Origin of the sequence: Parapedobacter sp., assembly GCF_035556095.1 — a bacterium.
Taxonomy (GTDB): domain Bacteria; phylum Bacteroidota; class Bacteroidia; order Sphingobacteriales; family Sphingobacteriaceae; genus Parapedobacter.
Window position 1 is genome coordinate 1 of the sequence record NZ_DATMFT010000031.1, and the last position, 115,343, is coordinate 115,343.

The 115,343-nt window shown below is 47.7% G+C and carries 95 protein-coding genes (1 of these 95 running past the window's edge); 64 read left to right on the top strand and 31 right to left on the bottom strand.

The genetic code is table 11. The features are described from left to right. Positions 1–400: 400 nt before the first annotated feature. Complete coding sequence (locus VNQ80_RS18915) at positions 401–1,039, bottom strand: hypothetical protein (protein ID WP_325641630.1); 639 nt, start codon at positions 1,037–1,039, stop codon at positions 401–403. A 159-nt stretch (positions 1,040–1,198) separates the two neighbouring features. On the opposite strand from VNQ80_RS18915, the gene VNQ80_RS18920 reads away from it, so the two are divergent. The 4 genes from VNQ80_RS18920 (at position 1,199) to VNQ80_RS18935 (ending at position 4,719) form a co-directional block, all read left to right on the top strand. Then, positions 1,199–1,702 (top strand): PD-(D/E)XK nuclease family transposase, encoded by a 504-nt coding sequence (locus VNQ80_RS18920; RefSeq protein ID WP_325641632.1) that lies wholly within the window; start codon positions 1,199–1,201, stop codon positions 1,700–1,702. Positions 1,703–1,740: 38 nt separating this feature from the next. Next, positions 1,741–1,950, top strand: coding sequence for a PD-(D/E)XK nuclease family transposase (locus VNQ80_RS18925; RefSeq protein WP_325641634.1), 210 nt, complete (start codon positions 1,741–1,743; stop codon positions 1,948–1,950). Positions 1,951–2,132: 182 nt separating this feature from the next. Continuing rightward, positions 2,133–3,581 carry an RNA-binding domain-containing protein gene (locus VNQ80_RS18930; RefSeq protein WP_325641636.1) on the top strand — a complete coding sequence of 483 codons (1,449 nt, stop codon included), beginning with the start codon at positions 2,133–2,135 and terminating at the stop codon, positions 3,579–3,581. Between the two features lie 466 nt (positions 3,582–4,047). Further along, positions 4,048–4,719 carry a zinc-binding dehydrogenase gene (locus tag VNQ80_RS18935; RefSeq protein WP_325641638.1) on the top strand — a complete coding sequence of 224 codons (672 nt, stop codon included), beginning with the start codon at positions 4,048–4,050 and terminating at the stop codon, positions 4,717–4,719. Between the two features lie 10 nt (positions 4,720–4,729). Here the strand turns inward: VNQ80_RS18935 and VNQ80_RS18940 are convergent, their stop codons facing one another. Continuing rightward, a complete protein-coding gene (locus VNQ80_RS18940) occupies positions 4,730–5,722 on the bottom strand; it encodes a diaminopimelate dehydrogenase (protein WP_325641640.1) in 993 nt (330 codons plus the stop codon). 218 nt (positions 5,723–5,940) lie between these two features. Further along, positions 5,941–6,804 carry an AraC family transcriptional regulator gene (locus VNQ80_RS18945; protein ID WP_325641642.1) on the bottom strand — a complete coding sequence of 288 codons (864 nt, stop codon included), beginning with the start codon at positions 6,802–6,804 and terminating at the stop codon, positions 5,941–5,943. A 209-nt stretch (positions 6,805–7,013) separates the two neighbouring features. On the opposite strand from VNQ80_RS18945, the gene VNQ80_RS18950 reads away from it, so the two are divergent. The 15 genes from VNQ80_RS18950 (at position 7,014) to VNQ80_RS19020 (ending at position 26,236) form a co-directional block, all read left to right on the top strand. Next, on the top strand, positions 7,014–7,877 hold the full coding sequence (locus tag VNQ80_RS18950; RefSeq protein WP_325641644.1) for an amidohydrolase family protein: 864 nt from the start codon (positions 7,014–7,016) through the stop codon (positions 7,875–7,877). Then, the gene (locus tag VNQ80_RS18955) at positions 7,874–8,872 is read left to right on the top strand and encodes a zinc-dependent alcohol dehydrogenase (RefSeq protein WP_325641645.1); all 999 of its coding nucleotides are present in this window, start codon (positions 7,874–7,876) and stop codon (positions 8,870–8,872) included. Before VNQ80_RS18950 ends, VNQ80_RS18955 begins: the two co-directional genes overlap by 4 nt. Before the next feature lie 18 nt (positions 8,873–8,890). Continuing rightward, positions 8,891–10,039, top strand: coding sequence for a mandelate racemase/muconate lactonizing enzyme family protein (locus VNQ80_RS18960; protein WP_325641647.1), 1,149 nt, complete (start codon positions 8,891–8,893; stop codon positions 10,037–10,039). A gap of 1 nt (position 10,040) precedes the next feature. After that, a complete protein-coding gene (locus VNQ80_RS18965; protein WP_325641649.1) occupies positions 10,041–10,805 on the top strand; it encodes an MBL fold metallo-hydrolase in 765 nt (254 codons plus the stop codon). Between the two features lie 46 nt (positions 10,806–10,851). Beyond that, positions 10,852–11,541 (top strand): RraA family protein, encoded by a 690-nt coding sequence (locus tag VNQ80_RS18970; RefSeq protein ID WP_325641651.1) that lies wholly within the window; start codon positions 10,852–10,854, stop codon positions 11,539–11,541. 28 nt (positions 11,542–11,569) lie between these two features. Further along, positions 11,570–12,277 (top strand): PIG-L deacetylase family protein, encoded by a 708-nt coding sequence (locus VNQ80_RS18975; RefSeq protein WP_325641653.1) that lies wholly within the window; start codon positions 11,570–11,572, stop codon positions 12,275–12,277. A 61-nt stretch (positions 12,278–12,338) separates the two neighbouring features. After that, entirely contained in the window at positions 12,339–13,940 is a 1,602-nt protein-coding gene (locus VNQ80_RS18980; protein WP_325641655.1) for an SLC5 family protein, read from the top strand. An 8-nt stretch (positions 13,941–13,948) separates the two neighbouring features. Continuing rightward, positions 13,949–15,295 carry a hypothetical protein gene (locus VNQ80_RS18985; RefSeq protein ID WP_325641656.1) on the top strand — a complete coding sequence of 449 codons (1,347 nt, stop codon included), beginning with the start codon at positions 13,949–13,951 and terminating at the stop codon, positions 15,293–15,295. A gap of 634 nt (positions 15,296–15,929) precedes the next feature. After that, complete coding sequence (locus tag VNQ80_RS18990) at positions 15,930–19,007, top strand: TonB-dependent receptor (RefSeq protein WP_325641657.1); 3,078 nt, start codon at positions 15,930–15,932, stop codon at positions 19,005–19,007. Between the two features lie 47 nt (positions 19,008–19,054). After that, entirely contained in the window at positions 19,055–20,770 is a 1,716-nt protein-coding gene (locus tag VNQ80_RS18995) for a RagB/SusD family nutrient uptake outer membrane protein (protein ID WP_325641658.1), read from the top strand. 41 nt (positions 20,771–20,811) lie between these two features. Then, positions 20,812–22,020 (top strand): BT_3987 domain-containing protein, encoded by a 1,209-nt coding sequence (locus VNQ80_RS19000; protein WP_325641659.1) that lies wholly within the window; start codon positions 20,812–20,814, stop codon positions 22,018–22,020. 33 nt (positions 22,021–22,053) lie between these two features. Further along, positions 22,054–23,832 carry a DUF4091 domain-containing protein gene (locus tag VNQ80_RS19005; RefSeq protein WP_325641660.1) on the top strand — a complete coding sequence of 593 codons (1,779 nt, stop codon included), beginning with the start codon at positions 22,054–22,056 and terminating at the stop codon, positions 23,830–23,832. A gap of 13 nt (positions 23,833–23,845) precedes the next feature. Further along, positions 23,846–25,114: a hypothetical protein gene (locus VNQ80_RS19010; protein WP_325641661.1), complete on the top strand. Its 1,269-nt coding sequence runs from the start codon at positions 23,846–23,848 to the stop codon at positions 25,112–25,114. A 20-nt stretch (positions 25,115–25,134) separates the two neighbouring features. Further along, positions 25,135–25,815 carry a hypothetical protein gene (locus VNQ80_RS19015; protein ID WP_325641662.1) on the top strand — a complete coding sequence of 227 codons (681 nt, stop codon included), beginning with the start codon at positions 25,135–25,137 and terminating at the stop codon, positions 25,813–25,815. 31 nt (positions 25,816–25,846) lie between these two features. After that, positions 25,847–26,236 (top strand): Rid family detoxifying hydrolase, encoded by a 390-nt coding sequence (locus tag VNQ80_RS19020; protein WP_325641664.1) that lies wholly within the window; start codon positions 25,847–25,849, stop codon positions 26,234–26,236. Positions 26,237–26,272: 36 nt separating this feature from the next. Here the strand turns inward: VNQ80_RS19020 and VNQ80_RS19025 are convergent, their stop codons facing one another. After that, positions 26,273–27,136 (bottom strand): AraC family transcriptional regulator, encoded by an 864-nt coding sequence (locus VNQ80_RS19025; protein WP_325641666.1) that lies wholly within the window; start codon positions 27,134–27,136, stop codon positions 26,273–26,275. A 154-nt stretch (positions 27,137–27,290) separates the two neighbouring features. On the opposite strand from VNQ80_RS19025, the gene VNQ80_RS19030 reads away from it, so the two are divergent. The 5 genes from VNQ80_RS19030 to VNQ80_RS19050 all read left to right on the top strand — a co-directional run bounded on the left by VNQ80_RS19030 (position 27,291) and on the right by VNQ80_RS19050 (position 35,608). Beyond that, a complete protein-coding gene (locus tag VNQ80_RS19030; RefSeq protein ID WP_325641668.1) occupies positions 27,291–28,106 on the top strand; it encodes a phytanoyl-CoA dioxygenase family protein in 816 nt (271 codons plus the stop codon). Positions 28,107–28,110: 4 nt separating this feature from the next. Next, positions 28,111–28,965 carry a sugar phosphate isomerase/epimerase gene (locus tag VNQ80_RS19035; protein WP_325641670.1) on the top strand — a complete coding sequence of 285 codons (855 nt, stop codon included), beginning with the start codon at positions 28,111–28,113 and terminating at the stop codon, positions 28,963–28,965. After that, complete coding sequence (locus tag VNQ80_RS19040; protein ID WP_325641672.1) at positions 28,962–31,457, top strand: hypothetical protein; 2,496 nt, start codon at positions 28,962–28,964, stop codon at positions 31,455–31,457. The genes VNQ80_RS19035 and VNQ80_RS19040 overlap by 4 nt, the downstream gene beginning before the upstream one ends. Before the next feature lie 141 nt (positions 31,458–31,598). After that, complete coding sequence (locus tag VNQ80_RS19045; RefSeq protein WP_325641674.1) at positions 31,599–33,971, top strand: alpha-L-rhamnosidase C-terminal domain-containing protein; 2,373 nt, start codon at positions 31,599–31,601, stop codon at positions 33,969–33,971. A gap of 71 nt (positions 33,972–34,042) precedes the next feature. Next, positions 34,043–35,608, top strand: coding sequence for an FAD-dependent oxidoreductase (locus VNQ80_RS19050; protein WP_325641676.1), 1,566 nt, complete (start codon positions 34,043–34,045; stop codon positions 35,606–35,608). Positions 35,609–35,662: 54 nt separating this feature from the next. On the opposite strand, the gene VNQ80_RS19055 is transcribed toward VNQ80_RS19050, so the two are convergent. Both VNQ80_RS19055 and VNQ80_RS19060 read right to left on the bottom strand, forming a co-directional pair. Then, positions 35,663–36,049, bottom strand: coding sequence for a response regulator (locus tag VNQ80_RS19055; RefSeq protein WP_325641678.1), 387 nt, complete (start codon positions 36,047–36,049; stop codon positions 35,663–35,665). Between the two features lie 312 nt (positions 36,050–36,361). Beyond that, entirely contained in the window at positions 36,362–36,556 is a 195-nt protein-coding gene (locus VNQ80_RS19060) for a KTSC domain-containing protein (protein ID WP_325641680.1), read from the bottom strand. Between the two features lie 132 nt (positions 36,557–36,688). Between VNQ80_RS19060 and VNQ80_RS19065 the strand changes: the two genes are divergently transcribed. Beyond that, positions 36,689–37,201 (top strand): ferritin-like domain-containing protein, encoded by a 513-nt coding sequence (locus tag VNQ80_RS19065; RefSeq protein WP_325641682.1) that lies wholly within the window; start codon positions 36,689–36,691, stop codon positions 37,199–37,201. Positions 37,202–37,322: 121 nt separating this feature from the next. On the opposite strand, the gene VNQ80_RS19070 is transcribed toward VNQ80_RS19065, so the two are convergent. From VNQ80_RS19070 to VNQ80_RS19085, 4 genes are all read right to left on the bottom strand, one after another. Next, positions 37,323–37,841, bottom strand: a complete 519-nt coding sequence (locus VNQ80_RS19070) for an RNA polymerase sigma factor (RefSeq protein ID WP_325641684.1) — start codon at positions 37,839–37,841, stop codon at positions 37,323–37,325. 438 nt (positions 37,842–38,279) lie between these two features. After that, a complete protein-coding gene (locus tag VNQ80_RS19075) occupies positions 38,280–39,224 on the bottom strand; it encodes a YihY/virulence factor BrkB family protein (RefSeq protein WP_325641686.1) in 945 nt (314 codons plus the stop codon). Positions 39,225–39,271: 47 nt separating this feature from the next. Next, on the bottom strand, positions 39,272–39,448 hold the full coding sequence (locus VNQ80_RS19080) for a hypothetical protein (protein WP_325641688.1): 177 nt from the start codon (positions 39,446–39,448) through the stop codon (positions 39,272–39,274). 136 nt (positions 39,449–39,584) lie between these two features. Continuing rightward, entirely contained in the window at positions 39,585–40,868 is a 1,284-nt protein-coding gene (locus VNQ80_RS19085; protein WP_325641690.1) for a M23 family metallopeptidase, read from the bottom strand. Between the two features lie 76 nt (positions 40,869–40,944). On the opposite strand from VNQ80_RS19085, the gene VNQ80_RS19090 reads away from it, so the two are divergent. Further along, positions 40,945–41,682 (top strand): MBL fold metallo-hydrolase, encoded by a 738-nt coding sequence (locus VNQ80_RS19090; protein ID WP_325641692.1) that lies wholly within the window; start codon positions 40,945–40,947, stop codon positions 41,680–41,682. A gap of 1 nt (position 41,683) precedes the next feature. On the opposite strand, the gene VNQ80_RS19095 is transcribed toward VNQ80_RS19090, so the two are convergent. Both VNQ80_RS19095 and VNQ80_RS19100 read right to left on the bottom strand, forming a co-directional pair. Further along, the gene (locus tag VNQ80_RS19095; RefSeq protein WP_325641694.1) at positions 41,684–42,364 is read right to left on the bottom strand and encodes a DUF421 domain-containing protein; all 681 of its coding nucleotides are present in this window, start codon (positions 42,362–42,364) and stop codon (positions 41,684–41,686) included. An 11-nt stretch (positions 42,365–42,375) separates the two neighbouring features. Next, positions 42,376–43,326 carry a CAP domain-containing protein gene (locus VNQ80_RS19100; protein WP_325641696.1) on the bottom strand — a complete coding sequence of 317 codons (951 nt, stop codon included), beginning with the start codon at positions 43,324–43,326 and terminating at the stop codon, positions 42,376–42,378. Positions 43,327–43,464: 138 nt separating this feature from the next. Here VNQ80_RS19100 and VNQ80_RS19105 point away from each other — a divergent pair, with 138 nt between their 5' ends. The 5 genes from VNQ80_RS19105 (at position 43,465) to VNQ80_RS19125 (ending at position 49,099) form a co-directional block, all read left to right on the top strand. Then, positions 43,465–44,619 (top strand): hypothetical protein, encoded by a 1,155-nt coding sequence (locus VNQ80_RS19105; RefSeq protein ID WP_325641698.1) that lies wholly within the window; start codon positions 43,465–43,467, stop codon positions 44,617–44,619. Positions 44,620–44,683: 64 nt separating this feature from the next. Then, a complete protein-coding gene (locus VNQ80_RS19110) occupies positions 44,684–45,823 on the top strand; it encodes a phospholipase D-like domain-containing protein (RefSeq protein ID WP_325641700.1) in 1,140 nt (379 codons plus the stop codon). Positions 45,824–45,943: 120 nt separating this feature from the next. Further along, positions 45,944–46,402, top strand: coding sequence for a PA2169 family four-helix-bundle protein (locus VNQ80_RS19115; RefSeq protein ID WP_325641702.1), 459 nt, complete (start codon positions 45,944–45,946; stop codon positions 46,400–46,402). Positions 46,403–46,447: 45 nt separating this feature from the next. Next, positions 46,448–46,939 (top strand): hypothetical protein, encoded by a 492-nt coding sequence (locus VNQ80_RS19120; RefSeq protein ID WP_325641704.1) that lies wholly within the window; start codon positions 46,448–46,450, stop codon positions 46,937–46,939. 177 nt (positions 46,940–47,116) lie between these two features. Then, positions 47,117–49,099: a PAS domain S-box protein gene (locus VNQ80_RS19125; RefSeq protein ID WP_325641706.1), complete on the top strand. Its 1,983-nt coding sequence runs from the start codon at positions 47,117–47,119 to the stop codon at positions 49,097–49,099. A gap of 19 nt (positions 49,100–49,118) precedes the next feature. On the opposite strand, the gene VNQ80_RS19130 is transcribed toward VNQ80_RS19125, so the two are convergent. From VNQ80_RS19130 to VNQ80_RS19145, 4 genes are all read right to left on the bottom strand, one after another. Then, positions 49,119–49,361: a hypothetical protein gene (locus VNQ80_RS19130; RefSeq protein ID WP_325641708.1), complete on the bottom strand. Its 243-nt coding sequence runs from the start codon at positions 49,359–49,361 to the stop codon at positions 49,119–49,121. A gap of 20 nt (positions 49,362–49,381) precedes the next feature. Then, positions 49,382–50,029, bottom strand: a complete 648-nt coding sequence (locus VNQ80_RS19135; RefSeq protein ID WP_325641710.1) for a response regulator transcription factor — start codon at positions 50,027–50,029, stop codon at positions 49,382–49,384. A 301-nt stretch (positions 50,030–50,330) separates the two neighbouring features. Next, entirely contained in the window at positions 50,331–50,714 is a 384-nt protein-coding gene (locus tag VNQ80_RS19140) for a hypothetical protein (protein ID WP_325641712.1), read from the bottom strand. A 7-nt stretch (positions 50,715–50,721) separates the two neighbouring features. After that, positions 50,722–50,967, bottom strand: coding sequence for a hypothetical protein (locus tag VNQ80_RS19145; RefSeq protein WP_325641714.1), 246 nt, complete (start codon positions 50,965–50,967; stop codon positions 50,722–50,724). Positions 50,968–51,220: 253 nt separating this feature from the next. Between VNQ80_RS19145 and VNQ80_RS19150 the strand changes: the two genes are divergently transcribed. The 4 genes from VNQ80_RS19150 (at position 51,221) to VNQ80_RS19165 (ending at position 54,145) form a co-directional block, all read left to right on the top strand. After that, positions 51,221–51,988, top strand: a complete 768-nt coding sequence (locus VNQ80_RS19150) for a mechanosensitive ion channel family protein (protein WP_325641716.1) — start codon at positions 51,221–51,223, stop codon at positions 51,986–51,988. A gap of 170 nt (positions 51,989–52,158) precedes the next feature. Beyond that, a complete protein-coding gene (locus tag VNQ80_RS19155; RefSeq protein ID WP_325641718.1) occupies positions 52,159–52,857 on the top strand; it encodes a hypothetical protein in 699 nt (232 codons plus the stop codon). 16 nt (positions 52,858–52,873) lie between these two features. Continuing rightward, positions 52,874–53,506, top strand: a complete 633-nt coding sequence (locus VNQ80_RS19160) for a hypothetical protein (protein WP_325641720.1) — start codon at positions 52,874–52,876, stop codon at positions 53,504–53,506. A 63-nt stretch (positions 53,507–53,569) separates the two neighbouring features. After that, a complete protein-coding gene (locus VNQ80_RS19165) occupies positions 53,570–54,145 on the top strand; it encodes a DUF4142 domain-containing protein (RefSeq protein ID WP_325641722.1) in 576 nt (191 codons plus the stop codon). Between the two features lie 12 nt (positions 54,146–54,157). On the opposite strand, the gene ilvD is transcribed toward VNQ80_RS19165, so the two are convergent. From ilvD to VNQ80_RS19180, 3 genes are read right to left on the bottom strand one after another with little or no spacing between them, the layout of a single operon-like run. Next, a complete protein-coding gene (gene ilvD, locus VNQ80_RS19170; protein WP_325641724.1) occupies positions 54,158–55,849 on the bottom strand; it encodes a dihydroxy-acid dehydratase in 1,692 nt (563 codons plus the stop codon). A 39-nt stretch (positions 55,850–55,888) separates the two neighbouring features. Beyond that, on the bottom strand, positions 55,889–56,950 hold the full coding sequence (locus tag VNQ80_RS19175) for a Gfo/Idh/MocA family oxidoreductase (RefSeq protein ID WP_325641726.1): 1,062 nt from the start codon (positions 56,948–56,950) through the stop codon (positions 55,889–55,891). Positions 56,951–56,958: 8 nt separating this feature from the next. Next, complete coding sequence (locus VNQ80_RS19180; RefSeq protein WP_325641728.1) at positions 56,959–57,834, bottom strand: amidohydrolase family protein; 876 nt, start codon at positions 57,832–57,834, stop codon at positions 56,959–56,961. Between the two features lie 202 nt (positions 57,835–58,036). On the opposite strand from VNQ80_RS19180, the gene VNQ80_RS19185 reads away from it, so the two are divergent. The 17 genes from VNQ80_RS19185 to VNQ80_RS19265 all read left to right on the top strand — a co-directional run bounded on the left by VNQ80_RS19185 (position 58,037) and on the right by VNQ80_RS19265 (position 90,710). Then, positions 58,037–58,960, top strand: a complete 924-nt coding sequence (locus VNQ80_RS19185; RefSeq protein ID WP_325641730.1) for an AraC family transcriptional regulator — start codon at positions 58,037–58,039, stop codon at positions 58,958–58,960. Positions 58,961–59,190: 230 nt separating this feature from the next. Continuing rightward, the gene (locus VNQ80_RS19190; protein ID WP_325641732.1) at positions 59,191–62,433 is read left to right on the top strand and encodes a TonB-dependent receptor; all 3,243 of its coding nucleotides are present in this window, start codon (positions 59,191–59,193) and stop codon (positions 62,431–62,433) included. 10 nt (positions 62,434–62,443) lie between these two features. Continuing rightward, positions 62,444–64,342, top strand: coding sequence for a RagB/SusD family nutrient uptake outer membrane protein (locus tag VNQ80_RS19195; protein ID WP_325641734.1), 1,899 nt, complete (start codon positions 62,444–62,446; stop codon positions 64,340–64,342). A gap of 32 nt (positions 64,343–64,374) precedes the next feature. Further along, positions 64,375–65,592 carry a DUF4959 domain-containing protein gene (locus tag VNQ80_RS19200; protein ID WP_325641736.1) on the top strand — a complete coding sequence of 406 codons (1,218 nt, stop codon included), beginning with the start codon at positions 64,375–64,377 and terminating at the stop codon, positions 65,590–65,592. A 24-nt stretch (positions 65,593–65,616) separates the two neighbouring features. After that, positions 65,617–66,798, top strand: coding sequence for a DUF4998 domain-containing protein (locus VNQ80_RS19205; RefSeq protein WP_325641738.1), 1,182 nt, complete (start codon positions 65,617–65,619; stop codon positions 66,796–66,798). A gap of 74 nt (positions 66,799–66,872) precedes the next feature. Then, on the top strand, positions 66,873–68,180 hold the full coding sequence (locus tag VNQ80_RS19210) for a hypothetical protein (RefSeq protein ID WP_325641740.1): 1,308 nt from the start codon (positions 66,873–66,875) through the stop codon (positions 68,178–68,180). A gap of 430 nt (positions 68,181–68,610) precedes the next feature. After that, on the top strand, positions 68,611–69,474 hold the full coding sequence (locus tag VNQ80_RS19215) for an SGNH/GDSL hydrolase family protein (RefSeq protein WP_325641742.1): 864 nt from the start codon (positions 68,611–68,613) through the stop codon (positions 69,472–69,474). Positions 69,475–69,533: 59 nt separating this feature from the next. Next, on the top strand, positions 69,534–72,320 hold the full coding sequence (locus VNQ80_RS19220; protein ID WP_325641744.1) for a family 78 glycoside hydrolase catalytic domain: 2,787 nt from the start codon (positions 69,534–69,536) through the stop codon (positions 72,318–72,320). A 677-nt stretch (positions 72,321–72,997) separates the two neighbouring features. Then, on the top strand, positions 72,998–76,051 hold the full coding sequence (locus VNQ80_RS19225; RefSeq protein WP_325641746.1) for a TonB-dependent receptor: 3,054 nt from the start codon (positions 72,998–73,000) through the stop codon (positions 76,049–76,051). 11 nt (positions 76,052–76,062) lie between these two features. Next, entirely contained in the window at positions 76,063–77,844 is a 1,782-nt protein-coding gene (locus tag VNQ80_RS19230; protein ID WP_325641748.1) for a RagB/SusD family nutrient uptake outer membrane protein, read from the top strand. Positions 77,845–77,895: 51 nt separating this feature from the next. Next, the gene (gene fucP, locus VNQ80_RS19235; RefSeq protein ID WP_325641750.1) at positions 77,896–79,125 is read left to right on the top strand and encodes an L-fucose:H+ symporter permease; all 1,230 of its coding nucleotides are present in this window, start codon (positions 77,896–77,898) and stop codon (positions 79,123–79,125) included. Between the two features lie 24 nt (positions 79,126–79,149). After that, the gene (locus VNQ80_RS19240; RefSeq protein ID WP_325641752.1) at positions 79,150–81,855 is read left to right on the top strand and encodes an alpha-L-rhamnosidase; all 2,706 of its coding nucleotides are present in this window, start codon (positions 79,150–79,152) and stop codon (positions 81,853–81,855) included. A gap of 26 nt (positions 81,856–81,881) precedes the next feature. Beyond that, positions 81,882–83,633, top strand: coding sequence for a DUF4886 domain-containing protein (locus VNQ80_RS19245; RefSeq protein ID WP_325641754.1), 1,752 nt, complete (start codon positions 81,882–81,884; stop codon positions 83,631–83,633). Positions 83,634–83,657: 24 nt separating this feature from the next. Continuing rightward, positions 83,658–86,447, top strand: coding sequence for an alpha-L-rhamnosidase (locus VNQ80_RS19250; protein ID WP_325641756.1), 2,790 nt, complete (start codon positions 83,658–83,660; stop codon positions 86,445–86,447). A 23-nt stretch (positions 86,448–86,470) separates the two neighbouring features. Continuing rightward, entirely contained in the window at positions 86,471–88,294 is a 1,824-nt protein-coding gene (locus VNQ80_RS19255; RefSeq protein ID WP_325641758.1) for a hypothetical protein, read from the top strand. Further along, the gene (locus VNQ80_RS19260) at positions 88,284–89,609 is read left to right on the top strand and encodes a hypothetical protein (protein ID WP_325641760.1); all 1,326 of its coding nucleotides are present in this window, start codon (positions 88,284–88,286) and stop codon (positions 89,607–89,609) included. The genes VNQ80_RS19255 and VNQ80_RS19260 overlap by 11 nt, the downstream gene beginning before the upstream one ends. A gap of 399 nt (positions 89,610–90,008) precedes the next feature. Next, entirely contained in the window at positions 90,009–90,710 is a 702-nt protein-coding gene (locus VNQ80_RS19265) for a porin family protein (RefSeq protein ID WP_325641761.1), read from the top strand. A 20-nt stretch (positions 90,711–90,730) separates the two neighbouring features. Here VNQ80_RS19265 and VNQ80_RS19270 read toward each other — a convergent pair whose 3' ends face one another. Continuing rightward, entirely contained in the window at positions 90,731–91,201 is a 471-nt protein-coding gene (locus tag VNQ80_RS19270; RefSeq protein WP_325641764.1) for a 3-oxoacyl-ACP synthase, read from the bottom strand. 582 nt (positions 91,202–91,783) lie between these two features. Here VNQ80_RS19270 and VNQ80_RS19275 point away from each other — a divergent pair. The 4 genes from VNQ80_RS19275 to VNQ80_RS19290 are packed head-to-tail and all read left to right on the top strand — an operon-like array spanning position 91,784 to position 99,866. Next, positions 91,784–94,912 (top strand): TonB-dependent receptor, encoded by a 3,129-nt coding sequence (locus VNQ80_RS19275; RefSeq protein WP_325641765.1) that lies wholly within the window; start codon positions 91,784–91,786, stop codon positions 94,910–94,912. Positions 94,913–94,924: 12 nt separating this feature from the next. Further along, positions 94,925–96,886 carry a RagB/SusD family nutrient uptake outer membrane protein gene (locus tag VNQ80_RS19280; protein ID WP_325641766.1) on the top strand — a complete coding sequence of 654 codons (1,962 nt, stop codon included), beginning with the start codon at positions 94,925–94,927 and terminating at the stop codon, positions 96,884–96,886. 22 nt (positions 96,887–96,908) lie between these two features. After that, the gene (locus tag VNQ80_RS19285) at positions 96,909–98,183 is read left to right on the top strand and encodes a DUF4959 domain-containing protein (RefSeq protein ID WP_325641768.1); all 1,275 of its coding nucleotides are present in this window, start codon (positions 96,909–96,911) and stop codon (positions 98,181–98,183) included. Between the two features lie 24 nt (positions 98,184–98,207). Next, positions 98,208–99,866, top strand: coding sequence for a DUF4998 domain-containing protein (locus VNQ80_RS19290; protein WP_325641770.1), 1,659 nt, complete (start codon positions 98,208–98,210; stop codon positions 99,864–99,866). A 148-nt stretch (positions 99,867–100,014) separates the two neighbouring features. On the opposite strand, the gene VNQ80_RS19295 is transcribed toward VNQ80_RS19290, so the two are convergent. The 6 genes from VNQ80_RS19295 to VNQ80_RS19320 form a co-directional block, all read right to left on the bottom strand. Continuing rightward, positions 100,015–100,245: a hypothetical protein gene (locus VNQ80_RS19295; protein ID WP_325641772.1), complete on the bottom strand. Its 231-nt coding sequence runs from the start codon at positions 100,243–100,245 to the stop codon at positions 100,015–100,017. A gap of 60 nt (positions 100,246–100,305) precedes the next feature. Beyond that, positions 100,306–100,803 carry an SRPBCC family protein gene (locus VNQ80_RS19300; protein ID WP_325641774.1) on the bottom strand — a complete coding sequence of 166 codons (498 nt, stop codon included), beginning with the start codon at positions 100,801–100,803 and terminating at the stop codon, positions 100,306–100,308. Positions 100,804–100,867: 64 nt separating this feature from the next. Next, positions 100,868–101,935: an acyl-CoA desaturase gene (locus VNQ80_RS19305; protein ID WP_325641776.1), complete on the bottom strand. Its 1,068-nt coding sequence runs from the start codon at positions 101,933–101,935 to the stop codon at positions 100,868–100,870. A gap of 129 nt (positions 101,936–102,064) precedes the next feature. After that, complete coding sequence (locus tag VNQ80_RS19310; protein WP_325641778.1) at positions 102,065–102,256, bottom strand: cold-shock protein; 192 nt, start codon at positions 102,254–102,256, stop codon at positions 102,065–102,067. A gap of 186 nt (positions 102,257–102,442) precedes the next feature. Further along, the gene (locus VNQ80_RS19315) at positions 102,443–102,847 is read right to left on the bottom strand and encodes a cupin domain-containing protein (protein WP_325641780.1); all 405 of its coding nucleotides are present in this window, start codon (positions 102,845–102,847) and stop codon (positions 102,443–102,445) included. A 10-nt stretch (positions 102,848–102,857) separates the two neighbouring features. Beyond that, the gene (locus VNQ80_RS19320; protein ID WP_325641782.1) at positions 102,858–103,835 is read right to left on the bottom strand and encodes a GlxA family transcriptional regulator; all 978 of its coding nucleotides are present in this window, start codon (positions 103,833–103,835) and stop codon (positions 102,858–102,860) included. A 142-nt stretch (positions 103,836–103,977) separates the two neighbouring features. Between VNQ80_RS19320 and VNQ80_RS19325 the strand changes: the two genes are divergently transcribed. From VNQ80_RS19325 to VNQ80_RS19350, 6 genes are all read left to right on the top strand, one after another. Then, complete coding sequence (locus tag VNQ80_RS19325) at positions 103,978–104,397, top strand: SRPBCC family protein (protein WP_325641784.1); 420 nt, start codon at positions 103,978–103,980, stop codon at positions 104,395–104,397. 25 nt (positions 104,398–104,422) lie between these two features. Continuing rightward, positions 104,423–104,797, top strand: coding sequence for a DoxX family protein (locus VNQ80_RS19330; RefSeq protein ID WP_325641786.1), 375 nt, complete (start codon positions 104,423–104,425; stop codon positions 104,795–104,797). A gap of 38 nt (positions 104,798–104,835) precedes the next feature. Next, positions 104,836–105,285 carry an SRPBCC family protein gene (locus VNQ80_RS19335; RefSeq protein ID WP_325641788.1) on the top strand — a complete coding sequence of 150 codons (450 nt, stop codon included), beginning with the start codon at positions 104,836–104,838 and terminating at the stop codon, positions 105,283–105,285. Between the two features lie 10 nt (positions 105,286–105,295). Then, positions 105,296–105,697 (top strand): glyoxalase, encoded by a 402-nt coding sequence (locus VNQ80_RS19340; RefSeq protein ID WP_325641790.1) that lies wholly within the window; start codon positions 105,296–105,298, stop codon positions 105,695–105,697. A 282-nt stretch (positions 105,698–105,979) separates the two neighbouring features. Next, complete coding sequence (locus tag VNQ80_RS19345) at positions 105,980–106,894, top strand: DnaJ C-terminal domain-containing protein (protein WP_325641792.1); 915 nt, start codon at positions 105,980–105,982, stop codon at positions 106,892–106,894. A gap of 11 nt (positions 106,895–106,905) precedes the next feature. Then, positions 106,906–107,199, top strand: coding sequence for a chaperone modulator CbpM (locus tag VNQ80_RS19350; protein ID WP_325641794.1), 294 nt, complete (start codon positions 106,906–106,908; stop codon positions 107,197–107,199). An 8-nt stretch (positions 107,200–107,207) separates the two neighbouring features. On the opposite strand, the gene VNQ80_RS19355 is transcribed toward VNQ80_RS19350, so the two are convergent. From VNQ80_RS19355 to VNQ80_RS19375, 5 genes are all read right to left on the bottom strand, one after another. Next, on the bottom strand, positions 107,208–108,230 hold the full coding sequence (locus VNQ80_RS19355) for a cytochrome-c peroxidase (protein WP_325641796.1): 1,023 nt from the start codon (positions 108,228–108,230) through the stop codon (positions 107,208–107,210). A gap of 8 nt (positions 108,231–108,238) precedes the next feature. After that, on the bottom strand, positions 108,239–109,099 hold the full coding sequence (locus tag VNQ80_RS19360) for an MbnP family protein (RefSeq protein WP_325641798.1): 861 nt from the start codon (positions 109,097–109,099) through the stop codon (positions 108,239–108,241). A 60-nt stretch (positions 109,100–109,159) separates the two neighbouring features. Then, entirely contained in the window at positions 109,160–111,154 is a 1,995-nt protein-coding gene (locus VNQ80_RS19365) for a TonB-dependent receptor plug domain-containing protein (RefSeq protein WP_325641800.1), read from the bottom strand. A 3-nt stretch (positions 111,155–111,157) separates the two neighbouring features. Then, a complete protein-coding gene (locus tag VNQ80_RS19370) occupies positions 111,158–112,057 on the bottom strand; it encodes a FixH family protein (RefSeq protein ID WP_325641802.1) in 900 nt (299 codons plus the stop codon). 159 nt (positions 112,058–112,216) lie between these two features. Continuing rightward, a complete protein-coding gene (locus VNQ80_RS19375) occupies positions 112,217–112,564 on the bottom strand; it encodes a hypothetical protein (RefSeq protein ID WP_325641804.1) in 348 nt (115 codons plus the stop codon). Between the two features lie 423 nt (positions 112,565–112,987). Here VNQ80_RS19375 and VNQ80_RS19380 point away from each other — a divergent pair, with 423 nt between their 5' ends. Both VNQ80_RS19380 and VNQ80_RS19385 read left to right on the top strand, forming a co-directional pair. Further along, positions 112,988–114,391, top strand: a complete 1,404-nt coding sequence (locus tag VNQ80_RS19380) for a HAMP domain-containing sensor histidine kinase (RefSeq protein WP_325641805.1) — start codon at positions 112,988–112,990, stop codon at positions 114,389–114,391. 35 nt (positions 114,392–114,426) lie between these two features. Further along, on the top strand, positions 114,427–115,343 hold the 5' portion of the coding sequence (locus VNQ80_RS19385) for a Gfo/Idh/MocA family oxidoreductase (RefSeq protein WP_325641807.1). The gene runs 58 nt beyond the window's last position; 917 of the gene's 975 nt are visible here — the first part of the coding sequence; the start codon lies at positions 114,427–114,429; its stop codon lies beyond the right edge, outside the window.

The window sequence follows — 115,343 nt, forward strand, 5'->3', positions numbered from 1 at the left end:
AGGTTCTACAACACCGAAAGAAGACATAAATCAATCGGTAGGATAACACCCGATGAAAGGTTCTATCAGCAAATTAAAAATGTGTCGTAATTATATCTTAAATTAGTGCAATAGTTGTCCAACAAATAGGGAGTATCATAGGTTGATAGAAGGATTAGTAGAAGAACTAATAGAAGAGATAGGGACTTAGTTCCAAATTCCCATCGGCCAAGAGCCTGCATTTTCAGCAACGGATATTCTCGGATGAACGCCTAGCCTCTGGCAGTCATGGGTTTTAAAAAACTGTCGGTTGCTCTCTGCTAATTTTTGAAATACCTAATTCTTGGACTCTTTAAACAGGAGGTTATCTCTTCAGTATTATAGATTAAAACGAAGTGGATAAATTTCTCGAATCAAGAAATTAATAAATAGGTTTAACGGCCACGTCACGCTTAGCATTCTTAGTGACAGGGGTTATGCTATGAATTTTTTGTAACCGGTTTAAAATGTAATAATCAAACTCTAAATTCCAAGACGCCAATTGTTTAAATAAGCGTGGTTTTGTACGTGTGGTATCCACTTGCCAATCTGCATCCAAAATCCAGAATTGGCCTACTACGCCCTGGCTGGCAATATAATATGGATTCGTTTGTCCCAATTTCATAATATCGACCGAGGGCATTTTCTCCAATTCATCGGTGGACATTCCAAGTTCTTCCATAAAACTATCGCTGTTGCGTTGATGATAAAAAACGTTATTGTAAACATAGTTTGCAGGCCATCTTGACAATTCCCACAGATACATATTCATGGGGCAGGTCTCATTGTAAGGTACCATTCCGGTCACCATGGAGTCTCCAGCCATATTGATGTGGAGGATGGTGTTCCCATTACTGTCCACACTATGCGTTTTGACCTCTGATTTTGGAATCAATTTGTTCTTGCCGGTATAAAGTAGATACAATAATACCTCTTTGCGTGAGATTTGATCGGTGTCTTGACTGAATGCGCTAACACCCATCGTTACAAGTAAGACAACCGTAAAAGTTATTTTTTTCATAATTTATCACCGTTTAATCGATATCTCCCCGAATGCCTGCATAATATACCACATTCGACCAACTTAGGCCGTATTTGATGAAATTACACATGCCAGTTGATTACGTTAATTGGTCAATTAATAACTGGCAAAATTAAGCTAAAATTTTTATTTTTCCTTATGGCCAATGGAAAAGAACCTAAAATAGGAAGATTTATCGACCCGCTTACGGATTGGGGCTTTCGCCATCTTTTCGGTCAGGAACCCAATAAGAAGATTTTAATTGAATTCCTCAACGACCTGTTCCAAGGAGAGAAGCACATTGCCGAGCTCGAATATGCACCTAATGAACACGATGGTGATGAAGACGTGGACAAACGTGTTGTTTTCGACCTGCAGTGCCGCGGCGATCATGGGGAATATTTCATCGTCGAGATGCAGCGGGTAGGGCAAGATTTCTTCAAGGACAGGACACTGTTTTACGTCTCGCGGCTTATCCAGCGGTTGTTGAAAAAGGGGAGGGCATCCAATGATTACCAGTTGCCGGAAGTTTACTTAATCGGCATTCTGGAATTCGGTATGGATGCCGATGAACAAGGCAGGTACTTCCATGACATTGCATTGATGGAAAAGACTTCGGGTAAAGTTTTTCATTATAACATTAATCGTTCTTTAGCGGCATAATGGAGCATTCATGCATTTTGATTTTAACAGCTGCATGAATGGTTTACAATAAACTGGGTTTTAAGTTTTTAGAATTGCCTAACTTTGCAAAGAAAGAAAGTGATTTGCTGACAGATACAGACAAGTGGGTGTACCTGTTGAAGTACATGAGCACGCTGAATAAGATTCCGGTTTATCTTCGGAAACCCATATTTGAAAAGCTGTTTAATATTGCCGAATATAGTAAACTTTTCTCGCTGGGGGTATGAGTATGGGGCTAATGGGACGCAGCAAATTGACAAAGGAGGAGAGAACGTGCGATACAAGTTTGAAGACAAATGGGACAACAAGTCTGTATTGGACTATGCCAAAGAATATATACGGAAAGGTTTTGCTAAAATTAGTGGCGAAATTTGACTGGAATCGAGGAATATGTTTAGATTTGTAATCCATGAACCTCAAATCACTCATAGACCAACCGGAAGGCAGGCGTTTGGAATTCAAGCAGCAGTTGCCCAAGCCCCAAGAGCTTGCCAAGACCATCATGGCTTTTGCCAACGATGCGGGGGGAGAGTTGGTCATCGGTGTGCAAGACAATCCACGCAAACTCGTTGGCCTGCCGGAAGACGAGTTGCTGGCCTTGGAAGAGCAAATCAGCAACATCATCTTTGACCACTGTCACCCCATCATCGTGCCCGAGATATCTTTCCAGCAGGTCGATGATGCCCATTTGATACGGGTACGCATCCACCGGGGCAGCAATTTCCCGTACTACCTAAAGACAAAGGGCAAAAGAGAGGGGACCTACATCAGGGTGGGCTCATCCAACCACTTGGCCGATGAAGATATCGTTGCCGACCTGGAGCGGCAGAAACGCAACGTGTCGTACGACAGCGAGCCGTTGCTCGACTGCAGCATTGGCGATTTGGACATCGCTGCATTCGGGTCATTTTATGAGGAACGCACCGGAGAGGTATTGGACGAAGTCGCCTTGCGCAAGCTGGAATTGGTAAAGCCACATCAAGGGAGTCTTATGTCTACCCACGCGTTGGTCCTGTTCTCGGATGGAGCCATCCGCAGGCAGTATTTCCCATACGCCAAGATCGAATGCGCCCGGTTCAAGGGAACGGATACCGGTACGTTCATCGACCAGAAAACCATCGATGCCCATATTGGCATACAGGCAGAGCAAGCCTATGAGTTTGTGTTGCGGCATATCAATAAATCGGCGGTGGTGGAGGGAGTATACACCAATTCCCGATGGCAATATCCAGTAGTTGCTGTTCGAGAAGCCATCCGGAATGCGGTGGTACATCGGGATTACGCCCTTACGGGCAGGGATATCAAAGTGGCCATCTTTGACGATATGATCGAGATTACCAGTCCCGGCATGTTGCTTCCATCCATTGATTTCGATGAGTTGGAGGCCCGCCAGTCAGACATTCGCAACAAAGTGATTGCCCCGGTATTCAAACGGGTTGGGCTTATCGACCAATGGGGAAATGGTTTGAAACTGATAGCCGACGAGCTGAAGGCTTATCCTGAAATCGAGTTTAAATGGTTTGAGCGTGGCGGACTACAATTCCAGGTGCAGTTTATCAATAAGGGTTTTGTGGCACAGCAGGGGTTGCAGACAATTGACGGTGCAATTGACGGTGCAATTGACGGTGCAACGAAAGAGGTGAAACGGAAATTGGCGGTGCTGCTCAGGGCTATTTTTGAAGACGAGGGGAAACGTGCGCCAACATATATGGCAAAAACGGAACTGGGCAGTGCAAGAACGGTGGAGCGCTACCTCCATCAACTCAGGAAAGGCGGCTTGATCGAGTTCAAAGGCGATGCTGCCCAAACTGGTGGGTATTATATAACAACGGGGCTGCGCGGAAAATTGGAAACATAAGCACTTCATCTCGATTGAGCTTTAGCTGTGGGGTGCCAGGGATTGGGTGGGGAATAGACAATTTGATCAAAAATAAATTAGTAAGCGCTGAATCAGAGGAGGTTTTCTCCAGTCTCGATCAATTTATTTTTGAACGTATGGCTCATCGTTTGGAGGTTTGCAACGCCAACGAAGCCGTATTCGGTTACGGGGAATATTTCTTGGCCAGAGCTTGGGCCATATCGGAAATACATTCAGGAGACTTGACCGACATTAATTCTTTGACCAAAATCCACGTACTCTGCTTTTTAGTCGACGAGTGTGAGCAAATTTTAAAAAACAACAGAAGTGACGTAAAAACACCTGCCTTTATTCGCACCTATTCGGTGGCTATGCGGGCAGTCATGCCAAATACATCCGGGTACCGTTTGCGGACCATGGGGCATTTAAAATCCCCGAAGACATCCCCGACGAAAAAGCGGTGTTCGTGTCTGATGGCGTTCCCACAGGATACATCGCCGCAGAGATGGCCGACGTCAAACCTGGCGATATTGTGGCCGTGTGGGGCGCGGGCGGCGTGGGGCAAATGGCTATTCAGTGTGCCTACTACATGGGCGCCGAGCGGGTTATTGCGATAGACGATATCGATTACCGACTGGCTGCAGCGGCTACCTACAGCAAGGCAGAAGTGCTCAATTACCGCGATGCCGACGTGCTGGAAGCGCTCAAAGAGGCGACCGGAGGGAGGGGACCCGATTGTTGTATTGATGCCGTGGGCATGGAAGCCAACAGCACCGGCGTAGAACACTATTATGACCGCACTAAGCAGGCTTTAAAATTGGAGACTGACCGGCCCGCCGCGTTGCGGCAAGCCATAGCCGCATGCCGCGAAGGGGGTACGGTTGCCGTAGTGGGGGTTTATGCCGGATTCGCCGATAAAATACCGATGGGCCTCTTTTTTAATAAAGGACTTACCATGCGCGGCGGACAGATGCAGGGCCAACGTCATGTGCCGTTGCTGTTTGAACTCATCCGGCAGGGGAAAATTGATCCCGGTTTTATGCTTACCCATCCCATGCCGCTCAGCGATGGGAGTAAGGTATACAAGCTGTTCAATAGCCGGACAGATGATTGTATCCGGGCCGTGCTGATGCCGTAAAATACCAAGACTACAGCAACGTACGCCGAAGTTCCTCGGCAGCGTGGGGCGATAAATACCCTAAGGGGATGTCGAATACTGTCCTCGCGCCTGTTTGACCTTCTTTAGCCAACTTCCCTACCGCCCTCGCGTAGGCAACCAGCACGCTCGCCGTAAACTCGGGGTTGCTTTCCAGTGCCAGCCCGAATTCTATCCGCTGACGGGAGCCGTTGCCGGTGATGCCCGACCGGAACACCGTGCCACCATGGGGCATGCCCGAGTGGTTTTCCCGCAATTCTTCGTCGCTGATGAAATGCACCGTGGTATCGTACGGCTCGAAATAGTGGGGCATGGATTTGATATTCTCCTCGATTTCGGATAGGTTGGCTTCCGGTTTTGCGACCACATAGCAAACCCGCCGATGACGGTCGGCAGTGGTAAGGCTGGGCGTGGCGCCGGCACGTACTTGTTCGATGGCGCTTTCCAGCGGTATCGTGTACTGTACGCCGTTTTTTACACCCGGCACCCGTCTCACGGCATCGGAATGCCCCTGGCTCAGGCCTTTTCCCCAAAAGGTATATTCTTCGCCCTGGGGCAGCACGCTCTGCCCGAGCAACCGGGCTAGTGAGAACAGCCCCGGGTCCCAGCCGGTTGATATGAGCGATAAGGTGTTTGCGGCTTTCGCTGCCTCGTCGACCTGCGAGAAATAGGCCGGTATCTTGGCATGTGTATCGAAGCTGTCTACCGTATTGAACAGCTTGGAAACCGACAAAACCTGTTCCGGAAGATCGGTTGAAGACCCTCCACATAAGATCATCACGTCAATATCGGCGCTATAGTCGGTAATCCGCGCATATGGAACTGCGTTTTCAACAGCTGTTAATTCCTCAGGCGGCCGCCGAGTAAAAACAGCTACCAACTCCATGTCTGGGTTTTGCCCGATGGCTAGCGCAACGCCTTTCCCCAAATTTCCGTAACCGACAATCCCCACCCGTAAAGGTGGCGTACCTGATTCTTTTTGCATTTTCTTGTAATTAAATCTAGCTGATATTAGCGGCCACCTAAAAAGGTTTCCAAGCGGCGAAGTTAAACAAAAAAATTACGGTACGGCATAGCTATCTTTTTTACCTACTCAATTAGATTAAGGGTCGATTTGACGGGCAGCAACTGTGATAGCGACCGTGTCCATTTCCGGGCGGCGGGAGCTAAGGGCCGGTAGCCATCACATCGAATGGCACCCAATTACAATGCCTTCCGATAATTTAGTCGGTACACTTTCGGTTGGCAGCCTTTGAATTTCTTGAATTGCCGATAAAAGAATGGAATGCTTTCGAATCCCGAATCGTAGCAGATGTCACTTATTGGCTTGTCCGTATCGATGAGCAATTTACACGCCTTGCTAATCCGGTATTCGTTAAGGAATTCTGAGAAGGGCTTTTTCATCACCTTGCTGAAAAACCGAGAAAAATATTTAGGGCTCATGTATACCTGGGCGGCGATGTCATCAAGTGTAATCTTTTCCCGATAATGCGTACTTATGTACTTGTTAATGGTATTGATGCGATCACTACTGTGGCCATTTGGTTCGTAAGAAAAACCGTGCTCGCATAAAAAGCTATATTCGGAAGATACGCTTAATTCATCCAAAATCTGGAGGAGCTGCACTAACCGTTGAAGCGGAGGTAAATCTGGCAAATCGAGGCATTTCGCTTTTAATCGCTTGGCGACGGTTTTGTTGAACTTAATGCCTCTACTGGCTAATTGAAGCAAATTTCTAATTCCCGTAAATTCGTGACTTTGCATCCATATTTCATCCCAAAATTGTTCTTTTAGGTATATGACTATTGCATTTGGGGGGCGCTGCTCACTCCCGGTTTCGTCAATCCAACAATGAGGCAGGTTCGAGCCTAGCAAAACGAAATCGTCGCTCACGTAGTTCTCCACGCTGTTGCCCACATAGCGTATTCCTTGGCCCGCTGGGATGTAGGTCAATTCGTATTCGTTATGGTAATGCCAAGGGTAATCAAATTCCTTTTTATTCTCTTGTAAAACGACATTGAATAAATTAGATTCGGCTAAAGGTACGGGCTTGTAACTTGCTTTCATGGTCTAAAGATATAAAATTTATGAACTGATTTGAAGCTTTCGCGACCTTGACAAGGCGACGACTTGATTGAAACTAATTCGAGTAATCTGCTGAATAACCATACCAATTTAAGATATTTAATTACAGAAACTTTAAAAAGGCGAAATAGGATAGCAATTTATTCATATGGGGTAACCCGATTGGAATTCCATCCTTTATAATTGCAGTTATGATTGTAGATGTTCATACCCATGTTTTTAAGTCCGGATCAGACTTTGGGCCGAAGCTACAGGCCGACCTGAAGCGTTGTGGCGTTGATCAGGCTGTTTGGGGCGATGTGGCCGAACGGCATTTGGAAACAACCCGGGCCGCAGATGTAGCCGTCGTATTTGGTTTGCAGGCAGCCGCTACCGATTGGAATATACCAAATGAGGAGGTGGCGGCACACGTCAAACGGGCTGCCGATAGGTTGTTGTTTTTCGCTTCAATAGACCCGGCGAAACCGGGGTTTATGGAGGAATTGGAAAAATGCCATCAGCAATTTGGGGCGGTGGGCGTTAAGTTAGCCCCACTTTATCAGAATGTGCACCCTGCAGATCCACGATGCTATGATATATACAGGTATTGTGTAACCCACGGCCTGCCTATCCTTTTCCATGCGGGGACATCATTTGTAAGCGGTACGCCATTGGATTACTCGCGCCCCGTTCATTTTGATGCCGTGGCGCTGGATTTCCCCGATCTGCGTATGGTGCTCGCGCACCTTGGCCATCCGTGGGAAGGGGAGACCATCTCCGTGATTCGGCGGCATGCGAACGTCTATGCTGATCTATCGGCTCTCTATTACCGGCCGTGGCAATTTTACAATTCCATGCGCCTATTAGTGGAATACCGAACCGAATCGAAGGTGCTGTTTGGGTCGGACTTTCCCTTCACCACAACGGAAGACTCACTGCAAGGGGTGCGTGAACTGAATAACGTAATCGCAGGGAGCGGGTTGCCAACGGTCCCCGAGGAAGTAATCGAAGGGATTATCCACCGCGATGCATTGGCATGCCTAGGCTTACCCCATCCAAACGCAATAAGCAAATGACTACACCGCTACCCAGCACCATGAAAGCGCTACAATTACTCGGATTGAATCAATTGGTTTCGACTGAACTGCCCTTGCCTGTACCAAAGGCCGGTGAGGTGCTTATCCAGACCATGGCCTCGACAATCTGTACATCAGACCTACACGATATCCAGCAGAATCCCTTCGGTATTGCACTTCCGAAAGTACTCGGCCACGAAGGGTCGGGTGTAGTGGTGCAATGCGGTTCCGGCGTCACCGGCCTTTCTGTCGGCACGCGGGTGGCTAGCCATCCGGTGGTCCCCTGTGGCTACTGCGCGGAATGCCATCGGGGTTTTGGCCACCTGTGCCTGAATATGGGGCATTTGGGTATCGACCGCGACGGCACATTTGCTGAATATTACATCCAACGCGCAGACCGCGTACGGGTGCTACCCAAAGAAATACCATTTCCACTAGGTGCCTTGCTGGAACCGGTGGCCAATTGTTTGCAAGCCATCGCGCGGGCGGGGGATGTGCAGGGGCGCGTCGTGCTGGTGGTGGGCGACGGCCCATTCGGCAATATCATTGCCCGGTTGGCTATCCGGGCGGGGGCGGCGCGGGTATTGGTGGCGGGGCGGGAACCTTTCCGGCTTGGCATGATTCCCGGGGCCGAAATTGTCAATAACCCTCCCGTTGGCTCGGTGGATGTTGCCATATTGGCCGTAAGTTCGTCTGAAGCTTTTTCGACATGCCTGTCCGCGCTGCGGAAACGTGGCCGGTTGGTCGTTTTCAGTCTACTCAAAGACCCGGTGCCGGTCGACCTGTTTGCCCTGCACGTGGCCGAACAGGAAATCGTTGGCTGCTGCAATGACGAGGAGCGGATGGATGAGTCGTTGGCTTGCCTGCTGGACCCAAAATTGGCCCTTTCGCAGCTCATCACACATCAGATTCCGTTTGAAAATTGGGCAGACGCCTTCCATCTCGCTAGAAACCGGCACGACATCGCGCTGAAGGTAGCGCTGACATTTAATTGATTTTTAATTTTTGTGAATATGAAGATTACCAATGTAGAGGCTTTTATCCTTGAATCGCCGTTCGAAAATACGGCACCAGAAGGCAGTGAGGAGGCGAGGGGAGTAAAGCATTGCTTATTGTTGAAAGTGAGCACGGATGAAGGGATTACGGGCTGGTCAGATATCGAGACGTCTTCCCATGTGGGTGTAGCGGCGGTAAATGCACCCGACAGCTCGCCTTATTTTGAAGGGTTACGTGCCATCGTCATGAATGAAGACCCGTTTGATGTGGAGCGCCTGTGGGACAAGGTTTACCGGCGGTCGATCTATTACGGAAGGAGGGGCGTAGCCATGCAGCTCCTATCCGGATTTGATATTGCTTGCCACGATATCATCGGTAAGGCTACCGGCAAACCGATTTACAAAATATTAGGCGGAGCGAGGCGGGAGCGCGTTAGGGCTTATGCATCTACGTTGTTCAGACCAACCCCGCAAGCTATTAAAGAGGCTTGCGCATTTTACCTCGAACGTGGGTTCACAGCAATCAAATTCGGATGGGGCGTTTTCGGCGAGGATCCGAAATTAGATATCAAGCTGGTAGAGGCAGCCAGGGAGGCTGTAGGCTCCGAGGTTGAACTGATGGTAGACCCCGGATGGATGGTCGATCGCAGTGCCTACGATGCCATTGCGCTCTGCCGGGCGTTGGAACCTTACGATATTTACTGGCTTGAGGATTTCATGCACCCCGAGAATTACGAGGGTTACGCTAAAACAAAAGCAGCAGGTGTAAAAACCCGCTTGGCAGCCGGCGAGCAGGAGGCAACCGGCTGGGGGTTTCGGCAATTGATCCAACAAGGAGGAATCGATGTCGTGCAGCCCGACATTACCCGTTGCGGCGGATTTACCCAAATCCGGAAAATTTTATGGGAAGCCGAGTATGCGGGGGTGGACGTATGCCCACACGCCTGGCTTACCGACCTGAACACGGCAGCCGCGTTGCACGTAAATGCCATACTTCCCCGCTCGCTGTTTTTGGAATACAACGTGAGTGACAACCCCATGCTGAGGGAGGTTATTGAAAATCCGGTACAACTGGATGAATCGGGCTACATCGCTGTTCCCGACGGACCGGGGTTGGGCATTGAAATAAATGAGGCAGCGGTAAGGAAATTTTGTGTGAACCTGTAATATGATGGACCAGATTCTTGATTTCCGATTGTCGGCGTCTGAAGCTGCCCTGTGGTGGCTCGGGCAGGCCGGGTACATCATCCGGTCGGCCGGTATCACCGTCGTGATCGATCCCTACCTTTCCGATTCGGCGGCTAAAGATACGCCCGAACTGGCACGCCGTTACCCGGTTCCTATCAACCCGGTGGAACTTAGCGCAGATATTTATGTCGTAACCCACGATCACCTCGATCACTTGGATCCGGAGACGATTACGCTATACCGGAGCAAAGACAAGACCCGGTTCGTGGCTCCCAGACAGGCAGCCCAAAAATTGATTGCCCTGGGGGTTCCCGAAAAGCAAATCATCGTGTTGCATGCAGGTGAGAACTGGCGGTCTGGTGCCGTTGAAATAACCGGTGTTTTTACCATCCCGTCGGGGGTCGATGTATTGGACACCACGGGTTATTTGATCAAGTTCGACAATGGCCGGAGTGTTTACCACACAAGTGATACGGAATTCCATCCACTTGTTTTGGCAGCAGCACCCAAAGAACCCGAACTGATGCTTGTTCCCATAAACGGGAAATGGGGCAATCCCGGACCGGAGCAGGCGGCGTTGTTTGCACGGGCGGTTCAACCTACCTATGTGCTGCCCAACCATTATGATCTCATGGAACTGAATGCGGAAAATCCCGAAACATTCAAGTGGTTTTGCGCGCAATATAACTTAGGTAGCCGATGCGTGATTCCCGAAAGAATGCAGCCATTCCGTTGGGATGGTTAGCAAATCGGTTCAATGATATAGAGCAAATTATTTTACTTAATAAAAAATGAATATGAACAAAGTGGCAGATCTTTTCACAACGGATGATGAGAAGTTTGATTGGATTCGAAAGCATCTTTACGTACCGATTGTTTCGGACGTTATGGACACACTGGGACACCGGTATAATGCGATGCACCATCGCCTCAGGCCATTGGATCCGGACAATTGTGTCATCGTGGGGAGAGCGAGGACCCAACGTTGGATGGAAACGGATTATGTCGAAGCCGATGCCTATGATTTGGAAATTGAAGCGGTAGACTCGCTAACGAAGAATGACGTTATTGTTCATTCGACCGACAGTGCAAACACAAATGCACCATGGGGTGAATTGATGAGTACTATTGCGAAGCGGAACGGGGCAGTAGGGGTCATTTGTGATAGCATGATTAGAGACTGCAAGAAAATGATGGCCATGCGATTTCCCGTGTTCTACACCGGAATCAAGCCCGTGGACAGTCTGGGCAGAGGGCGGATGATGGCCTACGATGTGCCGGTCAAATGTGGTGGTGTGCTCGTCCGGGCGGGCGATCTTGTTTACGCCGATTTTGATGGTGTAGTGGTTGTGCCGCGAGAAATAGAAGATCGGGTATTGGCTCTTGCGTTTGAAAAGGTTTCCAAAGAAAGCCAATCGCGGACCGATTTACTGAATGGTGATACCTTAAGAGCGGTTTATGACCGGTATGGTGTACTTTAAGAATAGTTGAAATTTAATTGATAATGCTATGAATATTCTTTGTGTTGCGGCACATCCTGACGATACTGAATTGCTTTGTGGGGGCACGTTAGCGCGGTATGCCAAGGATGGCCATCAAGTAACCATCGCCATCTTTACAGATGGAAGTATCGGTGATGCGGTGGTAAAGCCCGATGTACTTAGTGTTACGCGCGAAAAGGAAGCGCGTAACGCGGCTGAACTCATCGGGGCAAATGTAATCTGGGCCGGGGTTACAGACGAACTGGTTTTTCCCAATCAGGAACAAAGGCATCTGATGATCGATGTACTCAGAGCGGCCGATCCGGATGTGATTTTCACGCATTCGCCGAATGACTACCATCCCGACCACCGGTACGTAGGGCAACTTGTTTTCGATTCGTATTTCCAGAAGGGCTTACCGTTCATGCCGAACCAGGCCCGTCCGGCTTGCCGTTTCGCACATGCGCAATTGTATTATATGGACAATATATGTGGTATACGGTTTGATCCGACGGAATACGTAGACATCACCGAGACATTTGAAACAAAAAAAGCGATGCTCGCTTGCCATAAAAGCCAGTTCGTTGCGATGGAAGACCTGGCCAGCACGGATATGAATGAAATGATTGAAATCCATGCTCGTTTCCGGGGACTGGCGGCAGGTTGCCGATATGCCGAAGGTTTTGTCCGTGTGGATGCTTACCAACGCGGGCTCACCCGCCGGATTTTACCCTGAAAAGTAAGAACAATAAAATCAAACACTTCGAACGTATTACTAACAAGACCTAATTTATCCAATGAATAATTTCCACCTGTCTAGTCTTGATGTCATCATCATCGTAGGTATTACCTTGTTCGTCGTCATTATCGGACTGATTGCTGCAAAAAAAGCGGACCGCACGGTGAAAGGTTACTTTCTGGCTTCAGGAAAAATGCCTTGGTACCTGGTTGGAGCGGCCTTCGTGGCAACCACGGTTTCAAGCGAACAGATTGTAGGAACCATGGGCGCAACCTACAAAGATGGAATGGGCATCGCAAACTGGACGTGGTGGGCCCTGCCGACGTATCTGCTGACGATGATTTTTTTCATCCCAATGTATTTGCGCAATAAGATCATGACGGTTCCGGAATTCCTGAAGCGCCGTTTCGGACCGGCATGCGCCAGTATCTATAGCATGGTCATGATCATCGGCTATGTGTTTGTTTTTCTTCCACCCGTTCTTTATGGGGGGAGTATAACGGTCAGTGAGCTGACCGGGTGGAGCCAATACTACGTGATGGCCGGTATTGTAGTGGCTACTGGGAGTTATACGCTGCTTGGCGGGTTAAACTCCGTGATGTGGACGGACGCTATACAATGTGTACTCTTTATGGTGGGGGGTATTCTTTTTTTCTGGTTAGCACTTGATCACATTCCGGGTGGTTGGAATGCAATGGTCGAAGCGGCTCCTGATCGCTTTCATCTCTATCATCCACCATCCGATCCTGAAGCCCCTTTTTTGGGGCTTATTGTCGCCTCCTTTGGTGTGTTTCTGTTTTACCAATCGTCCAACCAGGTAATGATACAGCGTATACTCTCTGCTAAAAGTACGTGGGACGGCATGATGGGGATCGTATTTGCAGGTTTTATCGGTATTGTACTACCGGTTGTAACCTGTTTGATGGGACTGGTTATGTATCATTGGTTGGACGTGATGCACCAGGGACCGAGCTTATTGCCCGACAATTATGATAGGGCTTTTCCACTCGCATTGCAAACATTTGCTCCTTCCGGAATCAAAGGCATTGTACTGGCTGGCTTTTTTGCGGCCGTGATGTCTTCGGTTAGCGCACTTTCCAACTCGATTTCTACGATTTTCTCATTGGATGTTTATCGTAATTTCTTGCGGAAAAATGCGAGTGATAAGGAGATGATTATTTCGGGGCAAGTATCGGGCGGGATGGCCTTACTGATTGCTGCCTGGGTTGCTCCGTTTGTGGGGACAGTCGGACTTTTCAAGTATTTCCAGATGGGTGTGACGTATATCGCAACGCCGTTTATTTCGGTAATCATACTGGGGATTCTTTGGAAAAGAACCAGCTATACGGGTGCGGTCGCAGGACTTTTGGGTGGCGTCGCTATTCAGATCATTCTTACATCCGTTCTGTCCCTGTTGGAAATCCGCCTTCATTGGTTGTATGCCGGCGGTATATCACAAATATTGATTATGTTGCTGGTCGTTATGGTTTCTTTGTACACCACTCCGCCGACAACCGAACAGGTGAAGTCGTTTATTTGGAGACCTTCCTGGCTCCTTACCCTTAACGATGGCGTAAAGCGGCCGTGGTGGAAACGGGTTACGTTTTGGGCGGCGTTGTATGCGTTAGCTTGGTGTTATATCTATTGGCGATTTTGGTAATTGCGATCATGGTGAAAAACAAACGTAATATGCACGTGAAGGATACTGACCAAACGATGGAAGTAGGTGTAGCGAAGATAGACATCACGCCGACAAAGCCGATGCGCCTCTCCGGTTTTGCAGCTAGAGAGACGGCGAAAGCTACGGAAGTGTTCGATCGGTTATCTGCCAAAGCATTGGCATTGGGAAGCGACTCGCAATACCCCTCGGTTTTCATTACGGTTGATTTATTAGGGGTACAATGGCGTATTGTAAGCCAAGCCGTAGACCGGCTTTCAGCGAAAACAGGTATCGATCCGTCGCGAATCGCGATTGCTGCCTCGCATACGCACGGTGGGCCTGAAATGGGTAACCTAATGAATGCTTTACAATGCCGTGGAGATTATCCCACCCGATTTCATTTCAGTGAGACGCTTTTGGATCTCGATCAATTGATTACGATTGCCGAATACAATGAGGAGCTGATCAATAAGTTGGAAGAAGTGGCATTGGCCGCATTGGGCAACCGAAAGCCGGCATTTGTTGCATGGGGGCAAGGGGAGGCCACTTTCGGTGTGAACCGGATAACGGAAGGTGGACCGGTAGACAACGCTTTGCCGGTTTTGCGGGTAACCAACCTGGACGGTACGCTTCGGGCCGTGTTTTTGAATTATGCTACGCACGGGATAACATACGGGCCCGACATCAATAAATTCCATGGAGATTGGATGGTGGAAGCACAAAAGCAGATCGAAGCGATTTACCCGGAGGCTGTCGCGATGGTGGCCATCGGATGTGCCGGCGATTCGCATCCCGTTCGACAAGGCAAAGCGGAATACGTAAAGGCTTACGGACGGGAGATAGCAAGCGAGGTAGCGAGGGTAATTCAATCGCCGATGACCGCATTGTTGGCGCCGCCCGTCGGAAAGATGGGTTGGATAAAACTCCCATTCGGCAAGATGCCTACGGTTTCCGAACTGATCAGACTGGCGAAAACCGACAGCACCATAAAAGGCTATTATGCAAGGCTTGCCTTGGAGCGTATTCAACGCGGTGAACACCTTCCACGCGAAGTGGACTACCCTATCCAAATCTGGGCTTTTGACGATAAAATGGTCATGATCAATATGGGAAATGAGGTAGTGACTGACTATGCCCTAAAGCTAAAAAGCAAATTCGGTACGGACCGGGTGTGGATCAACACGTATGCAAATGACGTGTCATGCTACGTTGCTTCCCGCGAGTTGATTAAAGCGGGTGGTTATGAAGCGGATGTCAGTATGTATTGGTATAACATGCCGGCACCGTTTGCCGAAGAAATAGAGGACATTGTAATCGATGCGATAGTTGGGCTGATGCCGGACTCGTTTGAGTAACAGGATTGAAGTAAGACTACCCTAAGTCTTTACAATCGTAGGCTTGCTAATAATCGCGGTTACTATCCGTATTCCATTCATTTCATATTGATATGTATTGGCTTTGAACACAAAGCTAGTTATCTGAATGTGTATGTCACATCATTGATTATCAATATTTAACAATCAATTACGAAGACTTTTACGAATGTATGAGCGCCGGGAAGTGAGGCAGGTCTCGTCTTTTGGCTGGTGGTAATCCAACGACGATCGTACCGAACTACAAAGAGGGGGAAATAGGGTAAACATTTGTCGATATCAGGCAAATCGTTGTGTTCATCTCGGTATATATTTGTGATGTTACTGATAAGTTTCGAACAGCGTTATTAACCATAAAACTTGATTCAATTTGACTGGATCAGTTGAGTTTCAAACCGTAATCGTAAATAAAAGAATTATGAAAAAAATGAGACCAAGAAACATCGACAAGTTTGTACTGTTCCGGCGGTCACTCGCCGACGAAGCGTGTCGCTTTAGGACAATCAACTAGTTATTCACAAAAAAGTTATGAAAGTTTATGAATAAGCGATTTAACAAAGGAAGCAATATGTTTCTTTTGTACCTGAAACAAAGATTACTTTTAGGATTCACGTTTATGTTTGTGTTGTCACTCCATGCCGTCGGGAGCAACGATTGGGGGGAGACAACACCGTTAGTCGATATTGGAAATGTCGGCGACGTGGGCAATGAGATTCAGGAAATAGTGACCGGGATTGTCCGAGACTCCACGGGTGCGCCGTTGGAGGGAACATCTGTTACGGTACAAGGGACATCCCGTGGCACGTCTACGGATGTTGAAGGACGTTTTCAAATTCAGGCAAGCAACGATGAAGTGTTGGTCTTCCGCCGTGTCGGTTATCAGGCGTTCGAATTGACCGTTTCTGATAACCGACAAATCGATGTAACCCTTTTACAGACATCGTCCAGTTTGGATGAAGTGGTCGTGGTGGGTTTTGGCACACAAAAGAAAGCCAGTGTTACTGGGGCTATTGCATCCATTCAGACGAAGGAAATTAAGCAAAGCCCGGCAGCAAACTTAGCCGTCTCATTGGCCGGTCGTCTTCCAGGGCTAACGGCTATACAAAGAAGTGGCGAACCAGGACGGGACATCACCCAGTTGTTTATACGCGGTCAAGGGACGGTGAATACGCAAAGTCCCATTATTTTGGTGGATGGCATAGAGCGGGGGATTACCTCCATAGATCCCAATGAGGTAGAGTCGATCACAATCCTAAAAGATGCGTCATCCACAGCAATTTTCGGTGTAAGGGGTGCCAACGGGGTGATTTTGGTGACAACAAAAAGAGGGACGTCCGAAATACCGGAAATCAATTATTCGTTCGAGACAAGTGCTCAAGACTTTCCACGGTTGATAAAGCCGGTAAATTCGTACGAGTTCGCGACGCTACGTAACCAAGCACATAAAAATGACGGATTGCCGCCCGCATATTCCGATTATGCATTGGAACGTTACCTATTGCAGGACGATCCAAAACGTTATCCTGATAATGATTGGAACGAGATCAATCTCAACAAATATGCTTTGATGCAACGACATAACCTGAACGTTTCAGGTGCGGGGCGGATGTCAAAATATTTTGTCAATGCGGGTTACCTCAGACAGGGTGGCCAATTCAAGACGGAGCCGGGCGAACCGTTGGGATATGATCCGAGTTTTCGATTGGATCGCTACAATTTTCGCTCTAATATTGATTTGACATTAAATAAATCATTGACAGCTTACCTGAACGTAGCCGGGTACGTAGAAAATGTCAACGCTCCTTGGGGTGCGACCGGTAGCGATGCCTCCTTATATATCATAGCGTATGGCAACGATATGCCTGCAAATGTACCGGGACCACTCACTGAAGATGGAGAGGTATTGGTAGGAAGTGCGGGCCAATGGTCCCAATTTGCGCTTATCAACAGGTCCGGGTACGTGAAATCGACCCGCGGAAATATTATGGCCACTTATGGTATGGACCAAGACCTGGACTTTATAACAGAGGGCTTGTCTACAAAGGCAGTCATTTCGTTCGACATTAGTCCGACGAATAACCTCAGCGCGTCGAGGGGGTATGAGAGTTGGATGCAGGTTATCGACCCTAATCTAAAGGGACAAGATGGTAGAGATAGCGTCTACAACGTGCCATCCAATGCCGGGGTCAATACGCCGTTAGCCATTTCAGGAAGTAGGACTTTTAGCTCACTCGCCAATTTCCAGGCGTTCGTCAATTATGATAGGCAGTTCAATGATCACAGCTTGTCGGGAATGTTGCTTTTTCAGCAACAAAAGACAGTCATTAATACCGAGCTCCCATACAACCTCCGGGGGCTCGCTACTAGGTTGTCCTATAATTATCGAAACCGCTATTTTTTGGAATTCAACGCTGGTTACAATGGTTCTGAACAGTTTGCCAAAGGAAATCGTTATGGTTTCTTTCCGGCAGTATCAGGTGCATGGATTGTGTCTGACGAGCACTTCTTCGAGAAAGGTGGGGCTATCGATCTGTTGAAACTACGGGCATCCTATGGTCACGTCGGCAATGACCGGATTGGAGGTGGCCGCTTCTTGTATTTAGACAATGTTCAATTGACAGGAGGTGGATACAGTGGTAGCTTGGGACTTGGGCAGGTAGTTAATACTATTTTGTTGAAAAACGAACAATTGCAGTGGGAGGTAGCTAGAAAGGTCAATTTAGGGGTCGAGATTGGACTTTTCAACGCGGTTAACCTCATGGTTGATTTGTTCCGAGAAAAACGGGATAATATCCTACGCTACCGCGGGACAATACCGATTTTGAATGGGTTGCCAACGAGCGTACTCGCTCCTGTAAATATCGGGATAATTGAAAATAAAGGATATGAGATCGAGCTTAACTACAACAAGCGTTTTAGCAATGATTTCTCCATTTTATCGAAATTCAATGTCAATTACGCACGCAATAAGCAACTGTTTGCCGATGAAGCCCAATTGCCGGAAGATTATGCGTATCGCTTTAGGCAAACGGGGTATCGAATAGGACAGCAATTTGGCTATTTGGTCGATGGTTACTTTGAAAGTGAAGAAGAGGTTTCGCTCTCGCCCATCCAGAGTGTAGGTGGCCATCCATCGAGGCCGGGGGATTTCAGGTATAAGGATTTAAACGGTGACGGCTCCATAGATTTGAGAGATCGTGCTCCTGTTTTGTATTCATCTATTCCAGAATATACATTTGGAGCAGCCGTTCATCTGAGTTATAAGCAGCTCGACCTTAGTGTGTTGTTTCAGGGAGTGACCAACGTGTCTAATTTTTATATGTACCGCGGAACAAATTCGGTGAGTAATTATGTTCATCGGCATTTGGAGAGCTGGACTGAAGAACGGTTCGCTGCGGGCTTACCCATCAGTTACCCGAGATTAACTACACAGGCAAATCCCAACGAAATCGAGAATGACTTTTTTATCAATGATGCGAGTTATCTGCGATTGAAGAATTTAGAACTTGGTTTCAGTCTGCCTGATCATGTCTTGAGCAAAGTAGGAATCGGTGGAGCAAGGTTCTATTTCAATGGGCTTAACCTCATCACATGGGATCGATTGCCAACCAAAAATTTCGACCCAGAGTTGGTTGGGGATTTGTCGTATCCAAATGTTCGGATATATAACCTTGGCGTGAATGTAAGGTTTTAGTGAATCAATATAAAAAAGAGGGTAAATAACTATAAAACCGTTTCATTATGAAGAAGATATTTTTTGTCGGGTTTATGTTATCGTTAGCGTACGGTTGTAAAAACGATCCGCTGGATATTACGCCAGATGGTCGGATGACGCTGGATGATATATTCGGCCAAGAGATTCGGACGGAAGCGTACCTAAACACGGTGTACAGCTCTATTCCGACGTATTACGCGAGTTATCACTTCTTAGCTTTTCTAGCGGGAATCACCGATGAGGCACATGATAGTGATGTGGGCAATGAGTCTAGCGGTATGGCCAATCAATGGTTGAGCGGTGCATTGACGCCGAGCAGTGATCCTACGGGAGGTGGCTATTCGGCTTTTTGGGCGGGGATTTACCATGCTAATGTGTTTCTGGCCAATATTGATGAGGCGAATGTGCCAACCGGAAATAACAGAGAGCGCTTTAAGGCAGAAGCGCGGTTGTTGCGGGCGTTTTACTATTTAGAAATGGCAAAAAAATACGGCCCTATGCCTTTGGTGGATAAGCCCTTTGAAAGCGATTTTGATTATACGTCGCTGACCAGACCTACATTTCAAGAGGTGACCGATTTTATCGTGGCCGACTGTGATGCAGCGATTGGGGGCAACGCCTTGCCCATGCGGATTACGTCGGCTGGCGAGCGGGGGCGTTTTACGAAAGGTGTTGCGTACGCTATAAAATCGCAAATCTTACTTTACAACGCAAGCCCACTCTGGAACCCATCAAACGACGCAGCAAAATGGGAAGCCGCCGCCGAGGCAGGAAGAAATGCGCTCTCGGTTCTGACCGCGGGAGAGGAATATCGCCTGGCAGCAAACTATGGGGATTATTTTTTGAATGTGGCCGATATATCGGAAGCGCCCAATGACCGCGAAACGATCTATGAGAGACCGGGAAGTTTTGCTGGAAACATAAATAGTATCCCAAGCAAAACCGGAATGATGAAAGCCGGTTCCTGTCCATCGCAGGAGCTGGTAGACAGTTATGATATGCAGGCTACGGGAGAACCTGCTATTTTAGGCTACCATGACGAGGACCATCTGGAGCCGATAGTTAACTCGGGATCGGGATACGACCCCTCAAGGCCATTCGAAGGAAGAGACCCCAGGTTTTACGCTACCGTTTGGTATAATGGTGCTCAATACAATATGGGGAGCGGTGTATTCCATACGATTCAGACCTTTGCCGGAGGCCAAGACCAAGTTTTGAAGTCGCCACCGAGTAGAAGGAATACCCATACGGGCTATTATCTCCGAAAATTTATTAATCCGACTATTCCCGATAACGTGGGGCAAAACTCCACGAATTGGAAGAAATTCAGGTTGGCCGAGCTTTATCTTAATTTTGCAGAAGCAGAAAATGAGGCCAGTGGCCCCAACAGCGATGTTTATGCTGCTGTGAATGCAATTCGAAACCGAGCCAATATGCCGGGTCTTCCAGCCGGTTTAACGCAGGAGGAGATGCGCCAGCGGATCCGTAATGAACGTAGGGTTGAGTTTGCCTTTGAAGAACACCGCTTTTGGGACGTGAGAAGATGGAAGATACTGGATCAGACCGATCGCGTGGTGACGGGCATGGAACCGATAGTAGCGGGTGGCGACACATTCAACTACGAAAGGTTTGTGGTGAGAACCACAAATGTTTGGCAAAACAAATATCTTATGTTCCCTATACCCATTCAGGATGCGTCCATTATTCCCGATTTTGGTGTTAACCAGAATCCGGGTTGGTAAAATAGGTATTCGATTTATGCGAATTGACTAAAATGGTAACAATGAAAAAAATATTCACCATATTGACCGTCATCCTTGTGGCGCTGTCGTGCAGCAAGAATGCAATTGACGTAGAGGATTTAAGTCGTTTCAAAACCCTATACATCATTCAGGCAGGGGAAGGATACCCTAGCCACACACTCAATATTACGGACTCCATTCAATCCATTGCAATAAGTGCGGGACTGGGAGGGAAAGACCGAACGGATAAAGATATCCACATTACGATGCAAGCGCAGCCTGAGTTGGTTGCGCAATATAATGAGGAAAACCGAACAGATTATCGGATTATGCCTTCAGGCAGCTATGAGATATCGGATAATCGGGTGACCATAGAAAAAGGAAAACCGTATTCAACGCCGCTAACGATTGCATTCAAAACAATGGATTACATCGAGCCAGGTGCATCGTACTTATTACCGGTTAGTATTGCGGAGGCAGATGTCGATATTCCAATAAATGCTGGATTGAAGACGGCGTACATCCACATTAGGGGTACCTATCCATTGGGGGAAGAACCGCCCACGAAGGTTTGGGATTTTGGGAGTAGATCATTCAAGTATCTTTTCACCATTCAAGGAACTTTGGCGGGAACGGAAATGGACGTCCTGGAAGTTTATGAATACGACAATTCAGCAGGTGTGTTTAAGAACAATCCCGTACCCGGACTTCCCACCGGAGGGTTTGGTGTTTTTGATGTGGTAATCGCTCACCCTACTGGGCTCATCGCGAGGGATGTTAATGGTGTATACAGCGGCGTGCCCGGCGCTATATTTGAGTATCCGCTCAATGTGGAAGCCAGAACATTGAGCGGATTGGGTGTAACGGGCAATGGATTTAACGATTACGATCACTTGACCTTTTCGGCCAAACAGAATGCGATATACGGCAGAAAAACGAACGGTGAACTGGAGGTCATCAGAAAAGTGGACGCCACATGGAGCAGCAAAACCGTTGTGGGCTCGGGCTATGATAGCTATGCAATTATTGAAGCATATCAGGATGGCCTTTTGGCCGTGGAGCCTGGCGGTAACCTTTGGTACATCGATATTGCAGAAGATGGGCAGCTGGACGAGCCTCGACAAGTGGGCAGCGGCTGGAATAAATACAATAGGTTGATGGACTATGGGGGCAAGCTGTTGGCGGTGGATTTTTCAGGTGCGGTATGGCAGTATAATTTTGATTTGAGAGGAACTTGGAATATACAATAGATGCTTGGTGACAAAATGAATAAAAATAAACAGATGAAAGTAAACAGAAGAACAGCAATTAAAAGTGGGTTGGCAGCCGGTGTGCTGGGGCTTTCGGGTCTTTCAACGCGGGCTGTAGAAGGATCAAAGCTTACCGTAACGGGCGGTTATAATGAGTATATCGAAAAGAACCAGCTCAAGTTTTGGTTGGAGACATCGATGAAGCGTGTATATCCCAACTCACTGCCGGAAGGCAGGAAGAAACTCCGTTTTATAGCAGCAAAGAATGAACAGCTGTCATTCCAGGTTTGTTTTCGCAACCTTAGCACGGATTCGGCCCAGGTCAGTTGTGAAATTTCGGGTGCAGACGCGTTTGATGTGCAGGTACGGAGAGTTGGCTTCGTGCCTATGCAACATCTGAATACCTTTGTCCCCAAAGAGGAAATAGAGGGGATAGGTTTTATTCCGGGTTTGTGTCCGGACCCATTATATCCCGAAACCAGTGTGCAGGTGGGGCCCGAATCCAATGGTGTCTTTTGGATAACGGTAAAAGTGCCTAGCGATATACCCACAGGTACACATCGATTGACGGCGAAGGTTAATTTGTTGAACCGCTATGGCTACGTGGGTTTAACTAACCCCGAACCATTTTCGGTGGAACTACCGATCGAATTAGATATTCGTTCGTTGGTGCTGCAGCCGAGAAAGGATTTTCCCGTTACCCATTGGATATCTGCAGACTCGATTTGGGAGTGGTACAAAATCAAACCCTGTGGAGAGCGTTTCTGGGAATTGGCCGAAGCATACATCGCCAATATCGTTGCGCATAACGTAGATGTGGTTTACACACCAATTTTTAATGCGAGACACGAGATTCTGCGTACCCCTGCTCAATTGTTGAAAATAAAGAAAACCGGTGAGGACAAATATGAGTTCGATTTTAGCGATGTTCGGAAATGGGTAAGGCTCGCAGTCAAGTATGGTGCAAATCATGTGGAATGGACGCACTTTTTCACGCCCGCCCCGACAAGTGGGCGCCATCCACAGCGTATTTTTGAACGAGACGACGAAAAAATTGGCGATATGCTATGGGCCCCGGAAATCAGTGCGACTTCCGACACGTACAGGAAATTCTTGGAGCAGTTTTTACCGCAGTTCAAACAATTTTTGATCGACGAGAATGTATTTGAAATGTCGCTATTCCATTGTGCGGATGAACCGGACGGGGAGACCCAGATTGCCGATTATCGGAAAGCTAGGGGACTTCTAAAGGAATTGGCCCCGTGGATGGAAGTTATGGATGCGATGAGCGATCCTCATTTCGCTACGGAGCGATTGTCTGATATGCCGGTGCCAAGCATCACGACTGCGCCTGCTTTTAAAGCTGCCGGATGTCCGGCTTGGGTATATTATTGTTGTGGCCCGCGTGATAGGTATGTGCAACGACTGCTTGATACGCCACTATATAAAATTAGGATGACTGGTCTTCTATTTTATAAATTGGATGCTAAAGGTTTCTTGCATTGGGGCCATAATTATTGGTTTATTTTCTGTACACCTGACATTGGTGACCCGTTTACCCAAGCGGACGTAACCGCTTGGCCGGGTATGCCGTATGGCGACGCGTTTGTCGTTTATCCAGGGCCGGACGGGCCCCTAGACTCCATTCGATATGAAGTTTATGCAGAAAGCTTACAAGATTTCGCGCTATTGCAGTCTGCCGGTATTGATCAAAATGACCCGATGTTTGATGAGATCAAGGATTATGCAGATTTTCCAAAATCAGAAGAATGGTTTAATCGGATCAGAACGAAAATTCTAGAACGCTATTAACGGTTTTCCACTTATGAAAAATGTAAAAAAGGGGGGGCAATTCTCTTTGTCATTGATATCGCTAGTGATCGGCAACTTGTTTTTCTGTGCCTGTCAGCAAGAGCCCAAGAGTGAGAAAAATGTCGATGATGTATTCTTTCCGATAATGGCGTGGGATGACGTACGTAATGAAGAAACCATCCAAAAAATGGCGGAGGCAGGTATCAACATGATCGCATTTACGCCGCCAGAACTGTTAGATGCGTGTGAACAGCATGGTGTTAAAGCCATTGTGTTTGATGCCCGCGTCACCCCGAAATGGGACGAACAGTTTGATGCAGAAAAAGGCAACGCCGCCCTGAAAGACCTCATCACAAAATACAACGACCACCCCGCAGTATATGGCTATCATTTGAAAGACGAACCGGATGGGAACCAACTTTATGAACTGGGTAAGTCCGCGAGATTGGTCAATGAATTGGCACCCGGTAAATGGGCCTATATCAACTTGCCCCCCGGTATGGGAGATTGGTATGACAAGGAATACTTACAGCTCTTCGTAGACCAGTGCGAGCCTAAATTTATTTCTTATGATAATTATGCGATTGGGGAGAGTGATCCATACGGATTTTCATGGGGATATTGGGCTAACATATGGGATATACGGTCGGCCTCATTGAGAAATAATGTCCCGTTCCACACCATTTTGCTTACAGGTGCCCACTTTAGTTACCGTATTCCCTCTTACGATGATTTGTCATTACAGATTTTCGGCGCATTGGCTTACGGGGCCCACGGCTTGGCATACTATAAGTTCGTGGGCGAAACACTCTCGGTATTGGGGGCTCCGGAGTTGGGTAATTGGCGCTTTGCTCCATTGGATGAATTTGGCGATATTACGCCTAGTTACTACAACGTGAAAAATCTTAACAAGCGGGTTCAAGCGTGGGCACCGACGCTGCTGAAATTGCGAAGTGACGACGTTTACCATGTGGGCGGAGATATTCCCGACCGTAACCACGGCGTCACTGATACGAGTTTGATACAGGGATTTGAAACCGGTCATTCATTTATTGTTGGAGAATTTACACATACGGAAGATGGCTCAAAGTGGATCATGGTCGTAAATAAGGACTTAAAAGGGTCAACCTTCCTTCGTCCAACGTTTTCAGAATCGGTTGATCCTGATGCAATCCAGCTACTTTCTCACGCCACCGGAGAATTGATTGAATGGCCAGGCATTTGGTACAGTTTAGCGCCCGGCCAGGGCGCGTTGCTCAAGGTGGCGCTAAAGCCCCATTAACTAATGTCTACATGTGACGAGTGATGATCGAACCCATTAAATTAAATGATGTATATCCTTGGGGGCATAATCTAGCCGAATACAAGGCAATTTTCAATTTAGACGATATGGATCTTCGCAGGCCACTTGTAGGTTTTGCCGACGGTACGTCCAGTGTGAATAGCGAATTGACCCAATTGGGACGTAAAATGGTATCTGTCGACCCCATTTATCAGTTTACAAAGCAAGATATCGATCGGCGGTTAAATGACGTGATGGCGCAATCGGAGCAATATTGGAGAGGATTACCCGAGGACCACCGGCAACAAGCGATCGCTATTGCCGGTTCCCGGGTGAAAGCAACCAAAACATTTCTTGTTGATTTCGAGTTGGGGAAGCAGCAAGGGCGGTATCTACCAACGGCACTTCCCGGACCGTTCGCATTCCCGGATAATACGTTCAGTATTGGGTTATGTGCTCATTTTTTGTTATTATACGATTATTATGGACTGGCATTCCACATTCAGGCGATAACGGAAATGTTGCGGATCTGCAATGAGATAAGGATTTACCCCACGTTAAATCTGCATGGGCAGAAGTCGTTTGTACTTGATGATGTGGTCAACCATTTCTCGTCTAATTACCGAGTGCATTTGGAAACCGTTGAATATGGATTCCAAGGCATGGGAGAAGAAATGTTGCGGATTGGAGGTGGTGATTGATTTGATAATTATTGAGATTTAATGTGTTTTTATGACGAAGATTAAGATTGATAACCCGAAACGGGATAAGAACTTTGTAACCGGCGTTTTTTCAGACGGTATCGTGGCGGGTGGCTTTTTATTTGTTAGTGGCCAAGCATCGGTTGATTTTGCGACATCTAGATTTGTACTTGGAACCATCGAGGAGGAGACGCATCGTACACTTCAGAATATCCGATCCATAGTGGAAGCCGCCGGGGCTACCATGAATGATGTGGTGAAATGCACGGTGCATTTGAGCGATATCGATGATTTCGATCGCTACAACGCGGTATATACGCAATATTTCCCCGACGTTAAACCTGCGAGAACAACGGTTCAATCCGTATTAGGTAAGGGGATTAAAGTCGAAATTGACTGTATTGCCGAGGTGCCTGGCTAACCCCGAGCGCCATCCCGCGAAGTTTGTACGTGTGATTTACCTGAAATGCTTTGGCGACAACCCGAACTTTGCCTTAAACATGCGGGAAAAATAATACGGCGAGTCAAATCCGGTATGGTAACCGATTTCTTTGATCGAAAGGCTGGTGTTCCGTAGCAACTCCTCAGCTTTGTCAAGACGGAGATCGAGATGGTACTGGTTGGGCGATTTGCCGGTATGCCGTTTAAATGTCTTCCGAAACTTCGAATAACTGATGGGAAACCTCCCGGCTAACGCTTCGATATCTACATGGCCATGAAGCTGCTGCTGCAGGAGGAAGGTAGCTTGGGATACCCATACCGACTCTGGGTCGTCTTCGATTTTTTCGGTTAACTTCACTTTGTTCAACAGCCCCAATACCTGCATGGTAATCCCCGCTACGAGTTGTGGGTAGCCGACTTGTGCCTCGGATACCGCGCCTAGTATTTCCGTAAATAAGGCAAGGAGTTGTTTGTTTAATCCCGTTTTGACAACTGGATTTTGTGGCTCAAAAAACTTATCCATGAGTTGTTGCGGATAACTCCCGTTGAATCCGATCCAATACTCCTCCCACCCTACATGGACGCTCGGCCCATACCGATGCCAAACACCGGGAAATAGGATGAAGCATGAACCTGCTTCAACTTCCTGAGCCGCTGTTTCCGCCGATTCAAATATACCGCTGCCACTGGTGATGAACACAATGTAATACCCATCCAGAATGCGGCCCTTGTTCCACGAGAAACCATGGTCTTCCGGATGTTGTCGGGTGTCTGGATAATGCATGTTTTTGTCCGTCTTGCAATACCCTACTGTCGTGATGTAAAATCCCCATTCTCGCTCTAATTTGCTGATGTGTAAATATTTGTGATAATTTTCCACGTTGATTTATTTTCAATTGGCTCAATCAAACATAGCAATAAATGTCAAAAAGTGCAAAATCTCTTCCGGTTTGGTCATTTTTTAACAAGCAGTCAGGACCTACATTTGTAAAACCAGTTTACCAATAGTTAGATACCAATAGTTAGATACCAATATGAATAATGTGCTAAACAAAACCCAGCTAGATTTTTACGACGAGAATGGGTTCCTAATCATCGAAGACTTTCTTTCTCCAGAAGAGTTGGAGCAATGGCGACAAGCCGTAACGTCGGCCGTCCATCAACGTAACGGGTTGAAAATTCCCGGCAAATCAGTCCACATCGGCGAAGATGACGGAATCAACGAAGACGCTACCTATTTCAACAATGTATTTGATCAATTACTGAATCTTTGGCAAACCAGCGAGGAGGTCAAACAGCTAATGCTGGATGAACGGATCGGTAAAATGGCGGCTGAGTTGGCTGGCGTTGATGGCATCCGTATCTGGCATGACCAAGCGCTTATCAAACGCCCATGGGCCAATCCAACCTCATGGCACCTCGATACGCCCTTTTGGTCTTTTTCAGACCGACGTGCATTATCAATCTGGGTGGCGCTTGATGATGTGACCTTAGAAAACGGTTGCTTGTTCTTTATCCCCGGATCGCATAAACGGACGTCTTTCGAAAATGCGGGTATCGGCAAAAACATGGGTGGCATATTTGACGTGTATCCCGAGTTTAAACAAAGCCAGCCAAAGGCGGCGGTGATTAAAGCGGGTAGTTGTTCGTTCCACAACGGACTGACTATCCATGGGGCCCACGCAAACATGACCCCTGGATTCCGCAGGGCAATGACATGTGCGTATATGCCCGATGGCAACACCTACAACGGCACCCCGAATATTCTGCCCGACGAGTACGTCAGCACATTGAAAGTTGGCGATTTGCTGAATAATGAGGAGCAGAATCCGTTGATCTATAAAAGCTGAAGCCATGCGTATCGACTTTTATTGCCCGCGCTGGGGTTCGGAGCATATCCGCTGGCCAGTATTCGCTCAACGTGTCAAAACAGACGGTTTTGCAGGGGTAGAAGTATTTCCTTTGGGCGATATGGACAGGAATGAAGACATGGTCGATACACTCACCGACATGGGGCTTTCGTACATCTTGCTTCATGCGGAATTGGAAGAAGGTCCTAATTTTAGTCGTTATTTGGATGCCCTGGAACGCAACTTGTACGCCTTGCTATCTTATCAGCATGCCACAGCAAAGCCCCGGTTTATTGTTTCGCAAACCGGTCGCGAGTATTATACCCGGGCTCAAATGGAGGCGTGCTTCGCCCTTTGCGACCGGATTTCTCAGGAGTCATCCATCCCGATCATCCAAGAGACCCACCGCAATAAATGGTCTTACGCAGCACATGTCGTTAAAGATTATTTGAAGGCGTTTCCGCGATTGGAACTCGCGCTGGATTTATCCCATTGGGTGTGTGTGTCAGAAAGTTATCTCGAAGATCAGCAAGAAGCGGTCGACTTGGCGATACGGCATACTAAACATATCCATGCGCGGGTTGGGCATCCGCAGGGGCCGCAGGTCACGGACCCGCGTACGCCTGAAAATCAGGAAGCCTTAAATCATCACCTAGCGTGGTGGGATCGGTGGATTGATCAGTTAAAACAGTTGGATTATCCCTGCGCAACCATAACGCCTGAATTTGGCCCTTATCCATATATGGCGTATATTCCCCAGACTACGCAGCCGGTTGCTGATCAATACGAACTCAACTGCTGGATGAAACAATTGCTAACGGAGCGATATGTAGTAAAAATGAACGAATCGTTACCATGATAAAACGGTACCATTTATTTAAAACCGCATGCTGCTTTTCGCTGACGGTTTCGTTAGCGTTTATCGCTTGTGGTGCCAGCGGTCAGGTTTATCATGATTCCAAAACGAAGACCATCCGTATCACAACGCCAGATAAACGGCTCGCATTGCACATTGACTATTCGTCGGGTGGTAAGGTGACCAAACTCATGGTCAACAACAAAAACACGTTGGCCCCAACGGGTGTTTTTACTGCCGTGAGAACGGCCGATGCACATTGGACCTCATGGGGTCAGGACCAGCCGATCAAGGTTTCCTCAACAGCCGATGGAGTAATGCTACGCGGAATAGTCCTTGGCCACATTACCGAATCATGGCAGTTCCAACTTGAGGGAAACAAAGTGCTGTGGACCATCAGTCGCACGTACCCGGAAGACTTGGCGATGGAAGATATGGCAATGCCTAGCTGGCATTTCAGCGACCTCGAGACTTGGAAGGGGGGAATTCTGGACAACGGCGGAATGGTATGGTGTAAATACCTGTCGTCTCCCAACGATACATATGGCGTACATACGGGTGGCGTGACCTTCTGGAATGAAGACGAGGAAGATGGCCTGCAAATCGCAGCGCACGTAAATGACGGCCAGTTTGTTGCAGCTGCGTATTCCCACCATGAACAAGGTGCCTTCGCCTGCACGCATTTGATTACCGATACCGAGTTGGATCAGCGTTACAACCTAAGTCGTTTCGTTCACCGAAAGGCGGACGTGTTTGCTCCGTTTGAAATAAAGCAGGGTAACGTGAAGGTAACCTATGAGCTTGGCTACGTCAATTACCTTGAAGCTTACGGGCGGGGTACATTGCCCGGCATTGATGTAGCGTCTGTTCGTGAATTGCTGAATACGACAGGTAGGTATGGCGTGGTAGACAACCGTATCGTTGGTGCCAACGGCTGGATTACCAATTGGAAATGTCTGCATGAACCGTTTTTTGCACAAATCGGGTTGGCCTTGAACGATAGAAATTATACCGATAACCTATCCGCTACGCTCGACCAGGAGCGCGATTTGGCCATGCGTGAAGATGGACGTGTATTGTCGCGTTGGCATGATGTACCTGGAGATGAGATTCCGCGAACGTATAACGAAGAAACGGGCTACTACGAAGCCCAGTGGGGGTATACCGTGGATTCCCAAACCGGCTACGTGATTAATACCGCCGAACAATTCCAGCAGACAGGCGATATTGCTTGGTTGCATTCGCATAAAGAATCGTGCGAAAGTGCCCTCGATTGGCTAATTCGCCGTGACGTCAATGGAAACGGAATTTTTGAAATGGTCAATAATAATATTGCTGAGCAGAAAGCAAGTGATTGGATTGACATCGTATGGGCAGGTTTTGAGAATGCGTTTGTAAATGCGCAACTATATGAGGCGCTTAACCTATGGGCAACATGTGAAACGGTGTTGGGAGACACTGAAAAGGCAGCTCATTATACCCGCATTGCCGAGCGGCTGAAGGAAGCTTTCAATAAGCCAATTGATGCGGGTGGCTTTTGGGCTCCCGAAAAGGAACAATATGTGTACTGGCGAGATGCCGACGGAACTGTGCATGGCGACAACCTCGTTACTCCCGTCAATTTCGCGGCCATTGCTTTCGGGTTATGCGACACGCAGGAACGTATCGCGATCATTCTCGAAAATATCGAACGACGCACTGCCGAAGAACACCTTTTCCACTGGCCCTTATGCTTCGATTCGTTTAAACGCGAGGAAGTGCACGATAACAACTGGCCGTTTCCACGCTATGAAAACGGCGACATATTTCCGACGTGGGGATACCTCGGCATACGGTCGTACGTTAAGTTCGATAAAGACCTTGCCTTGAAATACATTCGCAATATACTCGCACAATATCGAAAGGACGGACTTTCTTCGCAGCGTTACAGCCGGGTGGATCAAAAGGGACTAGGTACAGATATATTAGCGGGTATAGCAACCACGGTGACCGCGCTGTATAGCGATGTTTACGGCATACAGCCGAAATGGAATCGGATGGGTTTGGAACCGAATATGGTGCCGGAACTCAACGGTACCCGGTTTACCTATACGCTCCGCGATACGGTATATGAGCTGTCGCTGAGTGTAAATGACTATCGATTAAGCACGCCAGAATTTTCGGTATGGAGCAATCATGCATTCGGCGTGGGAAGATCAGGGGCCGATGTGGTTTATTATCCAGAGAATAAAGAAGCCATGCGGCTGGTACTGCATGCTGGCCATGGCGACTATAACGACCTTCAGGTAGCCCGGTGGGGCCCCGACCAATACCAATGGTCTGTAACGAGTGATCGGAAGAAAAGGGTTACCGTTTACGGGCTTGTACCTCACATGAAATACGAGGTGACGGTAAACGGGAAACGCCGGAATGCAGTAGCGACGTCCAATGGATCGTTGACGGTAGGAACCAATGAGGCTGGTCTCGTGGAGTTTACATTAGGATTGCGTGGATAACTGTCCGTACTGGCTGGCTAAAGCAAGCTCGTCTGTATCTTGAGTAATTAAACAGGAATTAACTAAAACTGAAAGCAGAAAATCATGGATAAAAAGTGGTTTATCTTTTTTTTAACGCTATTTTTTTTAATATCAACGTCGGTGGCGCAAGAGATAAGCGATAAAACGATTGCTTATCCGTCGCTGACCGCTGTCCCGTCAGGCGAGAAAATACCGCAATCGCCCGATCCGCTTGCTCATTATCGGTGGGACGATCCCAAGGCCACCGACGGCTTGGAAATATACACATTGTCGCCCGTATCTGTTGTGGTGGACGAACCGGCATCCGCGACTATTCATGCCGATTCAAGCCTAACGATTACAGCTCCCTGCAATATCAGGTTTGATTTTGGACAGGTCAATGCGGCGTGGTTCGAATTCGATTCCCCCGGTTTTGAGGGTGAGGTAGAAATGAGTATCAGCGAATTTAATGAGCCTGCTGTTTTCAACGCGGGATCGCAGCACCCAAAAAAGACAGCGACACCGGTAAGGCATGGCCAAACCTTTAGGCTTGAATTAAACAAGGAGCTTTATGAAGGCGTGCGGTTCGGATGGATACACATCCGATCGCTGAACAAACCGATGGAAATTAGGTCGCCTAGATTGGTCTGCCAGATAAAGCCGACGAATTATAACGGTAGTTTCGAAACCAACGATACGTTGCTGACGCGTATATGGTATACAGGCGCATATACCGTAAAACTGAATCTGCTTAAAGATCACTTCGGAGCCATATTGATGGAACGGAGTGATAGGCATTCGTGGACGGGCGATGCCCATGCGTCGCAAGCGGCATCCATGGTAGCCTTTGGTAATTTTGATTTCGTGAAGGAAAATATTCGGTATACGTCCGAACAATACAACGGAATTGCCAGCTATTCCCTGTATTGGATATTGAGCTTAATTGACTATTACAATTACACCGGCGATAATGCGCTAATGGAGGAAATGCTGGAAAACGCGTGTGCGAAACTGAATAGTGCTTACGAACAATATGACACCAATGCGGCGCTTTCGTTCTACGGTTGGGATGAACGGCTTGGCGCAGGATTCGAAACGCCCAACATCCCTGAGACCTATCATGCTTATCACATGCTTTGCATCCGCTCGTGGACGGAATTTGCCGCTAGTATGCGCCAAATGGGAAAGCATGAGATTGCCGAGAAATACCAGCATTATGCCGATGAGAAAATTGCCGCGCTACGTGCTGCTCAAAATTGGTGGCAACCATTTGGGCTTCATGCTTCGGCAGACGCTGTAAATGCGTTGTTCATAAAAGAAAATGAAGGGCGGTTAATTTGGCAAAATGCATTTGCGGATCGGATGCAAAGGCTTTCTTATTCACCTTTTAACCAATATTTCATATTACAGGCCATGTCTCACATGCAACGGCATGGAGAAGCGATTACAACGGTTGATGACTGCTGGGGTGGCCAAATACGGTATGGAGGCACTACTTTCTTTGAAGTTTTTAGGCCTTCGTGGAATGATATCTCAAAGCCGAATGACGCACCAATAAATAACCAGTGCGGATATACGAGCCTCACACACCCTTGGAGCGCAGGAGTAACGAAATGGCTGACTGAGGAAGTCCTCGGTGTAAAGCCATTGTCTCCCGGGTTTGAAACATTTGTCGTTAAGCCATTTCTCTCGTCGCGGATTACGAGGGTAAAAGGCGACGTACCTACGCCCCACGGAAGTATCTCATTTGCTATCGATGCGGAAACGGGATCCATTCGGTTGTATATTCCTGGAGGCACAACCGGAAATTTAGCCATTCCAAAAGCGGGGCGGATAATCAAAAGTATCAGGTTGAACAATGGTAGCAATCTACGGTACGATGCCGAAGACGATCAGTTCGTCTATTATTATAATTTATCACCCGGCAATTACAAAGGTCGTGTCTCCTATACCGGCAAGTGGGAAGACGGTCCGAAGGAAAAGCTCCAATATGCAGAAACAAAGATCGAAGAAGATACGTCAACACGTGGTGATTGGAAAACGAAATATGGGAGTCGGGGGCATCTTTTCTTCAACTACCATGATGCAGCAGTGAATGATAGCATAACGCCCCCTTTTGTTACCGGTATCGAATTAAACAAAGCATTCCATACAAATTGGGCGGTCAATGTGGACGACCCAAGGGCCTTGAAGGTAAATGATAAAGGTAATTTGGGCGCCATTTATACGAATGACCCACATGCGTGCATGCAAACCATGACAATCGACGTGAAGACAGCAGGTGAATTTTCAGCAAATTTATCATTGTATTTCGTAGATTTTGATCATAAAGACAGAAGGTCTGCAATAGAAGTTTTCGACTTACATACCAAAGAATTATTGATGCCTGTGTATATGGTGAGGGATTACGCTGAAGGGAAATATGTGACCTTTCCCATCGATCGCGCGGTACGCATACGTATTAACCAAGTTCGGGGGGTGAATGCCGTCTGTAGCGCGTTGTTTTTTGACTAACGCCGCATACGGGAAGAGCTAATAGCTGAAACAAATTTTGCGCGCCTGTGTTAGCGTTTTAAATCTTAGCGATGACGAATGTTGACAGAAGCGCAGAAAATACCGATCCGCGTTGGGCCAGAGATGGCGCGCTGGCCAGTCCGTGGCAGGAACACACCGGTAGTCATTTTACGAGCGAGAGCGAGAACCGCATCACCGATCAATTGTGGGATGTTGCGGTGGTGGGAGGAGGAATAACAGGATTGACAACGGCCCTCCGCTTGCAAGAGGCTGGGAAGCGTTGCGTGGTTATCGAGGCCCATCATATCGGATTTGGGACCACTGGCGGTACGACCGCACATGTCAATACGATGTTGGACACACCCTATCACACCATCGAAAGCGATTTCGGCGTCGAAAACGCGAGACTGGTGGCAGACGCGGCTCGTGCGGCTAGGGACCTCATTGCCCGCAATGTATCTGCCTACCAAATAGCCTGTGATTTTGAGTATAAAGACGGCGTTTTGTTTGCTCAGACGGAATCGGAAGAGACCGAGCTAAAAAAAATATATGAAGGCTCACTCCGGGCCGGCGTCGAAGTGGCCCCAGTAAGCGAAATACCGGTTCCGTTAGATTTCCGTATGGCCATCAGCTATCGGATGCAGGCACAAATCCATCCCTTGAGATACCTGCGCGCGCTGGCCCAAGCTTTTGAAGCAGCAGGGGGCGCTATATGGCAATATACCCGGGTGTTAGCTAACAAAAGACAACAAGACGTACACCACCTGGAGACGTCTTCGGGAATTGCCCGGGCGAGCAACATCATCTATGCTACCCATATCCCCCCGGGCGTGAATGTATTGCATTTCCGGTGCGCGCCCTACCGTAGTTATGTGCTGGGCATACAACTTGCTGATGAAGCGTACCCGGATGATCTGGCTTACGATATGCAGGAACCCTACCATTATTTCCGGACACATCTGCTGGATGGCAAGCCGTATCTGATCTTGGGCGGAGCTGACCATAAAACAGGCCATGGTGATCCGGTGCAATCATTCCGTGAGCTCGAAGCGTATGCAAATAAGCACTTTGAGGTGGCATCGATTGATTACCGGTGGTCGTCACAATTTTTTGAACCGGCTGATGGGTTACCGTATATCGGCAAACTGCCGGGCGGCGACGAAGGCACCTACGTAGCTACCGGATTCGGGGGGAACGGCATTTTGTTTGGCAGCTTCTCTGCTTTATTACTCGCCGATCTGATCCTTGGTATCGAAAACCCGTGTGAAAACCTGTTTTCTCCATTACGCGTGAAGCCAGTTGCTGCGTTCACGAATTTCGTAAAAGAAAATGCCGACGTGGTATACCGGTTTGTCGCCGATCGGTTAACGATAGAAACGTTGGAAGCGATGGCCGAACTGGCGCCGGATACAGGCGCTGTTGTCAATTATGAAAACCAGCGAATCGCGTTATATAAATCGCCAGAGGGAGCGTTAAGCGCGTTGACCCCGATTTGTACCCATGCCGGATGCATTGTTGCCTGGAATAATGCAGAGAAAAGCTGGGACTGCCCTTGCCACGGCGGTCGTTACGATGTTTCGGGAAAAGTGCTTACCGGCCCACCGAGGAAGGATCTCAAGGGTATTCCACTACATTAGTTACACCACCAATAACGTTCATCCAGTCGTTAATCGTTGGCGATGGACGTCCGCTTAGCTATCAGGATTGGCAGTTGCTTCGGGATTTAAGTAGTGTTGGTTGACGACATCAATGACATCATAAATATCAAAGGGTTTCCGTATGTAGGCATCGGCGCCGCATAGTTCAGCGATTTTGTCAATATTTTGAACGGCAGAGATGAGGATAACAGGTATGTGGGCGGTTCGTTCATCGGCTTTCAGTCCTCGGCACAAGTCGCTTCCCCAACCCCAATTCAGGTTCTCATCCAGCAAAATGAGCCCGATGGCATATTGCTTTAACTTTTTGTCGAGCGATCTGCCGCAGTCGGTGATAACCTGGTAGTCTTCAAATTGCATAAACTCCGCCACCACCTCGAGCATATCACCGTCGTCCTCAACGTATAAAATCTGTTTCTTCATATAAACATGGAGTTTTATCTTTTCAATATGTGTTTTTAGTCTTTCATAGTAATTTGTTTGCAATATAAGATAAACTGCTTATAAAAAACATAAGATTAAACTGCTTATAAAAAGGTAACGGCATTATTATATTGCCAACTTCCCAGGGCCGTTGGCGTAGGTACTACAAAAAGGATTGAAAATTGTTTAGATTTTTTTAAAAAATCGAAGTGGGTATAACCGGTACTTTTACACCGATACATTGGCAGAACAGGCGACCTTTGACTTAACAGCCGAGATTGAAGGAGCTAATCTACCCAATTTGAATGATCGCTAAAGCCGTTTAAACGAAAATTGTCCTGCTATAAAGCGATTGAAATATCGTCCCTTCGATCGGGCTGCCATCAATCCGACATGCACCGACGGCGGCACATGGTAATACGCATAAACCGCCCCCGTTTGGAACGTGATTTTAAGCGTGTTCTCATCGTCATTATAGGCGATATGCTTGATTACAGTCGATGGCATTGCCCGGAATGTTTGATAAGTTAACAACCCATGAGTTAGAATGTTGCAACATCCGAAAGGAACCCGATTCTTTAAACAAAAGGATAACATGGATGTTGTCTATATATGTTAAATTAATAAATGGAGGATTTTATGGCAAGTAAAAATCAAAATGGCAAAATGCCGAACGAACATCTTCACGAGCTATTTGTGGATGAACTACGCGACATTCTGGGCGGAGAGCGGCAGCTTTTGAAAGGGTTGAAAAAGATGGCAAATGCGGCAAAGAGTGAGTCGTTGAAAACTGCATTCGAGACCCACTATTCGGAAACCGAAGAGCACATCAATCGATTGAAACAGGTCATGGAATCGTTAGGGTTGGCTGCACGCGGAAAAAAATGTAAGGCAATGGAAGGACTGCTGGCAGAGGCCGACGAAATCATAGAGAGTTTCGAAGGCGATGAGTCGTTGGATGCCGCGTTGATTGCCGCTGCACAAAAAGTAGAGCACTACGAAATTGCATCTTATGGCTGCTTGGTTACCTACGCGAAGCTCATGGAGCATACCGATGCAAAGGAGATTTTGGGGACCACACTGAATGAGGAGAAGGAAACGGACGCGAAACTTACGGATATTGCGCTATCGGAAGCCAATGTCGCGGCTTGACGTGCATCGGGCGATTGGCTTGATGCAGTGAAAACGTATGACGTAGATCAAAAAGGAAGAGCCCGGTTTTTAGCCGAGCTCTTCCTTTTTATACTGGTTTGTGTTTGTAAGTGGGAATGGATTAATTTCCGCCGCCCGGTGAATAAGATTTTAGTTTTTTCTTCAACTGTTGTCGAGCCACATGTATGCGTGTTTTGACGGTGCCGATGGGAATTTGGAAATAGTCGGCAATCTCATGGTATTTATAACCTTCGTAATACATGGAAAATGGCGAATAGTATTCCTCAGACAACTTAGATAACGCATGCTCGATATCGTCCATAACGAATTTCCCCTCAGCGCCATTGCGTAGCGAACTTTTATACAAATCCGATGACGATATCGTATCGGATTTAAGGATGATGGAGTTGGTTTTTACTTTTCGCCGGTAGTAATTGATAAAGGTGTTTTTGAGTATCGTATAAAGCCAAGCCTGAAGATTGGTGCCCGATTTAAATTTGTTGTAATAGGAAAACGCTTTCAGCATGGTGTCTTGCACAAGATCATGTGCGTTTTCTTCATCGCGTGTGAAATACAGCGCGTAGCTGTTTAACGAATTTACTTCTTGTACGACCTTGGTGTTGAACTCAATCTTATCCATAATCCATCGAATTTATAGTTATTATTATGCTTATGTTACTGCAATTAATCGAGCCGACTTCCGCTACCTTGATCAGGGCAGCATGCTCATTGGCTCGTGATAGGACGGACATCCAACACCGGTCAATCTAGATGATCGATCGCGGATACGGCGTGAATTTAAATTTACAATCCTATCGATAAAGAACTCAAAGAAACAATAATGCAAGTAGCTGTTTTTTTCATAGTTTGGTGTTATTGTGTCTTCTACTGATGGACTGTCTGTTTAGTATTTTACTTCTGTTAGTTGCTTCGTAGTATTGTTAACAGAAAGTAGGGCGATTTTGTTTGAAAAAAAATAAAATAGTTTCAAAAACTCCCCGAATTTTTGTAGCACCCGGACTAATATTAACGTATACTGGGGGGTACATATTACGCGGGCTTCGAAAAACGTAACATGCTAATCCCCTTTTACCGCCGGGGGGAGATGGTCTACATCTTTTTCCGTTTCCCGTTCTTCTACGTGCACCGCAAACTCCGCTGGTACAATTCGCCTACCCCGCGATTCGGTGTAGGCTCTCGTGAACGAGGCACCGACATAGAGAATGGCTGCTGTGTAATATACCCAAAGCAATAGAATGATAATTGAGCCCGCAGCACCATAGGTAGAACCTTGGCCAGTGGTCTGGATATAAAATCCGATAAGCACACGCCCCAGCATGAAGAGCAGGGCGGTAAAAAATGCGCCCGCACGGACGTCTTTCCATTTGATGCGTACGTCGGGAAGAAATTTGAAAATAACACCGAACAGGGCGCTGATGACAATGAAATTAATGACAGCATCAAGTGCAATGGATAAATAAACGGCCAAGTCGGAGAGCAGGCACCTTAAATAGTCCATAAACACCATGAGGAGCCCATTGATGATCAGCGATACAATCAAGAGGAAACCCAGGGATAGTACGAGCGAAGAGGAGAGAAGTCGGTCCGTAATCAATTTAACCCATCCACGCTTGGGTTTTGGCTTGATTTCCCATATCCTATTGATGGAATGCTGCATGTCGGAAAACACCGTTGTAGCGCCGATGAGGAGCGTGCCAATACCGATAATGAATGCGAGCGTATTGTCTTCCTTTACCCGTACGTTTTGTAACATGGTTTCAATCTGCGCGGCAGCATTATTCCCTACCAGCCCGTTGATTTCTTCAAATATTTTGCCTTCGGCGGCCTCCTGACCGAAAAAAATCGCCGCCAATGAAATCGTCAGTACAAGCAATGGTGCTAACGAGAAAATGGTGTAGTACGCCAATGATGCACTGAATTTGAGGCCTCGTACGTCCATGAAAATGGTAAATGTGTTTTTCAGGATGGTCAGCCATCTGCCAACAAAACGTTTTGATTTCATAGTTCCAGTGTTTTTGATTTAACTCACCCTACCTCATTGAATGTTAGTTAACGCTCCCTGAAATATATGGCAAATACGGTCGATGCGGCGACAATGCAACCGGCACTGAGGATAATCAACACAACGCCTACCGTTTCGTGAATATATAGCCACGCGAAGCGGCTAAGCAGGCCTGCTGCCAATACAAGGGCAAAGGCAATCCAAAGTTTATTTTGGTCTTTCATTACCTATGCCAACAGTTAGCTGCCACATTTGTTGATGTTTTTTGAGATGTATTTATGAATGGTTGTACGAATATAACAGCATCGTGCCATTAGGCGCCGATAAGGAACCGAATACCATAGAAAGAACAGGATAGCATCAACGGAGTATCCAACCCCGTAAAGGTCTTTCGATGAGTAAAAACTCAGCGAACTCGGCAATGACCGCGGTACGTTCGCCAATGGGTAGTTCGGTTATACGTGCAGACGAGGTATCGGGTCGTGCATACAATGTGTGCGGTTGGTCCAAACGAATCGGGCGAATACCGGTTAAGGGCTTTAGGTGATCGGTACCTATGAAATATTTACCACTATCCGGAAGCACCACGCGGTATCCGTTGCGGTATGCAGCCTCAACTATGGCTGGTGAATGGCGGGAAACACCCATTCCGAGTTCCGATGCGATGCGTAAGGTGTCGCCGAGCCGCGTGGTATCTACCCTGATCTTGGGGGGTGTCGATTTTTCAGGGCGTACGAAAGGAAGTGGGTCGATAGCTCCTCCGCGACCATAAATACCAAAATGGAGATGAGGAGGTGTCGTACGCGCATTTCCGGTATTGCCCATCAGACCAACGGTATCGCCCGTCTTAACCAGTTGGCCCGTTTTAACCAGTTGGCTGTCTAAATGCGCATAGTATAATGTTACCCCTTGACCTTTTGGTCGTAGCCACACCACTTTCCCGCCCAGCCGATTGTCCCCTACGCGACTCACCACACCATCCGCTGATGCAAGTACCGGCGTAAGTCGTGGCGCAAAGATATCGATCCCTTCGTGCGTCCGGCGACCACCGTCTCGTGCGTCGCCAAACACGCTTCCGATATGCTGCTTGGCGGCAGGTTCCACTGGATTCGCGAGAGACGGCTCTGCGGTGAGCCGTAAACTGAAGGATAGTTCGGCCAGTAACTCTGGCTGTATGCGGAGGAGGTATTGACCATCGCGGCGAACGATCCAGGAAAGTGCGGTACTACCCGTATCTGCTGAAATCAGGTGCTTATGATTGTGAGCAGTATCTTGGGGAACTTCGAAAAGGTCGACGAAAACCTGCGTGAAGATTGAACTTCGTACGGCGACATCAACCTGCAATTGTTCACCTTGGCGGGCATCGAACGAGTAGCCAATCGCGAGCGGCTGTGCAGGGGCGAGGTATGCAGACTCGTGATGGGGGATGGTGATTGCTGTTGGATGGGTGAGGCTCCGCACAGCGGCTTCTTCCCATTGCTTATACAGTACGCTGTGTTGCAATCCGGCATTGCTGAGTTGCGTTAAATAGCGTTGGTGCGGATATTGCCCCTTAAAAAGTGCCCCCGCAAATTGATCGCTGCACGCAGCGAATAAAACCAGGATTGCCAGGAAATATAATAGATAATGAATGCGTTTTCCCATACGCTTAGTTACAAACAGGATAGCTTGTTTGTTTGTTGAGCAACAATTACGACGTCAATCTGTCGTTTTAATAAGCATGGAAAATACAACGGGCAAAATCATTGGTTGCGGCGATGCTTTCGGCAGCGGTGGAAGGCTCCATACGTGTTTCTACATACGAGCGGGGCATACAAACGTGTTGCTCGACTGCGGAGCTACGGCATATCACGGTATCAAGCAACAAAGCGTAAATATACGCGATATCGACATGGTAGTTCTTTCGCATTTTCACGGCGATCACTACGGGGGGATACCTTTTTTGTTATTGGACGAGGCCATTCACCAGCGGGAGAAGCCACTCACTATTATCAGTCCGCCCACGGGAAAAGAGCGGATTGAGCGACTTCTCGGTCAGCTTTATCCCGGTACGGCGGTGATGGATAAATTGGATATTCATTTTAAGACATACCTACCCGGGAAGGCGATCCATGCGCATGGGCTTGACGTTCAGGCATGGCCGGTGGCTCACTCGCCGGAGGCGTTGCCTCATGGAGTACGGATCAACACGGGCAACAAGGTAATTGCGTATTCCGGCGATACCGAATGGACACCAGTGTTGATCGAACTTGCCCGAAACGCAGATCTGTTTCTATGTGAATGCAATTTCTTCGAATTGGAGGTGGTGGGGCACATGAACTATAAGACCTTGCAAGCCCATGACGATCAACTGGGCTACAAACGTATATTGTTGACTCACCTCGGCGGGGAGATGCTTAGAAACCAGTCCTGGATTGCACATGACTGCGCGGAAGAAGGCCTTGAAATCGTGTTATAGATCAGCTTACCCGCTTCGTGTTGATGGCCTTTACCCATTCATGATGTTGGCAGCGCTTGCATCGGTGTCGGCCTGCTTCTAATTGCGCCAGCGTACCACAGACGACGCATGCATATAGCCCTTCTTCGACGATGGTGTCCGAATGTTTATCGTAGGCATGGGGAAGAATCGGCAAACCGTATTTTACCTCGTCATTAGCATAGAAGAATACACTGAGGTTTCCGCCAGTCTCGAGGATGGCGACGCGTACTTGCCCCAGATGTTCCACACCCTTTTCACGCAGTTCAGCAAAAAATTCCTCCTTAGAGAGGCTGTCTTTTTCGTCGTCTTTGATAATCATTACGCTATCCTCAACAATATATACCGCCTTTCCCTCGATCAGTTTTTCCAACCGACTGCTTTTCACGGTCAGCCAGGTAATCAAGCGGTATAAGGCAATTGCCGTAACACATACCAGTAGCGTGGCAATCAGCGCCACGTCGTCATAAAACATGGCGTCGCCCGCTGCGGATCCTAGGGTGAGAATAATGGCTAACTCAAATATGGACAGTTGACGCACACCGCGTTTGCCGGACAGCCGTAAGATAGCCACGACGACCAAAAACATAAATACTGTGCGGAAAAAGATTTCCAGGGCAAATGGGCCATCCAGGTCGTGTAAGAATATTCGATTCCAATCCAAAGTGTTTATCGTTAGTTGCGAAATAATTGTGTAACCATAAGACCGTACATACCACCATCCAGTATACCGATACCTACGCGACCAAATGCAGGGCGGAGGATATTCGCCCGGTGCCCTGGCGAATTCATCAAACCTTCGTGTGCAAGAGGAAGCGTTTGGGCAATCGCGAGATTCTCACCAGCGGTAAGAAATGTGATGTTGGCTTGGCGGATACGATCAAACGGCGTATCACCATCGGGAGAAATGTGCGAAAAGTAGCTTCTTGCAAACATATCTGCGGAGTGCCGCCGTGCTACTTGCCTTAGCTCTTCGTCTGCGCGCAGCGGCGATAGGTCGACTTTGGCTCGTTCAGCGTTAATCAGTTGGAGCATCTCGCTTTCCAGCTCGGGGCGGGGAGTGGGTGCTGTCACCGAAAAGGGGAGGTGGACACTTTCCGACGATCCTGGCGAAATGGTCATCCGGTTGATCGAGCGGTTTACGGTAGCTAGCGCCGGGGCGAACGGCCGTTCCAACCGCTCCAGTTCCGCAGTGAGCCGTTGGGCGACCTCACTACCGCGCGTGTATGATGTAAGGGTGTCTGAAAGCGGTAATAAAAGCAACAGTGCCGCTGCGATTGCGGCATATAGCATACCTATGGCCAAGCCAGGGATAGCGCCCAGAAACTTATTTAACCGATGCCGGTGGAATTTCGCAGGGACAGCTGCTAAAAGACGGGTTGTTAACAATGACAGTAGGGAGCCCGCGAGCAACAGGGTAAGCAAGAACGACAAGGGAATAGCCCACACGCTGGCCGTGGGATTGGCCCCGAAAAGATCCGAAATATGACGATACAATACGAAAGTAAGTAAAAGACTTCCCAGCCAGGAAATCAGCCCAGCTAACCCCGTGAAGAAGCCCATGGATATGCCACGCCATATCGCCACCGAAATAATCAAGAGGAGTATGATGTCGATAACATTCATTTGTGCTATTAAATACAATTGACGGCTACAGATGTTTTGCGACAACAAGCCAACAATTGGGCGGAACGTCTGTTAGCGTAATTAAAGAAGCCGCACGAAAAAGACGGCTGGTACAAGTTTAAAAACAATCGTAATAGTATGGAAAAATTCACTGCAAAACACCTAAACAAGGTATTGGGGTATGAAGAGCCACCCATTTTTTCGATATATATGCCGACGCACCGTACCCATCCTGACAACGCGAACGATGCGCGCATTTTCGAAACGTTAATCCAGCAGTTTGAACCGGCAAAAGTTCAGTATGCGGGTGATAGTGGCGTTCAGGGCATCTTTGAAAAGTTTGCAGCGCTTGCAGCCAACTACCAGTTTTGGCAACATACAAAAGAGGGTCTGGCGGTGTTCGCGACACGGGATTCGTTTGATGTTTATCGATTGCCAAGAACGGTACAGCCATTGGCCGTTGTTGCAGATACAGCACATACGAAACCGTTGCTCAAATACTTGCAAACAAAAGACCGATACCACCTCTTGGTGCTGACCACCAATACCGCGCAGCTTTATGAAGGCGACCGCTATCAATTGGATGAAGTAGACCTTTCGCAAGCGGATGTGCCCGACACGATGATCGATGCGTTGGACCATGAGATGCGCGACTTGCACGCTACGCTGGCGGCCTATCGAACAGCGACTGGAGAGAAATGGGAGGCTGCCCAAAACCATGGGCTGAAAAAAACGGATATTGATAACGATATCGAGCAGTTTTTCAGAGCGGTAGACCGTGCGGTCATCGCTAGATACTCCGTGCCATCGAGACTCCCCCTGATTCTTGCAGCGCTTCCCGAGCATCACCACCTATTCCGGCGCGTAAGCCGTAACCAACGTTTACTGGAAAATGGTGTGAAGGCCAATGCGGCAGCCATGGATGCAAATGAAATTCGGAAGTTAGCGTGGAACGTGTTCGAACCTAATTATACGGCTCGATTGGATGGGATCATTGGCCAGTATCGGCACGCTGCTTCCCAAGGACTGGGCACCGATCAGATCGAGGCGATCGTTAAAGACGCTTACGATGGGAAGGTGGGTGCGCTGTTGCTGGAAGAAAATCGCATGATCCCGGGACAGATTAATGGCCGGACGGACGTCGTTTTTGGGGCACCGGAACCCGGTCAACTCGTGGACGACATCTTGGATGATCTCGCCGAACTGGTACTTGGGAAGCAAGGGGAGGTTTGGGTTATTCCAAAAGAACGGATGCCTTCGGCTACCGGCGCGGCGTCGATCAACAGGTTTTAGGCACTGGCGTTCTATGCCCGGAAGAAAACACGTTGAACGCGGAAAGTTTGTAACTGGTCATCATGTGCGGTTACTATGGGGCGGCAAAGCCTATTTTGAGTTATTAATACACCTTATCGGAAATGCACGCGAATGTATCCATTTGCAGGTTTATATCTATGAATCGGATACAACGGGAACGCTAGTTGCGGATGCACTTATCGCTGCGGCAAAAAGAGGTGTCGCCGTATATGTGTTGGTAGATGGGTATGGCTCGCAGAAGCTATCTAAGGCATTTGTAGCCCGCCTCAGGGAAAACGGTATCCATTTCCGTGTTTTTGAACCGATGCTGCGAAGCAAGCATTTCTATTTCGGTAGGCGACTGCATCGTAAGGTGTTGGTAGTGGATGCCCGGTATGCAGTGGTCACCGGAGTGAACATCGGCGATAAATATAATGACCTACCCGGCCAGGCCGCTTGGCTCGATGCAGCCGTGTGTCTGGAAGGTGAGGTGGCAGCAGACTTATGCAATGCTTCTTGGATGACATGGAAAAATTTCCAATTCACCAAGCGCTTGCCATTGCATTGCCGGCCAGGGGCTACCCACATCGATTTCGGGCCGGCGCATCGTTGCGCCATGCGTATGCGCCGCAATGACTGGGTACGTCGCAAGTACGAAATCAGCCGTACTTACCGGGAAATTTTTCAGGGGGCCGACGAAGAGATTATGCTGCTTTCCAGTTATTTTCTTCCCGGGCGTTCGGTGCAAAAAGATATCGAGGCGGCAGCCAATCGGGGCGTACGCATCCGGGTAATTAGTTGCAGCCGTATGGATGTGCCATTGGTTAAAGATGCCGAACGGTACATGTATGACTGGTTGTTGCACCACGGTATTGAGATTTATGAATACCGGGGAAATATGCTTCATGGCAAGTTGGCCACCTGCGATCGGAAATGGATGACTGTTGGTTCGTTTAATGTAAACGACCTCAGTGCCCGTGTCAGTATCGAGTTGAACATCGATCTGCGCGGCGAAGCCGTGGTACAGCAAACCATCGCCGAAATGGAGAAAATCATCGAGAACGACTGTGAGCGGATAACGCGCGAGGATGTGAGGCTGAAAAGTAATATACTCACCCGGTTTGTGAGGTGGTGGTCATTTCGGGTATTGCGCGTGTTATTCTTCCTTGGCACCTTTTACATGCGCCAGGAAAAGCCGGTATAACGGCGATCTAAAATTTTTGAAACAATAAACGACGATGGATTGTCAATAGCAAACACAGCCCGATTGAAAGGGTATAATAAAATAGGTTAATAACTAAAAAAGAAAAACATTATGGAGCAGATGAAGAAAACAGCAGAAGTGTTAAATGACCTTATCAAAATCAACAACGACCGGATAGCTGGTTACGAAAAAGCCATTGCCGCATTGCCGGCAGCAGACGTCGACCTGAAGGCACTTTTCAGTGGTTTGATTGAGCAAAGCCAGATGCTGAAAGATGAGTTGCAACAACATATCAGCGCGTGGGAAGATCGGGTGGATGATCAAACCACCGCTTCGGGAAAGATTTATCGTGCATGGATGGACGTCAAGCAAACATTCGCAATAGACGATCGTAAAGCTATTCTGGAAAGTTGTGAATTTGGCGAAGATGCTGCGCAGAAGGCATACCGGGAGGCTGAAGAGGAGGAAGAGATATCTACGGCTGCCAAGGCGCTTATTTCGAGCCAAAAAACCCAATTGCGGGCCTCCCATGATCAAATAAAACAGTTGCGTGATCGAGAAAAGGCTGTAAACGATTAGTTTGCGCACTTCATAATCAACAACACATAATAAACGTACGGAATTATGGAAAACCTAAAAATTACCGTGGAATGCCTCCAAGATCTGGCGGCATTCCACTACGAGCGAGTCGCCGGCTATCGTACCATGATGGGCAGCCTGATGGATAATGAGCAGCATCTAGCGACGCTATTTAACGCCTTCATCGCACAAAGTAACACGATGGGCGAAGAGTTAAGTCGACTGGGGCCGGAATGGGGCTGGGATGGTGAACAATTGAAAGAAAGTGGAAAATATGGCCTGGCTTGGTCAGTCGTTAAAGCTGTGTTTTCTAGCAATATGCCCGGCTACCTGTTAGACAAGTGCCGGTCGGGCGAGAATGCGCTACTTATTGCTTACCACAGTATCGAATGTACGGCCGGGCTAGCCGAATCTGTACGCTTGCTGATTAACCGGCAAAAAAGGGAGGTCATCGCGGCAAGAGATTGGATCGTACACTTTGAAACACTTCCTATGTCGCGTTCACTGCATGAAGAGCCGGTAGCGGCTGTAATCTAGTTATTCCTATCGGTGGTGTGATAGACCTATGCTGTTATCGATCTAACGCTCCATTCCCGCTATTTCTTTCTCAAGCTGACCTTAACATTAATTTGCGATATTGTGATAAAACAATCGTAATTTCGCTGGTTACCTGGTGACAGGCCTTTGGTCGGTTGCTTACGGGATAGCTGAGAAATGAAGAAATCATACATGGGGGTTGATAACCATATCTACAAGGAGTTGTTCCTAGCATCGCCTGTAGCGAGTTATATATGTGATAACGAGGGGTATATAATCGAATTTAACGAGGCTGCGGAAGTACTTTGGGGCCGCAAGCCGCAAGCTGACGACAGATGGTCGGGAGCAACTGCAGTATATTATGGCGATGGGCAACCCATACCGTGGGAGGAGACGCCCATGGCAATTGCAGTGCGCGAGCAGACTGAAATATGTGGACAAGAGTTGGTCATCGCCCGTCCTGATGGTGTGCGGCGAGTTACTTTGGCGTTTCCAAAGCTCATCCGGACGGCCGAGGGACAATTGATCGGTGCATACAATACGCTTGTGGATATTACCGAATATAAGCAGTATGAAGAGAAACAAACCATATTGTCAGAGATCGTTCAATCGTCTGACGATGCGATTGTAAGCAAGAACTTGGATGGTATCATCATGAGTTGGAACCATGGTGCCGAGCGGATTTTCGGGTATAGCGAGGCCGAAATTGTGGGTAGGTCAATAAATACGCTTATTCCGGCGTATCTCCAGCATGAAGAGAATACCATTATCAGTGAAATAAAGGCGGGCAGAACCGTAGACCATTACCAAACCATCCGGGTGACGAAGTCCGGTAAAGAGGTGCCGATTTCACTGACCATATCGCCCATGCGTAATAAGGCAGGGCAAATCATCGGTGCCTCAAAAATCGCCCGAGACATCTCCGATAAAATCCAGCGGGAACAGACGATACAGTTCCACGCGAAGAAATTGGAAACCTTACATGCGATTGGCAAAATTATCACCGAAAAATTAGATACACCGTCGCTCATTCAAACGATCATCAATTCAACGACCCATCTTGCTGCTGCAGATGTCGGTATTTGCTTCTATCGGGTATCCGACGAACCGGGACAATCCAAGCTTTCGGTGGCCGTAGCGGTGCTTGGCGAAACGAAGGGTGATTTTAGCGGCCTGAAGTCGGAGGAGGGGCTTATCCATACCATTTTTGCTGGTGAAAGTTCCATAAAATTCGATGACGTAGCAGCGATGCCTCATATCCAAGCATTATTTGAGTCGGGCGGAAGGGTGGACGCACCTCCCATTCGACACAGTTTAGCGATCCCTATCCGGTCGGCCGATAAGTTATTAATCGGGGCAATGTTTTTTGGCTATGCCCAAACGGATATATTCAACGCTGCCGATGAAGATATCATACACAGCATTGCATCTTTGGTTGCAGTGACCCTGGATAACGCTCGATTGTTTGAGGAGGTGAATGCGTTAAACCTCCGTAAAAATGAGTTTATTGCGCTAGCCAGCCACGAACTAAAAACGCCGCTAACAACCACAAAAGGATATCTTCAAATATTGGAACGGTCGGAAATCGACCAAGTAGGGCGCCGATTCCTTACCAAGGCGCTGAAACAATTGGAACGGATCAACGCATTGGTTGCCGAGCTGTTGGACATTTCAAAGATTGAAGCGGGCAAACTTACTTTTCACTTCGAAACGTTCGATCTCAGCGAAATGATATTAGATGTGGTGGAAACTTTCCATTTCAGCAGCCAGACCCACACCGTTTTCGTGAATAACATCCATGGTGATTACCTCGTGAAGGCCGATAGGCAGCGTTTAGAGCAGGTGGTCATCAATCTGATTACCAACGCAATAAAATATTCGCCAGACGCGCACCAAGTACATGTTGTACTAGAATCTTCGCCGGAAGAAGTGACCGTTCAGGTTATTGATGAGGGAATGGGAATGACACGGCAGCAACAAGAAAAGGTATTTACTCGTTTTTATCAGGTAGAAGGAACGTCTAAAATGACGGGACTGGGGCTAGGTTTGTATTTAAGTAAAGAGATCATTGAGCGGCACGGTGGCCGGGTGGGTGTTACCAGCGAGATGGGAAAGGGATCCACTTTTTATTTCACCGTTCCTCGGACCCCCTCGGACTGATGAAGCCGCTAGTAGTCACTTATGCCATGTGATGTGCGATGGCTTCGCCGATTCGCTCTACCGAATTGTTGGCCAGATCACCCCAAACCTGAATCCACTCACCTGACGGCTCTTGCCGTAGTTCGCCAATAGATGTGCCATCAGGCAAATAACAATGGTAAACTGGAATGCCGTCCGTGGTGTGTTGAGGTCGGATAATGAACCGCTCCGTGAGCTGGTCGTCGGTGATTTCGATTTCGAAAGCGTCTTCTGATTTTTCCACAGCTTGATTTTTTTCCGCAATTAACTTAATACACCCTGCTGCAATGCCATGCGAATAACGGTGCCGATATCCGGGGCACCGGTTTTCTGCAATAGGCTCTCCCGGTATTTTAGAATGGTGCGTTTATTGGTAAATAGTTGATAAGCAATCTCCTGATTGGAGTATCCTTCCAAAATGAGCTTGAGAATCTGCTCTTCCCGCTCGGAAAACTCCACAGTGGCTCCTTTTTTCTCAATATCTAATGCAGCGATAGACTCAAGAACCTGAATATACAAAGCTGTGCATATATAGGTGTTACCCGTCAATATGTGCTTGATGGCAAAAATGAGCTCATCTTTGTTGGCTTCGTTGACGATGTAGCCGTCTGCTCCCGATTTCATCAAATCGAGGATATCTTCATTATGTTCGGTTCCCGATAAGACCAACACTTTTAATAACGGTGCGATTTCCTTCAATGAGGTCAGGAGCTGCCGTTGATCGTTTAGGAAAAAGTGATCAACTATCAATATGTCGGCGACAGGTTTGTTGGCCACCGCATTCATCATATCTTCCTGTTTGGAAATGATCTCCGCAAAAGTGAAATCGGGCTCTTGGTCCAAAAGTGCGACGATACCGTCACGGGCGAGCGATTGAGGAGAAGCCCAAATAATTTTTGCTGAATTTTCCATATACTTGATTCTAATTTTACTGATGTTTTTGCTACTATGTAATCGTAAGGGAATACGCTTTAACCGACAGAAAGGTTTTAGTTATTTTCAGATTTTTCCCCTTTTGCCTACAACGAGTCGGGTTTTTAGTACAGTAATGGATAGCCTTGTAAACTGTCTTTTAGTCAATGATGGCTGATTTATAGTTGATTAGGTTTGGGTTTTCTGTCCAATAGTGCCAAATGACGCCATATAATCAGGGCACGGGCGGAACACTATATGGATACCGATATATATACGTGCCCTCGCTGCTCGAATTTTCTCACGCCCGTTTGCGGCTATTCAAAATAAGAATAACGGTTAGAACTGCGATAAACGCAGCCTGGATAGCTGCGTCAAGTAGATAGATGCGATCAATCTGCCCGTTTGCCACGTATACGATGTCCATGAGCAGAAAGCTTGCCGAGACAGTGTAACCAAGCAATACCGGCAATGGGTGCCGTCGGAGGCTAGAGACAATGAATGTGAGACCGACTGCGGCCGATAGCAGGCCCACCATTTCAACCAGCCAGGTATCTTGCTTCGGGCCCGTTGCCATAATGAAGCTAGCCATGTTGAGCAGAGGCCATATGCCGGTTACGACAAAGTAAACCCCTTGTATAAGGAATACATTGCCCAGCCTTTTGTTGTACGTTGCTGTTGCCATTAATCAATTACCTGTCGTACTGGTCATGTCCGTGTGTCTTTACAATCTTGTTATACGTGCCCAACAGCAAAAATGGAGCAGCCCATTGCCCTATAAAAAGCGCCATATGTTTATGTCCCGAGCATTTCAGCGCCAACGAAACACCCATAGCGGTCAATGCTGCACATAAGAATACTTTTGAGGGTAACTTAGCGGTTTGTTCTTCGATTGCTTTAGTGGTTCTACCTTCCTGATGCTGTGGATTTTCATTCATGACCATAAGAGACTCCTTTCTTTTTTATACGTTGAAACCCTTGCATACACGGTGCCAAGGTCGTATTTATAGTTAAAATGGCTTTTGCCAATCAAGGCAGTTACGAATCCGCCGATCGGCTTCGGCTTTAGGAAACACGGTTTTCGGAAATCGAGACACGGTTATTTAGTATTTAGTACACTATTGCTTCTCGTGGCTATAGAGATGGCTAGGTAAGCTTTTTGCATGGTGAACGAACATCAGCTTTTTATGTATGGAGCTCGAACAACTTTACGAACGACTCGAAAATTGGCTTGTGCACCAAGCACCCCGGGTGTTACTGGGCTTGGCGGTTCTTGTTTTGGGGATGTGGTTAATCCGACTCCTCGTACAGTGGATAAAACGGAAAATCGACCGAAAAGACTGGGACCCTACATTGGAAGTATTCCTTTCCAATCTAATTATAATGGCGCTCCGCGTGCTCCTTGTACTGCTGGTCATCCAAATCATGGGCCTACAGATGACCCTTTTTGCCGCGTTGGTGGGCGCTTTTGGTGTTGCAGCCGGGCTGGCGCTATCGGGCACGTTACAGAATTTTGCCAGCGGTGTGCTCATCCTCATGCTCAAGCCCTTTCGCGTTGGCGACCAGATTCTCAGCCAGGGGCAAGAGGGGGAGGTCACGTCCATCCAGTTATTCTACACCGTGGTGCTCACGCGTGACTACAGGACGGTTATCGTGCCCAACAGCAAGCTTGCCAACGAAGTAATCATCAATATGAGTCGTGCGGGGAAACGCCGCCTTGATGTGGAGCTGAAGCTTAAGTACGAAGTTGATTTCGAACATGCCAAAAGCGTATTGACCGCGGAACTCAACAAAGCGGCCGATTTGCTGGTGAGTAACGAATATCTCATTGGCATCAGTCTGCTTGAGGCGGATGGCTACCGCATTTCGGTATCGGTGTGGGTAGATGAACATGGCTATCCCGATACGCGCCTCAACGTGCAGGAGAAGTTACTGCATGCCATTCGGACATTAAGTTGAATTGTGCATTTTTCCAAACAATGAACCCATTAAAATAAACAGTGTGTCCGGAATAGTGCTGTGGGGGGAAGCAATGACACCCCCTGAATCGGTAGAAACAGCCGCGCGGAAGGTATATGACCGTAAGTGGCGCAATATGTGAGGTTAACGTGATGTAGAAGTCGAAAGAAATGGAAAGCAATAAAGATATGGAAAGCAATAAGAAAAAGCCACCTGTTATTCCGCTCGATGTAGCGGATACAGATGAAACGCGTGAACCGACGGGGGAAGATCTCCGGTATAATGAAACGGAAGATAGCTTTGAACTCGATCCGGAAACGGCCGACCGGGAATATCGCCATCCGCAGCCCTATAACACGGCCGCCCCGGAGGGCGAGGATGACAATTCCACTTACGATGAGGAAAATCCCTATACACCCAATGAGTACCGCGATAAGCGGAGCGAAATGAAGGGCGAATTGGAGGAACTTGATGCGACCGTTACGGATGAACAACTGACGCAGCTCGATGAAGTAGATGAGCAGTTGGCAAACACGTCGGAAGATGCCCGCGGCGATCTGGATGCAGAAGGGTACCCCCGTAGAGACGATGCCGGCGGTGACAATAACCCGGTGCTGGAAGCTTCCGACAATAATTACCGAGATTCCGAGGGGCCGGACGATCCCGACAACCCCGATGAAGGCAACGAAGAAGATGAATCCGATCCGCGTGTGCCGCCGTTTGAAAACCCCCGGCGGGATGATGACGAACCGATAGGGGATGACCCCAATCGACCGATACTTCCCTTAGACGTGCCGCCGAATGACGAACGAGACCCCTTGGGCGATAAGCAGATCCAATCGGACGATCCAACAGAGAGCAACGGTTAGTTTCAATACCACGATAATGGCACCTGGTAACAAAAAAGCACCATTCGTACCGGAACAGAAGGAAGGTAAACAGGTTGATCTCGAATCGCGCACGGTCTTGCCGGATAATGACCGTGCGAACGATTTTTTACAATTGGTAAAAAGCAGGCTCCTTAATATTAATCAATGGGATACGATTGCATCCGTTCCGGTGGCGACGTTTGTGCTCACAGACGCCTACGGTGGTGAGGCGATAAAAAGCCGTCCCAAAGAAGGCGATCACGTCCGGATTGATATTCCAGGACCCGGTCCCGCCATCGGCGATGGATATGACTGGGTAGTCATCACAGATATCACCGACGTCACTGATCAGTTTTGCGCAATTACCCTGCAACCGGCGCAAAATCCGCTGAAACAAGGAGACGACATCGGGCATTTCTTTCAGGCCTCGGCCAGCTCCACATTGGTGGTTGAACGGAAAGGTCATGAAGTGATTGCACGATACCACGGCAGAAACGAGGTAACTAATACGCATACCGATTCCACCCTGGATAATATAAGAAACACCGTGGTGGGAATCAGCGCCAAGCTAGGGCTTTCCTATCCGCAATGGCAGGGGCTATTGGATGGCTTGCTGGAGCAGCCTAATGAGCCACATGTAGAAGATTAATAGATGAATATATTTATATTATTAAATGGAAATGTTATGAAACCCTTACAGTTTTTTTTGGCAATGGCGATTGGATCAATCCTCATGGCCGCATGCAATAACACGAATAGGCGGGCAGCCGACGATAGTGTTGATCAGGCGCAGGGTGTAAATGATACGTCAGCAATGGTCAACAAGCAGGATGCGGACTTTGCTGTCAAGGCGGCCGACGCCGGCTTGGCCGAAATTGAACTCGGCAAGCTGGCTATGGAAAAAGCAACCGATCAGCGCATCAAGGACTTTGCACAACGGATGGTTGCGGACCATCAGAAGGCAAATGACGAGTTAAAGTCAATCGCAACGAGCCTCAACATCACGCTTCCACCGGTAATCAGTGAAGACCATGTAGATAAGCAACGAAAGCTTCGTGATAAAGCTGACGATGCGTTTGAGGAAGAATACATCGATATCATGGTCAAAGATCACGATCGTGTTGTATCACTGTTTGAAGATGCCGCTTCTGACGCACGGAATGCTGATTTACAAGCGTTCGCTGCGAAGACACTTCCCACGTTGAAAATGCATTTTGAAGAAGCCAAAACACTGCGCGACTCGATAAGCCCGATGGACACGACGACCATACAACGGGTAATTCCTTAAAAATCAGTCTATTTATTCGATGGTCTTTTCATCGGTGATACATCCTTGGGATGCCGATGATACGAGTTGTAGATATTTAAACAATACGCCTGAAGTGACGGACGGATTGCGTTTCACCCACGCTGCCTGTCGGTCACTCAGTTCGGCCGCTGTTAATCCAACATCTATGCGGCGGTTTACCACATCGATTGTAAGGCGATCGCCATTTTGCAAAAGCGCAATGGGGCCGCCGTCGAATGCTTCGGGCGAGATGTGCCCTACAACAAATCCGTGGGTACCGCCTGAAAAGCGTCCATCGGTAATCAGCGCGACGCGGGTGCCCAATCCGGCACCCATGATCGCGGCGGTAACTTTGAGCATTTCCGGCATGCCTGGCCCGCCTTTCGGACCAACATAGCGAATAACGATGACGTCTCCCTCTTTGATAAGACCCTTCTTCACCGCTTCGACGGTTTCATCCTCACTGTCGAAGACCCTGGCCGTTCCTTCAAAGAATTCACCTTCTTTTCCCGTGATCTTGGCTACGGAGCCTGCGGGGGCTACATTTCCGTAGAGGATTTGGAGATGGCCGCTTTTTTTCAACGGTGTCTCAAAAGGTCTCAGAAGATTCAATGTATTATTCCAAGGTTTGATGTCATCCAGGTTGTCGCGGAGTGTTTTCCCAGTAACTGTTAGGCAGTCACCGTTCAGTAATCCATGATCTAACAGAATCTTTAAAATAGCAGGTGTTCCACCGCTGTCGTGCACGTCTTCCATAAGGTATCTCCCGCTTGGCTTCAAGTCGGCGATCAACGGCGTATGGTCACTGATGTACTGAAAGTCGCTTAAGGTCAAGGGAAGGCCGTAGGCCCGGGCGATAGCGAGGTAATGCAGCACAGCGTTGGTAGAACCCCCAAGCGCCATCACTACGACCAAAGCATTTTCCAACGATTGTCGCGTAACGATATCGCGCGGCTTTAAGTCGAGCCGCAGTAAGTTTTTGATGGCCGCAGCGGCATCAATACACTCCTGTTTTTTTTCGTTGCTCGTTGCCGGATTGGATGAGCTATAGGGTAAAGAGAGTCCCAGTGCTTCAATGGATGATGACATGGTATTTGCTGTGTACATCCCCCCACAGGCTCCGGCACCGGGGCAAGCGTTGCGGATGATCTGATTGAGTTCTTCGCTATCGATGATGCCTGCCATCTTTGCTCCATAGGCTTCGAATGTCGACAACACGTTGATTTTCTCTCCTTTGTGCTTGCCGGAGTGGATGCTCCCCCCATAGATCATCAGTGCGGGACGATTCAACCTTCCCATAGCGATAACGGCGCCGGGCATATTTTTGTCGCACCCCATCACCGTTACCAAACCATCGTACCATTGGCCGCCCATCACCGTTTCAATGCAATCGGCAATCAAATCGCGCGAGGGCAGCGAGAAGTTCATCCCCCGGGTGCCCATGCCGATTGCGTCGCTCACACCGATCGTGTTGAACGTGAGCCCTGTTAAGTCGTGTGGTTTCATCGCCTCAACTACGATAGCCGCAAGGTCATTGAGGTGCATGTTGCAGGGATTACCTGCATACCCCGCACTGGCAACACCCACCTGGGGTAATTTGATTGTCCTTTCGTCCAAACCGATGGCATGGAGCATCGCTCTTGAGCCCGGTTGGTCTTCGTTTTCGGTGAGTTTACGGCTGAATTTATTTAGTACTGTATCCATTAAATGTAGAATGACGTGTTAATAATGATCAATTGTTAATTAGTCGGGAATGGTTGTGCCACCGCTGTCATTCGATAAGTAGGCGGCCTCTACCAAGCGCATGGTGTCGTACGCACGTTTCATCGATGTGACGTGTGGAGCAGCGGGGTTTTCGATGGCGCATTGCAAATCGGCCATGGTTGCCATGAAAGCATCAGGATACCAAGCACCGCGGATGTTCCCTTCTACCCACTGGTTCGTACCATTTTCTGATAAAAAGTATTCAAATCGATCGGCTTCGCCCTTGGGGAAATTGATGTTTTTTCCAAGCGTCGCTTTTATAGCACCTTTTGTTCCTTCCCACTTCACGAACGAATCCTGATGTTTCAGGCCGAAATCGTGCCCGTGGTTGGTATTGACGAATGCGCGGATGGGTTTATCATAATCAAATACGATAATCGATCTGGTCGATGCCAATTGCATCTGCTTGGGATGCTGGAAAGTTTTTGCATACAACCGCTTGGGCATGCCCAAAAAATGGGTAATCATGTCCATATAATGGATACTATGATAGAGCATCTCCATGCGAGGCAAGTCGAAAAGGAAGTCCCATAGCTCCCACGGATGGTGGATGTTCATCCGTATTTCCATGTCGTGCAATTCACCAATAGTGCCTTGATCGATCAGGTGTTTTGCAGCAATGATAGACGGGATTAGTTTCATTTGGAAGTTTACACTTGCCGTGAATTGTTTCGCTTCGCAGATGCGACGTATTTCTTTAGCGTCGTTAAGTGTTTCGCCCATGGGTTTTTGCATCAAGACATTCGCACGCTGGGGCAATTGATTCAATATACCTATTAATTTGGATGCCGGTACGGCGATGTCAAACACGGTATCGGACGGCGCACCAGCGATGAGCTCAGTCATTGATGCATACACGTGAGTAATTCCAAATGCTGTGGCCAGGCGTTGTGCCTTATCAGCCTGTACGTCATAGATGCCGTGGATAGGCCAACCTGCTTTTCGATAGGCGGGGAGGTGGGCTTCTTCCACAATGCCACCGGCACCGATAACAACGATTGGCTTGGGGTGGGTAGGCATGGCGAAATCGGATGTTAACATATGTTGGTTCATGTGCGTTTACTGATTTGATAGAAGTTAAGCGCGTTGTGGTAAAATAGGTTGTCCATGTCGCGTGGTGCCAGGGTGTGGCATAGCTGTTGGGCCACCTCGAACCACCGCGTATAACTTGATGCTAGCGTTACCACGGGCCAGTCGCCCCCAAATGCCAGTCGATGCGGGCCGAAGTACTCCAACACCGTATCCATGTAGGGTTGTAGGTCGTTAATGTCCCAAGCTTTCCAGTCCGCTTCCGTAACTAATCCCGATAGCTTGCAATATACATGTGGATGTTCAGCCAGGGCGCGGATGTTACTTCGCCATTGTGCGAATTCACGCGTTTTAATGGCAGGCTTGCCGAAATGGTCGAGTATATAGCGGTTGTCCGGTGCGGCCTGCACGAGGTGCACGGCCGCGGGCAGTTGATGTGCTTTCACACCGAGGTCAAAACTCAGATTAAGACGATTTAGTAATGACATATTCGATATGAAGCGCGAGTCCCGATACAACGACGTAGGTTCCTCTTCGAGTCGGCGAACTCCCTTCACGAGGGTATTACGTGTAAGTAAGTGTAGACTTTCCGCTGCATCTGGAGCCTCCAGTGGAAAATAAGCGATGATACCACGAATACGTGTTTCTGTCTTTGCCAACTCGGTTACATAGTCTACCTCTGCATGATATTCACTAGGCAGACATTCACACTGCACGAAAATCATCTCTGAAACCGGTATACCTTCGGTCGCCGCTTCATAATCGGTGAGTCCAAAAGACCTTTTGATCGCTGGTACATCATCCAGCCAAGGGTAATTTAATGACTTCAAATCCCAGAAATGCACGTGGGCATCTGTGATCTGCGGGATATCGTATTTGTCGTTTATTTTGGTCATAAAAATTTTTTTAAAGGTAGAATGAAAATGATGGTTCAAGTGGTATTGGATTAGCAATTATCTGTACCGATTTGATTTTTCGAGAAAATAGTGGGGGATTTGTTGTATTTTCGATATTCGATTGATTAATTGTAGTGATTTTGTTGTGAAATTGGTCAAAATAATATATATCTAATTGCGTATATAAAAGTTAAAGATAGTCATGAAACCTATTTATGCCAAACCCCCTTTAGGTAGTAGAGCTGCTTTTCAAGTGCGGAAAGATTATTTTGACGTGCTGGATACCAAATGGCATTATCATTCGGAGTATGAATTGGCTTTTATTAATTACCCTCACGGTAAACGAATTGCGGGCAACGCCATGGCTACTTTTGAACAGGGCGATCTAGTGTTTTATGGCCCAAACCTACCCCATGCGTGGTCGCATGAACCGGCCATTGGTGAGAAGGAAATGTCGTCTTACAATAACGGACTTTCCCATTATGCTGTAGTTGTGCATTTCAGTGCCGATTGTTTTGGCGAATCGTTTTTTGCGATTCCGGAAATGAATGCGATTCAAGCAGTTTTAAAAAGAAGCATCCATGGCCTTGTAGTAAAAGGCCAGGCGAGAGCACGGGTTGCGAATTGGATGAACCAGTTGGTTGACCATACTGGATCGGCTCGGGTTATTTTATTGATCCAGATTTTGCAAGAGCTTGCTACAACGACTGAATATGATTTGCTTTGTTCAGCTGGATACTGGGACAACCTCAACGATAACGATGCGGTTCGAATGAGTGGCATCTATGAATATATCCTTAAGAATTTCACCAAAGAGATTGCGTTGGAGGAGATTGCGCAGCAAGCGCATATTTCGCCGTCAGCGTTCTGCCGTTACTTCAAGGCACGAACAAAGCGGACGCTCAAAGAATTTGTGAATGACTTGCGCATCAGCCATGCCTGTCAATTGCTGGAAGAAAATCAACTTAGTATTACCCAGATCTGCTTTGAAGCGGGGTTTAACAACATCTCCAATTTCAATCGGCGGTTTAAGGAATTCAAAGGGATTACCCCCCAGCAGTATCGCTTCAATATCTTAGGCATCTACCGTAATACCAATAACGCTGCGATTGCAGGCAATAGGTAAGGAGTTATTGCGGTGGTCAAATGCGTATTGATTGTAGCCAATTTCGTATTAGTCTATTTGGCTGTTTAAGATTTTATTTGCGTGTATAATTGTAATCCTTGAAGAGTCGATATGATATTGTTGATATCACATCTGTTTTATTGAGATTCCCATTCTTATACGGCACCGCTGTATGTGACAATGATGTTAAATGAATTTATAACGGTTATGTTAAACTTAATTTAATCTGTATGAGGAAAAATATACTGCTCAAAAGCTGGCATGTGGCGGTTCTTGTGTGCGTGTTTGCTGTTTCGCTGGTCATGGCCGAAAAGGCTTATGCTTATAGCAATCCCTTCCATTCAGGCTATCAAGACCAGATTGAGGTGAAAGGGATCGTCCGGGATTCGGTTGGTGCGTTGCCGAATGTGACGATTACCGTGAAAGGTAATTCGAAGGTTGGTACCGCGACCGATGACAATGGGCGCTTTATCTTGGTGGTGCCGGGGCAGGGTGCTACACTGGTTTTCCAGATGCTCGGTTACGAAACCCAGGAGATTGTGGTATCTCGAAACGCCGATTTAGACGTGATGCTCCAGCCAGCCACGCAGCAGATGGGCGAAGTGGTAGTAACGGCGTTTGGAAGTGTTACCAAAAAAGAGGCGGTGGTGGGCGCGGTTACCTCCATTTCGCCGGATGATATCCGGATCCCATCCAGCAACTTGACCACCGCATTGGCCGGAAGGGCGGCGGGGATTATTGCCTATCAACGCTCAGGAGAGCCAGGACGTGATAACGCAGACTTTTTTGTCCGGGGCGTTACGACATTCGGCTACAAGAACAGCCCACTCATCCTGATTGATGGAATAGAATCGTCCAATACAGACCTTGCGCGTATCACGGTAGACGATGTCGCTTCCTTTTCCATTCTCAAAGATGCCACATCCACCGCGGTTTACGGTGCCAGGGGTGCCAACGGTGTGATTCTGGTGGAAACGAAGAAGGGGAAGGAAGGTCGGGCGAAAATATCGTTCCGCGTGGATCAAGCATTTTCTGCGCCCACAACGAATATAGAGTTGGCCGACCCCATTACCTACATGAAAATGGCCAATGAAGCGGTGCTTACTAGAGACCCTTTGGGCACCATTCTTTATTCTGACGATAAGATAAACAGAACCGGGCAACCCGATGCGAGCCCCTATATTTATCCGATGAACGACTGGCGTAAGGCCTTATTCAAAGATTATACAAGCAATCAACGTTACGCGCTGAATGTGAGTGGTGGCGGCGGCGTTGCCCGCTACTTTATTTCCGGTGGATTGAATCAGGATAACGGGGTGCTGAAAGTGGATCCGGTAAATAACTTCAATAGTAACATCGACCTAAAAAGCTATTCGTTGCGCTCAAATATCGATATTGATTTGACTAAAAGCACGATGCTTACCGTAAGGTTGTACGGTAATTTTGATGATTACCGGGGGCCAATCCATAACGGAGAAGATATGTATGCCATGTCGATGCACGCCAATCCTGTTCAGTTTCCAGTTACCTTTCCACTAGATGAAGACCACGCTCATGTGAAGCATATTGTTTTCGGAAACAATGTAACACGCAGCAACCGAGGGTCACTGTACTTGAACCCCTACGCAGAGATGGTGAGGGGTTACCGTGATTGGAACCGCTCCAAAATGATGGCACAATTAGAAGTATCTCAGAATCTGGGCGACTGGGTTAAAGGCTTGAATTTCAGAGGAATGTTTAATGTAGAGCGCTATGCTTATAATACAGTAACCCGCTCCTATAACCCATTCTATTATGAAGTTGCCAATTACGATCCCTTTACCCAGGACTATTCGTATAATGTGATCAATTCTTCTGCCAATCCGCAGCCCGTGGGGCCTATCGGTACAGAATATTTAAGCTTTAATAGTAACGCTGATCTCCGGGAAGTCAACGCTAATTTTTATGCACAGGGAGTGTTGAACTATGATAATATATTCAACGAAACGCACTCTGTAAGCGGGATGCTGGTGGGTATTGTGCAACAGCGGCTCAATTCAGCGGCCAGTACGCTGCTTACCTCTCTGCCATTTAGAAATACGGGGCTGTCTGGCAGGTTTACATATGGATATGATACCCGGTACCACGCAGAGTTCAATTTTGGGTATAACGGGTCCGAGCGGTTTTACCAAGACAAACGCTTTGGTTTTTTCCCTTCTGCAGGGGTTGCATGGAGCGTTCATAATGAGCCTTTCTTCGAAAAATTGAAGGGTACAGTCAATACGCTGAAGTTTAGGTATACCTATGGTTTAATCGGCAACGATGCTATTGGTGAACCGTGGGATAGGTTCTTCTATTTATCCGAGGTGAATATGAATGCTGCTGCTAGAGCCGCTCGGTTCGGCCGTGACCTTATTGGGGCCAGCAAGTACCTAAACGGCGTGTCCGTCTCGCGGTATGCTAACGAAGACATCACGTGGGAAAAATCAACCCAACAGAATTTAGGTCTGGAGTTGGGGTTGTTCGATGCCGTCACCCTGAACGTGGATCTTTTCAAACAGCTCCGTACGAATATCCTCATGACGCGGGCTTATATCCCCGCTACGATGGGGCTATCCGCACCTATACGTGCGAATGTGGGTGAAGCGTCATCGCAAGGTATAGACGCGTCGCTTACCGTAAACAAGTCGTTCGACAACGGATTATTCTTGTCGGCTATGGCGAATTTCACATATTCTACTAATAAATTTCTTGTGAATGAAGAGCCGGCTTATAAAGAATCTTATCGCTCTAGGGTGGGGCAGAACATCAACCAAGTCTATGGTTATATTGCCGAACACCTCTTTGTGGATGACGAAGAAGCGTTAAATTCCCCGAGGCAGAACTTCGGTCGCCCGGTACTGGGTGGTGATATTAAGTTTCTGGATGTGAACGGCGACGGAGAGATTACGCAAGCAGACCAGGTGCCTATTGGCTATCCTACGGTCCCGGAAATTGTGTATGGCTTTGGTCCCTCCGCTTCGTATAAAGGGTTTGATCTTTCTTTGTTTTTTCAAGGCCTGGCCAACGAATCGTTCTGGATGAATTACACCGCCCCTAGTGGCGCCAGGCCTTACGAAGCCATTAATCCCTTTGTGGGCGACAGGCAGGTACTCAAAGTGATTGCCGATGATTACTGGAGTGAGCAAAACCAGGATATTTATGCACTCTGGCCTCGACTCAGTAATTTTGACCATCCCAATAATGCACAGTCAAGCACGTGGTTCATGCGTAATGGTAGCTTTTTACGCTTGAAAACCATAGAGTTCGGTTATACCCTGCCACAGCAGGTTACCAAAAGGATAGGGTCATCTAGCATACGGATTTATTTCAGCGGTAATAACCTACTCACCGTCAGCAAATTCAAACTTTGGGATGTTGAAATGGGCGGCAACGGTCTAGGGTATCCTATTCAAAAGGTGTACAACTTTGGGGTTCACGTTAATTTTAATTAAGTTTATGAAAATGCTCAACATACAAAAGATAGCCTTAGGTTTTTTTGTTGCATTAGCTTCTTGTTTTTCGTCATGCTCGAACTACCTCGATATCGTTCCTGATAATGTGGCTACGCTTGACAATGCCTTTGCCATGCGCGGTGAGGCCGAAAAATACCTGTTTACCTGTTATTCCTATATGCCTCGTACTGCCGATATCAATGGTAGCCCGGCCTTATTTGGTGGTGATGAGGTTTGGGAACTTCCCGAAATTAACGAAACCAGCGTTTACCGGCAACTTGCTGAAGGGAACCAAAATGTGAATAATCCGATTGGCAATTTCTGGAATCACATGTATGCAGCGATTCGAGACTGCAATATTTTCCTCGAGAATATAGAGCGGGTTCCCGATATGGAACCCAAAGAAAAACGGCAGTGGATTGCGGAAGCAAAGGTGCTGAAGGCTTACTACCATTTCTGGCTGATTCGGATGTATGGCCCCATTCCTGTTATCCGCGCCAATATACCCATTTCGGCGGGTGCCGACGAGGTAAAGGTGATTCGTGAACCGGTGGATGATTGCTTCGCCTACGTGGTGCAACTGCTGGATGAGGCGAAAGATGATCTGCTTCTCACGGTTGTAGACCCCCAGTATTATGGCAAAATATCCCAACCGATAGCTTACGGACTGAAGGCGAAAGTGCTGACCTTTGCGGCCAGTCCACTTTTCAACGGCAACACCGACCAAGCCAGTCTGAAAAATGCTGATGGTACCCAGCTATTCAATCAGGAAATATCCGTAGCGAAATGGCAATTGGCGGCCGACGCATGTCGCGAGGCAATAGACATCTGCGAAGATGCCGGCATCAAACTCTATGAACATCCGAACGTTAAGGCGGCATTTTTAATCGGCGATACGATACAAACTGAATTAAGTTTGCGGATGGCTTTTTCGGAAAAATGGAACTCAGAGATTATTTGGGCCAACACGCAAAGCTGGATCAACAGGGTACAGGTGCTCGCCTCGCCCGACTGGGCACCCAGCCCCCAAGCGCGTGTGTGGATGGACAACCGCTACAATGCACCCCTAAAAGTGGTGGAACAGTTTTATACCGCCAATGGCCTTCCGATAGGAGAAGACAAAACATGGAACTATTCGCAACGTTACACAACGAAAATCGCTACCGACGCGGACGAGCACGACTTGTATATCAGGCGCGGCTTTGCCACCGCCACGCTCAATTTCGACCGTGAACCGCGGTTTTACGCCTACTTGGGCTTCGACGGTGGTGTTTGGTACGGCCAAGGCCGGTTCAACGATGAGGTACCTGCAGACCTCTACTACTTGCAGCTCAAATTGGGCGACCCGATTGGAAAGCAATCGAGCTATCAAGGCCCGGTTACGGGCTATCCCATCAAGAAATGGATACATCCCGATAATGTGCGGAGCCCTACAAGCTATACGACGATTGAATACCCTTGGCCGCTGATGCGCTTGGCCGATCTGTATCTGTTATATAGTGAATGCCTCAATGAGGTGGATGGTCCGAGCGAAGAAGTGTTTGCTTACCTAGATAAGGTAAGGGAACGGGCGGGTATTCCGGATGTTGTTACGGCCTGGCAAGATTTCTCAACAAATCCCGCGAAGGTAACCACCCAGAACGGTGTGCGTGAGATCATCCAGCAGGAAAGATTGAACGAGCTGGCATTTGAACAGCATCGTTTTTGGGACCTGCGCCGATGGAAGTTAGCTATTACGGAAATGAACCAAATGATTACGGGATGGAACGTTAATGGCTCGACGACTGATACGTATTACCGGCCGGCGAATATTTTTCAGCAGCGCTTCGGCATTAAGGATTATTTCTGGCCAATAGCCGAAAATGAGCGGAATGTGAATACGAACCTGGTACAGAATATCGGTTGGTAATGAATGTAAATCACTTTTAATTTTCATAAAAGATGGAAAAGAAATTTCAGTTTTTACTAGGGGTACTTCTGTCGTTGGTTTTGTTCAGTTGCGACCAGAATGAGGATTTCATAAATTATACCGATTCTAGCCTGCCCGCTCCCGCACAAGTATCCGATGTTAACGTTATTTCGACGAATGGTGGAGCACATATTGTTTATAAGGTGCCTAAAGACCCCAATCTTAGATATGTGAAAGCGGTTTATGAAACGGCTCCCGGTGCTGTTTGGGAAGTGAAATCCTCTTATTACACCGATACCTTGAAAATAGAGGGTTTTGGCGATACAAACGAATACGATGTGAAGCTGTACAGCGTGGGCAAGAACGAGAAGGAATCTGAGCCTTTGGTGGTTACCGTTAAGCCGTTAATGCCGGCTATTCAATCCGTATATGAATCATTGGATGTTTCGGGTACGTTTGGCGGCATTAATGTCAAGCTACAGAATCCCGAACGGGCTAACCTCGCCGTCGTCATCATGATAGACACGGCCGACAACGGCCACTATAGTGAGTTGACTACTTACTATACCGCTGCGGATAAAATCAATTTCTCCGTGCGTGGAATGGATACGGAGGAAAAGAAACTCGCGGTTTTCCTGCGGGACCGCTGGAATAACCGGACGGCGATGAAAGAATCCGTCGTTACCCCATTGTTCGAAAAACTGATTGACAAAGCAACTTGGAGTGCATTGGAACTGCCAGGGGATAATTTCCAGTATGTCGAAAATTATCCACTATACAAGATATTCGACGGTGGTTTTGGTTACTGTTGCCTGTTTGCTTCCGATCAATTCCAACTGCCGCACACCATCACCCTCGACCTCGGACAGCCGATAACCATCAGCCGCATGAAAACATGGCTTCACCCCGAAGGCGCTTACCAAGGTTCCCATCCGAAAGAATTCGAAATTTGGGGAGCGAACAGCGTGAACCCCGATGGCGACTACGTGGACTTGGAAAATAAGATCTATCGCGACAACTGGGTCAAATTGGGAACATTCAGCTCCTTCAAACCTTCTGGTGACGGACCAGTGACTGCGGAAGATCTGGATTACGCGTTGAACCTGGGCGAGGATTTTGAATTTGAACCGGGTATACCCGCTGTCAGGTACATCCGTTTCAAAACGCTGAATACGTGGGGCATCCCCAGTGGAAGAGCCCAAATTGTTATTCAGGAACTTACCTTATGGGGTCAGGATGGCAGTAATTAATGGTAAAATCAATTTGCAAATAAGATGAAAATCAACATAAGTTACCTTATTGCAGCGCTGCTGATGATTTCGGGCTGTAAAAAAATGGATGATACCTACAAGAAATTTGTGGTTCCATCCGGCATTACGTATGTAGAGCGAGCTAAAATGGTGAAGACCTACTCCGGACTGAATCGGGTACAATTTGGTTGGAAGGCACCTGCCGACCCTAATGTAACCCACGCGCGCATCTATTGGAATAATTACCTGGATTCGGTGGTATTGGAAATACCTGAAGACGCCGACACGGTTTCTTATATCCTGGATATCCCCGAGGGCAATTACTCCTTCATCGTCAAAACTTATGATGATGAAGGCCACCAATCGGTACCGGTGGAAGTGCAGGGGCGATCTATCGGAGAAGCATTCCTATCCAACATGTTTAACCGCCCGTTGACCCGGACGTTTGTTGATAATGCCGATGGACAGTTACAACTATTTTGGGGCGGTGCAGATATCAACAATGGAAGCATCGGACACGAACTTACCTACACGGATGAAGCCGGTGTGGAAAAGCACCTTTTTGTGAAACCCGAAACGGGAAGCACAGTATTGGCCGATTACAAAAATGGAACGGATCTTTCCTATGCCACGTGGTACATTGCCGATACGACATCGATAGACACATTGAAAACCGCGGCGGACGTCATAGCCGGAAGCACGATACGGTATAGGTTGGATAAATCGAAGTTCCAAGAATATTATCTTCCCAACGATGCAACGGCGCTGGCGGAAATCGGCTGGTTCCTCCGGAATATGTGGGATGGACGGACTAATGCTGACCCTGGGTTCCATACGCCGGACTTGCCAAAGCCCGCTCAAATAACCTTTGATATGGGTACATCAGATTATTCCCTGTCTTCATTCCGACTCTGGCAGCGTACCGATTGGGGTACGGCCTATGGACATGGTAACCCGAAGACGTTCGCCCTGTGGGGAAGTAACGATCCCGCCGCGGATGGTAGTTGGGACAGCTGGACCAAGCTAGGTGATTTTACGTCCGAAACACATGATATAGCCGCAGGGGAATTGTTCGAAATACCTGCCGGAGCTCCAGCTTTCAGGTATTTACGGGTTCAGGTATTGTCAACGTGGGGAAATGGTTCGGACGTAGGCCCCATCGTCATGATGGAAGTCGAATTAATGGGGAGTTTTAGTGCGCCATAGCTTTGATTAGAGTGGTCTAAAAATAATATTTTGAAATGTTAAAGGGAACTTTCGCTTTTTTTAAATGGGGGTTTGTGTTATTAATAGCTGTACAGCCCATTGGGCTAAATGCGCAGCAGATTATCAGTACCGCCGATTTCAATTTTCTGAAGGGAATAACCCAAGCAGTTTTAGATAGTTCACGTATTTATCCTGGCCAGCAGTTGGTTGCGCCCTATGGGGCAAACAACACAGGGGGCGTATTGATTCGACCAGGCGGCCGCGAAACGTACCCGTCGTTTTGGATTCGCGATCACGCAATGACCCTCGAAACAGGGCTGGTGGGTCAAGATGAGCAAAAACATATGCTTATGCTTACTGCTGCCACCCAGTGTGATCAAACTTGGATAACGGATGCGGGCAGTATGGTGCCTTTCGGTGCTATCGCTGACCATGTGCGAGTAGACGATTTATTGCCCATTTATTTCCCCGGAACCTACGATTACGTCGCACAGGGCGGAACAGATTTTGGGATGTTCCCGCCATACTGCGATCAGTATTACTTCATTCATATGGCGCACTATTATATTAGCGACGCTAACGATGTCGATATTTTACAGGAAGAAATCAATGGCACCTCCCTGATCGATCGTCTAGAGATTGCTTTCAAAGTGCCGCCCTCCCGGCAAGATAATCACATCGTCTATACGAACGACGCGTTTAGGGGAGTCGATTTTGGTTTCAGGGACGCCATTTATATCACCGGTGACCTGAGCTATTCCTCAATCCTCAAATATCGTGCGGCACTGCAATTGTCGGCGTTATTTGAGCAAATCGGAAACAACAGCAAAGCCAAAGCCTACCGGGATATTGCCTCCAAAATTAAAGCTGCGCTGCCTGTCGCTTTTGCTGATAAGAACGGAATGCTAAAAGCCTCAACCGCCATCGGAAGCCACCCTGATGTTTGGGCTACAGCGCTAGCTGTTTACTTGGGGATATTAGACGGAGACCACGCGCTGAAGGCAGCCAGACATCTCGCGAAAGCCTATGTAGCCGGCACCTTGGCCTACAAAGGGAATATCCGACACATCATTGATGGCGAAGGCTACAATGGAACGCCTTATTGGGAAAAGGGGATTGTACACCCCAACCAATTTCAGAACGGCGCATATTGGGGTACACCTACGGGATGGGTCGCTTACACCATCGCTCAGGTCGATAACAAGTTGGCCGCGCAGCTCGTCAAAGAGTATATCAGTGAGTTACGCGAAAGTGATTTCCGCCAAGGAAGTGAGTTCGATGGTCCTTACGAGTGTTTTTACCCACCGAACTACACGCGGGGCCCTGTATATTTGACTACAGTAAGTGCACCTTTCATTGTACTGAAATCAATGCTTCAATAGTTAGCAAGTCATAAAAACATACCTGGAGAATGAAATTGTTAATCGAAGTGCTCACTTTATTGATGTCGCCCGTGCTTAAATCTTAGTAATTTTATTGTCTTTTCTAGTTATGTATATACGCTCTATTCTTTTTTTCATACTATCTTTTCTTGCATTTTCAGTACCTCCGATTTGCTTTGGTCAAGTCGGTCATTCAACAAATATACTATATAATGAAGTACTGTCAGAAAACCGGGCATATCCCGATTTTTTGGGTAAGAATCTAACCTACACAAGTGACGGATTGCACTTAGTTGAGAACGACCAGTTGGTGAAACTAAACAGGTACTATGCCTTGGGACGACGGCTAATACGGTACCATGTTCGGCTGTCCGAAGATGCTCAAATGGTTTTCAGCAGTAATGAAGGAGACTTTCGCGCTCGCGTCGACATGGATAGCAAACGAATAGGCATAGCAACTACCCCAGCCCTCCATAAACAGGTTGATTTTTTGAACGCTTCACATGAATACTTAATTGAAATTCATAGGGATTATCAGACGTCGGGAATTCGGATTATTGATTTATTCACCGGCCAATCCGCGGAAGTGTTTGCTACGATGGACGGACAGGGAGGTGTTGGACGAGGTATGGAGCAGTCCGGCTTTTATGTAGGATTACAGCATGATTACTATTGTTTCGGTCTAATGAAGGGTTCGGGCGCATGGGTCAAACAGGTCATTGTTGAATCGAAAGTAAGTGATTTGACGCTTTTGATTTATGGAGATTCTATTACGGAGCCCGAGGGTTATTTTCCGAAGGCCGATTTTTCTAAGTCTTGGACACAATTGATAATCAATAATATGCCCGGCAGGGCGATGTCTAGTGGACGTGGAGGAACTACAATCCATCAGGTGCTTGAACGTATTAAAAATGAATTACCGTACGTAAAAGCGACGTATGTGATGGTAACCATTGGCACAAATGGTGGCAATACAGAAGAAAACCTAAGCGAACTTGTAACGTATATCAAAAGTCAAGGTGCAATTCCGATTTTGAATAATATTCCAGCCAATGAAAGCAATACCCATATTGAAGCAAATGTGCTGATAGAAAAAGTCAGGCAAAAATTTGGAATTAAAGGATGCAAGTTTGATTTGGCCACGTCTGTTAATTATGACGGCAACGATGTTGATCGGACCACGATGTACTTTGAAGACTACGATTGGGGTAAAATCTATCACCACCCAAATGTGAAAGGTTCTGAGTTGATGTACCTGCGGACATTGATCGACGTACCAGAGATATACCAGTAGAAGAAATCCGCAAAATTTAATAACCTGTCAATTCCGTATATAATATTCACTATACCACGATGAAGTATTCCAAAATAAATAATCTTCTTTTTTTTGTTGGCTTCTTTGTTTTTTTAATCAACAACGTCTCGGCCCAATCGATCTCGGTTAAGTCGCTTACATGTGAGTATCAAATAAACCCGTTGGGTATCGATGTGAGCAATCCAAGGTTTAGTTGGATACTGTCTTCGGACGTTAGAGGGCAAACACAATCGGCTTACGAACTGATCGTATCCACGGATATACGGGAGATTAAGAAAGGAATTGGTAGCGCATGGACGGCCGGCAAGGTCGACACAGATCAGAGTATTCATGTGACATATCGAGGTGAGCCACTGGAGTCATTTACCAGGTATTATTGGCGTGTGCGCGTTTATGATAAGGATGGCAAGGTATCTCCATGGTCTGAGATTAATTGGTTTGAAACTGCTGCTATGACGGATGGCGATTGGCAGGGAAACTGGATAGCTGATGGCCGTGTTCCGTTCGCTCAGGACGCCGATTTTTACCAGGATGATCGTAACCCGTTGTTTCGTAAATCGTTTAATGCGAAGAAGCGCATTGCATCGGCTCGGATGTATATCAGTGGGTTGGGCTATTATGAAGCTTATCTAAATGGAAAAAAAATTGGCGACCGCGTATTGGAACCCGGTTGGACTGCCTATGATAAACAGGTGTTGTATTCGGTATACGACATCACAGACCAGCTAAGAAGAGGTGAAAATATGGTGGGAGTCATGTTGGGTAACGGCTGGTATAACCCGCTTCCGTTGAGGTTTTGGGGAGGGCTCAACTGGCGAGACGCGCTAGCTACCGGTCTTCCAACGGTCAAGGCGATGGTCCGGATTCAATATAAGGACGGTACGATGGATGTAATTGACACGGATAATACCTGGCAAACGGCACCGGGACCAATTGTACGAAATAACATCTATTTGGGAGAACATCACGATGCAAGGCTAGAAGATCCGAATTGGTGTACAATAATGGGAAATCAGCAGGGTTGGAAAGAAGCTACCGTAACTAATGGCCCTAAAGGTATGATGACGGTACAGCAACAGCCGCCCGTTCGTATAACGAAAGTAGTAAAACCAATAGAAGTGAATGAGGTAGAACCCGGGGTGTTTGTTTATGATATGGGACAGAACTTTGCGGGAGTGGTTCGCATTCGCGTGAAAGGGCCAGCTGGAACAAAAGTCAGTCTTCGATATGGAGAAGATCGATATCCAAATGGACACGTCAACTTGATGACCGCAGTGGCCGGTCAAATTAAGGCTGCTAACGGAGGTCCGGGCGCACCAGAAATCGCATGGCAAGAGGATAGTTATATCCTCAAAGGTGGGCAAATTGAGGTGTGGGCACCTAAATTTACATTTCATGGATTCCGATACGTAGAAGTGAAGGGGTGGCCGGGTCAACCGGGTTTGGAAGACATCGAAGGATTGCGCATGAGTGCAGATTTAGAAAAGGCGGGAAGTTTCTCGTCTTCAAACGAATTATTCAATAAATTGGACGACATCATCCAGTGGACATTTTTGAGTAATGTTTTTAGTGTAGTATCTGATTGTCCCGCACGCGAAAAGCTGGCGTACGGCGGTGATATATTATGTGGAGCGGAAACATTTATGTTCAATTATGACATGAGTCAGTTTTACACCAAGACGATACGGGATCACGCTAATGACCAGCGTCCACTGGGGGGAATTACCGAGACCGCCCCATTTGTTGGAATTGCAGATGACGGTCCTGGAGACGGTTCCGGGCCACTTGGGTATCAAGCTGGTTATCCCTATCTGATCAAAAAAATGTACGATTTTTATGGAGATAAACGGGTTGTCGAGCACTACTATGCATCGCTACAAAAGCAAATCGAATTTCTTAATGCCAGCACATCAAATTATTTGTTTAGCACGGATTTAGGTGATCATGAGTCGTTGGAAGACAAGAATAAACCGTTGACGGCTTCTGTTTTTTATCACCTTCATGTGAAACTGATGATCGAATTTGCCGAAATTCTTGGTCGTTCGGCTGACAAAGCAAAATACACTGACCTAGCAGCCAAGATTAAAGCGGCGATTTCGAACGAGTTTTTGGATAAACAAAGCGGGATTGTTGGCAACGGGACGCAGTCCGATCAGTTGTTTGCGTTATGGAGTAATGCAGTTAATGAGGCAGATTTGGAACAGGTATATCGGTTACTTCATACTGCTTTTGATGAGAAAGATTGGCATGTTTCTACAGGTATTTTTGGAACGAAGATGATGTTTGATGTTTTCCGCGAAAGGGACGATAATGAACTAGCATACCGTGTAGCAAACCAACGGACATTTCCCGGTTGGGGGCATATGGTAGAAAACGGTGCTACCACGATTTGGGAAACGTGGAGGTATTCGGACAATACATACTCTCAGAATCATCCGATGTTCGGCTCTATTGGCGAATGGTTTTATCGGTCGTTGCTTGGCATCAATGAGGCTGCACCTGGTTTTAAACAAATCGAAATCAAACCGCAGCCAGCGGGTGATCTACGTCATGCCGAAGGCGAACTTAAGTCAGTACACGGTATGATCGGCAGTTCGTGGCGAATTGTGGAAGACGGGTTCGAGCTGAATGTTGATATTCCGGTAAACACCCGTGCTGAGATTTGGATTCCAAACGCTTATGGAGCAGCGATCACGGAGGGTGGGAAAACGCTGAATAACGTTGACGGGATAACCGGTGTGCGCGATGAAGCAGACTACACGGTAGTGCTGACCGGTTCGGGGCATTATCAGTTTAAGGCGGTGCCTAGTTCATCTACATTATGAAATTACTCATTGATTTTATTCCCTATTCGTAATAATTGTATTGTCTTAAAGAAGCAAGAAAAGGTCTATTAACGTCAATAGCCATAAACGAGCTTGATTTGGGTATATTCCAAGATGTATTCCGTGGAAGATGCTAATAGGTGGGATTTCTGTACGCTTCGGGATATTGACGTCTTTCAAGGTCTCGGCATGAGGAATTAACATCATTTGCTTTTAACTCTTTGCGGTTGGAGTACAACGTCCAATCTATAGTCAGTTTAGAGTTGCCATAGTACGAAGTCACTCTCACCTTGGCTTTCAATGGCCCGTCTTTGAGGATGTGTACATTAACATTCTAAATCGTTTTGTTGTTTAATTAATTTGCTGATTATCAGCATAATGAACAACTCATTTTATTTTTTTATCCTTAAATTATAATGTACAATGGGTTTTATATAGGTATTTGCCGGTTATGTGAAAGTATTTGCCTGTCAAAATATAATCAATAACGTATTGATTTCAGCCAAAGGCGTATTGGTCTAATAACCTATTTGCAGCTTCCTTTGTAAGTATAATTATAATCCTCATGAGTTGATAAGATATCAGCATTTTTTCCGCCCAATTGGGGCAGACAGTTATAGGCATATCGAGGTTAAAAACTAAAGCAGGAGCTAAACAATAAATTAAACCACTTTACTATGAAAGCATGTAGACTTAAAATTTGGTTATTAACTGTGCTTTTTGGAATATTTTTTAATTATTCCCTCTACGCACAGCTTACGGTGACCGGCACGGTAACCGGCGACGACAACAATCCGATTTCGGGTGCTTCTGTACAAGTTGTAGGAGCGACTGGCGGTACCACTACGGGCGACAATGGAACATACACCATTTCCGTACCTGATGGGGGCGCAGTACTTGCTTTTTCATTTGTCGGTTATTCACCGCAGGAAATTCCTGTAGGCACGCGGCGTGTGATTAATGTTGTACTGCAGGCTTTGGCAACCGAACTAGAGGAGGCCGTAATCGTGGGCTATGGTACCCAGAAGAAGGCGAGTGTGGTGGCCGCGATTTCGACCATGGACGCAACCGGATTGCGGCAAACACCGGCGTCCAACATCGGTATAGCGTTAGCTGGCCGTTTACCGGGGTTAACGGCTATTCAGCGCTCCGGGGTTCCGGGCGGGGAGATGATGGAGTTTTATATCCGTGGCCGCAGTACCATCAATGGCCAGCAGCCGCTTATCCTGGTGGATGGTGTGCCGCGCGATTTTACGGCACTTGATCCACGTGAGGTCGAAACCATTTCTGTTTTGAAGGATGCATCGGCCACAGCTGTATACGGTGTGCGTGGGGCGAACGGCGTAATCCTCATCACCACGCGCCGCGGTCATTCGGGCAAACCGATCATTGACGTAACCGCCGAGCAGTCGTGGCAAGCACCCACGCGTTTGCCGAAGATGGTCAATGCGTATGATTATGCATTGTTACGGAATCAGGTAGAGCTACAGAACGGACGGCCGGAGATTTATGACGAGGTGGCTAGGAACCACTATCGGTTGGGCGACAGCCCCGAGTTGTACCCTGTACGTGACTATGTCAGTGATTTCATGCGAGAAGGGTTTCCCATGAAACGGGTGAATGTGAATGTAAGCGGTGGTAATGATCGGATGAAGTATTTCACCACGGTTGGTTACCTCCATCAGGAGGGGATATTCAAAACGGAAAAATTCGACGAATACGACTACGATCCCTCATCTAAGGCCAATCGGGTCAACTTCCGCTCCAATTTTGATATTGACATCAATTCTTCATTGCGTATGTTTCTCAACGTGAGTGGATACATGCAGAAAAAAAATGACCCGGTGGTGGTTCCGAATAATGCGGGCTACCTGAATGATGTTGCAGCCTATTCCGTTGTGATCGGTTCATTGCTCCAGACGCCCAGCAACTATCACAATGACTTAACCCCCGATGGGGAAGTACTTTCCACTGCGCTCAAAGGTGGCGGCATCAATAATGTGCCCTATGGGATGCTCAATCGCTCCGGCTTCCGCAATACCCTCAACAATCAGGTCACCGCGACACTGGGAGCGGAGCAGCAACTCAAGTTTATAACGCAGGGGTTATCGGCCAGGGCGGTGGTTTCCTATGATGCCAATGCGATTAACCGGCAAACCAGGCAACGTACGTTCCAATTGTACGAGGCGATACCCGACCCGGAAAACCCCGGTGGGGTTGTTTACCAGCCTACGGGAACCAATACAAACAGTAGCTTGGTCGACGCCCAATACCAGTCGCAGTGGAATATGATGAACATCGATGCTTCGCTCAATTACAGCCGTACATTCGGCGTACACGATGTAACGGGGCTGCTGTTGTTCAATCGGTACCAACGGGTAGTCAATATTGAGCTCCCCTACAATTATGTCGGTTATGTCGGCCGCGCTACATACGCGTATGACCGTAAATACCTCGCGGAGGTTAACTTTGGGTATAACGGATCGGAGCAATTTGCCCCAGGCCATAAAATGGGCTTTTTCCCATCATTTTCTGCGGGATGGGTGGCATCGGAAGAGGATTTTGTCAAAGACGGGCTTCCGTGGCTGTCGTATGCCAAGCTACGGGCTTCTTATGGGCAGGTGGGCAACGACAACATGAACGGTGCTCGTTTTGCCTTCCTTACGCTTTGGGACGGTAGCTATGAATCGCAGATCGGTAATAACGAATTGGCTTGGGAGAAAGCAAATAAGTCCAACATCGGGTTGGAACTGCGTCTCTTCGATAATTATAGCCTGGAAGCCGATGTTTTCTACGAGAAGCGCGACAATATTTTGATTTCTGCAGATGGGCTGGTGCCAACAGGCATGTTTGGTACCGGTGGGGTGAACGTGTCGGGCATTATCCCGAAGGTGAATGCGGGCCAAATTGAGAATAAGGGATTCGAACTGGTCGGTGGCTACCAAAAGAGCTTCAATACCGATACCCGGCTCGATATCCGGGTGAATGGCGCATTCAACACGAACAAGGTCCTTTACCTTAGCGAAGTGCTGCTTCCGGAAAATTATGCTTACCGCGAGCGGATGACGGGTTTCTCGTTGGGCCAGCAGTGGGGGTATAAGACCGCCGGATTTTTTAATTCGGAAGAAGAGATAGCGCTGTGGTACGACCAGTCGGGTGTTGGCGCCGTTCCAAAGAAAGGCGACCTGAAATACCTGGACATGAACGGCGATGGTGTGATTACCGAACACGACCAAGTACCCATCGGAGAGCCCGAAATGCCGGAATGGACATTTGGAGCCGCATTGAGTTTTCAAACCAAAGGCTTCGATTTCAGTATGATGTGGCAGGGGGTGGCCAATCGGAGCTATTTCCTTGGCGGGCAACGGATTTGGGAAACGTACAACTTCAATGAATGGCACAAAGAAGCATGGAGCCAGGAACGCCTCGATGCGGGACAGCCCATTACCTATCCCCGGTTGGAACCGGGAAGCGAAGCAAGTAAACTCAGGTCTGATTTCTGGTACCGCGATGGAAGCTATATCCGGTTGAAAAATGCGGAAATCGGCTATACGCTCCCGGCTAGCCTGTCTACACGGGTGGGAGCGACATCCATACGGCTTTATGCCAACGGACTGAATCTCTTGACATTTGACCGGTATCCCGTGAAATATCAGGATCCCGAACAAGATGGCCAGTTGATGTATCCTGTATTTAAAGCATACAACTTCGGGTTGAACGTAACTTTCTAAACAACGAAATCATGAGACAACGAATTTTAATTTTCATTATAGCGTTAGTCGCTTTTTTGCCGTACGGCTGTGAAAAAGTGCTGGAGAAAACTCCGGATGGCCAGACAACCATCGATAAGGTGCTAAATAACTACAACCGGAGTAAGGGGCTCATCGATGCCGCTTATAGCCAAATCTATCAGGCGCGGGACCAGGTATCTTTCGTGCATAATACGATTGATGCCCTCACAGACAATGCGTTTTGGGCGGCTACTTATAATGCATATGAGTGGCACAATGGCTCGTTATCGCTTTCCAATCCCGTCATCACTTGGGATTGGAGTACACCGAGCGAGCAACTGTGGCCCGATTTCTGGCGCGGTATCCGCTTGGCCAACAACGCCATTAAGTATTTGCCCCAATCCACGGTGATTACCGAGCAAGAGCGAAGAACGTGGATAGCCGAAGCGCGGGTGCTGCGCGCTTGGTATTATATGAACCTACTGGAATTCTATGGCCCGATGCCCTGGATAACCGAGCCGTTCGAACCGACGTATATGGGGTGGAATGAACTGACGCGGCCTACTTATGACGAGATCGCTTCGCAAATCGAAACCGAGTTGTTGGATGTGATCAACTCGGGGATTTTGCCCGACCGCCAGCCGGCACAGGAAGCCCGTAAGGTAGACAACGGTATAGCGTATGCAATCCGTGCACGCGTACTGCTTTATAACGCGAGTCCGCTCAACAATCCGGACAACAATCAAACCAAATGGCAGCGGGCAGCCGATGCGGCGCAGGATGTAATCGACATGCCTCAGTACAGCCTCGTGCCCATGTCTGAATACAAACGCCTATTCATTGGCGCACACGCCACGCCGGTAACCGAAATCATTTGGCGTGCCACGTCCGACAATTCGCACATCAACAATGCCAATGGCGTAGATGTAGGGAGTTATCCTTACGCCAGCATCGCCCATCTGTGGAATTGTGGCGAGTCGCCCACCCAGGAACTGGTAGATGCCTTCGAAATGACCAATGGTGCCCTGCCCGTTACGTACAACGACGATACCCATACCAACGTAACCGTAACGCCGGGGGCGGCAGCCGCCGGTTATAGCGAGGCACCGGGGGGTGATCCCTACGCTAATCGTGACGCCCGCTTCTATATCAATATTGTACACAACATGATGAATTATGGCGTGCCGTATAACTGTACCGAACCCTATATTATCGAAACGTTTGTTGGTGGCCGTAATGGCTTTAATGACGTAATTTCGCGCGAAACACAGCGATCGTGTACGGGCTACTACAGTGGTAAAGACAAGCAGATCAAATACTGGGGACCCGGCGGCAGCAAAGGGAACGAACCCACACATTGGGTGTTTCTCCGCCTAGCCGAATTTTACCTGCAGAAAGCGGAAGCCCTGTGTGAGCTCGGTGATTTGGAGGGTGCTATGACGGCGCTCAATGTCATCCGTGAACGGGCGCTCCAGCCAAGGCTCCAGGACGTGCCAGGTTTCGTCAATTCACAAGAATTTATCCGCGAGCGCATCCGCAATGAGCGTCGGGTAGAGTATTGCCTCGAAGGGCAATACCGGTTTAACGACCAGCGCCGGTGGAAAATCCTCAACGAAACCAACCGCTTCGTGACTGGCATGCGGATTACCAAAGCCAATGACGGCACATTCAGCTATGAGCGGAAGAAAATACGCGATTATCAGTCGTATACGGATAAATACCTGGTGATGCCCATTCCGCTGGAAGATGCCAAGAAGATGACCAGTATGGTGCAACCCGCTGCATGGCAATAGATTGCCTGAGTAAGGATAATGTTTAATTGATAAAACGATAATAACAGCTTGATGCAAGGAGCGAATACGGCACGGATACAGAAAGAAACCTACGTTTTTCCATTGGCGATGGTGACCCTATTATTTTTCATGTGGGGGTTGGCTATCAGTATGCTGGATGTACTCAACAAGCATTTCCAGGACGTACTGCAGGTATCGAAGGGACAGTCGGGGCTGGTGCAGTTTGCCGTGTACGGCGCCTATTTTCTGATGGCGCTGCCGGCCGGTTACTTCATGCGGCGCTTCGGCTATAAACCGGGTATTTTGTTGGGGCTTGCGTTATATGCATTCGGCTCATTCCTATTCTATCCGGCCGCCCAGGTAGCCACGTTCGGTTTTTTTCTGACGGCGCTCTTTGTCATTGGATGCGGCTTGGCCATTATCGAGACCGCAGCGAATCCTTACGTCACGGTGTTGGGAAATCCCGAAGGGTCGGTATTCCGGCTCAACCTCGCTCAGTCGTTTAATGGGCTGGGCGTGGTGTTGGGGCCGCTCATTGGTGGCTTGGTGCTTTTTGCAGATGAAGAGGGTGGCACGTTGATCGATGTTCAACAGCCTTATTTGATTATCGGATGCGTGGTATTGGTCATATTTGTGGTTTTTTCGCTCATCAAACTGCCGGAGATTTCCGTAGAAGATGATACGCCGGCGCCTCAATCAGCAGGCACGGTGGTGGCATCGAAAAAACTGTTCCAACACCGGCATTTTGTAAATGGGGTAATTGCCCAGTTTGTTTACATCGGTGCACAGGCCGGTGTGTGGGGATTTTTTATCAACTATGTGGTAGATGAGGTGCCGGGAATGACCAACAAAACTGCGGCATTCTACCTCACGGCAGCGATGGTGCTTTACACCGCCGGCAGGTTTCTGGGCACTGCCCTTTTACGGTATGTATCGGCAACGAGGCTATTAGCGGTATATGCATTGGTGGCCACCTTGTGCTTGATCGTTGTCATGCTCAATTGGGGCGTTATCTCCATTTATGCGTTGATGATTAGTTGTTTCTGCATGAGCATCATGTTCCCTACCATTTTTGCTTTGGGGATAAAAGGACTGGGGAAAGAGACGAAACGAGCTGGCTCGTATATGATTATGAGTATCGCGGGCGGCGCATTGCTTCCACCCCTAATGGGACTAATTGCCGATGTTTCGATGACCTCGATGGCCTTTGTACTGCCTTGTATCAGTTTTATCGTTGTGTTTTGGTACGCACGGTGGGGGCATCGCATATCCACAAAATAGCCAAATGATAGTTTGCAAAAACGTATGACACGAGTAAAATACATATTTTTCCTCTCCCTCGCCATATGGACGGCAACCGCAAATGCGGCCTGGGGCAAAGAAGATTTACGGTTGGCCAACCTGAAAGTAGAATATGCGGATCAGCCGATTGGCCTGATGATAGCGCAGCCACATTTTAGTTGGGAAATAGCAGGCAACCAGCATGGTATCGAGCAACGTGCCTATCAAGTGCTGGTGGCCGATTCGCCCGATAAGCTTGCCAACTTGGAAGGGAACATTTGGGATAGTGGGGTAGTACAGTCTAACCAATCTGTAGGGATACGTTATGAGGGTGAAGCGTTGCAGAGCAGCCGCAGGTATTACTGGAAAGTACGGATTTGGGACGCACGCGGAGACGACGAGGTAGAAAGTGATGTGAAGGTATTCGAAACCGCGTTGTTGAACCAGTCGGATTGGCAGGCAGATTGGACCGGATTCCCTTTTGGATGGGTAGGTAAAGTGCTGTATTTCCGCCATGTGTTTCATTGCCCCCAAGACGTTACATCTGCCAAGGTATATCTCGCCGGAATTGGCTATCACGAGCTATCGATCAACGGGAAAAAAGTAGGAAAAAATGTACTTGACCCCGCTACGAGCGATTATTCCAAGCGGGTCTATTATACGACGTTTGACGTGTCGGATTTCCTGGAACAGGATAATGTGATGCTGATTTCCGTTGCACCCGGTTGGTATGGCGTGCCTAAAATGCGGTTGCAGATGGACCTGACGTTTGCCGACGGTACCACCCGGCGTATTACCTCAAACGATGTCCGCACGGTAACGACAGGGCCTACTGTTCGGTCGGGGATTCTTGATGGCGAGTACTATGATGCCCGTCTGGAACAGGAAGAATGGCTGCTACCTACCGATACGATTATCAAGGGGCTGCCCAATAAGACTTGGGGATATGCTTCCATAGTAGAGTCGCCCGGCGGTCAAATGGTATCGCAGCACCTGGAGCCTATTCAGGTGGTGGAAGAATTCCATCCGGTGGTTATCAATGAAGTATCTCCTGGAGTATACGTGCTTGATGCTGGACAGAATATGGCGGGTTGGCTTGCATTGAATGTTACCGGTGCGCGTGGCGAGGTCATCACCATGCGATTCGCCGAAACGGTCTATGATGATGGGACGGTCAATCAGGAAAACCTACGGACAGCCGAAGCGACGGACACCTACGTGTTGAAAGGGGATCCGAGCGGCGAAACGTGGGAACCACGGTTTACCTATCACGGATTTAGGTACGTCCAAATTGAAGGATACCCCACAGCGCCACAACTATCAGATTTTACCATAAAGCGCGTGCGTTCCGCTGTGGCCGATGCGGGGCAATTCAACAGTAGCAACCAACTGCTGAATGACATCTGGTTGATGGTGAAACGCACGGAAGCAAGTAATTTACACAGCATCCCGACCGACTGCCCACAGCGCGACGAACGGATGGGGTGGATGAATGATATGACCGTACGGATTGAGCAGGCCATTTATAATTACGACATGTCGCGGTTTTATCCGAAATATTTGGCCGATGTGGCCGATACACAAGATGAACTGGGCCGGATTACTTGTACTGCGCCGTATCGGTACGGAGCGAGGCCGGCGGATCCGGTTTCGGCAAGCTATTTATTGCTGGCTTTCAGCAGCTATGAGTATTATGGTAACAAACAAGTGCTCCATCAACACTACGCAGGGCTGAAAGCTTGGGTGGACTATTTGAATACCCGGACCAATGATGCCGGTATATTGGAGTATAGCTATTACGGCGATTGGTCGCCACCGGCAGCGTTTGGTGTAGAAGGCGCGGGGTATGGCGCTATCTCCAAAAACACGCCTGGGCCGCTGGTTTCCACAGGTTTCCTGTACCACAGTGCCGATATCCTGGCCAAAATAGCCTCCATCATCGGGAAACAACAGGATGCTGCTGCGTACCAGGCGCTGGCAACGCGCACAAGTGTCGCATTCAACAACCAATTCTGGGATGAGGAGGCTGGCGGATATGGCACCAACAACCAATCATGCAACTCGCTGGCGCTTTCTTTCGGGTTGGCGCAGGGCGACCGGAAAGTCCGGACCGTCGAAAGCCTTGTGAAAGATGTCAAAGAGCGGGGTTACCATTTAACCACGGGAAACATCTGTACCAAATACCTATTGGAGGAACTTACTGAAAACGGGCATATCGATGTAGCGTATAGAATCGCGACACAGACCACGTATCCCAGCTGGGGCTTTATGATCGAAAACGGGGCGACGACGCTTTGGGAGCGGTGGGAATACGAAACGGGAGGCTCCATGAACTCGCATAACCACCCGATGATGGGGTCTGTGGGCTCATGGTTATATAAATACCTGTTGGGCATCCGGCCGACGATCGAAAAGCCGGGGTTTGAAGCGTTTGTCATCAAGCCCTATATTCCGTCGGGTTTGGATGCCAGCGAGGGAACCTATCAAAGTATACGTGGGGAGGTAAAAAGTGCTTGGCATAAAACCGGAAATAGACTTGTATTTGAAGTGGGTGTTCCTGGCAACAGCGTGGCAACGGTGTATGTGCCCGCCGCTGGGCTTCGCAGATTGACCATTGATGGGAAACCCTATCAAAAACATACATACGCCGTTTTTGAGCGCCAAGAGGGAGCCTACGCGGTATTTACCGTGCCTTCGGGGGACTATCATTTTGAATCGGATTGGAACTAAAATTGACTAACTAATAACACTTCATTATGAATACACTCATTAATTTTTCAGGAAAAACCATTGGTGTGTTTTTGCTGACACTCTTTTTGGTTACCCTTTATTCATGTAAGGATGCCACCCCCACCGTGCCGGATTACACCATTACGCTAGACCAATCCAGCGCACGTGTTGAAATTGGTGAAACGATTGAGCTGAAACCCATTTTCAATGGAGGGGAAGTGACAGATCCCGCAGGCCGCTACAACTGGAAATCGGACAATCCGGCTATTGTTTCGGCCGCGATGAACAAGGATTTTTCGGTCACACTTACGGGGCTTCAAGCGGGAAAAGCCACGATAAAGTTCATCGCTATCGATCGGTTGGAAGTGGTCGCTACGTACGAGATCACCGTAAATCCAAAGCCCGACGGGATAACCCGTATTCTTACCATCGGCAACAGCTTTTCTGCCGATGCCGTGGAGAATTACCTTTATGACCTCGCCAAAGCGGCCAATATACCCGTCATCATCGGCAATTTGGCCATAGCCAGCGGGTCGTTGGAACAGCATATCAGCAATGCGGAGAGTGGTGCGGCACCCTACATTTACACCAAAATCGATGCGAGCGGTGCTAAAACAACCACATTTGATAACCCGATTGAGCCTATCTTGACAAGTGAGCCGTGGGACTATATCAGTTTTCAGCAGGTGAGTTCAAATTCGGGCATGTACGAGACGTTCGAGGCTCCGTTGCCGGCGCTGGTCGAATACGTTAAACAACTCGCCCTAAACCCAAATGCCAAGTACGTGCTGCATCAGACGTGGGCCTATGCGCAACATGCCACCCATGCCGGCTTTGCCAACTACGGGAATGACCAGCAAACCATGTATGAGGCGATTGTAGATACGTACAACAAGGCGCAGCAACTGGCGGATATTGATATCATCGTTCCCGCGGGCACAGCCATCCAGAACGGAAGGACGAGTTTCATCGGCGATAATTTTAATCGCGATGGGTCTCACCTGGAGGAGAGTTATGGACGATATACGGTGGCCTGCACGTGGTTTGAGAAGCTGTTCGGGCAGTCGGTCGTGGGGAACACATTCAAGCCCTCAGCCGTATCGGATTATAACAAAGACATTGCGCAGCATGCCGCTCATTTTGCCGTGTTGGAGCCGAATCAGGTGACGGAACTGGTGGATTACCAGGAGGGCGACGGGATTTCCTTTGAGGATGGAGACGCCATTCAGGTTAGCTTTGGCCTAGGGAATCCTCCAGGCTGGAATGTACTGACTTTTGAACAGGCCGTAGATGGCGTTATTCCAGATCTGATTAATGCCGATGGTGACCCTACGGGTGTCTCCCTCACGGTGGTTGAGCGATTTGGCGGACGGAATGACACGGGTGCGGGCACAACCAACACACCGCTGAATATGCCCGGAAATGTGTCGTCAAGCTCGCTTTATGGGAATTCGAGAGCTGCTTTCAACGGCATTCTTGTTGAGCAAAGCGTTATTAAATTCACCGGGCTCGAAAAAAATGCGACCTATGATCTATGTTTCTTCGGCTCCCGGATGTCTGTAACGGATAATCGGGACACGAAGTTTATCGCTAAAGGTAAAAATGAGGTGTCTGTGAGCCAAAACACCGCTGTAAATTCTTCGGATATTGCGTGTGCGGAAGGGGTTGAAGCAGACGACAATGGTGAAATCACCGTAACCATTACGATGGGAGAAAACAATACGAACAGTACCGGATTCTATTATATTAATGCCATGCGGATTGTACATGCTAATTAACTATATATTAATGATTGGAAGATAATGTCACGATTCGGATTTTTCTTTGCCTCGCTTCTGCTGCTTTCATCTTGCGGTTTACAGCAACCAAGCCTTGAGGTCAATACGTTGCGGGTTGAAGGCCGTAAACACTTTCTCGGTGTCGAACAGCAACACCCCCGATTGAGCTGGCGGCTCAACGCATCGGCCAGGGCAACGGAGCAGACGGCGTATCAGATACTTGTAGCATCGTCTGAAGCAGGTCTGTCGGCAGACGAAGCCGATTTGTGGAATAGCGGAAAGGTTATGGCTGATTCCAGTGTCCACGTTTCATACCAAGGTGCGCCACTGGATAGCTATCAGGATGGCTATTGGAAAGTGATGGTTTGGACAAACCACGGTGACTCCGTTTGGAGCGAAACGGGTCACTGGAAAATGGGCATGCTTGATCCGACCGATTGGCAGGCAACGTGGGTGGGACTAGATACTTTTAGCACCAGTGATAGGCCGTTTGAACAACGCACACGACTTGCAGCCAGGTACCTCCGTAAAGAAAGCACCATTGAGAAAGAAATCCAGGAGGCGACCGCCTACGTCAGTGGACTGGGGCTTTACGAATGCTATATTAATGGTGAGAAGGTTGGCAACGATGTGCTTGCCCCCACACTTACAGACTATAGCAAGCGTGTGCCCTACAACACCTACGATGTGACCAGCCAGCTGCGCAACGGTCAAAATGTCGTCGGCGTGATTCTCGGTAATGGCCGCTTTTTCGATATGCGCGATTTCGGGAACAGTCCCAATCCGGTTACCGGGATCACACAGGTTACGTACGGCTTCCCCCGGCTGCTGATACAGATTCGCGTGGTGTACCAAGATGGAAGTGTGGAGTATATTACCTCGGATGAAAGTTGGAAGGTGACGGACCAAGGGCCCATCCGCGCGAATAATGAATACGACGGCGAAGAATACGATGCGCGAATGGTGCTGACGGGTTGGGATGAACCGGGTTTCGATGATGGGGCTTGGGTGCCCGTTGATGTAATGGATGCCCCGGCGGGTACCTTGTACGCGCAAGAAAACGAAAATATCCGTGTCAAGGAAAAACTTCAGCCAAAAGAGGTGTACCAGACTGGCAAAGGGTCGTATATCGTAGACATGGGGCAGAACATGGTAGGATGGTTGAAGATAAACGTGCGGGGCAACCGGGGCGATACCATCCGGATGGTGTTTTCCGAACGGATAGCCAATCGCGATACATTGTATACCGCAAACTTACGGACGGCAGAGACGACGGATACCTACGTCTTGTCGGGTGAGGGTGAAGAACAGTGGCACCCTATATTTACCTATCATGGGTTCCGGTATGTCGAAGTGTTTGGGCTTACCACACCGCCCACTGCCGACGATTTCGAAGGGCAGGTGGTGTACGATGATGTGCAAACCATCGGGAGTTTCGAATCATCCAATGAGACGCTCAACCAAATTTTTAAAAATGCCTATTGGACCATCCGGGGCAACTACCGCGGTATACCAACGGACTGCCCGCAACGGGATGAACGTGTGGCCTGGTTGGGCGACCGGATCATGAGTTCCTACGGCGAGAGTTTTCTATTTGACAACTCGCGGCTATACGCCAAGTGGATGGAAGATGTGCGGGTGGCGCAGCTCGAAAACGGAAGTATCCCCGATGTGGTGCCTGCCTACTGGATTGTGCATAAGGACAACGTGACTTATCCCAGTGCGTTTGTCATCATTCCCGAAATGTTGCGTAAGCAATTTGCCGACAACACTACATACCGCACCTATTATCCCAATATGAAAAAGTGGGTGGAATACATGTGGGATACCTATGCGGAAAATGATTTGGTGCTTGTTGATGTTTACGGCGATTGGTGTGTGGCACCCGAAGAAGGTACGGAAGTAATCTGGACCGCCGATCCGGCCCGTACTACAGACGGCGGACTGGTTGCAGCAGCGTACTACTATTACTGCCTGACCTTGATGAAGAATTTCGCGGAATTGCAGGGATTAAGTGATGATGTCGTGCATTTCGACAATCGCATGGAAAAAGTGAAGGACGCGTTCAATGAGCGGTTCTTTAATATAGACAGCTTTTATTATAGCAATAACACGACAACAGCCAATCTCTTGCCATTGACATTTGGTTTGGTGGAAGACGCGAACCGTGACGCTGTCTTTGAACGGATTGTTGAAAAAACCAAGGAATATGGTAACCACATCCACACGGGTATTATGGGAGCCATGTGGTATATGCGCGGGCTTTCCGACCATGGCAAGCCAGACCTTGCCTATACGGTAGCCACGCAGAAGACCTACCCCAGCTGGGGTTATATGATTGAGCACGGGGCGACCACCATTTGGGAACTTTGGAACGGCAACACCGGTCATCCGCTCATGAACTCGTGGAATCATCAAATGCTCTTGGGTGATTTGCTGATTTGGTATTACGAATACTTAGCCGGCATCAAGTCAGATACAGAGAAAACGGGCTTCAAAGGTTTAGTGATGAACCCACTGTTTCCGGCAGGACTGGATTATGTAGACGCAAGTTACACATCCGTGTATGGCCCAATTGAGAGTCATTGGCAAAAAGATGATCAACAATTGACGTGGCATATCACCATTCCGCCAAATAGTACCGCGCGGGTCTATCTACCGGCGGCAAGTGAAGCCGATGTTCGGGAAAGTGGAAGTAATCTTGCCGATGCAGCTGGCATAGAATTACTGGAGAGCAATGAAGATGCTATCATCATAGAAATCGGTTCAGGGAGTTATGATTTCATTGTCAACAATGCTATTTTCGCTCGGTAATCGTTAGCTTGATTTTAAATGATATGAGATTCACAATCGTAGGTTTGCTTAGCCTGGTGTTCACTGGATGTTTCCATACATCTACGTTGGTAACAAAAGGACAGCATAATAGCCATGCTACCCCAAAAGATTGGTTTTCGTTAGCAAACCTTTCGGCAACGGATGCATTAGGCAGGCGAATCGATGTAATGGGCAAGTCGGCTGACCATCCCAAGTATGTGGGGGTGTTTTATTCGGTTTGGTTGGGACAGCATCATTCCGGGCAACGGGGGATATACGATATCCAAAAACTTCTTGAAACCAATCCCGATGCCTTGTTCAATCCTGAGGGGACCCCGGAAAGTCCGCTTGAAGAGTTCCATTTCTGGGGTGAGCCGCTGTATGGTTACTATACCATGAGCGACCCTTGGGTAGTTACTCGGCATATCGAGCTGCTTACGAATGCTTCTATCGATTATCTGTGCATCGATGCCACCAACAATGTGTTGTATCCGTCATCCACGTTCAACCTGCTCGACGCCCTTATGAAATTCCAAGAGCAGGGCTTCTCGGCTCCGAAGGTCGTTTTTTATACCAACTCGCATTCGGGCAATACCGTAGATCGCTTGTATGAGCAATTTTATCGTTCGGGCAAATACGATTCGGTTTGGTTTAGACCAAATGGGAAGCCGATGATTGTCGGTATCACTGAAGCGAACGGAAATGCGTCAGACCAGACACGGTTTGAAAGCACCTTGTTCGAATCGGGCAAGTTTACCGATTTTATCAAGCCCGCCATGAAAGCATATTTCGACGTCCGTGAGTCCCAATGGCCGAACGGCGAATACAATGAATATTCGTTGCCGTGGATGAGTTGGCAATATCCGCAATGGAATCACAATGGAACGGTCGCCGTGCCGGTTGCTCAGCATAGCCATTCCGTCATTTATGCCAGCAGTATGCATCACGAGTGTAATCGCGGTTACAACCATAGCACTAAGCAAGTAGAAGCAGACTGGACGGCCGGTGCCAATTTCCAAACCATGTGGGCCGCTGTGTTTGCAAGTGATCGAAGGGTTGACAATGTGTTGGTTACCTCATTCAACGAATGGATGGCCATCAAATATGAAAACGAATCGGCAGGTGTGTTTTTTGTTGATGTGTACAACCCTGAATTTTCTAGGGATATCGAAATGATGAAGGGTGGGTATAATGATAATTTTTACCTGCAGCTGGTCCAAAATACAAGAAAATTTAAATTTGAGGAGCGACGCGCGACCGGTCGATACCCGCTTATCACGATCGATATCCATAAAGAGAATGACGATCAATGGCAAAACGTAGAAACCGTGTACGTCGATTTTGCCGGCGACGCGCTTCCTCGAGACGCTCCCAATGCGGCTGGAACAGGTAACTATGTCGACAACAGTAACCGCAACGACATTACGGAAATTAAAGTGACCCATGATAAAGAAAAATTGTATTTTCGGATTGAGACACATGCGGACATAACGCCTTATAACGGCACTGACCGCAATTGGATGAATATCCTCATTAGCGCTACCGGGAAGGAGGATTTTGCAGGTTATCATTATATCATCAATCGGAAACCCGGATTAAACCATACATCCGTAGAGCGATCTGTAGGTGGTTACGATTGGGTAGATAGCGGTGAAGCGGAGTATGTAATGAACGGTAATGTCATGCAGGTGGCTATACCATTGGAACAACTTGGATTGACGCCGAAAAACTGTGCGATTGAGTTTAAGGTGGCCGACCATGTTGCGCAATACGATGACATCATGGATTACTATGTAACCGGGGATAGCGCACCCCTAGGACGTTTAAATTTTAGTTATGGGAAATAGGTGGTATAATATATTGGCCATTATTGGTATAGTGCTATCATCTTCGTACGGCGCTGGTAGCCAGGAAGTGACCGGCCTATTCGCTTCGCGGGTAGAAAAAGAGGTTACAAACAATGGCTTGGTATACCGTGTGGTGGTAAAGAATACAGTCAGTAATGACTCGGCGGTATACGCGCTGTTTATCCCCGAAGACGTAGATACCGTACGTGGCGTTTTCGTCCATCAACACGGTTGCGGAATGGAAGGGCGAGGCATATCGACGGCATATGATGTACAATACCAGGCATTTGCCAAAAAATGGGGGCTTGCAATTGTAGGTCCTGATCTATACTATCAATCGGGATGCTATGAATGGCGTGACCCCAAATCGGGTTCCGGTCCATCGCTATTGGCTGCGCTTACCCAAATAGGGGAGATGTCTCACCACCTAGAATTAGCCAATGTGCCGTGGTTACTTTGGGGGCACTCAGGTGGCGGCCACTGGGTGCTGGGCATGATGCGGGATTATCCTGAAAGGATATTGGCCGCATTTTGTTATTCGCCCGCTTTCGACCCACAGTGGGACTATCCACAGGAAGCGCTGAAAATACCGGTAATGATTCGCCATGCGGGTGCAAATGACAGCAATTCACCAAATGGGAAATGCTGGGCAACAGCAGTCAACACATTTCATCGATTGCGCGCAGCCGGCGGGCTGGCCAGTATAGCCTACACGCCTTATCAAAACCACAATTATAGCTTTGTGCGTTATATGGCGATTCCGTTTTATGAGTCGGCGTTGGCTAAGCGCCTTCCTGTGGACTCGCCTTCACATTCGTCCATGCGCGATATAAGTGAAGAAACCGGTTGGCTGGGTGATACCCTGTCGTTGAATACCTATAAATATACCGATTATCGGAAGGCACCTGGAGATTTATCTTGGTTGCCAGATTCGATGACAGCGGCGAAATGGAAAGAGTACGTCATCACAGGAACGGTAATTGATCGTACGCCACCCCCGGCGCCCTACGGGTTATCGAGTAAGCGTTTACACAATGTTGCTGTGGAATTGCGCTGGAAAGCAGACGCCGATGTGGAGTCGGGGATTAAACAGTTCAATATTTACAACGGCAATCAGTTAATCGCCCGGTTTCCCGAACACGGCGTTTATCAACGTTTCGATACCAATGGAGATGATGCCGTACCAATGTCAGATTTGCCGGAGCTGAAAGCTGTGGTTATTTTGCCGCAAGGGGCGGCCAACGAGCTTTCGATTAGTACAGTCAACCATTTTGATCTTCCGTCTCCAAGAGTATCGTTCCAAGCAATTGATTGAGACCGTGAAATATATCGTGCTATATATTGTATGCACGCTACTGGTAGGGGCCTTTAATTCGTACACTACCCAAGCAGCGAGCTTGCTGCTCCCGGATGGGCGTCCCACTTCCGTCTTGTACAACGTGTACGCTCCTTGATGTGCCTTAGATTTACCAATAACGAAGGGCCCCGTTTCGGGGCTTTTTGATATTATTTTCCATTGCTTGTAGCGTTCCCCTAACTACCTCCGTTTATCCTTCGAACACGGTGCCAAATGCCTTTGCCTTTTACGAACAACATCGGAATGTTGGTGCCGGCTAAATAATTGACAATGATTCATGAAACATGCATCAGCAATGGACTGATGTATGTTTTATGACGACTAAAAAAGCTAAACAACTAAATAACTAAGAACTAAATGAAACGTCTCCACGCCCGAATCACTGGATTAATCATCGCAATGTTTATCTTTTCCATCCCTAGCCAAGCCCAAACGATCGTTGGCATACGTGCAGGAGTGAATTTTTCCAGTGTCAGTTTCGTCGATGACGCCGGTGAGCGTCAGCCTACCGAAATGATACCACGTGTGCAGGCTGGGCTCACCGTAGATATCCCTTTGGCGATGGGGCTCTACCTGCAGCCCGCAGCCATGTACGTAGGGAAGGGGTTTAAACAAAATGGTGGTGGGTTAGCGGATGCAGACAAAGAATTCCGGGCCGCTGCGGCTTATGTCGAGGTGCCGCTCCATCTACTTTATAAACTATGGACCGGTGCCGGAAACCTGCTAGTCGGTGCAGGCCCCTATGTGGGCTATGGGCTTGGCGGGAAATGGGAAGCTGAGGGGCAGGTAGCGGTTGGCGACATTATACTCACCGAAAGCCGTGGCGACGTCATTTTCAGGAATGATGTTGCAGACGGTGAATTTGGCAATTACCTCTATGGGAAACCTTGGGATTATGGCGCGAACGTCATTGTGGGATATCAATTTACGCCAAGATTTACACTACAGCTCCACGGTCAGTTTGGTGTCGCCAATTTAACGCCGGATGTAGACGGTAAGAACCCGGGGGGCAGTATGCGCAATAAAGGATACGGTATCTCCATTGGCTATGGATTCTAGTGGCCGGCGGACTTCTAACATTATGCAATATTGGTAATTTGGTATATCGTGCCATTGAATACGATTTGCTCGCCTGTTTTCACGCCGATCAACAGTTGGCCCAACGGTGATGCGGGCGAAATCACCCAGTAGGACATCCCGTCGGCCTGTAGCTGGCCGATGCTGATGGCGATAAAAAAGATGCCGTGATTTGTTACCACTAAGCTGCCTAGTCTCGCAGGTCCACCATCTACACGGGTATCCAAGTTAGCTAGTACCTGGTCCATACGTTTTGCTTCTGCCAGTAGTTGCTGATGGCGGGTCAATTCCTGTTGCATCATTTCACGTGTGGTTTCAAATTTATCGCCGGCACTACTTTTTGTGTCGTCCGAAGCCGCTTCGCTTGCTGAGGCTATTGCCTGCCGGGCATTATCGATCCGCTGATCTACATATTTCTTACATGCTGCCAACAGTGAAATTTTCGAGGCGTCGCCGGATTTTTTTTCATCCATGAGTTTATTTTCGCTTCTTATAGTTTTCTAATTCCCCAATCCGTGGTGAATATAGGTAAAAAGTGACTATTGTTTCTTAATTGTTCGTATTCAATAGGTTATCAGCTTCATGCACTATCCGGAATTGCGCTCAAGGCTCAAGGTCTTAACCTTGAAGTTTAAAAAAAATTAAGTTTTTTTAATCCAAAAAAAAATTCTTGGTTATTAAAATAAAATATATATTTGTCTACGACAAGCCGGTGATGCCTAGTTATCAAATCGATTGACCATCATCACTTGCCAATTAAAATAACCAACAAACATATGGAGAAACACAGACACATTTCAATCCTTGTATTGCAAACGCAATTTCCGGATACCATTTCCAAAATCAGTAATCTTTTAGACGGTTAGATGCCCAAGCGTCGCTTTCCCCGTTTATTGTAAGTTGTCGGGAGGCAGCGCCGCATTTCAGCCTGAAAAATCTGCATACGCTATACGTGCGGTTGCATGCTAGATCGATGCTTAGTATGGTGTTGCTTGTACTGTCTGGTGCAAGCAAACTAGGAGTGTATTCGCTTTTTTAACAACCATTTAGATATTATGAGAATTATTGGGATTTTATTTTTATTGCTATTGCACGGTGTGAGCATGGCTCAAACCAAGCGCGTTTCGGGGGTCGTAAAAGACGCCGGAGACGGAACTCCGCTTGCCGGCGTCAGTTTAACGGTGCAGGGTAAAGCAATCGCTACACAAACCGATGCCAACGGGGAGTTTTCACTTGAGGCGGCCGTTGGTGACACGTTGGTTTTCTCCTTTGTGGGAAAGCTTCCTGCACATGAGGCGGTAGGGGACCGTAACGTGTTGGAAATTATGTTATACGATGACGAGAGCCAGCTGGATGAAGTTACCGTTGTGGCTTTCGGTACCCAGAAGAAAACCAGTGTAGTCGGGTCGATCACCACGGTAAAGGCGTCCGACTTGAGGGTGCCGTCTTCCAACTTGACCAGTTCATTCGCTGGCCGTATTCCGGGTATGGTTTCGTTCCAAACCACGGGTGAACCGGGTGCAGATAATGCCCAGTTCTTTATCCGCGGGGTTACCACATTTGGTTACCAAACATCGCCGCTTATTTTGATTGATGGCTTCGAGGCCACGACAGACGCACTGGCACGGCTCCGTCCGGATGATATCGAAAGTTTCTCTATTCTGAAAGATGCGTCGGCCACGGTACTTTATGGTGCACGTGGAGCGAACGGTATAATTATGATCACAACGAAGTCGGGGCGCGAGGGGCCGGTGCAGGTAAATGCACGGGTCGATTTTAACGTGAGTTCGCCGGTGCAGATGACCAAGCTACTCGACGGGGTGGAGTATATGCAGCTTTACAACGAAGCGCGGATTACCCGCGATCCGCTATTGGGCGCTTACTACTCCCAGCAAAAGATTCAATCAACCATCGATGGCGTGAGCCCGATGTTGTTTCCGAATGTGGACTGGCATGAAACACTCTTCAATAAGTCTACGAATAATGCCAAGGCGAATGTGAATCTCTCCGGCGGCGGGCAAGTAGCCAACTACTACGTTTCTGCGGGTTGGGAAAAAGAAACCGGACTGCTGAAGGTGGATAACCGCAATAACTTCAATAACAACATTGATATTAACCGGGCATTTATCCGGTCCAATGTTATTTTCAAGTTAACGCCGACCACAACACTGGATACCCGGATTCAAGGACAGTTCGAGCGGTATAATGGCCCATGGGCTTCGGCTACCGATATTTTCTACGAAATCATGTGGAGTAACCCAGTCGATTTTCCAGCCGTTTATGAGCCTGATGCGGCCAACGAGTTCGCCAACCACACGCTGTTCGGCAATACGTGGGTCGGTGGTGGCATGAAACCTAACCCCTACGCATCTATGGTTAGAGGGTACAACGATCGTAATGAAAGCCGGTTGACCACCCAGGCGACGTTGATGCAGGACTTCGACTTCATTACCGAAGGATTAAAATTTCAAGGCCGTATCTCAGCCAATATCTGGAGTCAGTATCAGAGCTTACGTACGTACAGTCCGTTCTTCTACTCGTTGCAGGATTATAACCAGGTAACGGGAGACTATACCTTGTATTCGCTGAATCCAAATGCGGGGTCCGTCTTCCTAGGAAATGTTGAACCCGGAAGAAATGCCGATGGTCATTATTATTTTGAAGGCCGATTGAATTGGGATCGCGTGTTTGGTAAACACACCGTAGGTTTGATGACGGTGGGGATGATGGAAGAAAAACTCTTAACTGCCGGTAATAGCACATCGATTTACGAAACCTTGCCCGAACGCAATATGGGGAACTCCGGACGGGCTACTTACGATTTCGATAACCGCTATTTCTTCGAGTTTGCTTACGGATTCAATGGGTCAGAAAAATTCGATGGTTCCAAGCGGTACGGGTTTTTCCCGTCAGTGGGTGGTGGCTGGATGGTTTCCAACGAAAAGTTCTTCGAGCCTGCAACGGACATCTTCAGTACGCTGAAGCTCCGTGCTACCTGGGGGTTGGTTGGAAACGATGCCATCGCCGAACGTAAGGACCGCTTCTTCTACCTTTCTGATATCGGCCTCCAGGGCGGTACCAATACCACTGCGAACGGATATCGTTGGGGAACCAATTTCATGAATGCTTATAGCGGATATTACATAAACCGGTATGCTAACGCTGACATCACTTGGGAGGTGTCTGAAAAATACAATTTAGGTTTAGAAGTCGGCTTGTTCAATGAAGCGTTGAAAATTGAGGGTGATTTCTTTCGGGATATACGCAGCAATATTTATATGGTACGCCAGAACTTTCCTTCGACAGCGGGCTTGGAAGCCAGTATTAGCGGCAACGTGGGTAAAGCGTTGTCTCAGGGCTTCGATGGATCCATCACGTACCAACATTTCTTCAACAACGAGTTTTGGCTCAACGGACGCGCTAACTTTACCTATGCCACGAACGAATATTTGGAACTGGATGAGCGCGACTATGCTGATAGGTACCTGAGCAGATTGGGGCATAACATTAACCAACAATGGGGTTTGGTGGCCGAACGTCTGTTTGTGGACGAAGCGGAAATCGCTAATTCACCTCGTCAAGATTTCGGTGAGTACATGGCGGGCGATATCAAGTATAAGGACGTCAACGGCGACGGTGTGATCAATGGAAACGATGAAGTGCCATTGGGTTTTCCAACGGTGCCGGAAATCCAATACGGTTTCGGTTTGTCTGCCGGCTATAAACGGTTTGATTTCTCGTTCTTCTTCCAAGGAAACGATCGGGTGTCTTTTTTCATCAATCCGGGCGTAGGTGGCGGGAATGATAACGACGAGGGAATTGCTCCCTTTGTGCTTCGTCGGAATGCGCTGGAAGTGGTGGCAAGGGATTATTGGACTGAAACCAATCCGAATGTGCACGCATTCTGGCCGAGGTTGTCTACGGAGCCAATAGACAATAACCTTCGGCAATCGTCGTGGTGGTTACGAGACGCTTCATTTCTACGTTTGAAAAGCGTGGAACTTGGCTATAGCCCCAAAGGGCTTAAACGTATTGGCCTGGGCGAGGGTACACGCATCTATGTAAGTTCGGAAAACCCATTGGTGTTCAGTAGCTTTAAGTTGTGGGATCCAGAGATGGGTAGGCGTGGATTACGTTATCCACCCAATAAAAGGTTTAACATAGGAATTCAGTTGTCTCTATAATACTAAAAGAAGATGAAGACGTTTTTGAAAGTTGGGTTAGTGGTGTGTGCAACGCTATTGTCGCAGTCGTGTACCAAGTATCTCGATGTGGTTCCAGACAACACCATGACCTTGGAAGATCTCTTTGATACGCGGGAAACAGCGTATGAAGCTTTGGCGCGGGTGTACAGCTACATCCCTCGCGTTGATGATACTCATTTAACGACCTGGACGCTAGGTGATGAGTTTGTCGGCAGACTAGACCTCAATAATAACACCGGTAACCTGAGGGCCATGCGTATCATGCGCGGCCTGCAGAGCGCCACCAATCCGCAACTCGGTACTTGGTCGGGCACCGAGGGGGCAAGAAGCCTGTATGACGGTCTCCGTCAATGTGACGTGTTTCTGCAAAACATTAATAATGTGCGGGATATGTCTGACCTGGAAAAGGCTGAATGGGCCGCCCAGGTAACCTTCCTGAAAGGATACTATGCGTTTTTACTGGTGCGGCAATACGGACCGATTGTACTTCCAACGAAAATGGTTTCGCCAGAAGCCTCGAAAGAAGAATTGTTCTTACCGCGCTCTAAGGTGGAGGATTGCTTCAATTACATCCTTGCGCTGATGGATGAGGCGATCCCTAATCTTACGGAAAGGGCCACCGAGAGTAACATGGGACAGGTGGATCAGGTCGCGGCAAAAGCCATCAAAGCACGGGTGCTGTTTTACCGTGCCAGCCCGTTCTTCAATGGAAACCAGGAGTATTTCGGAGATTTCGTGGACCATGACGGACAGCCCTTTTTCCCACTCCAGTATGATAATGAGAAATGGAAACAAGCGCTAGACGCGATCAATGAATCCATTGCACTTTGCGAGCAGAATGGTTTGCGCCTTTACCATTTTGAAAAAGAACCCTTTATTTACGACCGGGAGGCCTTTTCGACAAATGAAGAGAACATGCGTACATTATATGATTTGCGTATGGTGATATGCGACCCTTGGAATAGGGAGCTGGTATGGGGATTTTCAAATCACAATTATTATGGGCAGGGTGAATTGGCTCACTCCACAAATATTCGTCTTCCGGCTGGCTATGGCGATGGGGTGATAAATACAGCAGAGTTTTCATGGCAATGGATGGCGGCTACCTATAAGATGGTTGAACGGTATTACACCCGCAACGGACTACCTATTGATGAGGATTTGACCTACAATACGGCTACTATGCACGAACTCACCCAAACCCCGGGGCTGCTTGATCCTGAATATGCCGAGTTAAACGGTATCATGCAGCCAGGTGCCGAGACCATCAACATGTATCTCAACCGTGAACCCCGTTTTTATGCCAATTTAGGGATTACCGGTGGGTTTTGGAGAGCACACACTGTACGGATAAACACGATGATGTATAACGGAGCCGACGGTGGGTACAACTCGTCTACACATGCCACCGACTTTTTGACTACCGGTATCGGTGTACAGAAGTTAATACATCCCGAGTCGCAGTCAGCCGCTTGGCAGCGGGTTATCCGTTTCCCTTATCCACTGGTACGGATGGCGGATCTGTACCTCATGAAGGCCGAAGCACTCAACGAATACAGCGGCCCTAGCCAAGAGGTATATGACGCGGTGAACTTGGTTCGCGAACGCGCAGGTATTCCTGATGTTGAAGTGGTATGGTCGGATGCCGGCTTGGCAAAAACGGTTAACAAGCACCGTACGAAGGAAGGTATGCGCGATATCATTCTTGAGGAGCGATCAGTTGAGCTCGCTTTTGAAGGGCAGCATTTCTGGGACATGTGGAGGCACAAGCGTGCCGTTGCAGAATTTTCATCACCGGTGTGGGGGTGGACGCATACAGGCACCACAGGTGAATCGTTCTTTGCGCTCGAGGTTAAACAGGCTCGGCGGTTTACCATTACCGATTACCTGTGGCCCATTGATTTGGAAGAAATGAATACAAACGGAAATCTGATCCAAAACCCGGGATGGTAATCATCCCCAACATGAGAGAGTTATGAATAAAAGAAAATATGTTGCAATGCTAGTGGCTCCACTGCTAATTGTCGGTTCCTGTAAGGAGGAAAACCGCTATGCGAGCCACGTTGGTGATAGTGATGCACCGGGTAAAATTACCATCGTTGATCAAAAACCCTTATATGGCGGCGCACGGTTCTTCTACGACCTGCCCACGGATGAAGACTTGTTACAGGTAGAAGCTGTATATAAGGCTAAAAATGGAAAAGCGTATACGTTTTCGTCGTCTTATTTTGTCGATTCGCTAGACGTATATGGATTCGGTAGCACCGATCCGCATGAGGTGACGCTGTATGCGGTCGATCGTTCCGGCAATCGCTCCGAACCGGTTACGGTATCAATCACCCCTTTGGAACCTGCATTTAGTCGCGTGGCTTCATCCATTGAGGTGAAATCGGGATTTAGTTCGTTTTTCCTCGATTGGACCAACGAGCTGGAGCAGAACGTGAACGTATATGTGGATTATAGTTTTACCCTCAACGGGGAGCAGCGGCAACTGACCACAGTATTCTCGTCAAATTTGGCCGAAGACAGGAGGTTTATCCGTGATCTCTACCTCTCACCCCAAGACCAGGTGAAGGTGAGTGTACGGGTAGAAGACCAATTTGGTAATGTCACCGAATCAGTGGATAAAGGTTCTCTTTCTTTATACGAAGACATTGAGATACCCAAAGCGAACTGGATATTGCCCGATGCAAATGACAGTGTCGGCGGTGTGCCGATGGTTTTTGGAGATGGTCTCGAAGGGCGTTCAGCGAAAGTCATTGATGGAATCATTGATCAAGGAGACAATCTCAATTTCATGCATACCCATAGCCGTGGGCGTACTGGCCGGACAGCCGACGGCAACATGCCCTGGAATTTTATCATCGATATGGGCGATTATTATGAATTGAGTCGTATTGTTACCGTACAACGGCATTCGGGCGGGCTGTCCAACATCAACCGGGGGCAATACTACCAATCGGAGAATGTAGGTATGTATAACATGTATGCTTGGGATGATGCCGCCCAAGAGTGGGTGTATATTTCGCAGCATAAGATACCGGTTCCCGTTGGGCTCAGTGAGTTGGAGTTCGTACAGGCCGGCGAGGCGGGTGACGAAGCCTACATGTACCCTGATGATCCGAAGTACACCAAACCTACGCGTTGGTTCAGGTATGAGGCGATAAAGAGTTTTAACGGAAATTATACACTTGAAGATGCGAACTGTTTGTCTGAAATTACCCTCTATGGGCGAAAGGTAAATCAGTAATCCGTTTTTCAAAACACAGTTGACATGGTAAATAGAATATTATTTTTCTCCATGCTATCCATCATCTTGTTAGGTTCATGTGATGGCATGTACGACAGCTTGGACGAATATTCCGGCGAAGTCGTCTATCCCGCCAAATACGATACCATTGTGGGGCATATTGGTTACGAGCGGGTTGAGATCGATTTAATGAAGGCCGGTCGCATAGCCAGTAATAAAATCAATTTGGGTAAAGCCAAAAAGACGGTAGTGGAGTATGACGACCAACGTATTGTTATCGATTCGCTGGTATCTTGGGTTAACATCACTGGGCTTAGCCAACCTAAACTATACCGTTTCCAAATTTACACCATCGATGAATTTGAAAACAAATCGGTACCACTTGAGATCGCGCTCATTCCCTATACAATCAGCGATGTCGCTGGTCTAGCCGTTAATTCGCCGCGTGTACTCACGTCGCCCTCTTCCGCCGTGGTCGATTGGCCGAATGGTCTTTCTTCTGTATTGTTGGACTACAAGAGCTTAACATTTAGTTATATAGATAAGGACGGTGTGGAGCAAACCGGAAAACGGGAGGCGGATTCGCGTTTTTTCATCCCCAATTTGCAATCGGGTGAAGCTACTACTGTGAACATTACCTATAACGTGGTTCCGAAAATCAATAACGTACCGATTCTCGACACCATTGCGCTTGAGAAAGAGTTGGTGATTAATATGCCTACGGGCGCTACACCATTTGCACCTTCTGAGCGGGCTATATTGGAAGCCAATGGGGTTACCGAATTCACCGCCGACGGTATATCGGCGTTTACTAAGTTGGTCTATCCGATACACGCTAATTCATTGCAGGATATTTTCTATTTTCCCAACTTAAAGGAACTTGACCTTACGGGGGGAGACTTGTTTGAGATGACTACGCTCAGATACGACCGCAACAGCGTTCAGAGTACCGTCGGTGGAGGCGTTCGTGTTCCGTTTGCTCGGAAGGTTGCTGACATTTCATCGGCAAATGCGCAGACACTTAAGGATATGCTGGAGTCGGGTCTCCTTGAAAAGGTCCGATACGTGCCACACTCCATGGGCTTGGACAACTTGTTGAATCCCTACATAGAAAGTGGTGTGGTTGAGTTGGTAACGTCGCCCAGTGAAGCGTTGATTCCGGCGAACTTCTTCCTTGACGGAAGGGTTCAGGATAACGCTTGGCAAATCGATGTTACCTACCCAGCGACAGATGCACCTGCAGGTGGTGGCTTGCAAAATGTGTTGAAAGCTGTACTGCGCAGTCGCAGTGCATCTTTAGTGGTAGCATTACCGCGTGAGTACCAGTTTAATGTACAGGAATATAAGTACCTTAAATTTAAGGTGTATGCTCCAGCTAAAAGTTCTTTCTCAGGTAGTTATGCGCCTTATCAGCGACTTTGGCCTCGGTTTATGAATTCCATGTGGTCGTTTGGGCAAAACAGTGACTTCGGTCAAGAATATTGGGCGCACAATGCCGATGATTTCCGGATCAGTGACGCCAATTTGGAGAAATGGATTGACGTAACCGTCGATTTGTCACAAGCGGTGGGTAAGCACAACCGGGTCATTGTGATGAACATCGGCGGTGAACCATCAGTGGACTTCAAGCCCGTACCAGACATCGTTTATTACTTTGCTAATTTCAGGTTTACTAAAGAATAATCAGCGGCATACGATTTCTGCATCGGCCATTCCCCCGTCAACGGGGAATGGCCGATTTTAGTTATATGCTACGGCATCGAATGCCCCCCGATGAAGACGCTGTATGTCGGAAGACAAAGCCCTTTGCGAAACGTTTGTAGGTGCCTAATTAAACATCGTCGTCTTCTAGATTGCCTGAAGCAGTACCAGCGAGGTCGCTGCCTTCCCGATCTACTTCATCAGGGTCATCGGTTTCACGGATGCTTGCCTCGTCATCGTCCGAGTTGTCATATTGCTGTTGCCGATCGAACGCTTTGTGGCCTGCCCGCTCATTTTCGGCAATACCTTTTTCCATTTTTTCCGGATCGACCGGTGGCTGTTGTTTATCTTTGTTTGTCATCGTGGTATCCTCCTTGTTTTGCCAACAAGGTGCGGACGAAATAGTTTTGGATTATCATTTTCAAAACGCCACCTCGGCAGTCGTCGTACCATTTCCTTTTCGCGCGCGTACCGCGAAGCAGGCCAAGATATATTCCCAACCTTGGCTGCTGTCCATCGCTTTACGGTATTCTTCATGGCCATCGCCGTGGTTTTCAAAATGATCATGCCGAAGCTCGACAACCGTTTGCCCATCGTGCATCGCCCGGAACCGGATGGTTACCTCACTTGCTTTAAGTGGATCAGGCTCCGGCACGCGGAACGGGCTGATTTGCCACTTGATGGTGATGTATTCACTGCGTTTTACAGCCGAAACGGTTCCCCAATCGCATCGGAAATCATTTGGGCCTTTTTCCATGCAATGCCCTCCGGGTACAGGATGTATACTGATTTCCGTTAACTTATCTTTGGACCACGTGTATGCTTTAGGCCACCACAGTGTAAGTCCGTTGACAAACGTATTAAATGCTTTTTCAGCAGATAAATCGACTTTGACTTGTTTACGTATTGCAGTTTGCATACTCACGCCACCATCTATTGATCATGAAGATAACAGGTAGCGCAAGCGTATTGTTTTATAACCGTTAAGCCCTGCTGAGCTGGTAAATATGCCGAAGGTGGGATGCAAAAGCCGCGCTCATCGTCTTATGCTCCAGATATGTCACCCCAAATTCCTCACAAGTGGCTTTCACCAGCTTGTTGATGGCGGGATAATGCACGTGGCTGATTCGGGGAAACAGATGATGCTCCACCTGGAAATTGAGCCCGCCGAGTAACCAGGATACAATGCGGCTACCGGTTGCAAAATTGGCTGTAGTACTCAACTGATGTACCATCCATTCCTGTTCAATTTTACCGCTATCCTCGTTTGCTACAGGAAACTGGGTAGCTTCCACAACGTGAGCCAGCTGGAAAACAACCGCTAAGAAAAAGCCACAGGAGACGCCAGCAATGAGCCAACCGATCAGCGCCGGAAGCCAGCCAACTGCAACAATGGGAATAACCAAATAAACCGCTATGTAACCGATTTTTGTGGCCCAGAAGATGAGGTGTTCTCGCAAAGGCATAGTTTTCCGTTGTGCCTGCTGTCCCATCTTTCCTGAAAAATATTTCTCAAAATCTTGAAACAAGACCCAAGCAATATAGGAAATACCGTATAACACGAACCAATAGGCAAACTGGAATCGATGAAACCAACGATGGGGCTGGTCAGCATGCATACGCATGAATTTCACGTCGATATCGTGGTCCAGACCGTCTATGTTTGTATAGGTGTGGTGGTTGATGTTGTGTTTCTGTTTCCAGAAATAGATAGTGCCGCCGAGCATATTCAGTGTATAGGCTGACGCTGTATTCAACCATTTGCTTTTAGCAAAACTTTGGTGCCCCCCTTCGTGCATAATGTTGAACCCAATGGCGGCGAAGTTAATGCCGAGTAATATGCATAATAGGCAGGAAAGCCATAGCGGCATGGTAAGTGCGAGCAATATCGTGTAAAGTGCAATGGCCGTTGTTACCAGTGTTATGCTTTTGACGTACAACTTTCCATTGCCGGTGTTGGCAAGCTGCCGCGTTTTGAAATAATCGTTTACCCGTGCGCGTAGCGTAGCGGCAAAAGGTTTGTTTATGCTGTTGAAACTGGTTTTAGACATGTATGGATACGTGTATTAGAAATAATGCGCCCGAAGATACGTATTTAGGGCAGGTATTGGGGGGCTTATAAAAAAAAACCATCCGGTGATGACCGCCGGATGGTACTATACAATACCTGAAAAATGGATTTAAATCAATTTGACATTTACTGCGTTGAGCCCTTTTTGGCCCTGTGCGACTTCAAATGAAACATCGTCATTCTCACGGATACGATCTTTCAACCCTGAGGTGTGAACAAATACATCGTTACCACCGTCGTTGGGGGTGATGAAACCGAAACCTTTGGTTTCATTGAAAAATTTTACTTTGCCTTCTTGCATGGCATTTTGGATAAAAAATGAATAAAAAATTAATTGCCTGTAAAGGTAAATATAATTTATTGATATTCAGTAATTTTAAAAATTTCATTTTTCCGTGTTATTGGAACGTGCGTGAAAAGCACCCAGTCAAAACCCAGGTGGTATGATCTGCACTTTTGTTATTTCCAGCGGCTAGACACTTGCCTATCATACCGGTTTAACGGCAGGAGCAAGTGTTAATAGGAAAAGGCTTTCTTCCAATGCCAGTACACTATGGGGTATCTTCTCGTGTAGGGTAACCACCTGTCCCTCTCCGAGTTCCACAGATTCGTTATCCGTTGTGAATTGGATGTAGCCCTCCAGTACTTGCACACTGATGGTACCGTCTGCTGCATGTGTAGGCAACTCAGCTCCGCTATGTAATGCGATCAGCACAAGCCGCAGGCGTTCCGATTTGAACACTGTGATTGCATTTCGCGGCCCATTCAGCCACGCGGGTTCCTTTTTGATCTGTTCCATGAATCGGGGTAGATCTATCGTTACCAGCGGTGCGTCAACGGTCCGTTCACCCTCCGGACGCTGTGGTGTCGATTCATTCATTTTCTCTTCCATATCCTATAAGTTAAACTTCATTTGCTACCCTTGCAAATTTATTCCTGTACTCAATAGGCGTAAGCCCGGTTATTTTCTTGAATATATCCCTAAATGCTTTCGTGTCTGTATAACCCACATCAAACATGATTTCAGTGACGTTTTTCCGTGCCGCTTCAAAGTACTTTTTTGCCGCTTCTATTCGTACCCGCTGTATATACGCGATAGGTGTGTTGTTGGTTGCCTCTTTAAATCTCCTTTCAAATGTTCTGCGACCGCTGTTTATCAACGTTGCTAATGTTTCAATAGATAGTTTATCGCAATAATGTTCTTCAATGTAATCTTGTACTTTTTGAATATCATCATCGCCATGATTCCGTTGCCCTTTGAATATGGCAAATTGAGACTGGCTATCCCGCCCGATATCCAGTGCAAAATATTTTGAGATCATCACCGCGGTTTCTCGATCAGCATACTTTTCAACCAGGTATAAAATCAAATTCCATAAACTGCTTGCACCGCCACTGCTATAAATATTGTCGTGTGCGGTAATGATTGCACCATCTTCTACTTCCACTTCCGGGTACCGTTCTCTAAACTCATTGATATAAGCCCAATGTGTAGAGCATTTTTTGCCATTGAGCAAACCCGTTTCGGCCAAAAGAAAAGCGCCGATACATAAACTGGCGAGACTCGAACCCTGCCCATGCAACTTCTTAAAATAAGGTATTGCTTCTGCATTGGCCTCAATTCCTTTAGCAGCATCGCCGAATGTAGGCGGTATGATGAGCAAGTCCGTTGCGGTCACGTCCTTGAGCAACCTGTCGGTTTTAATGGTGTATTCGCCGTTGTTAGCAGGTACATATTGCCTTAGGCCTACGTATTCTACCTTGAAAATGGGCTTTTTACCAAATGCGGTTAGAAATTCATTGGCAGTGTTGAACGTTCTGAACGGCGGTGTAACCGCTTCAATTACGCCATACTCGGGTACAAAAACAGAAATCCGCATATCAACTTGGTTATATACCGCAAGGTAAAAAAATAGTTTGTCATAATTCACCCCTAATATTGTCATTTTCACAACCGCCAGCATTTTAGACGCTGTTGTAACTTTGAATTGTAAAATTTGATAAACAAAAAATTAACGAACAATGGCACAAGTAACGAGAATTACCGTTGAAGCAATTGCAAATGTACCCGTTGCAAAAGTTTGGAAAGCATGGAACACACCGGCGGATATAATGCAATGGAATACACCCGACCCTAGCTGGCATAGCCCGAGCAGTGAAAACGACTTGCGGGCGGGAGGAAAATTTAAGAACAGAATGGAGGCTAAAGATGGCAGCTTCGGTTTTGATTTTGAAGGTGTTTATGATAAGGTGGAGGAATATAAGGAAATAGCCTATACCATGCCTGATGGGCGGAAAGCGACCACAGTGTTTACCGTGCACGACGGGAAAACCAACATCGCCACCACCTTTGATGCGGAAACGGAAAACGACCCTGAATTCCAGAAACAAGGGTGGCAGGCGATCCTGGACAACTTTGTGAGGTACGTCGAGTCGAAGTGACTTATAAATCGTTAATAATGATAAAATGAAGAAGAATAGAATAATTTTTTGGGTGGCAACAACCGTTATCATCCTTTGGGAAGGCGTGATGCCGCTTAGCGCACTGCTTTTTTCACCAGACCAGGCAACTGTAGGTACAGCGCCTTTGGGCTATCCGGATTATTTTGCATACGCCCTCATCATCTGTAAAGTACTCGGTGTTTTGGCAATTTCCTTCCCCAATGTACCGGCGAAACTAAGGGAGTGGGCGTATGCAGGGCTTACCTTCAATTTAATCTTCGCGTTTATTAGCCACGCGTATGTCGACAAGAACATTGGGTTTATGCTGATGCCGCTGGTGGTATTAGCCATTCTGGCCGTTTCATATGTGTACAACAATAAGATCCGGGCGAATAACTAGGGCAACTAATCAAATCATCACAATTAATTTTTAATAAAATGGAGAATCAAACGGTTTCACTACATCGGGTAATTAAGGCAAGCCCAGAAAAAGTTTTTCGTGCATTTGCCGATCCATTAGCGCATGCAACATGGCTGCCTCCGTATGGCTTTATATGCACCGTACAGCATATGGATTTCAAGGTAGGAGGGAAGTATCACATGACGTTTATCAACTTCAGCACCGGGCACGCGCATTCCTTTGGTGGGGCGTATCTCGAAATAAAGCCCAATGCGTTCATCAAATACAGCGATACGTTCGACGATCCCAATATGCCCGGAGAAATGACTACAACGGTATGGCTGAAGGAGGTTTCCTGCGGCACCGAACTTAAGGTGCTACAGGAGGGTATTCCTGTGCTTATACCGGCAGAAATGTGTTATTTAGGCTGGCAGGATTCGCTGGATAAGTTGATCAAGTTGGTAGAGCCCGAAATTCCAGACGCCTAGTATATCCGGTATGGTTGATTCTAATTCTGGTAAATTTGTGAGTGCGATTTTTATTACATTTTCGGGTAACTGCAAGAAAGCACTCACTTACTACCAAAACTGTTTTGGTGGCACGTTGCAATTTGAAATGCTGGAAAAAGTGTTGAAGGGATATACAGAAATGCCTGTTGTCAGCGGGTCGCTTGTTTCCGATCGCATCACAATCCACGGCTCGGACTTGGTACATAGCGAAGGAAGAACATTGGGGAATTATATCGCTGTTTTCTTGCGCTGTAAAGACGCAGTTGATAGGCAAGCGCTTATTGGGAAACTGAGATTCAATCGGAAGAATGCTATTGCTACTTATGATGACCAAAAACTGGTTGAAGTAACCGATGCATTTGACGTGAGGTGGGTGTTGGGCATAGATTAGGAATTTTAACATCTATTAACAATTTGGCTGCAACAAATCGGTTTATTGTGCGTTATATAGTCAGTTAGTGAAATTTAAAATTTATCTTTCATCTGTTCGTTGATTTTTATTTTAATGGTTAGATGGAGCCTTTGATGATTTAAATAATTCTTAGCCCTTCGTGATTTAATAATGATTTAAATCATGTCGGGTTCACAATTTAGGTTTATATAATTGGTTAGTTTGAAAAGCCCCGATTCTCCCCGTTTCGGGGCTTTATTTTGCTACACAATACGCTGAACAATGGATTACATCGATTATTATAAAACACTGGGTATTGACAAAAACGCGACGGCCGACGAAATAAAAAAGGCCTATCGGAAACTGGCGCGTAAACATCACCCCGATTTGAACCCCAATGATCCCGAAGCTGCAAAGTTTTTTCAGCAGCTCAATGAGGCAAACGAGGTCTTGAGCGATCCTGAAAAAAGAAAAAAATACGATCAATACGGAAAGGACTGGAAACATGCCGAACAATTTGAACAGGCCAGGCAACAACAGGCTAACGCCGGAAGTAATCCTTTTGCAGGAGGCGGTAGCCCGTTCGATGGTAACGAAGGATACTATTCCTACAGTGGTGATGAAGGTGATTTTTCCGATTTCTTTGCCTCGATGTTTGGCAGTAGGGGAAGCGGTAGACAGGCCAGATTCAAAGGGAACGATTATCATGCATCCATCTCCGTCAAGTTGTCAGAAGCCTATAAAACGCATAAGCAGGTATTTGCCATCAATGGAAAAAATGTCCGTATCGCCGTGCCTGCGGGTATCGCGAATGGCCAGGAGATTAAACTTCCCGGCTATGGTTCCCCAGGGGCGAATGGTGGTCCTGCTGGTGATCTCTACCTGACCTTCGACATAGAAAACGATACTGTTTTTGAACGAAGGGGCAACGATCTTTATGTAAACGTGCCACTTGATCTCTATAAATCGATGCTCGGTGGGGAAGAAACGCTCGATACGTTATCGGGTAAGGTAAAGCTGAAAGTAGCACCCGAAACCCAGAACGGAACGAAGGTTCGATTGAAAGGGAAGGGATTTCCGGTATACAAAAAGGATGGCGTTTATGGCGACCTGTATGTTACCTACCAAGTGCAGCTACCTACGCACCTCACAGCCAAAGAAAAAGAACTGTTTGAACAACTTTCTAAAGAACGTTAACCGGGATAGACATGGAAAAGGAAAAAAGAATAGCTGTGGAGCAATGCTGCTCGTATTACAGCATCGAATTATCGTTTGTGCAGCAACTGGATGAACACGGATTGATTGAGTTGAACCGTTCGGGTAAAGAAACATTCATCGCTTTTGAACAACTGCCCGATTTGGAAAAATACATCCGGCTTTATTACGAATTGGAAATCAATATGGCTGGTATCGAGGCCGTAACGCATTTGCTCAATCGCGTTCAAGGCCTCCAGCAGGAAGTGAAAAGATTGCAGGGAGAAATGCAACGGCATGGAGGATAATATTGAAATTATTTTCCGACAAACGTGCTGTCGCTTAATGTTTTGATAAAAGATATTACGTCTTCTTTTTCCTGCTCGTTTAGGGGTATTCTATTACCGTTTGCTTTTAATATCGGGTCCAGATTATCCGCATCTAAAACCCCATCGTTAAAATAATCCAAAACAGCTTTTAAGGTTGGGAACTGGCCGAAGCTTCCATAAGGCGCAGTGTACTCCGCATTTCTTAAAGATGGAACCCGAAAGCTCATATAATCAGCAGATACCCCGGTCACCCTTGCACGTCCCGCCTCTTCTGTGCTCGGGTTTAAGGGAAAACCGACATTCCTGAAACTTTGGTCCGTAAATAATGCTGTGCTGTGGCAACCCTCACATTTCTGTTGAAAAATCCGGTAACCACGGGCTTCACTTGCCGTAAATGCCTCACCTTCATTTCGTGTAACTTTATCGTACTTGCTGTTAGCAGAAATCAAGGTGTATTCGTATTGGGCAATACTCCGGTAAATCCTTTCGGGGGTCATTTGTTCATCGCCAAATGCATTCCTCAACAACTCCTGGTATTCGCGGTCGTCTTTTATTTTGCCAATGACCTCCATGATCGAAGAATTCATCTCCTCGTGGGTGATGATGGGCACGAGCGGTTGTTTTTCGAGTTCGAGGATATTGCCGTCCCAGTTATAGAATTGCATAAAAGCCAGGTTTTGAAGTGGCGGCGTATTGCGGAGACCAACCCTGTCGTAAACCCCTACGGCCTGCGCATGACGATCTGCAAATGCGTTTGACCGGTTATGGCAACTGGCGCACGAAATGGTATTGTTCCCGCTGAATTTCTTCTCATGGAATAGTTTTTCGCCCAACTGCACGCCGTATTTTGTAGGCTTATTGGCATCCGCCGAACGATTCAATGGCGGAAAGCCAACGGGTATATGCAATGGGATTTCGGGGTTGTATAAAGGTTTTGGCACAATAACCTCATCGCTGTTACAGGATAGTAACAACGATGAGATGGTTAATAGGGCGAATACCTTCTTCATTAACTTAGTTAATTTTCTACCTTCCCGATGGAGAACATTCCCGAAATATCGCTGGAACCGTCACCGCCTAGGTTATCGACAAACACCACCATGTTCGCTGCCGTATGGACGCTGGGCGTAGCGTTCCCTTCACCCAGGACGACCGTATTGGTTTTTCCACTCAACAGCTTGTCAAAATCGGCATCGATCGTGATTTTAGGTGCGTTCCGGCCCACGACTGCATGTGTGCTTAGGTCCAGTGTGATGTCCCGGTACGCGTCTACGCCCTGTGTATAGGTATCGGGCTCTCCGTTCGTCCCGGCTACCGTGCTTCCCGTGTGGATGGATAGCTGTTTCTGGTCGGCATCATAGAATCCCTCAATTTTAGTGAATCGGTATCCAGTCCCCCATTCCCAATGCATTTCAGTATCGTTGGCCCCGGCCTCCGCATAAAAATTGGGGAATCGTACCTCATCCAATATGTTCAGTTCTGGCTTAACGCCCAATCCGAATTTGAGCTGCTTGTATTCCCCTGCAGGAATATTGTTCAGCACGTAATCTCGCGTCTGCGGTTTGGCGTGGTTCACTACTGCCGCCCCCTTATCCAAATCGTTGATGTGGTAGGGGACCTCACTGCCATCTGCTTTCACCAGGCGGATATTGCTGATCACGTATTTCAGTTCTGAAAAATGATGCACTTGTCCTTCAGCAGACGTATTTACGGTCGCAGCTGAAGAAGTGGCGTCGCCAAGCACGATGGTCGTGTTTTTAAACGTGTTGTTGAAATGCAGTGTGATATGATTTGCAACGGGGTCGTTGTCATCTTTACTGCAAGCTGCCAATGCCAATAGCGCGACGAATACCAGGGAATATATTGCTCGTGTGTTCATTTTGAATAATTTTTAGTTTTTATTTGATTGTGTTTTGATTAATGATTTTCTTAAAACCTTTTAAAATTTGAACGTCAGTGAGGTGAAAACGTTGCGACCCATTCGTGGGATGTTACCCCAATCTGCGTAGGTGCTGTAATATTCATTGAATAAGTTTTCAGCTCCTGCCTGCAAAACGGCCTTGAAATTTTTAAAATGGAATGTATAGTCAGCAGAAAGGTTCCATATCCGGTAAGCCGGCGTGAGATCTTCGCCATATTCGGGGCTGAAATTGTTTTGCGCCAAATCGCCATACAGCGATGTCTGGATACCGAAACCCTTGTGCATAAAATGAAGGGATGTTTGATAACTCAATGGGCGGATGAACGGCAGATTCCCACCTTGGTTATCCGTCGCCCGCGCATAGGTTAGCAGTCCCTTCCAATGCAGATGCGGCAGTATATCGTAATGGCCATTCAACGATAGGTTGAACAGCTTTGCGTAGGCTAACGACGTGTATCCTTTCACGCCGACCGATTGATAATTCATCGGGCTGCCCAAACTCAAAATCCGCCCAACGATGTAATGCCGGATGTGGAAATAGTTTGCCTTTGCTTCGATGCCCATCCTTTCGCGTTTAATCCCAGCACTCGCGTTAACCTCATAAGAAACCTCGTTCTTCAGGTCTGGGTTCCCGATGTAATCGTAGCGGTCAAAGCTATTGTAGATGTAATATCCGTACGCTTCCGAGACGGAAGGTGCCCGGTGGCCATAACCTGTTCCGATAGAAAAATCAAATTGGTCGACATGGAGTTGATAACTGGCATGCAGGCCTGGCAATATCCTGTTTTTCTCCTGTGGCGTACCGGGATGGAAAATCCAGTTGAACTCCACATATTTGGAATGGTTGTAATTCCACCCTAAGGACCCGCCGAAATTCACGGTGCTCATTTCCGAAATATCCCAGGCATTATTCATCGAAAGCCCCCCAAAACGAGTGGTAACCCAGGGCCAACTATAGGCGAACATCGTTTTCTTGCTCCGGTCCTGTGGATACATGGTCATTTCTGCAATGGATAAATTATTGTATACATTAAGCTGGATGTCACCCCTATAGTCACCACGTTTTAAATTGGCTTGGGAAACCAGTCCGTAGGTGGTACTCCAGCCCGGCATATCCATATGGACCAGGTTCTCGGGGCGTTTGGTGTCGTCCATATAATGTTCTACCGCATTGAAATAAAGTTTGGTGTCCCAAGCCCGCATCAGCCCATCTTCAAATAACTGCTTGTAGGCGGCTGAAGTGATAATCGCCCGGGAGAGCCATAAATCCATCGGTAGTGCCGGGAAACCGACATCCGCTGCCCTGTCGAAAATAGCATCTACCCTTACCGAAGACAGCGGACTCGTTTTGTATGCCACCCCCAAAGATGTGTTGAATTTCTGGTATTGCGAATGGTTTACTTCACGGTCGATGCCGTCGTAATAATTGCCTGCCTTTCGGACGGAGATACTCCCATCGGCCACGAACTTATCGCTTGAATAAGAAAGATTCCCCAGGTTGAAGAACTGGTTATTATTGAATTCGAAACCTGTTTGGTAAGCCCCATTCCATTTCTTTTCCCGGTCGGAGCCGAATGGCGTACTTTTCCTTTTAAGATCGATACTTCCGGCCACTGTTGCTCCGTGCAGGCTGCCCGCTTGGCCGGATGTTACATCAATGGTAGACAGGTTGTTGCTTTCCACATACGAGGTAATCGGATCCATTTTATCGGTACATGCACCAAAAACATGCATGCCGTCTATGGTAATCGTTGAGCGCTCGGTACTCATGTTATTGAGCAGGGGTTCCCAGGCGTAAGCACCACGTTTGATGAAACTGATGTGGTCTGTAGAAGCCAAAAATTCGTCTACCGAAACGGCCATCTTGAGTTCGGTCTCGATTTTACGCTTGGCGATGGCGGTGACACTTACCTCATCGAGGGCTTTGACGGTGTCGCTTTCCGAATGTATATGCTGCGCGCGGACGCTCATTCCAAGACCAAGAACCAGAAAAATAATAAGGAGCTGCTTCATACCTTAGAATAAAATGTCGATGTATAATTCGCTCTTCACGCCTTCGACTCCCGGCGTGAAATCCGTTGGCACTTCGGTTCCTTTGAGAATCCTTCCATCTTCGTTTAGCATAATGAAATTCAATGTCCAGTTGCCCGTCATGGTGTAATTGACAACGCCGCGGTACAAGCCATCGTCTTGCTGCGTGAGGTCCACATTGTTGGGCGACGAATGGTTCCCCATGGAGGGTTCCGGCATGCGCGGATCCAACATCAGTGTATAGCCACTCACCTCGGTGTATGAGAACCGCGAAGGGGTAAGCGTGTTAAGCCGATAAATACCCGCAATCAATTCGTTTTCGGCAACTTTCGGCCGTTGCGGCGACACCAGCGCGATGATATATCGTTCGTCGTCTTTTCCTGTAAATGCCGTCATGTTCAGGTTTTGGTTGGTCTGTTCCTGGACAACAATTGGCAGCGTCGCCGTATAGGTTTGGTTGGCGACGGTGAAGCCGATATCCAGCGCCCAAGTTCCATCCGCACCGCTTTCACTTGTAAAGACCGAATAGCCCGAAAAATAGTTGCTGTCCGGTTTGTACGCCAAATCGTATCGATGCGGACAAGAGTTGGTTCCGCCATCGGCATCGGTCGTGATGGGCAAAAAGGTAACGCCAGCAACATCAACCTTCACGCTTGTTGAGCTATTTGTGATTTTCACGCGGATTTCATTGTAACCTTTATAGAAAGTGCCATTTAGTGCCTCAATGCTGATGTAGTAACCTCCGCTATGGATGGCGGTAGCTTCTTTAAAAGCTATATGGCCGGGAGTCTCCGAGTCTATAGCCCCTTCGTAGTCTGTTTTTTCTTTGGTGCACGATAACGCCGCGAAGCATACCGCGCTAAGAAAAAATAATAATTTCTTCATTATGTTGTTGACGAATGTCTGGTGAACAATGGTTGGACCAGTGGCCGGTAGCTTACGTGGAACTCAATCCACCTATCCTCGATGTATGCGGGGAGGTGACGCGAATCCGACGAACAAGTGTCGACTAGGCAACCTTACACGTATGCGCTATTGGTAAGGTTAGCCAATGGGTGGGCGGAATATAGCAGTATGGTAGTTAAATCGGTAATCAACAAGGTACGGTGAAAAAAGGTTTTGATTGATTTCTTCTTGCGGTTTATGTAGGGCTAAAGCGATATGAGCACTATGTACGTACAACGAACTGTACTCATATACGACTAGACTCTTTTTTGCTTCCTTGTTTTCTTTTTCTTCTATTTTCTTCATCAATACGCACTGGCCATTACAATGGAGCTGAGGCTGGTCTTTGTTGATACATTTTGCAATATACTCAGGTAAGTGTATTTGATACTCCACGGTCATGATACTGCGATAGAACGACTGCAGTGTCAGCGCGACCAGAAGCATATATGTACAAAAACGTATGAACACCTTTTTATCGTAATCGATTCCCGGCAAATATACAGAAAGAATTTTCCCACAAAAATGACAAATATCATTTATGTTCACCTATTTTCTTCCACCTTTCTTTTCCCATCGTTCTGCCTTTGTTCTGCCTTTGTTCTGCCGTAATGCGTACCAGACGCGGGCTGTATGCGGGGTGTATGTTACTTTTTCACGCATACCGCCCGTATCCGGCCCGCATACCGCATGCGAAATGGAGGGAGATGGGGAGAAAGTTGTCCCGTCTAATCTGGGTCATTTGTCGAGGCAAACCGATTACAATGCAGTTTTACCATGCGTTAATTTATCGTCAGGTATTAAAAATTTGCTGTTTTTCAACTATGTTTGTCTTATTGTTGTAAGTTGATTATTCTGTTGGGAAAAAAATTGTTTAATTCAATTATAATCGTACTTAAAGGATATTGGGATAAGCTAGTAGGGAAACCCGATGAACTGCCGCGGCAGAATCGTGGATTTAATGTGGTATCGATATTCGTATTCCTACTGTTGGCTATTTTAATACCGGTCGATTGGTACCTCGGGTTGACTGAAATTGCAATCGTGTTGTTTGCTACCGAAGGAATGCTCGTGGTCATGTATTGCCTTTCGAGATACCGTGGACTATATCAAACGGGTTTACAGGTTTACATGGCTTGGAGCTACCTGTTGATTACCTTCGTCTTTCTCTATAATGGCGGAAGTGCAGGCCCAGCACTTTATTTTTTTCTGTTATCTTATCAGCTTGTGGTCGTTTTTGCCAGTGAGCGCTTACAACGTATCGGTACGGTGCTACATCTCGTTTTCCCTGTCGGTCTGTTGGTGCTCGAATATTGGTATCCCGCGATGGTACTGGCCGGTTATCAAACCGAAAATGCCCGGTTGATTGACCTGGTTACATCGTTGCCCATTATCGTTGTGTCTATTTTCCTGACAACGCGGTATCTCCGGAAGGCCTATGAGCGCGAACGGGCTGCGGCGGACGCACGGGCAAAGCTGATTGAGCATCAAAGTGAACGGATCAAGAACCAAAATCGGTTACTGCAGGAGGCTAACCACGAGAAATTAGGGTTGATATCCATTTTGGGCCACGACCTAAGAAACCCCCTGAATGCCATTACCGGCACATTGGAAATCCTATCGAAAGAAGAGCTTCCTCCGGAACAGGAGAGGGAACTAAGAGCGGACTTATTGGTGGCGGCGCGCAATACATCAGACTTACTGAATAATGTACTCTCGTGGGTGCTCGGACAGATAAAGGGGATTCATCCCGTGTTCACAGCCGTGGAGCCGACCATTGTAATTGATCGGGTATTGGATGTTCAACGATTTATCGCCGAAAAAAAAGGAATAAACATTCGTGTAGATGCGACTATTAGTACCCAAGTGTATGTCGATGTGGAAATGCTGGAATTGATTATCCGCAATCTCCTAAGCAACGCCATTAAGTTTACGGCGCAGGGTGGTCTAGTAACCGTCGGCATAACTGAAAACTCCGAAGGGAATGAATGTATTATCTCCGTACAGGACAACGGTGTGGGGATGTCGGACGAGGACGTCAAGGAAATTTTCAATGGGCAGATCCAATCGACGTACGGTACTGAAAGCGAGAAGGGGATCGGTCTGGGCCTATTCTTGTGCCGTGAATTGATCCATCGGTTGAATGGAAAGATAAGGGTGGAAAGTGTACCTAGCATAGGCTCTACTTTCTACCTCACTTTGCCGATAACTCAGGCAACTGTGGTTGATGGCCGGGAAACCGCCGCCGTACCCAACGGCGAAGCATATGTTTAATTTGATTTTATCAATAAATAATTAGATGAAATATTATGGAAGTAAGATGGGGAATAATCGGCGCAGGAGATGTGACCGAGGTGAAAAGTGGTCCGGCATTCCAACAAGTGGAACATTCACAGCTGGTCGCGGTGATGCGCCGGGATGCTGATAAAGCAAAAAGCTATGCCGAGCGCCATGGTGTACCACGATGGTATACCGACGCGCAACAGCTCATTGACGACCCGGAAGTGAACGCGATCTATATCGCTACACCACCCGATACCCACGCGCGCTATGCCAACGCCGCACTACAAGCCGGCAAGCCGGTATACCTCGAGAAGCCGATGACATTGAACAGCCGTGAAGCGAAGGAATTGGTGGAAACACAACAGACATGCGGTGTGGAATTATCCGTCGCGCACTACCGTAGGGAACAGCCCTACTTCAAAAAGTTGAAGGAACTGATTGAAGGACACATCGGCACGCCACGGATTGCCAATTTACGGTACTTCCAGCGGCCGCTCGCCACGGAGATGTTGCAGTCGCCAGGGATGCAATGGCGGCTCAATCCAAACCGGTCCGGTGGGGGCCTGTTCCACGATTTGGCACCGCACCAAATCGACCTCATGCATTATTTTTTTGGAAACGTCGCTTCGAGCAGCGGTATAGCCCGCAACCAAGCGAAGGTATATGGTGCCGCCGACGTGGTGTCGGGGCAGATTTGGTTTGAAAGTGACTTGCTTTTCACCGGGCATTGGGCCTTTAACGTGGCTGAGAAATGCGACATATGTGAAGTGGTCGGTTCGGAAGGAAAGGTATCGTTTTCGGTATTTGATTACCGACCCATCGAACTGATAAACGATCAGGGCCTGCAACGTTTCGATTTCGACCCATTGCCGCATGTGCAACTACCGATGATTGCCGCGGTGGTTTCGTACATTCGGGGAGTGGGGCCCAATCCGTGCAGCGT

Bases quoted from the DNA above. Each gene is read 5' to 3' on its own strand.
- VNQ80_RS18915 (WP_325641630.1), bottom strand. From the start codon at position 1,039: ATGAAAAAAATAACTTTTACGGTTGTCTTACTTGTAACGATGGGTGTT.
- VNQ80_RS18920 (WP_325641632.1), top strand. From the start codon at position 1,199: ATGGCCAATGGAAAAGAACCTAAAATAGGAAGATTTATCGACCCGCTT.
- VNQ80_RS18925 (WP_325641634.1), top strand. From the start codon at position 1,741: ATGGTTTACAATAAACTGGGTTTTAAGTTTTTAGAATTGCCTAACTTT.
- VNQ80_RS18930 (WP_325641636.1), top strand. From the start codon at position 2,133: ATGAACCTCAAATCACTCATAGACCAACCGGAAGGCAGGCGTTTGGAA.
- VNQ80_RS18940 (WP_325641640.1), bottom strand. From the start codon at position 5,722: ATGCAAAAAGAATCAGGTACGCCACCTTTACGGGTGGGGATTGTCGGT.
- VNQ80_RS18945 (WP_325641642.1), bottom strand. From the start codon at position 6,804: ATGAAAGCAAGTTACAAGCCCGTACCTTTAGCCGAATCTAATTTATTC.
- VNQ80_RS18950 (WP_325641644.1), top strand. From the start codon at position 7,014: ATGATTGTAGATGTTCATACCCATGTTTTTAAGTCCGGATCAGACTTT.
- VNQ80_RS18955 (WP_325641645.1), top strand. From the start codon at position 7,874: ATGACTACACCGCTACCCAGCACCATGAAAGCGCTACAATTACTCGGA.
- VNQ80_RS18960 (WP_325641647.1), top strand. From the start codon at position 8,891: ATGAAGATTACCAATGTAGAGGCTTTTATCCTTGAATCGCCGTTCGAA.
- VNQ80_RS18965 (WP_325641649.1), top strand. From the start codon at position 10,041: ATGATGGACCAGATTCTTGATTTCCGATTGTCGGCGTCTGAAGCTGCC.
- VNQ80_RS18970 (WP_325641651.1), top strand. From the start codon at position 10,852: ATGAATATGAACAAAGTGGCAGATCTTTTCACAACGGATGATGAGAAG.
- VNQ80_RS18975 (WP_325641653.1), top strand. From the start codon at position 11,570: ATGAATATTCTTTGTGTTGCGGCACATCCTGACGATACTGAATTGCTT.
- VNQ80_RS18980 (WP_325641655.1), top strand. From the start codon at position 12,339: ATGAATAATTTCCACCTGTCTAGTCTTGATGTCATCATCATCGTAGGT.
- VNQ80_RS18985 (WP_325641656.1), top strand. From the start codon at position 13,949: ATGGTGAAAAACAAACGTAATATGCACGTGAAGGATACTGACCAAACG.
- VNQ80_RS18990 (WP_325641657.1), top strand. From the start codon at position 15,930: ATGTTTGTGTTGTCACTCCATGCCGTCGGGAGCAACGATTGGGGGGAG.
- VNQ80_RS18995 (WP_325641658.1), top strand. From the start codon at position 19,055: ATGAAGAAGATATTTTTTGTCGGGTTTATGTTATCGTTAGCGTACGGT.
- VNQ80_RS19000 (WP_325641659.1), top strand. From the start codon at position 20,812: ATGAAAAAAATATTCACCATATTGACCGTCATCCTTGTGGCGCTGTCG.
- VNQ80_RS19005 (WP_325641660.1), top strand. From the start codon at position 22,054: ATGAAAGTAAACAGAAGAACAGCAATTAAAAGTGGGTTGGCAGCCGGT.
- VNQ80_RS19010 (WP_325641661.1), top strand. From the start codon at position 23,846: ATGAAAAATGTAAAAAAGGGGGGGCAATTCTCTTTGTCATTGATATCG.
- VNQ80_RS19020 (WP_325641664.1), top strand. From the start codon at position 25,847: ATGACGAAGATTAAGATTGATAACCCGAAACGGGATAAGAACTTTGTA.
- VNQ80_RS19030 (WP_325641668.1), top strand. From the start codon at position 27,291: ATGAATAATGTGCTAAACAAAACCCAGCTAGATTTTTACGACGAGAAT.
- VNQ80_RS19035 (WP_325641670.1), top strand. From the start codon at position 28,111: ATGCGTATCGACTTTTATTGCCCGCGCTGGGGTTCGGAGCATATCCGC.
- VNQ80_RS19040 (WP_325641672.1), top strand. From the start codon at position 28,962: ATGATAAAACGGTACCATTTATTTAAAACCGCATGCTGCTTTTCGCTG.
- VNQ80_RS19050 (WP_325641676.1), top strand. From the start codon at position 34,043: ATGACGAATGTTGACAGAAGCGCAGAAAATACCGATCCGCGTTGGGCC.
- VNQ80_RS19055 (WP_325641678.1), bottom strand. From the start codon at position 36,049: ATGAAGAAACAGATTTTATACGTTGAGGACGACGGTGATATGCTCGAG.
- VNQ80_RS19060 (WP_325641680.1), bottom strand. From the start codon at position 36,556: ATGCCATCGACTGTAATCAAGCATATCGCCTATAATGACGATGAGAAC.
- VNQ80_RS19065 (WP_325641682.1), top strand. From the start codon at position 36,689: ATGGCAAGTAAAAATCAAAATGGCAAAATGCCGAACGAACATCTTCAC.
- VNQ80_RS19070 (WP_325641684.1), bottom strand. From the start codon at position 37,841: ATGGATAAGATTGAGTTCAACACCAAGGTCGTACAAGAAGTAAATTCG.
- VNQ80_RS19075 (WP_325641686.1), bottom strand. From the start codon at position 39,224: ATGAAATCAAAACGTTTTGTTGGCAGATGGCTGACCATCCTGAAAAAC.
- VNQ80_RS19080 (WP_325641688.1), bottom strand. From the start codon at position 39,448: ATGAAAGACCAAAATAAACTTTGGATTGCCTTTGCCCTTGTATTGGCA.
- VNQ80_RS19085 (WP_325641690.1), bottom strand. From the start codon at position 40,868: ATGGGAAAACGCATTCATTATCTATTATATTTCCTGGCAATCCTGGTT.
- VNQ80_RS19090 (WP_325641692.1), top strand. From the start codon at position 40,945: ATGGAAAATACAACGGGCAAAATCATTGGTTGCGGCGATGCTTTCGGC.
- VNQ80_RS19100 (WP_325641696.1), bottom strand. From the start codon at position 43,326: ATGAATGTTATCGACATCATACTCCTCTTGATTATTTCGGTGGCGATA.
- VNQ80_RS19105 (WP_325641698.1), top strand. From the start codon at position 43,465: ATGGAAAAATTCACTGCAAAACACCTAAACAAGGTATTGGGGTATGAA.
- VNQ80_RS19115 (WP_325641702.1), top strand. From the start codon at position 45,944: ATGAAGAAAACAGCAGAAGTGTTAAATGACCTTATCAAAATCAACAAC.
- VNQ80_RS19120 (WP_325641704.1), top strand. From the start codon at position 46,448: ATGGAAAACCTAAAAATTACCGTGGAATGCCTCCAAGATCTGGCGGCA.
- VNQ80_RS19125 (WP_325641706.1), top strand. From the start codon at position 47,117: ATGAAGAAATCATACATGGGGGTTGATAACCATATCTACAAGGAGTTG.
- VNQ80_RS19135 (WP_325641710.1), bottom strand. From the start codon at position 50,029: ATGGAAAATTCAGCAAAAATTATTTGGGCTTCTCCTCAATCGCTCGCC.
- VNQ80_RS19140 (WP_325641712.1), bottom strand. From the start codon at position 50,714: ATGGCAACAGCAACGTACAACAAAAGGCTGGGCAATGTATTCCTTATA.
- VNQ80_RS19145 (WP_325641714.1), bottom strand. From the start codon at position 50,967: ATGAATGAAAATCCACAGCATCAGGAAGGTAGAACCACTAAAGCAATC.
- VNQ80_RS19150 (WP_325641716.1), top strand. From the start codon at position 51,221: ATGGAGCTCGAACAACTTTACGAACGACTCGAAAATTGGCTTGTGCAC.
- VNQ80_RS19155 (WP_325641718.1), top strand. From the start codon at position 52,159: ATGGAAAGCAATAAAGATATGGAAAGCAATAAGAAAAAGCCACCTGTT.
- VNQ80_RS19160 (WP_325641720.1), top strand. From the start codon at position 52,874: ATGGCACCTGGTAACAAAAAAGCACCATTCGTACCGGAACAGAAGGAA.
- VNQ80_RS19165 (WP_325641722.1), top strand. From the start codon at position 53,570: ATGGCGATTGGATCAATCCTCATGGCCGCATGCAATAACACGAATAGG.
- ilvD (WP_325641724.1), bottom strand. From the start codon at position 55,849: ATGGATACAGTACTAAATAAATTCAGCCGTAAACTCACCGAAAACGAA.
- VNQ80_RS19175 (WP_325641726.1), bottom strand. From the start codon at position 56,950: ATGTTAACATCCGATTTCGCCATGCCTACCCACCCCAAGCCAATCGTT.
- VNQ80_RS19180 (WP_325641728.1), bottom strand. From the start codon at position 57,834: ATGACCAAAATAAACGACAAATACGATATCCCGCAGATCACAGATGCC.
- VNQ80_RS19185 (WP_325641730.1), top strand. From the start codon at position 58,037: ATGAAACCTATTTATGCCAAACCCCCTTTAGGTAGTAGAGCTGCTTTT.
- VNQ80_RS19190 (WP_325641732.1), top strand. From the start codon at position 59,191: ATGAGGAAAAATATACTGCTCAAAAGCTGGCATGTGGCGGTTCTTGTG.
- VNQ80_RS19195 (WP_325641734.1), top strand. From the start codon at position 62,444: ATGCTCAACATACAAAAGATAGCCTTAGGTTTTTTTGTTGCATTAGCT.
- VNQ80_RS19200 (WP_325641736.1), top strand. From the start codon at position 64,375: ATGGAAAAGAAATTTCAGTTTTTACTAGGGGTACTTCTGTCGTTGGTT.
- VNQ80_RS19205 (WP_325641738.1), top strand. From the start codon at position 65,617: ATGAAAATCAACATAAGTTACCTTATTGCAGCGCTGCTGATGATTTCG.
- VNQ80_RS19215 (WP_325641742.1), top strand. From the start codon at position 68,611: ATGGATAGCAAACGAATAGGCATAGCAACTACCCCAGCCCTCCATAAA.
- VNQ80_RS19220 (WP_325641744.1), top strand. From the start codon at position 69,534: ATGAAGTATTCCAAAATAAATAATCTTCTTTTTTTTGTTGGCTTCTTT.
- VNQ80_RS19225 (WP_325641746.1), top strand. From the start codon at position 72,998: ATGAAAGCATGTAGACTTAAAATTTGGTTATTAACTGTGCTTTTTGGA.
- VNQ80_RS19230 (WP_325641748.1), top strand. From the start codon at position 76,063: ATGAGACAACGAATTTTAATTTTCATTATAGCGTTAGTCGCTTTTTTG.
- fucP (WP_325641750.1), top strand. From the start codon at position 77,896: ATGCAAGGAGCGAATACGGCACGGATACAGAAAGAAACCTACGTTTTT.
- VNQ80_RS19240 (WP_325641752.1), top strand. From the start codon at position 79,150: ATGACACGAGTAAAATACATATTTTTCCTCTCCCTCGCCATATGGACG.
- VNQ80_RS19245 (WP_325641754.1), top strand. From the start codon at position 81,882: ATGAATACACTCATTAATTTTTCAGGAAAAACCATTGGTGTGTTTTTG.
- VNQ80_RS19250 (WP_325641756.1), top strand. From the start codon at position 83,658: ATGTCACGATTCGGATTTTTCTTTGCCTCGCTTCTGCTGCTTTCATCT.
- VNQ80_RS19255 (WP_325641758.1), top strand. From the start codon at position 86,471: ATGAGATTCACAATCGTAGGTTTGCTTAGCCTGGTGTTCACTGGATGT.
- VNQ80_RS19260 (WP_325641760.1), top strand. From the start codon at position 88,284: ATGGGAAATAGGTGGTATAATATATTGGCCATTATTGGTATAGTGCTA.
- VNQ80_RS19265 (WP_325641761.1), top strand. From the start codon at position 90,009: ATGAAACGTCTCCACGCCCGAATCACTGGATTAATCATCGCAATGTTT.
- VNQ80_RS19270 (WP_325641764.1), bottom strand. From the start codon at position 91,201: ATGGATGAAAAAAAATCCGGCGACGCCTCGAAAATTTCACTGTTGGCA.
- VNQ80_RS19275 (WP_325641765.1), top strand. From the start codon at position 91,784: ATGAGAATTATTGGGATTTTATTTTTATTGCTATTGCACGGTGTGAGC.
- VNQ80_RS19280 (WP_325641766.1), top strand. From the start codon at position 94,925: ATGAAGACGTTTTTGAAAGTTGGGTTAGTGGTGTGTGCAACGCTATTG.
- VNQ80_RS19285 (WP_325641768.1), top strand. From the start codon at position 96,909: ATGAATAAAAGAAAATATGTTGCAATGCTAGTGGCTCCACTGCTAATT.
- VNQ80_RS19290 (WP_325641770.1), top strand. From the start codon at position 98,208: ATGGTAAATAGAATATTATTTTTCTCCATGCTATCCATCATCTTGTTA.
- VNQ80_RS19295 (WP_325641772.1), bottom strand. From the start codon at position 100,245: ATGACAAACAAAGATAAACAACAGCCACCGGTCGATCCGGAAAAAATG.
- VNQ80_RS19300 (WP_325641774.1), bottom strand. From the start codon at position 100,803: ATGCAAACTGCAATACGTAAACAAGTCAAAGTCGATTTATCTGCTGAA.
- VNQ80_RS19305 (WP_325641776.1), bottom strand. From the start codon at position 101,935: ATGTCTAAAACCAGTTTCAACAGCATAAACAAACCTTTTGCCGCTACG.
- VNQ80_RS19310 (WP_325641778.1), bottom strand. From the start codon at position 102,256: ATGCAAGAAGGCAAAGTAAAATTTTTCAATGAAACCAAAGGTTTCGGT.
- VNQ80_RS19315 (WP_325641780.1), bottom strand. From the start codon at position 102,847: ATGGAAGAGAAAATGAATGAATCGACACCACAGCGTCCGGAGGGTGAA.
- VNQ80_RS19320 (WP_325641782.1), bottom strand. From the start codon at position 103,835: ATGCGGATTTCTGTTTTTGTACCCGAGTATGGCGTAATTGAAGCGGTT.
- VNQ80_RS19325 (WP_325641784.1), top strand. From the start codon at position 103,978: ATGGCACAAGTAACGAGAATTACCGTTGAAGCAATTGCAAATGTACCC.
- VNQ80_RS19330 (WP_325641786.1), top strand. From the start codon at position 104,423: ATGAAGAAGAATAGAATAATTTTTTGGGTGGCAACAACCGTTATCATC.
- VNQ80_RS19335 (WP_325641788.1), top strand. From the start codon at position 104,836: ATGGAGAATCAAACGGTTTCACTACATCGGGTAATTAAGGCAAGCCCA.
- VNQ80_RS19340 (WP_325641790.1), top strand. From the start codon at position 105,296: ATGGTTGATTCTAATTCTGGTAAATTTGTGAGTGCGATTTTTATTACA.
- VNQ80_RS19345 (WP_325641792.1), top strand. From the start codon at position 105,980: ATGGATTACATCGATTATTATAAAACACTGGGTATTGACAAAAACGCG.
- VNQ80_RS19350 (WP_325641794.1), top strand. From the start codon at position 106,906: ATGGAAAAGGAAAAAAGAATAGCTGTGGAGCAATGCTGCTCGTATTAC.
- VNQ80_RS19355 (WP_325641796.1), bottom strand. From the start codon at position 108,230: ATGAAGAAGGTATTCGCCCTATTAACCATCTCATCGTTGTTACTATCC.
- VNQ80_RS19360 (WP_325641798.1), bottom strand. From the start codon at position 109,099: ATGAACACACGAGCAATATATTCCCTGGTATTCGTCGCGCTATTGGCA.
- VNQ80_RS19365 (WP_325641800.1), bottom strand. From the start codon at position 111,154: ATGAAGCAGCTCCTTATTATTTTTCTGGTTCTTGGTCTTGGAATGAGC.
- VNQ80_RS19370 (WP_325641802.1), bottom strand. From the start codon at position 112,057: ATGAAGAAATTATTATTTTTTCTTAGCGCGGTATGCTTCGCGGCGTTA.
- VNQ80_RS19375 (WP_325641804.1), bottom strand. From the start codon at position 112,564: ATGCTTCTGGTCGCGCTGACACTGCAGTCGTTCTATCGCAGTATCATG.